77 protein-coding genes, 7 tRNA genes and 1 pseudogene are annotated in these 81,149 nt (G+C 67.0%); 56 read left to right on the forward strand and 29 right to left on the reverse strand.

The features are described 5' to 3' along the window. Nucleotides 1-153 precede the first annotated feature (153 nt). Genes B3D50_RS01755 through B3D50_RS01770 form a run of 4 tightly spaced genes read left to right on the forward strand, consistent with a single transcriptional unit; the run spans nucleotide 154 to nucleotide 2,616 of the window. Nucleotides 154-894: a hypothetical protein gene (locus tag B3D50_RS01755; protein ID WP_286949146.1), complete on the forward strand. Its 741-nt coding sequence runs from the start codon at nucleotides 154-156 to the stop codon at nucleotides 892-894. A 48-nt stretch (nucleotides 895-942) separates the two neighbouring features. Then, complete coding sequence (locus B3D50_RS01760) at nucleotides 943-1,446, forward strand: hypothetical protein (protein WP_286949147.1); 504 nt, start codon at nucleotides 943-945, stop codon at nucleotides 1,444-1,446. Between the two features lie 49 nt (nucleotides 1,447-1,495). Then, nucleotides 1,496-2,065, forward strand: coding sequence for a hypothetical protein (locus B3D50_RS01765; protein ID WP_286949148.1), 570 nt, complete (start codon nucleotides 1,496-1,498; stop codon nucleotides 2,063-2,065). Between the two features lie 38 nt (nucleotides 2,066-2,103). Next, nucleotides 2,104-2,616 (forward strand): hypothetical protein, encoded by a 513-nt coding sequence (locus B3D50_RS01770; RefSeq protein WP_286949149.1) that lies wholly within the window; start codon nucleotides 2,104-2,106, stop codon nucleotides 2,614-2,616. A gap of 12 nt (nucleotides 2,617-2,628) precedes the next feature. Here the strand turns inward: B3D50_RS01770 and B3D50_RS01775 are convergent, their stop codons facing one another. Continuing rightward, the gene (locus B3D50_RS01775; RefSeq protein WP_286949150.1) at nucleotides 2,629-3,345 is read right to left on the reverse strand and encodes a lysozyme inhibitor LprI family protein; all 717 of its coding nucleotides are present in this window, start codon (nucleotides 3,343-3,345) and stop codon (nucleotides 2,629-2,631) included. 141 nt (nucleotides 3,346-3,486) lie between these two features. Here B3D50_RS01775 and B3D50_RS01780 point away from each other — a divergent pair, with 141 nt between their 5' ends. From B3D50_RS01780 to ligD, 9 genes are all read left to right on the forward strand, one after another. Then, nucleotides 3,487-4,083, forward strand: a complete 597-nt coding sequence (locus B3D50_RS01780; RefSeq protein WP_286949151.1) for a TetR/AcrR family transcriptional regulator — start codon at nucleotides 3,487-3,489, stop codon at nucleotides 4,081-4,083. A gap of 163 nt (nucleotides 4,084-4,246) precedes the next feature. Further along, nucleotides 4,247-4,747, forward strand: coding sequence for an RNA polymerase sigma factor (locus B3D50_RS01785; RefSeq protein ID WP_286949152.1), 501 nt, complete (start codon nucleotides 4,247-4,249; stop codon nucleotides 4,745-4,747). Continuing rightward, nucleotides 4,744-5,727 (forward strand): FecR family protein, encoded by a 984-nt coding sequence (locus B3D50_RS01790; RefSeq protein ID WP_286949153.1) that lies wholly within the window; start codon nucleotides 4,744-4,746, stop codon nucleotides 5,725-5,727. Before B3D50_RS01785 ends, B3D50_RS01790 begins: the two co-directional genes overlap by 4 nt. Nucleotides 5,728-5,856: 129 nt before the next feature. After that, nucleotides 5,857-8,553 carry a TonB-dependent receptor domain-containing protein gene (locus tag B3D50_RS01795; protein WP_286949154.1) on the forward strand — a complete coding sequence of 899 codons (2,697 nt, stop codon included), beginning with the start codon at nucleotides 5,857-5,859 and terminating at the stop codon, nucleotides 8,551-8,553. Nucleotides 8,554-8,649: 96 nt separating this feature from the next. Next, nucleotides 8,650-10,326, forward strand: coding sequence for an alkaline phosphatase D family protein (locus tag B3D50_RS01800; protein ID WP_286949155.1), 1,677 nt, complete (start codon nucleotides 8,650-8,652; stop codon nucleotides 10,324-10,326). 1 nt (nucleotide 10,327) lies between these two features. Further along, on the forward strand, nucleotides 10,328-11,080 hold the full coding sequence (locus B3D50_RS01805) for an acid phosphatase (RefSeq protein ID WP_286949156.1): 753 nt from the start codon (nucleotides 10,328-10,330) through the stop codon (nucleotides 11,078-11,080). A gap of 227 nt (nucleotides 11,081-11,307) precedes the next feature. Then, nucleotides 11,308-13,866 carry a TonB-dependent receptor gene (locus tag B3D50_RS01810; protein ID WP_286949157.1) on the forward strand — a complete coding sequence of 853 codons (2,559 nt, stop codon included), beginning with the start codon at nucleotides 11,308-11,310 and terminating at the stop codon, nucleotides 13,864-13,866. Nucleotides 13,867-13,877: 11 nt separating this feature from the next. After that, nucleotides 13,878-15,557, forward strand: coding sequence for an alkaline phosphatase D family protein (locus B3D50_RS01815; protein ID WP_286949158.1), 1,680 nt, complete (start codon nucleotides 13,878-13,880; stop codon nucleotides 15,555-15,557). A 51-nt stretch (nucleotides 15,558-15,608) separates the two neighbouring features. After that, complete coding sequence (gene ligD, locus B3D50_RS01820) at nucleotides 15,609-18,140, forward strand: DNA ligase D (RefSeq protein WP_286949159.1); 2,532 nt, start codon at nucleotides 15,609-15,611, stop codon at nucleotides 18,138-18,140. A gap of 3 nt (nucleotides 18,141-18,143) precedes the next feature. Here the strand turns inward: ligD and B3D50_RS01825 are convergent, their stop codons facing one another. From B3D50_RS01825 to B3D50_RS01850, 6 genes are all read right to left on the reverse strand, one after another. Beyond that, entirely contained in the window at nucleotides 18,144-18,977 is an 834-nt protein-coding gene (locus tag B3D50_RS01825) for a Ku protein (protein WP_286949160.1), read from the reverse strand. A gap of 95 nt (nucleotides 18,978-19,072) precedes the next feature. Further along, nucleotides 19,073-19,690: a cation transporter gene (locus tag B3D50_RS01830; RefSeq protein ID WP_286949161.1), complete on the reverse strand. Its 618-nt coding sequence runs from the start codon at nucleotides 19,688-19,690 to the stop codon at nucleotides 19,073-19,075. Then, on the reverse strand, nucleotides 19,687-22,908 hold the full coding sequence (locus tag B3D50_RS01835; protein ID WP_286949162.1) for an efflux RND transporter permease subunit: 3,222 nt from the start codon (nucleotides 22,906-22,908) through the stop codon (nucleotides 19,687-19,689). The genes B3D50_RS01830 and B3D50_RS01835 overlap by 4 nt, the downstream gene beginning before the upstream one ends. A gap of 12 nt (nucleotides 22,909-22,920) precedes the next feature. After that, the gene (locus tag B3D50_RS01840) at nucleotides 22,921-24,096 is read right to left on the reverse strand and encodes an efflux RND transporter periplasmic adaptor subunit (protein ID WP_286949163.1); all 1,176 of its coding nucleotides are present in this window, start codon (nucleotides 24,094-24,096) and stop codon (nucleotides 22,921-22,923) included. Next, nucleotides 24,096-25,349 carry a TolC family protein gene (locus tag B3D50_RS01845; protein ID WP_286949164.1) on the reverse strand — a complete coding sequence of 418 codons (1,254 nt, stop codon included), beginning with the start codon at nucleotides 25,347-25,349 and terminating at the stop codon, nucleotides 24,096-24,098. Before B3D50_RS01845 ends, B3D50_RS01840 begins: the two co-directional genes overlap by 1 nt. Before the next feature lie 54 nt (nucleotides 25,350-25,403). Then, complete coding sequence (locus tag B3D50_RS01850; RefSeq protein ID WP_286949165.1) at nucleotides 25,404-25,751, reverse strand: hypothetical protein; 348 nt, start codon at nucleotides 25,749-25,751, stop codon at nucleotides 25,404-25,406. Between the two features lie 265 nt (nucleotides 25,752-26,016). Here B3D50_RS01850 and B3D50_RS01855 point away from each other — a divergent pair, with 265 nt between their 5' ends. Together B3D50_RS01855 and B3D50_RS01860 are read left to right on the forward strand one after the other, a co-directional pair. Further along, nucleotides 26,017-27,192 carry a M24 family metallopeptidase gene (locus B3D50_RS01855; RefSeq protein WP_286949166.1) on the forward strand — a complete coding sequence of 392 codons (1,176 nt, stop codon included), beginning with the start codon at nucleotides 26,017-26,019 and terminating at the stop codon, nucleotides 27,190-27,192. Beyond that, on the forward strand, nucleotides 27,189-28,439 hold the full coding sequence (locus tag B3D50_RS01860; protein WP_286949167.1) for an NAD(P)/FAD-dependent oxidoreductase: 1,251 nt from the start codon (nucleotides 27,189-27,191) through the stop codon (nucleotides 28,437-28,439). Before B3D50_RS01855 ends, B3D50_RS01860 begins: the two co-directional genes overlap by 4 nt. Nucleotides 28,440-28,498: 59 nt before the next feature. On the opposite strand, the gene B3D50_RS01865 is transcribed toward B3D50_RS01860, so the two are convergent. The 7 genes from B3D50_RS01865 to B3D50_RS01895 all read right to left on the reverse strand — a co-directional run bounded on the left by B3D50_RS01865 (nucleotide 28,499) and on the right by B3D50_RS01895 (nucleotide 33,006). Further along, nucleotides 28,499-28,588: transfer RNA gene (locus B3D50_RS01865), tRNA-Ser, on the reverse strand. 98 nt (nucleotides 28,589-28,686) lie between these two features. Continuing rightward, complete coding sequence (locus B3D50_RS01870) at nucleotides 28,687-29,661, reverse strand: NUDIX hydrolase (protein ID WP_088411371.1); 975 nt, start codon at nucleotides 29,659-29,661, stop codon at nucleotides 28,687-28,689. A 38-nt stretch (nucleotides 29,662-29,699) separates the two neighbouring features. After that, entirely contained in the window at nucleotides 29,700-30,293 is a 594-nt protein-coding gene (locus B3D50_RS01875; RefSeq protein ID WP_003164317.1) for a YfbR-like 5'-deoxynucleotidase, read from the reverse strand. Nucleotides 30,294-30,447: 154 nt separating this feature from the next. After that, nucleotides 30,448-31,329, reverse strand: coding sequence for a hypothetical protein (locus tag B3D50_RS01880; protein WP_046653001.1), 882 nt, complete (start codon nucleotides 31,327-31,329; stop codon nucleotides 30,448-30,450). A gap of 107 nt (nucleotides 31,330-31,436) precedes the next feature. Next, nucleotides 31,437-32,297, reverse strand: a complete 861-nt coding sequence (locus B3D50_RS01885) for an AAA family ATPase (RefSeq protein ID WP_286949168.1) — start codon at nucleotides 32,295-32,297, stop codon at nucleotides 31,437-31,439. A gap of 71 nt (nucleotides 32,298-32,368) precedes the next feature. Beyond that, on the reverse strand, nucleotides 32,369-32,575 hold the full coding sequence (locus tag B3D50_RS01890) for a hypothetical protein (protein ID WP_269300580.1): 207 nt from the start codon (nucleotides 32,573-32,575) through the stop codon (nucleotides 32,369-32,371). Between the two features lie 8 nt (nucleotides 32,576-32,583). Next, on the reverse strand, nucleotides 32,584-33,006 hold the full coding sequence (locus B3D50_RS01895) for a hypothetical protein (RefSeq protein ID WP_286949169.1): 423 nt from the start codon (nucleotides 33,004-33,006) through the stop codon (nucleotides 32,584-32,586). Nucleotides 33,007-33,173: 167 nt separating this feature from the next. Between B3D50_RS01895 and flbT the strand changes: the two genes are divergently transcribed. Together flbT and flaF are read left to right on the forward strand one after the other, a co-directional pair. After that, on the forward strand, nucleotides 33,174-33,599 hold the full coding sequence (gene flbT / locus B3D50_RS01900) for a flagellar biosynthesis repressor FlbT (RefSeq protein WP_088411374.1): 426 nt from the start codon (nucleotides 33,174-33,176) through the stop codon (nucleotides 33,597-33,599). Then, nucleotides 33,559-33,921 carry a flagellar biosynthesis regulator FlaF gene (flaF, locus tag B3D50_RS01905; protein ID WP_286949170.1) on the forward strand — a complete coding sequence of 121 codons (363 nt, stop codon included), beginning with the start codon at nucleotides 33,559-33,561 and terminating at the stop codon, nucleotides 33,919-33,921. Before flbT ends, flaF begins: the two co-directional genes overlap by 41 nt. 2 nt (nucleotides 33,922-33,923) lie before the next feature. On the opposite strand, the gene B3D50_RS01910 is transcribed toward flaF, so the two are convergent. From B3D50_RS01910 to B3D50_RS01950, 9 genes are all read right to left on the reverse strand, one after another. Next, nucleotides 33,924-34,562 carry an exopolysaccharide biosynthesis protein gene (locus B3D50_RS01910; RefSeq protein WP_003164324.1) on the reverse strand — a complete coding sequence of 213 codons (639 nt, stop codon included), beginning with the start codon at nucleotides 34,560-34,562 and terminating at the stop codon, nucleotides 33,924-33,926. Nucleotides 34,563-34,655: 93 nt separating this feature from the next. Further along, complete coding sequence (locus B3D50_RS01915; RefSeq protein ID WP_286949171.1) at nucleotides 34,656-34,844, reverse strand: DUF3008 family protein; 189 nt, start codon at nucleotides 34,842-34,844, stop codon at nucleotides 34,656-34,658. A 39-nt stretch (nucleotides 34,845-34,883) separates the two neighbouring features. Further along, nucleotides 34,884-35,486, reverse strand: a complete 603-nt coding sequence (locus B3D50_RS01920; RefSeq protein ID WP_286949172.1) for a hypothetical protein — start codon at nucleotides 35,484-35,486, stop codon at nucleotides 34,884-34,886. A 3-nt stretch (nucleotides 35,487-35,489) separates the two neighbouring features. After that, complete coding sequence (locus B3D50_RS01925; RefSeq protein ID WP_286949173.1) at nucleotides 35,490-36,203, reverse strand: hypothetical protein; 714 nt, start codon at nucleotides 36,201-36,203, stop codon at nucleotides 35,490-35,492. A 100-nt stretch (nucleotides 36,204-36,303) separates the two neighbouring features. Beyond that, complete coding sequence (locus tag B3D50_RS01930) at nucleotides 36,304-37,467, reverse strand: isovaleryl-CoA dehydrogenase (RefSeq protein ID WP_286949174.1); 1,164 nt, start codon at nucleotides 37,465-37,467, stop codon at nucleotides 36,304-36,306. A gap of 44 nt (nucleotides 37,468-37,511) precedes the next feature. After that, a complete protein-coding gene (locus B3D50_RS01935; RefSeq protein ID WP_286949175.1) occupies nucleotides 37,512-38,387 on the reverse strand; it encodes a lysozyme in 876 nt (291 codons plus the stop codon). A gap of 39 nt (nucleotides 38,388-38,426) precedes the next feature. Continuing rightward, nucleotides 38,427-39,845, reverse strand: coding sequence for a magnesium transporter (mgtE, locus tag B3D50_RS01940; protein ID WP_286949176.1), 1,419 nt, complete (start codon nucleotides 39,843-39,845; stop codon nucleotides 38,427-38,429). A gap of 62 nt (nucleotides 39,846-39,907) precedes the next feature. Further along, nucleotides 39,908-39,992: transfer RNA gene (locus B3D50_RS01945), tRNA-Leu, on the reverse strand. A 108-nt stretch (nucleotides 39,993-40,100) separates the two neighbouring features. Beyond that, complete coding sequence (locus tag B3D50_RS01950; RefSeq protein WP_003164329.1) at nucleotides 40,101-40,352, reverse strand: FliM/FliN family flagellar motor switch protein; 252 nt, start codon at nucleotides 40,350-40,352, stop codon at nucleotides 40,101-40,103. 65 nt (nucleotides 40,353-40,417) lie between these two features. On the opposite strand from B3D50_RS01950, the gene lipB reads away from it, so the two are divergent. Next, a complete protein-coding gene (gene lipB / locus B3D50_RS01955) occupies nucleotides 40,418-41,134 on the forward strand; it encodes a lipoyl(octanoyl) transferase LipB (RefSeq protein ID WP_286949177.1) in 717 nt (238 codons plus the stop codon). On the opposite strand, the gene B3D50_RS01960 is transcribed toward lipB, so the two are convergent. Further along, a complete protein-coding gene (locus tag B3D50_RS01960) occupies nucleotides 41,110-41,502 on the reverse strand; it encodes a DUF805 domain-containing protein (RefSeq protein ID WP_286949178.1) in 393 nt (130 codons plus the stop codon). The genes lipB and B3D50_RS01960 overlap by 25 nt on opposite strands. Nucleotides 41,503-41,687: 185 nt before the next feature. Here B3D50_RS01960 and B3D50_RS01965 point away from each other — a divergent pair, with 185 nt between their 5' ends. The 4 genes from B3D50_RS01965 to B3D50_RS01980 all read left to right on the forward strand — a co-directional run bounded on the left by B3D50_RS01965 (nucleotide 41,688) and on the right by B3D50_RS01980 (nucleotide 45,190). Then, entirely contained in the window at nucleotides 41,688-43,172 is a 1,485-nt protein-coding gene (locus tag B3D50_RS01965) for a hypothetical protein (protein ID WP_286949179.1), read from the forward strand. Nucleotides 43,173-43,244: 72 nt separating this feature from the next. Further along, nucleotides 43,245-43,736, forward strand: a complete 492-nt coding sequence (gene msrB / locus B3D50_RS01970) for a peptide-methionine (R)-S-oxide reductase MsrB (protein ID WP_286949180.1) — start codon at nucleotides 43,245-43,247, stop codon at nucleotides 43,734-43,736. Between the two features lie 43 nt (nucleotides 43,737-43,779). After that, complete coding sequence (locus tag B3D50_RS01975) at nucleotides 43,780-44,400, forward strand: hypothetical protein (RefSeq protein WP_286949181.1); 621 nt, start codon at nucleotides 43,780-43,782, stop codon at nucleotides 44,398-44,400. A gap of 121 nt (nucleotides 44,401-44,521) precedes the next feature. Next, nucleotides 44,522-45,190 (forward strand): DedA family protein, encoded by a 669-nt coding sequence (locus tag B3D50_RS01980; RefSeq protein ID WP_003164335.1) that lies wholly within the window; start codon nucleotides 44,522-44,524, stop codon nucleotides 45,188-45,190. Between the two features lie 213 nt (nucleotides 45,191-45,403). Here B3D50_RS01980 and B3D50_RS01985 read toward each other — a convergent pair whose 3' ends face one another. After that, complete coding sequence (locus B3D50_RS01985; protein ID WP_286949182.1) at nucleotides 45,404-48,676, reverse strand: amidohydrolase family protein; 3,273 nt, start codon at nucleotides 48,674-48,676, stop codon at nucleotides 45,404-45,406. A gap of 270 nt (nucleotides 48,677-48,946) precedes the next feature. On the opposite strand from B3D50_RS01985, the gene B3D50_RS01990 reads away from it, so the two are divergent. The 7 genes from B3D50_RS01990 to B3D50_RS02020 all read left to right on the forward strand — a co-directional run bounded on the left by B3D50_RS01990 (nucleotide 48,947) and on the right by B3D50_RS02020 (nucleotide 57,156). Next, nucleotides 48,947-49,450: a GNAT family N-acetyltransferase gene (locus B3D50_RS01990; RefSeq protein ID WP_128116584.1), complete on the forward strand. Its 504-nt coding sequence runs from the start codon at nucleotides 48,947-48,949 to the stop codon at nucleotides 49,448-49,450. A gap of 436 nt (nucleotides 49,451-49,886) precedes the next feature. Continuing rightward, a complete protein-coding gene (locus B3D50_RS01995; protein WP_286949184.1) occupies nucleotides 49,887-52,568 on the forward strand; it encodes a TonB-dependent receptor in 2,682 nt (893 codons plus the stop codon). A gap of 78 nt (nucleotides 52,569-52,646) precedes the next feature. Continuing rightward, nucleotides 52,647-53,360 carry a PepSY domain-containing protein gene (locus tag B3D50_RS02000; protein WP_286949185.1) on the forward strand — a complete coding sequence of 238 codons (714 nt, stop codon included), beginning with the start codon at nucleotides 52,647-52,649 and terminating at the stop codon, nucleotides 53,358-53,360. A gap of 9 nt (nucleotides 53,361-53,369) precedes the next feature. Then, nucleotides 53,370-54,095 (forward strand): PepSY domain-containing protein, encoded by a 726-nt coding sequence (locus tag B3D50_RS02005; RefSeq protein WP_286949187.1) that lies wholly within the window; start codon nucleotides 53,370-53,372, stop codon nucleotides 54,093-54,095. Nucleotides 54,096-54,183: 88 nt separating this feature from the next. Next, on the forward strand, nucleotides 54,184-54,918 hold the full coding sequence (hutC, locus tag B3D50_RS02010) for a histidine utilization repressor (protein ID WP_286949189.1): 735 nt from the start codon (nucleotides 54,184-54,186) through the stop codon (nucleotides 54,916-54,918). A gap of 38 nt (nucleotides 54,919-54,956) precedes the next feature. Then, the gene (locus B3D50_RS02015) at nucleotides 54,957-56,225 is read left to right on the forward strand and encodes an NAD(P)/FAD-dependent oxidoreductase (protein ID WP_286949190.1); all 1,269 of its coding nucleotides are present in this window, start codon (nucleotides 54,957-54,959) and stop codon (nucleotides 56,223-56,225) included. 679 nt (nucleotides 56,226-56,904) lie between these two features. After that, nucleotides 56,905-57,156 carry a hypothetical protein gene (locus tag B3D50_RS02020; protein ID WP_286949192.1) on the forward strand — a complete coding sequence of 84 codons (252 nt, stop codon included), beginning with the start codon at nucleotides 56,905-56,907 and terminating at the stop codon, nucleotides 57,154-57,156. 312 nt (nucleotides 57,157-57,468) lie between these two features. On the opposite strand, the gene B3D50_RS02025 is transcribed toward B3D50_RS02020, so the two are convergent. Beyond that, nucleotides 57,469-57,543: transfer RNA gene (locus B3D50_RS02025), tRNA-Thr, on the reverse strand. A gap of 98 nt (nucleotides 57,544-57,641) precedes the next feature. Between B3D50_RS02025 and B3D50_RS02030 the strand changes: the two genes are divergently transcribed. From B3D50_RS02030 to B3D50_RS02100, 15 genes and pseudogenes are all read left to right on the forward strand, one after another. Further along, on the forward strand, nucleotides 57,642-57,827 hold the full coding sequence (locus B3D50_RS02030; protein ID WP_003164343.1) for a hypothetical protein: 186 nt from the start codon (nucleotides 57,642-57,644) through the stop codon (nucleotides 57,825-57,827). 111 nt (nucleotides 57,828-57,938) lie between these two features. Then, the gene (murA, locus tag B3D50_RS02035; protein ID WP_286949193.1) at nucleotides 57,939-59,228 is read left to right on the forward strand and encodes a UDP-N-acetylglucosamine 1-carboxyvinyltransferase; all 1,290 of its coding nucleotides are present in this window, start codon (nucleotides 57,939-57,941) and stop codon (nucleotides 59,226-59,228) included. After that, nucleotides 59,218-59,721, forward strand: coding sequence for a DUF2948 family protein (locus B3D50_RS02040; RefSeq protein WP_286949194.1), 504 nt, complete (start codon nucleotides 59,218-59,220; stop codon nucleotides 59,719-59,721). The genes murA and B3D50_RS02040 overlap by 11 nt, the downstream gene beginning before the upstream one ends. Further along, nucleotides 59,718-60,185: a UPF0262 family protein gene (locus B3D50_RS02045; RefSeq protein ID WP_286949195.1), complete on the forward strand. Its 468-nt coding sequence runs from the start codon at nucleotides 59,718-59,720 to the stop codon at nucleotides 60,183-60,185. Before B3D50_RS02040 ends, B3D50_RS02045 begins: the two co-directional genes overlap by 4 nt. A 105-nt stretch (nucleotides 60,186-60,290) precedes the next feature. Beyond that, nucleotides 60,291-60,509 carry a translation initiation factor IF-1 gene (infA, locus tag B3D50_RS02050; protein ID WP_003164348.1) on the forward strand — a complete coding sequence of 73 codons (219 nt, stop codon included), beginning with the start codon at nucleotides 60,291-60,293 and terminating at the stop codon, nucleotides 60,507-60,509. Nucleotides 60,510-60,517: 8 nt separating this feature from the next. Further along, nucleotides 60,518-61,117, forward strand: coding sequence for a Maf family protein (locus B3D50_RS02055; RefSeq protein WP_286949197.1), 600 nt, complete (start codon nucleotides 60,518-60,520; stop codon nucleotides 61,115-61,117). Next, entirely contained in the window at nucleotides 61,117-62,127 is a 1,011-nt protein-coding gene (locus tag B3D50_RS02060) for a ribonuclease E/G (protein WP_286949198.1), read from the forward strand. The genes B3D50_RS02055 and B3D50_RS02060 overlap by 1 nt, the downstream gene beginning before the upstream one ends. A 2-nt stretch (nucleotides 62,128-62,129) precedes the next feature. Then, nucleotides 62,130-62,294, forward strand: a complete 165-nt coding sequence (locus B3D50_RS02065) for a DNA gyrase inhibitor YacG (RefSeq protein ID WP_003164350.1) — start codon at nucleotides 62,130-62,132, stop codon at nucleotides 62,292-62,294. A gap of 63 nt (nucleotides 62,295-62,357) precedes the next feature. Then, a tRNA-Phe gene (locus tag B3D50_RS02070) sits at nucleotides 62,358-62,433 on the forward strand. A gap of 431 nt (nucleotides 62,434-62,864) precedes the next feature. Then, nucleotides 62,865-63,782: a MotA/TolQ/ExbB proton channel family protein gene (locus tag B3D50_RS02075; protein ID WP_046653025.1), complete on the forward strand. Its 918-nt coding sequence runs from the start codon at nucleotides 62,865-62,867 to the stop codon at nucleotides 63,780-63,782. Between the two features lie 5 nt (nucleotides 63,783-63,787). Then, nucleotides 63,788-64,219: an ExbD/TolR family protein gene (locus B3D50_RS02080; RefSeq protein WP_040345002.1), complete on the forward strand. Its 432-nt coding sequence runs from the start codon at nucleotides 63,788-63,790 to the stop codon at nucleotides 64,217-64,219. 17 nt (nucleotides 64,220-64,236) lie between these two features. Then, complete coding sequence (locus tag B3D50_RS02085) at nucleotides 64,237-64,953, forward strand: energy transducer TonB (protein WP_286949199.1); 717 nt, start codon at nucleotides 64,237-64,239, stop codon at nucleotides 64,951-64,953. A gap of 181 nt (nucleotides 64,954-65,134) precedes the next feature. Continuing rightward, nucleotides 65,135-65,893 (forward strand): M48 family metallopeptidase, encoded by a 759-nt coding sequence (locus tag B3D50_RS02090; RefSeq protein ID WP_286949200.1) that lies wholly within the window; start codon nucleotides 65,135-65,137, stop codon nucleotides 65,891-65,893. Nucleotides 65,894-65,986: 93 nt separating this feature from the next. Beyond that, nucleotides 65,987-66,063 (forward strand) — tRNA-His (locus tag B3D50_RS02095). 47 nt (nucleotides 66,064-66,110) lie between these two features. Continuing rightward, nucleotides 66,111-66,509: pseudogene (locus tag B3D50_RS02100) on the forward strand (methyltransferase domain-containing protein); the annotation flags it as partial. A 229-nt stretch (nucleotides 66,510-66,738) separates the two neighbouring features. Here B3D50_RS02100 and B3D50_RS02105 read toward each other — a convergent pair. After that, on the reverse strand, nucleotides 66,739-68,610 hold the full coding sequence (locus B3D50_RS02105; RefSeq protein WP_286949201.1) for a patatin-like phospholipase family protein: 1,872 nt from the start codon (nucleotides 68,608-68,610) through the stop codon (nucleotides 66,739-66,741). A 79-nt stretch (nucleotides 68,611-68,689) separates the two neighbouring features. On the opposite strand from B3D50_RS02105, the gene B3D50_RS02110 reads away from it, so the two are divergent. From B3D50_RS02110 to B3D50_RS02150, 9 genes are all read left to right on the forward strand, one after another. Further along, complete coding sequence (locus tag B3D50_RS02110) at nucleotides 68,690-70,282, forward strand: carboxyl transferase domain-containing protein (protein WP_286949202.1); 1,593 nt, start codon at nucleotides 68,690-68,692, stop codon at nucleotides 70,280-70,282. Between the two features lie 113 nt (nucleotides 70,283-70,395). After that, nucleotides 70,396-70,878: a hypothetical protein gene (locus tag B3D50_RS02115; protein ID WP_143276805.1), complete on the forward strand. Its 483-nt coding sequence runs from the start codon at nucleotides 70,396-70,398 to the stop codon at nucleotides 70,876-70,878. Between the two features lie 68 nt (nucleotides 70,879-70,946). Then, nucleotides 70,947-71,849 (forward strand): enoyl-CoA hydratase-related protein, encoded by a 903-nt coding sequence (locus B3D50_RS02120; RefSeq protein WP_286949203.1) that lies wholly within the window; start codon nucleotides 70,947-70,949, stop codon nucleotides 71,847-71,849. Nucleotides 71,850-72,024: 175 nt separating this feature from the next. Continuing rightward, a complete protein-coding gene (locus B3D50_RS02125) occupies nucleotides 72,025-74,022 on the forward strand; it encodes an acetyl/propionyl/methylcrotonyl-CoA carboxylase subunit alpha (protein WP_286949204.1) in 1,998 nt (665 codons plus the stop codon). Then, nucleotides 74,019-74,357: a hypothetical protein gene (locus tag B3D50_RS02130; RefSeq protein ID WP_286949205.1), complete on the forward strand. Its 339-nt coding sequence runs from the start codon at nucleotides 74,019-74,021 to the stop codon at nucleotides 74,355-74,357. The genes B3D50_RS02125 and B3D50_RS02130 overlap by 4 nt, the downstream gene beginning before the upstream one ends. Nucleotides 74,358-74,399: 42 nt before the next feature. After that, on the forward strand, nucleotides 74,400-74,795 hold the full coding sequence (locus B3D50_RS02135; RefSeq protein WP_286949209.1) for a DUF1489 family protein: 396 nt from the start codon (nucleotides 74,400-74,402) through the stop codon (nucleotides 74,793-74,795). Nucleotides 74,796-74,858: 63 nt separating this feature from the next. Then, nucleotides 74,859-76,226, forward strand: a complete 1,368-nt coding sequence (locus B3D50_RS02140; RefSeq protein ID WP_003164357.1) for an MATE family efflux transporter — start codon at nucleotides 74,859-74,861, stop codon at nucleotides 76,224-76,226. 77 nt (nucleotides 76,227-76,303) lie between these two features. Further along, entirely contained in the window at nucleotides 76,304-78,013 is a 1,710-nt protein-coding gene (gene metG / locus B3D50_RS02145) for a methionine--tRNA ligase (protein WP_286949206.1), read from the forward strand. A gap of 11 nt (nucleotides 78,014-78,024) precedes the next feature. Beyond that, complete coding sequence (locus B3D50_RS02150) at nucleotides 78,025-78,738, forward strand: 2OG-Fe(II) oxygenase (protein ID WP_286949207.1); 714 nt, start codon at nucleotides 78,025-78,027, stop codon at nucleotides 78,736-78,738. Nucleotides 78,739-78,790: 52 nt separating this feature from the next. Here the strand turns inward: B3D50_RS02150 and B3D50_RS02155 are convergent, their stop codons facing one another. Next, the gene (locus B3D50_RS02155) at nucleotides 78,791-79,645 is read right to left on the reverse strand and encodes a TerC family protein (protein WP_112999353.1); all 855 of its coding nucleotides are present in this window, start codon (nucleotides 79,643-79,645) and stop codon (nucleotides 78,791-78,793) included. Between the two features lie 72 nt (nucleotides 79,646-79,717). Further along, nucleotides 79,718-80,596 carry a 23S rRNA (guanosine(2251)-2'-O)-methyltransferase RlmB gene (rlmB, locus tag B3D50_RS02160; protein ID WP_076224801.1) on the reverse strand — a complete coding sequence of 293 codons (879 nt, stop codon included), beginning with the start codon at nucleotides 80,594-80,596 and terminating at the stop codon, nucleotides 79,718-79,720. A gap of 149 nt (nucleotides 80,597-80,745) precedes the next feature. Here rlmB and B3D50_RS02165 point away from each other — a divergent pair. The 3 genes from B3D50_RS02165 to B3D50_RS02175 all read left to right on the forward strand — a co-directional run. Beyond that, a tRNA-Tyr gene (locus B3D50_RS02165) sits at nucleotides 80,746-80,829 on the forward strand. 96 nt (nucleotides 80,830-80,925) lie between these two features. Next, nucleotides 80,926-80,999, forward strand: a tRNA-Gly gene (locus tag B3D50_RS02170). Nucleotides 81,000-81,060: 61 nt separating this feature from the next. Beyond that, nucleotides 81,061-81,149, forward strand: an 89-nt coding sequence (locus B3D50_RS02175) for a hypothetical protein (protein WP_286949210.1), incomplete at its 3' end; no start/stop codon positions are given.

The raw sequence follows: 81,149 nt of genomic DNA on the forward strand, positions 1-81,149 counted from the left end.
ACGGCGGCGCGGTCCGGCGGTCCGGACGTGCAAGCCCTGATCGCGCGATGAAAAAGGCGGGTTGTCATCGATTATGAACAGTGTTTAATTGTCTTCGCGCCACGCGTTGCGGCGTTAGTCGATCCCTGTCTCCTGTCGAGAAACGAGTCTCGTATGCCATCCTCAAAGACCATCGCCGCAGTGTGTCTCGCTGCGTTCGCCGTGGCCGCGGCGCTGCCGGCGTCGGCTCAGTCGTTGATCGAAATCCAGGATGTGGACCGTGACAACGTCATCGCGGGAACGCCGGCCGCCTTTGTCGTCGCCTTCCCTGAGGCTCAACGGAACGAGGCGGTGCGAAAGGTCGGCGACGACGTCTACAGCTTTGTGCCGCTGGCCTTCATCCCGCTGTCCGACACGCGCGTCGCCCTGGTGAGCACGGGAGCCAATGAATGCACGGGGCAGGCCTGCAGCGGCATGAACGCGGTCCACTATCTCGACCATGACGCGGGCGCGCCGCGCTACCCTTATACGCTTCAGGGCGAGTGGCTGGATGTCGGCGCGGCGGGCGTGGTCGGCAACCCGGCTCTGCGATGGGGCTGGACGAAGGCGATCGCGGCCAATCCGGTCCTCTATACCGAGGCTGGCGGCGTGTGGCAGGGGCGCGGGTGCGGCTATGCCGAACTGACGGAGTTGACCCCGTCCGGCCCGGTGCGGATCGCGCGCATCCAGACCTATTTCTCGGACGCCAGCGCCGATGACGGCGAGGCGGGCGTCGACGGGGTGATCACGGCCGCCGACCAGGGCCGCAGCTTCACGGTGTCCTACACCGGCTCCGCCAGCTTCAAAGAGACCTACACCCGCAGCGCCGACGGCCAGTTTCGACTGGACAGCCAGAGCCGCGTTCCCGCCTGCTGAGACGACATCAGCGTCGCCGCGGCGACGCCAGAGACCAAGGAGGTCTGCGTGCGTATTTTCATGATGAGCCTGACTGCGGCCGCTTCCCTGGCGGCGACGGGCGCCGTCGCTCAAAGCGCCGTCTGCACGTCGCTGGACAAGGGCGATCTGTCCATCGGCCAGACGCTGTCGCAGGCGCAACAGCAGCAGCTTCGCGAGCAGGCGCCCGTGGGCGCCCTGCATTGCGGCCGGACGGGCTGTACGGCAGCGGCGTCGGATGGGGTGAGCTACAGCTGGCGGCGCGACGGCCGGATCGTCGGCAAGACGATCGAAATGTCCGCGCCGACGACCCTGCCGGGCTGGCGCGGCGAGATCGATCAGGCGTTCGCCGATCGCCTGGGTCGGGCGACGTGCACGCGTTTCACCGTGTTTGACGATGAACTCGACGGCGGCCGTTCGATGAAGAGCGCGCCGTTTGCGACGTCGCAAGGGCAGACGATCACCGCCAGCCTCTTCGGGCGCGGAACCCCTGAAGAGCCGCTGACGATCGAGATGCGCGCCGTGGATCAATAATCCTGCCCTTGTGGGAGGAGCAGTCGTTCAAGCGTCGAAGGAAATTTGCATGACCAGAACCTCGCTCGCGCTCGCCCTGGCGGCGACGCTCGCCGCCCGCTCGCAGGCCGAAGAGGGGGCTGCCGTCGCGCCGACCCCGGCTGAAGCCGATGCCCCGGCGTCGTCCGCAGCGCCGGTCGCTGCGCCTGACCGGAACGGCGAGGCGCCGCCGCTGTCGGCCTATGTCGGCAAGCATCCGACCGAGCCGGTGCAGGGCGTCACCTTCTTCCAGCACCCGGACGTGCGCGCGGCCATCGTCGCCTCGGGCGTGGATCGCGACATCCAGAAGTCCATCGTCTTTGACGGCAACGTCGTCGGCGTGGTGACGGAGACGCGCGGACGGCTGTTGCTTCACGGCTATGATCCGGCGGGCGCCGGGTCGACGAACTGGGCCATTCTGATGATCCCGGACGGCAGCAAGGCGGCGGTCTGCTACTCCACCGGCATCGTCGGTTATGAGAAGGGCGCCGACTGGTATTTCGAGGGCGATGTGGCCTTCACCCTCTACACGCCCTGTCCCTCCGAGGAAGGCGATATGGAATCGCTGAGCAACTGGCCGATCGGCCCCATTCCGGGCTGAGGCCGGGAAAGGCGCGTATGTTTTGCAAGGGGCATCTGATGGCGCTTCGTCGTTTCGCGAGCGGGTTGGTTGCGACGCTGGTCATGAGCGCGGCCGGCGTCGCCGCGGCTCAACCCGCCGGGGCCGACGAAGAGGCCGCCAGGGCCGCCCTGAAGGAATGGATGGCGGCCAGCCCCGAGTACGCCAAGCTCCAGTATGACTTGGTCAAGGCTCAGGCGGGGCTGGCCGTCCGTATCGAGCGATTGGTCATGATCGGGCTGCTGTGTGAGCGTTTGTCGGAGGACGACAGCCGCCTAATCATCGACAGCGCCCGCGAGGAGATGGCCTTCGGCCTGTCCGTGCTGTCCGAAGCGCAGCAGGCGGATTTCGCCCTATACTACGAAGGGTTGCGGCAGGGCGCGCTGGTCGCCGCCGCCCCTGAGCCTCCCCGCCCCGAAGCGTGCGAGGACTTCGCCAAGCCGGGCGGGACTTTGGTCAAGTTGCTGACCTGGACCGGGCGCCGACAGTTCATCAGCCCAGGCGTTCTCGCCAGCCCGAGGACCATCCCTTAAAGGCCGCGCGGATCATCGCGACGGGTCCGGCAGACGCACCGCCTGGAAGTAGGTTCCCGAGAGCGTGCCGCCCGAACCGCAATAGGGGACAGCGTCGGCGCCGTTCTCGATCGTCTCCTTGACGACAAGCGTCGCGCCCTGGGCCTTCACATTCAGCGACCAGGCGGCGGCGCCGCTGATGTCGTCAAAGCGCGCTTCGTCCTCTTCGATCCAGTCGCCGCTGCCGTCCGCCTCGCAGGACCAGCCATCGCCGCGCGGGTCGGCGGCCGTGGCCGTGAACGTCAGGACGCCGGTCGCCCATTGGTTGACGACGATCTCGCCGTTGAGATTGCGCCAGCGGCCGACCACGCTGACGAGCGGGTCGTTGCCCAGATCGGTCAGGAATGCTTCACGCCGCGTCAGTTGATCGGTCAGTTCTTCGATCAGCTCGGCGCCCGTCAGCCGCGCGCCGACCGCGTTGCGGGCCGCAAGAAAGGCGCGCTGGTCGCGACGAAGCGCCTCGGCGCTTTCGGCATCATAGGCCCGGATCGCGGCCCTATAGTGTTCGGCGATCTTTGCATCCAATGCGGTCAGGGCCGGGGTCGCGCAGATGGCGGTCTCGACCGGACCGGAGGCGCGGCGGCAGTTGGCGCTTTCGGCGGCGGCAGGCGCGGCGATCGAGGCCGCCAGGGCGGCGCCGAGAAGCAGGGCAGCGGTCGAAGCGGACGACGGGAAGCGAAACGCGGTCATGGGAAGCCTCAAGGCGGATGCGGGAGGGCGCGAAAGCACCCTGTCAGGCGCAATTCATATCCTTAAATGAGCGTTGATCAATAAAAAACGAAAACTGATGTTTCTTCCCGCTCTCTGCATAGCTTCTGCTATGCAGGGTTAATGGGAAGGCGATCGGATCATACGCGGCAGGAGCTGGAGCGGCTTTTCGTGGTCGAGGGCCACAAGCACATGGCCGAGGTGGGCTTTGCGCGCTTCTCGGCGCGCGAGGTGGCCAAGCGCGTCGGCTATTCGATCGGCACCCTCTACAATGTGTTCGGAACGCTGGATCAGCTGCTGATCGCCATCAACACGCGGACCTTCCAGCTCTGGGCGGAAGAGGTGCGGCAGGCGCTGGAAGGCAGCGGCTCAGACCGCATCCGATGCCTGGTCGAAGCCTATTTCGGCTTCGCACGCGCCAATCCCCATAGCTGGCGCGCCATCTATGAGCACCATTTGCCCCCGGACGTGGCCCTGACCGATGAGCAGAACCAGCGTCGCGGCGACCTGACCCAGATCATCGTCAACGAGGTGACGGCGGTCCTGCCGGCGAAGGCGCAGGTGGGCGCACCGCGTCTGGCGCGTTCGCTGATCGCCGTGGTTCACGGCCACTGTGTCTTCGACCTGAACGGCAGCTTCGCTCTGATGAACATCGAAGAGCCTGTCGAACTGGCGCTGGAACGTGTCCGCGAAAGCCTGTCTCAGGCCGGTGCGGCCTAGCGACCGCCTGTTCGCAGCCGACGTTGCAAGCGGTCTTCACGAAACTGGCGCGAGACGGTGAGCATTCTGTCGCCTCGGCGGGGCAAGTCAGGCGTGGGGATGGCGTTCTGGCAGGGTCATGGCGGACGGACGACAGGCGAGGGGGCGGCGCGAGGGGCGCTCCTTGAACTATCTGCTGGCGCGCTATGGCGTGGAAATCCGCACGGCGTTGGTGCGCCGCTATGGGTCTCAGCAGGATGGGGTGGACGACGCCCTGCAGCAGGCCTTTCTGCGGTTCAGCACGCTGGAGAACCAGGACAAGGTCGCAGACCCGCGCGCCTTCCTGTTCGTCATGGCGCGCAACGCCCTGAAGGACGCCATCCGTCGCGCCGACAGCCAGAAGCGACGTTGGAAGGCCTTGGCCGAGGCTACGCCGCCGCAGCATGAAATCAGCCCGGAGGAGGCTCTGTTGAGGCGCGAGGAGCAGGAAGTACTGGATCGCGAAATTCAGGCGTTGGACCCGGACGCGCGTGAACTGCTCCGGATGAGCCGCATCGAAGGCCTGACCTATGCGGAAATCTCGCGATTGACGGGACGCTCTGCGGCGGACATCAGCCGCACGATCGCGCGGACGTTGATCGAATTGCGTCGCGCCATTCAGGTGCGCGGGACGGAGGCGGCATGACGGCGCGGAGTGATGCGCCGCCGATCGAGCAGGCGCTGGAATGGCTGGCGCTGCGCTGTGGCGGCCAGACAAGCGCGGCGGATCGCCGGGCGTTCGAGGCCTGGCTGGCGGCGTCGCCGGATCACGCGGCGGCCTATGCAGAGGCTGAGGCCCTGTGGGCGCGGCTGGACTGGTCGGAGGCGCTGAACCGGCAGAGCTTGAACCATGCGATCGAGACGTCTGCGCCAAAGCCGATGATGCGTCGAAAGGCGCCTCTGTCGCGACGGGGGCTCATGGCGATGGCGGCTGGGCTCGGCGCGGCGACGCTGACGCCGTTGGCGCTGCACCTGTCCAGCGGAGAGCGGCGCCGGTTCGAGACCGAGGTGGGCGAGATCCGTCATCTGTCGTTGGAGGACGGCTCGCGCGTGTCCCTGGGCGGGCGTTCGGTGCTGGCGACGCGCGTCGGCGACCGGGTGCGCCGGATGCGGCTGGACGAGGGCGAAGCCTTCTTTGATGTGGCGCGGGATGAGACGCGGGTCTTCACCGTGATCGGCGCGGGGCTGAAGGCCGAGGCGCTGGGCACCGCCTTCGAGGTGCGTTTGGGCGACCACGGGCCGGAAGTCTTTGTCGAAGAGGGGCGGGTGCGCGTGACGGCCATCGCCACGGGCGAGCAGACCGTCATCGGCGCAGGCGAGCGCGCGGCCCTGCGCGGCGGGACGCTGAAACGGGCGGCGATCAATCCGGCGGGCGTCGCGCCCTGGCGGCGTCAGCGTTTCAGCTTCATCGACCAGCCGTTGTCGGAAGTCGTGGCCGAGGTGAACCGCTATTATCGGCCGGGCGTGACGATCGCCTCGCCTAAGTTGGGCGGGCGCAAGGTGACCGCCGCCTTCACCATCGAGCAGATTCCGCAAGCTCTGGAGAGTCTGGCGCAGGAGCTGGACGGCCATCTGGTGCGCCGTCGGAACGCCGAGGGCGAAATCCAAATGATGCTGAAAAGCTGAGTTATCTTGAAGCTTTAGTGAAATCGACAGGCGGGTTGGAAGGACGAGCGTCGGCTTGCGTCTAGGCGGTGTCGAAGCTGTTGGGGGCCGTGTCGGCTGCAGGCTTCACGCAACGTCCAGGGGATAGAATTGACCGTTCATCGTTCCAGGCTGAAGGCCGTCGCCACGTCTTCCGCCGCCGTTTTCGTGCTTGCCGCCGCCGCCATGCCCGCCATGGCCCAGGCCCCGTCACGCCCGGCCGCCGCCGCACAGGTTCACACCATCCGCATTGAGGCCCAGTCGCTGGACCGGGCGGTGGTCGCCCTGGCCGAACAGACGGGGACGGTGATCGTCGCCGCGGGCGTTACGCTGGACAACCGTCGTTCGAGCGTGCTGACCGGCTCGATGACGGCGGCGGAGGCCCTGGCGCGTCTGCTGGAAGGCGCCAATCTGACGTTCCGGCGCGATCCGAACGGCGCCTTCGTCATCGTTTCGGCCGCCGAGGCGCGGGCTGAGACGACCCAGATCGGCGACGTGGTCGTCACCGCCCGTTTCGACCCGCTGAGCCGCCTTCAGAAGGGCGCGACCGACAGCTTCACCGGCCTGGACCGTTCGCTGCTGGAGACGCCGCGCTCGGCCTCGCGCGTCAGTTCGGACACCATCGCCCGCTATGGGATGGAGAATGTCGACGATCTGGTCGCCGCCGTGCCGGGCGCCTATACGGCCAGCTTCTTCGGCGTGCCGGGCAATCTGAACGTGCGCGGCACCCTGGCCGACACCTATTTCCAGGGCTTCAAGCGGATCGAGAACCGGGGCAGCTTTTCGTCCAACCTGGGCGCCGCCGCCTATGTCGAGGTGCTGCGCGGGCCGTCCTCGCCCATCTATGGTCCCGGCAAGGTCGGCGGCCTGCTGAACTTCGTGCCCAAGTCGGCGCGCGGCGTCGATGCGCGCTATGCTGATGAGATGAGCGGCGGCGTCAACGTCACCGTCGGCTCCTACGGACGGCGCAATGCGGCGGCGGATCTGGTGGTCCCGGTCGGCGAAGGCGGCATCGCCCTGTATGTCGAGCGCGAGGACTCGGACTCCTATTACCGCAATATCCATCCCGAGCACCTGAACCTTCAGGCCACCTATGTCGGCGATTTCGGCAGCGGCTGGTCGGGCGAAGTCAATCTGATGCACTTTGAGGAATCGGGCCGCATCCAGTCGCCGGGCTGGAACCGGGTGACGCAGAACCTGATCGACAACGGCACCTACATCACCGGACGGGACACCGATCTGGTCGATCTGGATGGCTCGGGCATGATCGAATACGGCGAGATCGACGCCGCTTTCGGATCGTGGGGCGGGACGTCCAACATTCGCCAGATCAAGGAATATGGCGGTAAGAACAATCCGAAATTCGCTCTCGATGAAGGCGTCGGCACGACGACATTGAGCCGCCGCAACGTCATGGCGGACGACGCCGACTATAATGACAGCCGCACCTTCACCGCCTATGCGGGGCTGCAGAAGGAGATGGCGAACGGCTCGGTGCTGGCCTTCAAGGCCTTCATGGACGACATCGAGAACCAGCGCTTCACCAGCTTCGGCTTCGCCGCCGACTATGACGCCCGCGCCCTCGAAGGCCGCGTGACCTACAGCTTCCCCTCGCGCTTCGGCCAGCACGTCAGCGCCGATACCGTCGTCGGCGCCGGTTATCGCGACCATACGGCCAAGCAGTATGAAAGCTTCCTGTCCGGCTATATCGCCCTGAACCGTCGCGACCTGTCGCACGGCTCGACGGCGGGCGACCGGATCGCCGCCCCCCTGATGAAGGACGGGGTGCAGATGTGGGACTCGCGGCACGAGATGGAGTGGAACAGCCGCTCGGTCTTCGCCATGAGCGACATCACCATCTTCGATCGTTTCAGCATCCTGGCCGGGCTGCGCTGGGACGACTACGACCTGAAGGCGATCAACAGGGGCGAGACGGTCTTCGGCCTGAAGGATACGTGGGTCGAGAACGGCAAGGCGGCGATGACCTGGTCGCTGTCGGCGCGCTATGAGACGCCCTGGGGCCTGACCCCCTATGTGACCTTCGCCGAGCCGCGCTCGCTGGAATCGACCCAGACGGGCGGCGTGTCGGTCGGCACGGTAACGAGCAACCTGTTCATCTCGCCGTCGGAACTGAAGGAAGTCGGCGTCAAATTCTCGCTGTTGGACGGCGCCCTGTTCGGCGGAGCCGCCTATTATGAGCAGTTCCGTCGCCGAACGGACATGCTGGGCAACGTCAGCGGCAACACCTCGGAAGGCTTCGAGCTGGAAGCTCACTGGCTGGCGACCGACAGGCTCAGCTTCACCACGGCGCTGACGCTGCAGGAGACGCGGGTGGATGCGCCCGGCAAGGGTAAGGGCGAGTATCTGGAGCTGCGTCCCGAGCAGTTCGGTCTGGATCCCGCCTCGGCCTATGGCGGCACCTTTGCGGTGAACAACGCCGGAACTTTCGCCGAGTTGGCCGACGGCTATGTGGTCCGCACCATGCCCGACACCGTGTTCAGCCTGTTCGGCGCCTATACGACCGAGCCGTTCAGTCTGATGGGAACGGAAGCCAGCGCGGGCTTCACCGCCGGGGCCACCTATGTCTCGGAAACGGGCGGCGTCTTCGAGAACAGCCTGCGTCTGCCCGCCTATACCCTGGCCAAGGCGGCGGCCTATGTGAAGGTGCGCAACGTCACCGTCTCGGCCAACATCGATAATCTGTTCGACGAGGAATACTTCACCCCGTCAGCCGAGGTTTACAAGGAAGTCGCCGTCATGCCCGGCCTGCCGCGCATGTTCCGGGTGAACCTGGCCTATCGCTTCTAAGGTCCGATGACGTATTCGGCGGCTGAGCCCTCTCGGCCGCCGGATCGCCTTTTCGCGCCGCCAGCACGGCGCCTCTCGAACGAAAGAACAGGTTCGATGACGCAGAACCTTCGTCTGTCGCGCCGCGGCGCCCTGGCCTTAATGACGGGCGGGGCGGCGTTGGCCGGATCCGCCGTCGCACACTCATCGGTTGATCCGGCGCGCTTCACTCATGGCGTGGCGGCGGGTGATCCGATGCAAGACGGCTTCGTGATCTGGACCCGCGCGGTCGGGGCGGGCACGACGGTCGGCCTGTGTTGGGAGGCGGCCGAGGACGCCGACTTCACCCGCATCGTCCAGTCAGGCATGGTTCAGGCCACGGCCGCGCGCGACCACACGGCCAAGGTCGACGTGACGGGCCTGCGCGCCGGGCGTGAGTACTTCTATCGCTTCCACAGCGCCGACGCCGTCTCAGCCGTAGGGCGCGCGCGGACCTTGCCGAGCGGCGACGTGGAGCGTGCGCGGTTGGCGGTGGTGTCCTGCTCCCACTACGGCTTCGGCTATTTCAACGCCTATCGCGCCATCGCCGATCTGGAAGACCCGGTGGACGCCGTCGTCCATCTGGGCGACTACATCTATGAGTACGGCGTTGACGGCTATGGCGGGCCGGAAAGCCGCGCCTTGGGCCGCGAGCATGATCCGGCGCATGAGATCGTCACCCTGGACGACTATCGTCGCCGTTTCGCCCAGTATCGTGCTGACCCCGATCTTCAGGCTGTCCACGCCCGCGCCGCCTTCATCACCGTCTGGGACGATCACGAGACGGCGAACAACAGCTGGATGGGCGGATCGTCCGCCCATGACGAAGATAGGGAAGGCCCCTGGGACCGCCGCCGCGATGCGGCGATCCAGGCTTATTTCGAATGGCTGCCTATGCGCGATCCGCCGCCGGGGCGTCCGGCCCATGTGCTGAACCGCGTCTATGATTTCGGCGACCTGCTGTCGCTGATCGCGGTGGAGACGCGCCTGACCGGCCGCACCAAGGCGCCCAGCGCCTCTCGCGACATGATCTTCGACGCCGAGGGCCGCCCTGACCCCGACCGCTTTGAGGCCGAAGTGCTGAACCGTCCCGAACGCTCCATGATGGGCGTGGCCCAAGAAGCCTGGCTGGAGGGCGCACTGACCGCCTCGGTCCAGCGCGGAACGGCGTGGCAGGTGCTGGCCAATCAGGTGATCGTGGCCCGGATGCGGGCGCCGGACTTCATGTCCGTCATGCCTGAAGATCTGCTGGAAGAGGCGATGTCGCGCTCCGGCTCGCGTCGCTGGCTGGAAGGCACGCGCCTGGGTCTGCCGATCAATCTGGATGCGTGGGACGGCTATCCGGCGGCGCGCCTGCGCCTGTATGACGCCGCTCGCCGCAGCAGGGCCAATCTGGCCGTTCTCAGCGGCGACACGCACATATTCTGGGGCAACCGCCTGCACGATCCGCGCGACGAAAGCTTCGTCGGCGTCGAGTTCGGAACGGGCAGCGTCACCTCGCCCGGCGGCTATGAGACCATCAGCGCCGACCCCCGCATCTATGAGGTCGCCGAACAGGCGCTGGTCGCCAGGAACCCGGACGTCCGCTTCGCCCACGTTCGCGACCATGGTTTCCTGATCGTCGAGATCACCAAGGCGGCCCTGACATGCGACTATCATCAGGTCGCCGATATCCAGGCCCGCGACGGCCGCGCCTGGCGTTTCGCCCGCATCACGACCGACCGCGCAGGCGGCTTCCAGGTGCAGGAGGGCTGAGATGCGTTTGCTGATCGTGGGGGCGGCGGCGCTCAGTCTCGCGCTTTCGGCGTGCGCCTCGGGCCCTGAGGCGACGTTGTGGCAGGGCTATGCCGATCATCCGCAGGGGTATTTGGGAGCGGACAGCCGCTTTGAGGCGCTCGCCTTTCTGCCGCCTCCGCCAGAAGTTGATTCCCTGAGGGCGCAGAATGATCTGGTCGTCTATCGCGCGACGCGGGCGTTGAAGGGCCAGCCGCGTTGGCTTCAGGCGGCGGCTGACGCCGAGATCGTCACGCCCTCGGCGCCGAGCGTGTTCAGCGAGGCGCTGGGCGCCCCGTTCGAGCCCGAGCGGACGCCGACGCTGGCTTTGTTGTTGGGGCGGATGCACGCGGATCTGGAGACGATCCAGGCTTCGGCCAAGGCCAGCCACGCCCGGCCGCGGCCCTTCGTGTCCGAGCCCGCCGATATCTGCGTCGATGCCGCGCCGTGGCTGGCCGAAAGCGGCTCCTATCCATCGGGCCATGCGGCGATGGGGTGGGCCTGGGCGCTGGTGTTGTCCGAACTGGCGCCGGATCGCGCCGAGGCGATCCTGGCGCGGGGGCTGGCCTATGGCGACAGCCGCGTGATCTGCGGCGTCCACTATGTCAGCGACGTAGAGGCGGGGCGGCTGATGGGCGCGGCGCTCGTCGCCCGCCTGAAGGCGGAGCCGGCCTTCCAGCGGGACTTGGAGCAGGCTAAAGCCGAATGGCGACGCCGCCTCTCCAGCCAGCCCTAAGTGAAGACGATCGACGTCGGCAGACGGATCATGGCTTCGAGGCCGTCAGCAGTCTGAAACCCTGGCGTTCCATAGACTGCGCGCCTGACGTGGTTTTGAAAGATAGGCTGTGCGGCGAGTGAATTTCGCGGTTCTGCCGTCGCAGCTTCATTCGCCCGTGACCGCCGCGTCGCGCCCGCGACATTCAGCGTCTTTAGGTCTGCCCTGCTTTCTCAGGGGGTAAGACCATGAAGCCGATCAGCCTCAAGCGTGGATTCCTGGCGGGTGCTGCCGTCGCGGGCCTGATGGCGGCCGGCGCCGCCCATGCCCAGAGCGTTTCGCCGGGCGAGGCGACGACCGCCGTGGACGACATCGTGGTGACGGCCCAGCTGCGCGCCCAGGATCCGATCGAGGTGCCCTTCGCCTTGACGGCCTACAGCGGCGACTTCCTGGAAAACCTGGGGGTGCAGGAGTTCGACCAGTTGTCGGCCTTCGTGCCGGGCTTCCTGGTGCAGAACCAGTCGCCGAACAATCCGGGCTTCGTGATGCGCGGCATCACCTCGGACTCGGGCGCCGCCACCGCCGAGCCGCGCGTGTCGGTGTTCCAGGACGGGGTGTCGATCTCCAAGTCGCGCGGCTCCTATGTCGAACTGTTCGACATGGAGCGGGTCGAGGTGGCCAAGGGGCCGCAGTCGACCCTGTATGGCCGCGGCGCCCTGATCGGCGCGGTCAATCTGGTGCAGAACCGCGCCCGTCCGGGCCAGTTCGACGCCGGCGCCCGAATCGAGGCGGGCGACCTGGACTATCGCGCGGTCGAGGGTTTCGTGAACGCGCCCGTCGGCGAGACCGGCGCCCTGCGCCTGGCGGCGCGGATGAAGACGCGCGGCGGCACGGTCGAGAACCTGCTGGGCGGCGAGGACTATAATTCGATCGAGACCAAGGCGCTGCGCCTGTCGGGCGCCTGGGCGCCGACCGACAACCTGCGCGCCGATCTGATCGCCAACTATCAGACGGATTCAGCCAGCGGCACCTCGTTCAAGTCGATCGCCTATGATCCGTTCGACCAGAGGACGGGCGCCTCCCTGGGCGGGCGCGCGCCGTGGGAAGGGGCGGCCCTGACGCCGGGCGCCGATTTCGACGGCGGCGTCGGCCTGGGGCTAGATCGGGAGGTCTGGGGCGTGACGGGCCTGGTGAAGTGGGATCTGTCGCCGTCCCTGACGCTGAACTCGACCACGGCCTATCGCCAGTTCGACTCGACCGAGGTGTTCGATCCGGACGGCACGTCGCTGCCGCTGCTGACGGCGGCCGAGCAGGCCTATGGCGAACAGTGGAGCCAGGAGTTCCGCCTGAATTTCGACAACGGCGGCCGCTTCTCTGGCTTCGTCGGCGCGGGCTATTTCAATGAGGAAGGCTTCCAGCGGGCGCCGACCCAGTTTGATGAGCGTCTGGCCCTGCTGCAACTGGCGACGCCGCTGGGCGGCCAGCGGTTGAAGATGTTCTACGCCGCGCCGACGCCGCTGCTGATGGGCGGCATCCTGCAGTCCATGCTGCCCGCCGCGGCGCATCCGCTGATCCCCGGCATCATCGGCAATCTGAAGCCCGCCCATATCGAGACCGCGACCAACCGGGCCGATCTGACCTCCTATGACCTGTTCGGCGACCTGACCTTCAAGGCGACCGATCGTCTGGAGTTCTCGGGCGGGGTGCGCTGGACGCGCGACGACAAGACGACAGGCTATTCGGCGGCGGTGCTGAACGGCCGCTCCATCGCCGGCGGCCTGGTGGCGGTGCAGACCCTCGGCGCTCAGGCGCAACGCCTGGCCCTGGCCGGCGACCTGGCCGGCGCCCAGCGGCTGCAGCAGCAGATCACGGCCATCCTGACGGGCCTGGCGACGCCGGGCGCAGCCAATCTGCCCGCAGCTTCGGGCTTGCCGCTGTTCGGCGTCACCGCCCAGCCGACTGCTGGTAACGGCGACCTGATCCAGGCGGATCACGAGGACGACGGCTTCACTTGGCGTCTGACGGCGCGCTACGCCCTGGCGGACGACGCCAGCCTGTACGCCAACTATGCGCGCGGCCGTCGCCCTGAGGTGCTGGAGGTGCGCGGCCCGTCCGTTCCGCTGGGCGCCCCGACCTTCGAGGTGATCCCCGCCGAAACCGTCGACAGCTTCGAGGTCGGCTACAAGACGGCGCTGATGGATCGCCGCCTGCGCCTGGACGGGGCGGTGTTCCACTACGCCTACGACAACTTCCAGACGACCGAGCAGGACGGCACCCGCTTCGTCACCGTCAATGCGGGCAAGGCTGCCGCCTATGGGTTTGAAGGCCAGGTCGCCTTCGCGGCGACGCCGACCTTCGATCTGTTAGGCACCTACGGCTACAACCACTCGCGCTTCGATGGGGGCGCGCGCGACGGCAACCGCTTCCGCCTGTCGCCGGACCACATGGCCTCGATCGGCGCGACCTGGCGCCTGCCGGTCGAGACCGGGACCATCGAGGTCCAGCCGACCTACACCTGGCAGTCCAAGGTCTTCTTCGACGACGACAACGACCGCCCGGAGCTGCAGACAGGCAACTTCGTCGCCGACACGGTGCAGGACGAATATCAGGACGGCTACGGCCTGCTGAACCTGCGGGTGCGTTACGCTCCGTCGTCGGGCAACTGGGGCGTCGAGGCCTTCGGCGACAACATCCTGGACGAGGAATACATCAAGGACGCGGGCAACACCGGCGATGCGCTGGGCCTGCCGACCTTCATCGCCGGACGGGGCGCCAGCTATGGCGTCGCCTTCACCCTGCGCTACTGAGGACCAGAGCCATGACCATGAACCGTCGCGGCCTTCTGGGCCTGTTCGGCGCGGGCGCGGCGGCGGGCTGCGCCACGGTCCCGACGGGCGAAGGCGTCGCCGTCGCCTTCGCCCACGGCGTGGCCTCGGGCGATCCGGCGACCGACCGGGTGATCCTGTGGACGCGCGTGACTCCGGCGGACGGCCAGGCCGGGCCAGTCTCGGTCGCCTGGCGCGTGCTGGACGGGGAGGGCGGCCGCGTCGTCGCCTCGGGCCGGTTCGAGACGGGGCCTGAGCGCGACTATACGGTCAAGGTCGATGCGGCGGGCCTGCGCCCCGGCCGCGACTATCGCTACGACTTCGCCGTGGGCGAGACGCGCTCGCCCATGGGCCGCACCCGCACCCTGGCGGCCGAGGGCGGGGCGCCGGTCAATCTGGCGGTGGTGTCGTGCCAACTGCACCCCGGCGGCCTGTTCAACGCCTATGAGGCGATCGCCGCCTTGCCGACCCTCGACGCCGTGGTTCATCTGGGCGACTACATCTACGAATACGGGGCGGATTCCGACGCCTATGGCATGGCGACGGGACCGAAACTGGGCCGCGTGCCCGAGCCGGCGCACGAGATCGTCACCCTGACCGACTATCGGATCCGCCACGCTCAATACAAGCGCGACGCCGACCTTCAGGCCGCCCACGCCCGCGCGCCCTTCATCTGCGTCTGGGACGACCACGAAACGGCCAACGACGCCTGGCTGCACGGCGCCGAGAACCACCAGCTCGAGACCGAAGGCGACTTCGCCCAGCGCAAGGCGGCGGCGCTGAAGGCCTATTATGAGTGGATGCCGATCCGCGAGGCCGCGCCCGGCGCGCTGAAGGAGGCGATCCACCGCAGCTTCCACTTCGGCGATCTGGCCAGCCTGATGATGGTCGAGACCCGCCTGACCGGCCGCACCGACCCGCTGGCCTATGACAAGGATCTGACGGCCAAGGACGGCCCGGACGGCGAGCCGGTGCTGGACCTGGACGCCTTCCGCGCCAAGCTGAACGATCCCGCCCGCGATCTGATGGGCGCCGAGCAGCGCGACTGGCTGAAGCGCGAACTGGCCGCCTCCAAGGCCAAGGGACGTCCGTGGCAGGTGCTGGGCAATCAGGTCGTCATGGGGCGCGTGGCCGGTCCCGACGTGTCGCGCACCCTGACCGAGGCTCAGGTTCAGGGGCTGATGGCCCAGATCCCCGAAGCCTATCGCGACCAGTTCGAGCAGGCCTTGTTCCTGTTCAAGATGGGCCTGCCGTTCAACCTCGACGCCTGGGACGGCTATCCGGCCGGGCGCGAGCGGCTCTACGCCGCCTTCGCCGAGGCGGGGGTGCAGCCCATCGTCCTGGCCGGCGACAGCCACGCCTTCTGGGTCAATGAGCTGAAGGACGCAAACGGCGCGCGCCGGGCGGTGGAGTTCGGGACCAGCGCGGTCTCCAGCCCCTCGATCGGCGACGCCATCGGCGGCTTCCCCCTGGGCGCGGCGCTGATGCAGGCCAATGACGAGGTGCGCTTCTGCGACCAGTCGGCCAAGGGCTTCATCCTTTTGACCCTGACCGAGGACCGGGCCGAGGCGGCCCTGATGCAGGTCTCGACCATCTTCGCCAAGCCGTTCGAGGTCACGACGTTGAAGCGGGTCGGCGTGAACCGCGCCGATGGGACGATCACGGGCGTCTGATCGCGACCGGCTCCCCGCGCAACGGTTTCCTCGCGGGCGGATTAATCGCCCATGCGCGGCGAGCTGAAGACCTATCAGGCCAAGCGGCGTTTCGAGCAGACGCCGGAACCCAAGGGCGCCAAGCGGGCCGGAGACGGCGCGCGGCGCTTCGTGATCCAGCGCCATGCGGCGACCCGACTGCACTACGACTTCCGCATCGAGGCGGACGGGGTGCTGAAGTCCTGGGCCGTGACCAAGGCCCCGTCGCGCGACCCGTCGGTCAAGCGTCTGGCGGTCGAGGTCGAGGACCATCCGCTCGACTACGGCGGGTTCGAGGGGACGATCCCGGCGGGCAACTATGGCGCGGGCACGGTGCAGTTGTGGGACGTCGGAACCTGGGAGCCGCAGGAGCCGGACCTGGAGGCCGCCTGGGCGCGCGGCCAGATCAAGATGATCCTTCATGGCGATCGGCTGAAGGGCAAATGGGCGCTGATCCGGTTGAAGAGCGACCGGGGCAAGCCGTCCAAGCGCAACAACTGGCTGCTGCTGAAGGAGAAGGACGAGTACGCCGTCGCCGGCGAGGGCGACGCCCTGGCCGAGATCGACGCCTCGGTGACGACCGGCCGCTCCCTGGCCCAGATCGCCGAGGGGGACACGCAATGGACATCCTCCAAGCCGACCCGCCGCAAGGCGCCGCCGAAACCCGCGCCGTCCAAGGCGGCGTCCAAAGCGAAGCGGCCTCACGCCTTCGTGCCGATCCAGCTGTGCAAGGCGGTGGACCACCCGCCCTCGGCCGCCGGTTGGGCGCATGAGATCAAGTTCGACGGCTATCGGCTGCAGATCGGGGTCGGCAACGGTCAGGCGGTGCTGCGGACCCGCAAGGGCCTGGACTGGACCGATCGCTTCCCGGAGCTGGCAGCGGATGCGGCCGGTTGGCCCGATGCGGTGATCGACGGCGAACTATGCGCCCTCGACGACGATCACATGCCGGACTTCAGCGCTCTGCAGGCGGCGATATCCGAGGGGAATACGGGGCGGCTGGTCTATTTCGCCTTCGACCTGCTGTTCGAGGGGGCGGAGGATCTGCGTAAGCTGCCGCTGTCGCACCGCAAGGCGCGGTTGCAAGCCTATATCGACCGGATCGGCGCCAAGGCTGGAGGGCGTCTTCGCTACGTCGAGCACTTTGCCTCGACGGGGCAGGCGGTGCTGGAAAGCGCCTGCCGGATGCATCTGGAGGGCGTGATCTCCAAGAAGCTGGACGCGCCCTATCACGCCGGGCGGTCCTCGACCTGGGTCAAGTCGAAGTGCCGGGGGCGCGACGAGGTCGTCATCGGCGGCTGGTCGTCGGAGGGCGGCAGTCGGTTTCGGTCGTTGCTGGTCGGGGTGCGCGAGAAGGGCGGGTTGAAATACCTCGGGCGCGTCGGGACGGGCTTCGGCGAGGCGGCGACGCGGTTGCTGATCCCCGCGTTGAAGGCCGAGGCGGCGGACAAGAGCCCCTTCACCGGCGCAGGCGCGCCCGACGGCGGCCCGGACGTTCACTGGGTGAAACCCAGGCTGGTCGCCGAGATCGAGCACGGCGGCTACACCGAGTCAGGTTCATTGCGGCAGGCGGCCTTCAAGGGCCTGCGCGACGACAAGACCGCTGAGGACGTCACCGAGTCGCCCCAGCCGCCCGCGTCGCCGTCGACGTCGAAAAAGGGCGGCAAGGTCACGGTGGCGGGCGTCGTCATCTCCAGCCCTGATAAGGTGCTGTGGCCGGCGAGCGAAGGACGCCCGCCCATCACCAAGGCCGACCTGGCGCGCTACTATGAGGCGGCGGCCGAGCGTCTGCTGCCTCATGTGGCGGATCGGCCCGTCTCCATCATCCGGGCGCCGGACGGCATTGAGGGCGAGACCTTCTTTCAGCGCCACGCCATGGCGGGCTCCAATCCCCGATTGAAACTGATCGACGTCAAGGCGCGCACGCCCTATGTCGCCGTGGTCGATGTGGGCGGCCTGGCCGCCGTCGCTCAGTCGGGCGGACTGGAACTGCATCCCTGGGGCTGCAAGCCGGGCGATCCCGAGACGCCGGAGCAGATCACCTTCGACCTGGACCCCGACGTGGGGCTGGGCTTCGACGACGTGATTGCGGCCTCCCTTGTGGTGAAGGCCAAGCTGGAGACGCTGGGCCTCAAGCCCTTCGTCAAGACGACGGGCGGCAAGGGTCTTCATGTGGTCGCGCCGATCCGCGCCGACGGCCGTTCCCGCGTGACCTGGGAGCAGAACAAGGCCTTCGCCAAGGCTGTGTCCGAGGCGATCAGGGCCGAGGCGCCGGACCGCTTCACCACCACCCTGGCCAAGAAGGCGCGCGGCGGAAAGATCTTTATCGACTATCTGCGCAACGGCCGGATGGCGACCGCCGTGGCGCCCTGGTCGCCGCGCGCGCGGCCGGCGGCGGGGATTGCCTTTCCCCTGTCGTGGGATCAGGTGAGGCCGGGACTGAGGCCTGCGGACTACAATCTGTGGGTCTGGCCCGAGTTGCTGAAGCAGCCCGATCCCTGGGCCGATTTCCGCGCCGCCGCCGTCAGTCTGAGACCCGCCCTGCGCAAGATGGGCATGGAGTGACGATCAGGCCGACTTCTTGCGCGGCGAGGGTTTCTTGGCCGCCGGTTTGCGGGCCCCGCCAGCTGAACCCTTCAGGCTGTTCTTCAGCGCCACCATCAGGTCGATGACGTTGGTGTCGTCCGGCTCGGCCACGTCGACCAGGCCCTTGCCGCCCTTGGTCTTGGCCTTGATCATCTCGCGCAGGGCGTCGTCGTAGCGATCCTTGAAGGCGGTCGGGTCGAAGTCTGCCTCCTTCTGGGCGATGATGCGGGCGGCGATCTCGACCATGTCGGCGTCAGCCTTCACCTTGGGAATGTCGTCGAAATAGTCGTCGGCGTCGCGCACCTCGTCATGGGCGCGCAGGGTGTAGGCCAGCAGGCCCTTGCCGCGCACCTCCAGCGCCAGCTGGCGTTCCTTGCCGCGCAGGACAAGCTGGCCCAGCGCGACCTTGCCCTGCTTCTGCATGGCGTCGCGTATGACGACGAAGGCCTCGACGCCCGCGCCCTTCTCGGGAACGACGAAGAAGGGATCGTCCCAGTAGAGACGGTCGATGTCGGACTCGTCCACGAACTTGTCGATGGCGATGGTCTTGGTGCTGTCCAGCCGCACCTTGTCGAAATCGGCGTCGTCGAACAGGACGTATTCGTCCTTGGACACCTCATAGCCGCGCACCAGACGGCTGCGCTCCACCGGACCGGCGTCGGGGTCGGTCGGCACCATGCGGATGCGGTTGTGGGTGTCCGGATTGATCAGGTGAAAGCGCACGTCGGCGGCGCTGGTCGTCGCGGTGTAGAGCGCCACCGGGCAGGTGACGAGCGACAGTTTCAGGTGTCCTTGCCATGTGGGGCGAGCGGCCATGTCGGTTCTCCTCGACAGGCTAAATGCCCGGCGCCGACATATGTTCGCTGTCGCGGGCAAGCGCGGGAGCTCTCCGGCAGCTTGCCCGCGACGGTTCAGGTTTCGGCGTTCGCCTCAGTCTCTTGCGAAACGGGCCGGCTCTCACGGGCGTCCTTGAGGATGTCGACGCCGCCCTTCACCGCGATGGCCGCCACGATCAGCCCCACCACCAGGTCCGGCCACGCCTGGTCCAGCGCCATGACCAGCCCCCCGGCGATCAGGATGCCGCCGTTCGAGGCGAAGTCGTTGAAGCTGAAGGTCTCGGCCGCGCGCATGTTGACGTCGTCTGTCCCCTGACGCCGGATCAGCATCAGGCAGGTCAGGTTCACCGCCGCCGCGATGACGGCCAGGCTCATCATGGTCCAACCGACCGGCTCGGTCCCGACGATCCAGCGCCGCCCCACGTCGATCAGCACCCCGGCCGCGAAGATCAGCAGCATGATCCCCGACAACCGAGCGGCGCCGCGCTTCCACGCCATCGCCCGCCCGACCGCTAGGAAGCTGATCAGATAGACGATGGCGTCCGATCCGTTGTCGGCGGCGTTAGCCAGCAGGGCGCTGGACTCGGCGAACAGGCCGCCGAGTCCGAGCATGACGAACAGCAGGGCGTTCAGCACCAGCACGATCAGCAGGGTGCGGCGCTGAAGCCCATCTCCGTGATGAGATCCGCTCAATCCTCTATTCCTTCCGTCTTACGGTGTTTGACGGCCTTGGCCGCGAAGGTCGGCAGCACCAGCAGCGTCAGGGCGGTGGCCGTCAGAAGGCCGCCGATGACCACGGTGGCCAACGGTTTCTGAACCTCGGCGCCCGCTCCGCTGGCGATGGCCATGGGGATGAAGCCGACAATGGCGACTAGGGCCGTAGTCAGCACCGCCCTCAGACGACTGAAGGCGCCGAGCAGGGCCGCGTCGCGCGGCGTTTGCCCCGCCTGCAACCGCTCGCGGATGGCCTGCATCAGCACCAGGCCGTTCAGGGTCGCGACGCCCGACACGGCGATGAAGCCGACCGCCGCCGAGACCGAGAAGGGCATCCCCCTCAGCAACAGGGACAATGCTCCGCCGACCAGGGCCAGCGGCACGCAGGCGAACACCAGTCCCGCCTCCGCGAAGGATCCCAGCGCCATGAACAGCAATATGCCGATCAGGACGAAGACCACGGGGATGACCAGACCCAGACGCTGCTCGGCTCGCTTCAGGTTCTCGAACTGGCCGCCCCATTTGAGCGAATAGCCTGCGGGCAGGCTGACCTGCTGATCGACCTGCTTCTGGGCGTCGGCGACGAAGCCGCCCAGATCGCGGCCGCGCACATTGGCCTGAACCACCATGCGGCGGCTTCCGTCGTTGCGGCTGATCTGGTTCTGGCCCTCCTTCACCTGAATGCGGGCGACCGAGGACAGGGGGATGGCTGCGCCGCTCGCTGTAGTGACGGGCAGGGCGTTCAGGGCGGCGGGGTCGTTACGCTCCGCGTCCGACAGGCGGACCACCACGTCGAAGCGGCGGTCGCCCTCGAAGATCTGGCCTGCCTCGGCGCCGCCGATGGCGGCTGAAACGGCTTCGGACACGTCGGCCGCCGACAGGCCGTAGTTGGCGGCGGCGAAGCGGTCGACACTGACGGTCAGGGTCGGCAGGCCGGACGCCTGCTCCACCCGCACGTCGGCCGAGCCGGACGTGTCGCGCAGGGCGCCAGCCACCTGATCGGCCGTCTTCTGAAGCTGGGCGAAGTCGTCGCCATAGACCATAACCGCCAGATCGGTGCGGACGCCCGAGATCAGCTCGTTGAAGCGCAGTTCGATCGGCTGGCTGAACTCGAAGGCGTTGCCCAACTGGGTCGAGGCGGCCTTCTCGATGCGGGCGATCAGCTCGTCCTTCGGCAGCTTGGGATCGGGCCATTCCTTGCGTTTCTTCAGCACGATGACGGCGTCGGAGATGTTCGGCGGCATGGGGTCCACCGCCGCCTCGGCCGTGCCGGTGCGCGAGAAGACGGTCTTCACCTCGGGCTGGGCCTTGATAGCCCGCTCCAGCGCCATCTGCATGGCGAGGGACTGCTCCAGCGAGGCCGAGGGCACGCGCAGCGCCTGCATGGCGATGTCGCCTTCGTCCAGAGTCGGGATGAACTCCCGCCCCAGCAGGGTGAAGGCCAGGGCGCCGACCAGCAGGGCCCCGAAGGCCGAGGCCAGCACGGTCTTGGGATGCGACACGGCGGCGCGGATGGCCGGTTCGATCCAGCGGCGCGCGTGGCGCAGCAGGAAGGTCTCATGCTCCTCCGCCTCGCCGTTTTCGTCGACGTGGACGGTCTTGGGCTCCTTGACCAGCAGGGCCGCCATGGCCGGGACGAAGGTGAAGGAGAAGATGAAGGCGCCGACCAGGGCCAGCATGACCGTGGCACCCATCGGGATGAAAGTCTTGCCCTCGACCCCTTCCAGCATCAGCAGGGGGGTGAAGACGAGCAGGATGATCAACTGGCCGAAGGCGGCGGGCTTGACCATCTGACGCGCGGCCGAGGCGGCGACGCCCAGCCGTTCGTGGCGGGTCAGGGCGCGGCCCAGATCGGCGCGCTTCTGGCCCAGTCGCAGCAGGGTGTTCTCGACCACCACCACCGCGCCGTCGACCAGCAGACCGAAGTCCAGCGCGCCCAGACTCATCAGGTTTCCGCTGATGCCGAAGCGGTTCATGCCGATGACCGCGAACAGGAAGCTGATCGGGATCATCAGGGCCGTGATCGTCGCCGCGCGGATGTTCCCCAGCAGCAGGAACAGCACGACGATGACCAGCAGGGCGCCTTCGGTCAGGTTCTTGGCCACCGTCTTGATGGTGGAGTTGACCAGGGCGCTGCGGTTCAGCACCGGCTCGGCGACGATGTCGGGCGGCAGGCTGGCGCTGATCTGTTCCAGCCGTTCGGCGGAGGCCTGGGCCACGGTGCGGCTGTTCTCGCCCGCCAGCATCAGGGCCGTGCCGATCACCGCCTCATGGCCGTCGCGGCTGGCCCCGCCCAGGCGCGGCGCCTGGCCGATCTCGACGGCAGCCACGTCGGCGACCCGCACGACCAGGCCGTTGCGGTTGACCACGGGCGCCTGGGCCAGATCCTCGACCGTCTGGGCCAGGGCGTCGGTGCGCACGGTCAGGGCCTCGCCCGCGCGCTGGATATAGCCCGCGCCGGCTTGGGTGTTGGCGCGGTCCAGCGCCTGAACAAGATCGTTCAGGCTGAGGCCATAGCTGGCCAGTCGCGCCGGGTCGGGGCGGACGGCGTATTCCTTCACATAGCCGCCGTTGACGTCGACGCCCGCCAGACCGGGCGCCGTCCGCATCCGGGGCGCGATGATCCAGTCCTGAACGGTGCGCAGATAGGTCGCCCGCGCCTGCGGCGTATCCAGCCGCTCGCCCTCTGGCGTCAGATAGGCGCCGTCGGGTTGCCAGCCGGGTCGGCCCGCGCGCGCCGCCTTGGCGTCGAAAGGCTTCAGGCCGACCGTCCACATCAGCACTTCGCCCAGGCCCGTGGTGATGGGCGACAGGGCCGGTTCGACGCCCTCGGGCAGGTTCTCACGCGCCTGGGCCATCCGCTCGGCCACCTGCTGGCGGGCGAAGTAGATGTCGGTGGCGTCGCTGAAGATGACGGTCACCTGGCTGAAGCCGTTGCGGGTCAGGGAGCGGGTGCTCTGTATCCCCGGAATGCCCGCCATCGCCGTTTCCAGCGGGTAGGTGACCTGACGTTCCATCTGTTCGGGGGCCAGGGCCGGGGCCACGGTGTTGATCTGCACCTGCCGGTTGGTGATGTCCGGCACGGCGTCGATCGGCAGCTTGGTCAGCTGGAACAGCCCCCACGCCGCGACCAGGGTCGTAGCCAGAACGATGAACCAACGGAAGCGGACGGACGTCTCAATGATGATTTTGAACATGATCGCCCTCCCTTAGTGGCCGTGCTCGGCTTCGCCCTTGGCCAGTTCGGCCTTGAGCAGGAAGGCGTTGGCCGAGGCGACTTTCTCGCTCCCGGTAAGGCCGCGCAGGATCTCGGTGGAGCCTCCGGCCTGACGACCGGCCAGCACAGGCTGGGCGCGGAAGCCTTCGCCGGTCCGGACGAAGATCACCGTGGCGCCGTCGACCGTCTGAACTGCTTCGGACGGCACGGTCAGGGCGCCGCCGGACTGGCCCTCGGTGACGACAGCGCCGGTGACGGGCGATCCGGCGGGCGGCAGGCGGCCGCTCTCGGGCCGGGCTCGAATCACGGTCGCCCCGCTGTCCTGTAGACCGGCGTCGGCCGCGACGCCCGTGACCAGGGCGTTGAACTCGCCCTGCGGTCCCGTGACGCGAACGTGCGAGCCAAGGCGCACCTGGGCCGCCAGTTGCGGCGGAGCGTTGAAAACCAGTTCGACTCGCGCCGGATTGGTCACTTCGGCCACGACCGCGCCCTGGGCGACGAAGCCGCCGGGACCGACCTGAACATTGGTGACGACGCCGGAGATGGGGCTGACCAGGCTCATCCGGCCCGAGGCGTTGGGCGACCCCGCCGCCGCCGCCCGCGCCCGCGCGGCGCGTGCCATAGCTTCGGCGCTGGCGGCCTGCGCCTGCGAGGCCTCGACCTCCTGACGGGCGACGACGCCCTGATCGGCCAGGTTGCGGTTGCGCTGATGCGCCTGACGCGCGGCGGTCGCGGCGGCCGAGGCCGCGTCGATCTCGGCGCGTAGCGCAGCGCCGTCGCCGCTGACCAGGCTGACCAGAGGCTGGCCGGCGCGGACCGCCTGACCCGGCGCGACCAGCACCCGCTCGACCGTGCCGCCGACCACGGCGCCGACAGCGGCGCGCGCGTCGACCATGGCCTCGACCCGGCCGGACAGGCGCGTCTCGCCGCCCCCGCCGCGCGAGACGGCGACGACCGATATTCCGGCCGCCTGAAGCTGTTCGGCGGTCAGTTCGATCACGCCCTCGGGGGCCTCGGCGGCTTCCTCCTTCGTCTCGGCCTTCGTCGCCTCGGGGGCGGGCGACGGGTCCGATCGGAAGCCGCCCAGATAGAGCGCGCTTCCTCCGAGAAGCAGCACGGCGGCGGCCGCGGCGATGTTGACCTTCTTGTTTGACGACAGCTTGCGCATCAGCGGCTTCCTTCAAAGGGGGCGCGGCCTTCCAGGCGCGCCAGATCGATCTCGGCGCGGACGCGCGCCATGCGGGCGTCGACGGCGGCGGATCGGGCGTTGATCAGGGCGGCGCGTCCGGTGCGCAGCTCCAGTTGCGAGATGCGTCCCGCCTCGGCGCCGATGCGCGACAGGCGATAGGCCTCCTCGGAGGCGGTCACGCCCGCGTCGGCGGCCGATACTCGGCTGGCCGAAGAGGCCAGGCGCGCTTCGGCGGCGGCTCGGTCGGCTCCGGCGTCCTGGCGCGCCTGCATGACGCGCGCCTCGGCGGCCCGGTGTTCGGCGCGCGCGGCGTCGATGTTGCCACGGTTTCGGTCGAACAGCGGCAAGGGCAGGCTGAGGCCGAAGGTCATGGCCGTCTGATCGTTCTCGCCGAAGCGGGTCACGCCGACGCTGGCGGTGACGTCAGGACGGCCGTTGATGCGCTCGACGTCGATGCGGCGTTCGGCCGCCGCAGCCTCGGCCTCGGCTGCCCGCACCGTCGGCGCCTCGCGTTCGGATCGGGCGGAGGGCGTCGTCGGCGCATCCAGCAGCCCGGCCTCGATTGAGGTGGCGGGCGTCGGCAGCATGGCGACGGCGCTCAGACGGGCGAAGGCGGCGTCGCGCTCGGCCCTGGCTTCGTCGAGGCTGGCGCGGGCGGCGGCGGCCTCGCTTTCCGCCTGAATGCCGCGCAGCAGGGGCTCGCGACCTTCCTCGACCAGGGCCAGGGCCGCGCGGGCGTCGGCCACGGCCAAGGTCAGCGCTTCCTCGGCCAGAGCCGCGCGGCGCTGGGCGGCCTCGGCCTCGGCATAGGCCAGGGCCAGTCGCGCGGCCGTGTCGACCACGGTCAGGTCGCGCCGTAACGACGCTGCGCCGGCATCAGCGCGGGCGGCGTTCACTCTTGCTGAACGGCGGCCCCACAGCTCCAGATCCTGGCTGAACGCCAGGCTGAGGTCGCTTGCGCTGAGACCGGAATAGGGGCCGGACCCGACGACGTTCTCAAGGTCGATGGACAGGTTGGGATTGGGCCGGACGCGCGCCTGACGGACGCGCGCTTCGGCGGCGTCGCTGAGGGCGTCGGCTTCGACGGCGGCGGGCGTTCGGTCCAGTTGGGCGAGCAGTACGCCATAGGAGGGCGCGGGATCAGCCCAGGCCGGGCCGGCGCCGAAAACGGCGACCACGGCGAGCGCGCAGCCGACCGCCAGACGCGGCCGACGACGATGTGTCGGAGACATGTTTGATTTCCAGAGATGATCAGAAGAGGGGCGCGCGAAGGCGCAGACTTCCGATCAGCTTCTGGGAGGGCGCTTCAGTCCGTCGGAGGCGAACGACACGGTGCTGTCGTCGCGCAGGATGTAGCGGCTGGCCTGGAACTGGGGCTTGGCGATGTTGAGATCGCCGCCGGACGGACGCTCGCCGGGGTGGTGGCAATGGCCGTGAATCTCGCCGCCCATGCGGTCGTGATCGCCCTTGGATCCGTCCTGGGCGTGTTCCCCATTCTCGCCGTGGGCGATGTCCATGGCCTGATGCGCGATCGCGGCGTCGGGCGCGCAGGTCGCCGCATCCGCCGCAGGCGCAACCACAAATACGGCGATGACCAGCATCAAGGCCGCGAAGAGGTTCGCCAATGTCATCATCGACCGAGGCATGGCCGCCTAGATAGGAAAGGGCCGAGTGGAAGGCAATCTGTTATAAGGTTCGTCCGAAAGGGTGTTTTTGCGCCATATCGTCACGCCCTGGGCCCGCTCGCCGAACGGATCATGGTCACGCGCAAGGGCGCGTTTTCCGGGCGCGCGCGCCTGTCGAGGCGACAGGGCTATTGCTAGCATTACGGCTCTTGCTCGAGGCTTCAAGCCATGAAAGAAGCAGAGTTATAGATCATATACTGTATACGTTGATAGCATGACGTTTCTTCCCCCCGCCGCTGCTCCCATCAACGCTGCCGAGCGGCGCGCTCGCATTCAGGTCTTGGCTGCACGGCTGAAGGCGGAAGGGTCGGCGGCGTTGCTTCTCGGTCCTACGGCGTCGCTACGCTATTATACCGGGCTGGACTGGCATCCTTCGGAACGGCTGACCGGGGCCTTGATCCACGCCGACGGTCGGGTGGAATACGTCTGTCCCCGGTTTGAACTGGATAAGGTCGCGGGATTGACGGCGGCGCCGAACGCCATCGCCGGCGACATCCTGACCTGGGAGGAGGAGGAAAGTCCCTACGTCCTGACGGCGGGGCGTCTGCCGGAGGGCGGCGTCCTGGCGGTCGACGATCAGGCGGCCGCCTTCATCTGGCTGGGCCTCAGCCGGGCGCTCGGCGCGGATCGCGTCATCGACGGCGCGCCGCTGATCCTGGCCCAGCGCAGCCTGAAGTCGTCCGCCGAGATCTCCTTGTTGACCCGCGCCAAGGCCATCACGCTGGAGGTCCACCGCCGCACCCGCCGCTGGCTGAAGGCAGGGGTCCGAACGTCGGAGGTCATGGCCTTCATCGACGCCGAGCACCGCGTCCTGGGCGGGGAGGGCGGATCGTGGTTCTGCCTGGTCTCCTTCGGCGAAGACACCTGCCTGCCGCACGGCGGCGAGGGCGACCGCGCTCTGCAGGCCGACGATGTGGTGCTGATCGATACGGGCACTCTGGTCGACGGTTATCACTCGGACATCACCCGCACCTATGTCTTCGGCGAACCGACGGACGACTTCCGCCGCGTCTGGATGCACGAGAAGGAGGCCCAGGCTCGCGCCTTCGCCGCCGCCCGTATCGGCGCGCCGTGTCACAGCGTCGATGACGCCGCGCGGGGCTATCTGACCGGCCTCGGCTATGGCCCTGACTACCGTCTGCCGGGCCTGCCGCACCGCACAGGCCACGGCATCGGCCTGGACATCCACGAGGCGCCGAACCTGGTGCGCGGCGACGCCACGCCGCTGGCGCCCGGCATGTGCTTCTCGAACGAGCCGATGCTGGTCATTCCCGGCCGGTTCGGCGTGCGCCTGGAAGATCATTTCTACATGACCGAGAGCGGGCCGGTCTGGTTCACCGAACCGTCGCACAGTCTGGATGACCCCTTCGGCGAGGGCGCCTCTGCATGAGAACGCCGCAGCGCTGGGCGGTCATCGGCGGCGGCCTGGTCGGAACGGCGACGGCTCTCAGGCTTCAGGCGGCGGGTTTCGAGACGATTCTGATCGACCGAGGCGATCCGCGACGCGGCGCCTCCTTCGGCAACATCGGCCACATCGCCGCCGAGCAGTGCGAACCCATGCCCTCGGCCGCGACCTTGAAAAGCGCGTTCGGCCGGTTATTCGCTTTCGGCGGTCCGCTGGACTTTCGGGCGCGAGATGTGGCGTCGTGGGGGCCGTGGGCGCTGCGGTTTCTGGCGGCCTCTCGCCCGGCGGCGGCCGCGCACGGCGCCGAGATCCTGGCGCGACTTCTCGATGATCCTCTGGGCGCCTGGATGCGGTTGGCGGTCCTGGCCGAAGCGCCGGACGGCCTGATCCGCCCGACCGGCCACGCGGTCGTCTGGTCCACGCCCGAGGCGGCGAGACGGGGCCTTGAAGCCTGGCGCGGCGCGCGCACGGGAAGCGCCCGCTTCCGCCCCATGGAGACGGAGGAACTGGCGGCCTATGAGGCGGTCCTGAAAGCGCGCCCTGCCGGGGGCATTCGCTTCACCGGTACGGGACAGGTCAGCGAACCCCAGAGCGTCCGCGACGCCCTGTCGACCGCCTTTACGAAGCAAGGCGGGCGCATCCTTCAGGCCGATGTGCGCCGCCTGAGGCCCGTATCCGACGGCGTCGAGATCGCTCTGGAGGACGGCGCGACCGTGGACGCCCAGCGGGTCGTCGTCACGGCAGGCGCGTGGTCAGCGTCGCTGCTGGCGCCGCTTGACGTGCGCGTTCCTCTGATTGGGGAGCGCGGCTATTCGGTCCAGTCTGCGCAGCACGATTGGCCTGAAGCCTTGCCGTTGACGGTGTTCGAGGATCGCTCCCTCGCCGTGGCGCGCTTCAATGGGGGGCTGCGCGCCTCTAGCCATGTCGAGTTTGGGCGGCCGTCGGCGCCGCCGGACCCGCGCAAATGGCGTCAGATCGAGGGGCATCTGAAAGCGCTGGGCATCGCCTTCTCCGACGCGCCGGACCGCTGGTGCGGACCGCGTCCGACCCTGGCGGATTATTTGCCTGCGATCGGCAGGCTGCAGGCTTATCCGGCCATCCACTACGCCTTCGGACACCAGCACCTGGGCCTGACCCTGGCCGCCATCACGGCGGAGGCGATGGAGCAACTCGCCCTCGGACGGCCGTCTCCGCGATGGATGGGGGCCTTACGCATCGAGCGTTTCGACTGATCAGAGCGTGCGATCAGACCCGTGCGCCCTGGCGGGCGGGTCAGCTTGTTAGGAAGTAATGGCGGAGAGGGGGGGATTCGAACCCCCGGTACGCTTCCACGTACGCCGCATTTCGAGTGCGGTACATTCAACCACTCTGCCACCTCTCCGCAGGCCGAAAGTCCCTAATGGGGCTGAGCGAGCGGCTTCTCTAATCAAAGGCTGCGATGGCCGCAAGCCATGACGATGAAGAAATTTGAACGGCTGTTCAACGCTGTCCAGGCAGCGACAGGCCGAAGGCGCCGCCGTCGCCCGGTTCGGGGCGGACGTGTCGGAACAGTTCGGCGGGGCGGCCGCCGGTGTCGCTAGTGAAAACGCCGGTGGGCTGGACCAGGCCGGTGCGTTCGACCCCTCGGCGGAAGTTCTGCTTGTGCAGCGACAGACCCGCCACCGCCTCTACCGCCGCCTGTAGCGCCGACAGGGTGAAGGTCGGGGGCGTCAGGTCGAACAGGACGGGCCGATATTTGAGTTTGCTGCGCAGGCGGGCGACGCCTGTGGCCAGGATTCGGCGGTGGTCCGACGCCATGGGCAGGTCGCCTGGCGAAGCGGGGACGGGACGGCCGTTGTCGCGCGCAGCCTCCTCGACCAGGCCGGCTTCATAGAGCAGCTCATAGCGGTCCAGCACGCGCTCCTCGTTCCAGCGGGCGCCGGGCGAGAGGGCGAAAAGAGCGTCCACGCGACCTTTGCGTGCTGCGTCGTCGCCCGCCCAGGCGGTCAGACCGGGGGCGAGGCGCTCCATGACGGCGGGCGGGCCTCGGCGGCGGTCTTCCCAGGGAAAGACGTGGAAGATAGGCGTCCAGGCGGCGTCGCGGCCCGAAGCGCCGAAACTGGGGTCGTCAGGCGCATCGGCGGTGAGGGCCAGATAGCCGACCGAGATGTCGCGCGCCTGATCCGGGCCGGGCGTGGCGCGCGGGGCGTCGCGGCCCAGATCGCCGAAGGTGTAGAGCTGCTCGACAAAGCCGAGCGGGAAGCCCGTCTGGTCGGCCACGAAGGCGCGCAGGGCCAGTTCGAACGTGCGGTCGCGGGCGGGGTCGAAGGGGCCGAAGGGCAGGGCGGGGGCGCCGTCGGGGGCGTGGGTGGTCAGAACCACGGCTTCACGGCCCCGCAGGGCGATGATCACCGCCGACAGGCCGATCCTGATGCCGGTGTGGGAGGATGAAGCCTCCGTCCGCGCCTGCGCCATATGTCTCCCTTGCGTCCGCCGCTCTGTGCAGTGTCCGGCTACTCGGTGTGCCAGGCGTCGGCGCCGGGCAGGATGCCGACAGCTTCGGCCAGAACGCGATAGCGGTCCAGATAGCGCTGCTGGGCGATGGCCGCAGGCTGCGGCTCGATCACCAGATCATAGCCGGGCGGCGGGGCGCCGAAGATCTGCAGCGACTCGCGGCGGGTGAAGCCGGCCAACTGGGTCGCCTCGTAGAAGGCGCAGGCCTTGTCGGCCTTCTTGATTAGGGTCTTGATGGTCTGCGGCGTCTTGGGCGGCAACTGGAACCGGACGTGGATGGCGGCTTCGAGCCGGGCCTCGAAATCCTTGTAACCGGCGCCCAGCGCCGATTTGAACGGCGAGATCATGTCGCCGATGACGTATTCCGAGGCGTCGTGCAGCAGGGCGGCCAGGCGCCATTTCGGCTCCAGCCCCGGACGGATGTGGGCGGCGATCTCCTCGACCACCAGCGAGTGCTGGGCGACCGAGAAGGCGTGCTCGCCGATCGTCTGGCCGTTCCAGCGGGCGACGCGCGCCAGGCCGTGGGCGATGTCCTCGATCTCGATGTCGAACGGCGAGGGATCCAGCAGGTCCAGGCGACGGCCGGACAACATGCGTTGCCAGGCGCGAGGGGGCTTGGGTTTGCGGACTCGGGGCGCGGGGCCGGCGTCTTCGATTTCTTCGGCCAAGGTCTTGATGCTGCGCATGCTTAGGCTGGTGACTCAGACCGAACGCGCGATCAAGGGCGGCCGTTGCGATAGATGGGGGTTAATCGCCGACGTTGAGCGTCACCAGGGCCTTGGCGGCGTCGAACAGGCGGTCGGGATCGCGGTCCTTGCTGCGCACGGTGGCGACGACGATGGGGCCGCCGACCGGGCCGCGCGCCTCATAGCCGACGGTGCGCCAGCCGCTGGCCGAGGGTTCGTCGGCCGTCATCAGGAAGGTTGAGCGCACGGATTCCCCGGCCGCGCTGGTGCGAATGCGTGCGGCGCCGTCGGTCGCTTCGATTTTTACGGCGTCGTCGCCGGACGAAACGTCGACGCGGCTGGACTTGTCGTCGGCGCGGATGGTCAGGCCGCCGATGCGGATGTTGGCGCGGTCGCCGTCGGCGTCGATCCGCATGCCCGGCAGGCGGACCGTGGCCTTGTCGCCCTGGGCGTCGACGCGCACGCCGGGCGCGCTGACGTGGGCGGAGTCGCCGGAAGCGGCTTCGGCCGCAGCACGAGAGGCGTCGGCTTCGGCGCGGGCCGCGTCCGCCTCGACCCTGGCCACATCGGCCTCCGCCTTGGCGGCGTCGGCTTCGGCGCGGGCGTTCTCGGCTTCGACCTGGGCCATGGCCTCGGGCAGGTCGGCGGTCAGGCGGGTTTCGAAGGGCTTCAGGGCGTTCTGCGCCGAACGGCCGTCCAACTGGACCAGTTGCAGGATGACTTCAGAGCCGCGAGGCCCGCTGTAGACGCAGGAGCCGTCGGCGCGGGCCGAGCCCTTGCGCGTCAGCACGCCCTGGGTCTGTGGGCATTGCAGGGCGTCGACCACCTTGAGCACGCCCGAGGAATCCGAGGTCGTGGAGGTGGTGATGCGCACCGCGCCGCCGTTGTCGCAGGCGGCGGTCATCAGCGCCAGGGCGATAACGGGCCAGGTGATGTGTTGCATGGTCGGCTCCACTCCAGGCCCCGATTGTGCGCCATCAGCGCCGCAGGACCAGTGAAATCGCGGTAATCGAAAGGCGACGGGAAGGCGGCGAAAATCAGCCGCCCCTCTCAACCGCCGGGACGGAGGCCGTCGCGGCGCGCCATGAAGGCCAGACGTTCGAACAGATGCACGTCCTGTTCGTTCTTCAGCAGGGCGCCGTGCAGCGGCGGGATCAGCTTGCCCGGCGTCTTTTCGCGCAGGGTTTCCGGCGCCACGTCGTCGACCAGCAGCAGCTTCAGCCAGTCCAGAAGCTCGGAGGTCGAAGGCTTCTTCTTCAGCCCCGGCGTGTCGCGGATTTCATAGAAGGTCTTCAGGGCTTCCGACACCAGACGCGGCTTGATGCCGGGGAAGTGGACCTCGACGATGTTCTGCATGGTTTCGGCGTCGGGGAAGCGGATGTAGTGGAAGAAGCAGCGGCGCAGGAAGGCGTCAGGCAGCTCCTTCTCGTTGTTCGAGGTGATGACGACGACGGGGCGGACCTCGGCGCGGATCGTCTCGTCCGTTTCCTGGACATAGAACTCCATACGGTCGAGTTCCTGCAGCAGGTCGTTGGGGAACTCGATATCGGCCTTGTCGATCTCGTCGATCAGCAAGACGGGGCGGACCGGGGCGGTGAAGGCCTCCCACAGCTTGCCCTTCTTCAGGTAGTTGCGCACGTCGTGGACGCGTTCGTCGCCCAGCTGGCTGTCGCGCAGGCGCGATACGGCGTCGTATTCATACAGGCCGTTGTGGGCCTTGGTCGTCGACTTGACGTGCCAGGTAATCAGCGGCGCATTCAGCGCCCGCGCCAGTTCATAGGCCAGAACCGTCTTGCCGGTGCCCGGCTCGCCCTTGATCAGCAGCGGCCGTTCCAGCGCCACGGCGGCGTTGACGGCGACCTTCAGGTCGTCGGTGGCGATATAGTTGGACGTGCCTTCGAACCGGCTCATGCGAAACCTGCTCCATTTCAGGGGAATGGAGCAGGTAGCTTAAAGAGATGCGCGTGAACAGGCGGCAGACGTCAGGTGATGCGCTTGGCCGATACCGGGTCGCTGGCGGGAAAGGTCTCTTCGACGCCTTCGTCGATCAGAGCTTCCTGGCGGTTCTCGGCTTCCTTTTCCTTGTCCTTCAACTGGTCTGGCTTGCCGTGCTCGTGCGGCGCGCGCTTGGCCGGTGGGGTGTTCGGATCGGCGTCTTCCTGGGTCTTGGTCGGATGGTGTTCGGTCATTGAGTCCCTCATTGTTCAGGGCCGTAGCCCAGGTCTTCTAGATCGTCGTCGGACAGACGCTTGGCTTCCCAATGGGCGGCGCTGGCCTGGGCCCCTCGCTGGTTGCGCATCAAGCCGGCGTAGACGAGCTCGATCTCGTTCGCGCCCGAGGCCGTGACGCCGTCGCTGTCCGCCTCGCTCAACCGCACGCCGTTGACGCCCAGCAGGGCGTCGGCCTCGGCCTCTATGCCGTCCAGCGCCAGGTCGGCGTCCAGATCGGCGTCGTCCTCGTCAAAGGGTTCGGCGTCGGCGTCCCCATCCATCTGGGTGACGTCAAGCACGTCATCAGCCTCGTCGAACGACAGATCGCCGTCGCGTTCATCGTCCAGATGGGTCTCGTCATAGACTTCGGCCTGATCCTGGCCGTCGGTCTCGAATTCGGGCTCTGCCATCGTCGTCTCCCTTCTGAAAGGTCAACGGCTCGGCTCGGCGGGACGTTCCCGTCTGCGCGATCGTGACGCTGGGAAGCGATCGAAGTGAAGGGATGGTTAACCACGTCGCTTTACAGTTCTTCAGCGGCCGGCCGTCACGGTGAGGGCGGCGCCACGGAGACCTTCCCTTGCCTCTGAAACTGTCGCTGAAGCCCGGCGAGAAATTCGTGCTGAACGGGGCCGTCGTGCAGAACGGCGACCGTCGCGGCGTGCTGGTCCTGCAGAACAAGGCCAGCGTCCTGCGCGAAAAGGACATCATGCAGCCCGAGGACGCGACCACGCCCGCGCGCCGCATCTACTTCCCCGTCATGATGATGTATCTGGATGAGTCGGAAGCGCCGAAATTCTATGATGAATTCGCCCTGCGCCTGACGGAATTCATGGGGGCGGTCCGCAACCCGGACATCCTGACGGAATGCGTCGCCTGCTCCAAGCACGTGCTGGCGCGCCAGTATTACAAGGCCCTGATGGGCGCTCGCAAAATCGTCGATTACGAAGACCAAAGGCTCGGCAATGTCGCTTCAGGCGTACAAGACGGCGGCGACGCGGGCTGAATCGCCGCGTGAAATGGAATACCGACTGTTCGGCCAGGTGACCCGCGCATTGATGCACGCCGCGACCCTGGACAAGTCGGACGTCGCCGAGCGGATGGACGCTCTGGATTGGAACCGCCGCCTGTGGTCGACGCTGGCGACCGCCTGCTCGGATCCGGCCAACGCCATGCCGCAGGCGATGCGGGCGCAGTTCATTTCCCTGAGCCTGTTCGTCAACCGCAACACCTCCGAGGTCATGCGCGGCGAGGACGATTTCTCGACCCTGATCGACATCAACCGTATGATCATGCAGGGCCTCAGCGGCCAGACTGACGCGGGCTGAACCTAGAAGAGGTTGGTCGCCCATTCGGCGATGCCGGCGACGACGGCGACCACCGTCGTCCACACCAGGGCCAGATAGATCCCGCACACGCCTGTGCCGAAAAAGCCGGCCAGGATGAAGGCGCCGTCGCGCTGGATGATCCCCAAGCCGAACAGGGCTAGGGTCAGGCCGGGCAGGGCGTCTCCGAACGGCACCGGCAGGGCCATCATGAGCGCCAGCAGAATGCAGATCAGGCCGATGACCACATCGGCCGCCTCGCCCGTCAGCGCGGGCCAGCGGGGACGGGTGAGCCGCTCGACGCGTTGAAGCCGCGGAAGAATCTTCTCAGCGGCCGTCCGATAGGAAGCGCGGCTCACAGACAGATTCAGCAGCCAGCGCGGCAGCCAGACCCTGTCCCGTTGCAGCGCCAGTTCGGCGGCGATCAGGATGATCGGCACGGAAAAGACCGCCTTGCCGCCCGGCGGCCACGGAAACAGCGCCATTAGGGCCAGCATGAGGATCACGGCGCCGAAGCCGCGCTCGCCGAACGCCTCGACCATTTCGCGAAGAGACAGCTTCTCGCCCTGGGCCTGGCCCAGGCGCTCCAGCACGTCGGAGAAGGTCCGCCCCTCATCGGGCGGCGGCGCGGGAACGAGCGTCATTAATGGGAGACTCAAGGTAGGGTCGTCCGCGACGATAGGGGCCCGCCAGGCTTGGCGCCATCCCTGCCGTGGCGGTTGCGGCGAAATGAATAGCTAATCTTTGGAGACGTGCTCGGGCTTGCCCTTGCGTCTGGTATGGGCGAGCTCTTCCAGCTGTTTCTCGCTCATCGATTCCATCATGGATTTCGACGCGCCCTTCAGTTCGGACTTGGGCGTATCGCCGCGCTTGGCCGACAGGGCGGCGCCGGCGGCTTTTTGCTGGGCGGCGGATTTGGCGGGCATGACGAACTCCTTTCGAGAAGGAGCAACTGTCTGTCCGTCCTAGGGTTCCTGGGGCAGGGAGAAACTGATCCGGGTTCGGCCAGCCTGTTGGTGGATTTCGTAGGGCGCGGCGATTCGCAGCGACAGGCCTTCCTTCTCGAGCAGAAAAGGCTCGCCAGCGCGCAACTCATGAAGGTCGGCGGCGGCTAGAGGCAGGGTGACGGCATGGGCGATCACGCCGCCCGTGACCACGCCGACAGGAACATCGATCAGGGCCGGATTGCGTTCGCTCTTCAGCGCGAACCCCGGAGCCTCCATAACCACCATGCCGTGAGGCAGGGCGATGGCTCCGTCAGCCAGCGGAGACATCTTCGCTGCCGAGAAGGACAGCTGGATTTCCTTGCCGCGCTCAACGGGCGCAGTCAGCTCCAGAAGCAGCCAATGCGGGGCCTGATCCAGGAAGGCTTCGCGGGTTGTGACGCCTTCGGGCGCCTGGGCCAGTCTTTCGGCCGCCTGGGCCTTGAGGGCAGGAAGGTTGAAGCGCGCGGCGGCGGCTGCGGCGTCCTCGACGGAACCTTCGCCGATCGTCTGGCGCAAAAGGACATCCAGCGGGACGCCCTGACCGAGCTGGGCTCGCCACTGGTCCGCGCCCATGTCCGCCAACAGCTAGGTCAGGGCGGCTCCGACCGGATAGGCGCGCCAGCGGAGCAACTCGGAAACCAGACTCATGTCGTTCTGGCTGGGCGTTGTGAGCGCTCTGGCGATGGCGGATGGCAGGGCCGTGTCGGGCCGACCGGCGATCAGATGGGCGGCCTGCAGACCGATGAACTCGGCCGTGCCTTCTGACCATTCTCTTTGTTGCTGCACCGCCAGAACTTCGGCGGGCAGATCGGCGCTGCGCGCTGTCCTAAGCGCCAGATAGGTCTGCGCCAGATGCTTCCGAGCGGGTGCGTCAGGCTCTAGGAGGGCGGCTCGCAGAACCAGGCGTTCCAGATCCAGCGCGGCGATGAAACCGGTCAGGTCGGGTATCGCGTTCAGATCGACGAATTCCTGATGCCCATCGCCTGACATCCAGCGGAAGGCTGTGTTCTGGAAGTCGTGGAATTGTTCGTGGAAGAGGGTCGACAGGTCGTCGTCGGCGCCGTCGGGTCGCAACAGCACCGTGTCCGGAACGCCGGAAGGATAGTCCAGGACGAAATGAAACTCGGCGCCTTCCAATCGGCCGGGTCTGAAGCGGGGCGTGTCGGGTAGGCGGGCGCCGCCGAAGACGGCTCCGATATCGGGCGCATAGAGGATGAAGGGCTGGCCCTTGGGCCAGTATCCGGGCCACAGGCGGCTGAGCGCGTCTGCGTGACGTTCGACGCGTTCGGCCTGCGCCATCAAGGCGTTCTGATCGAGAATAGGCGAGGGGGCCTGAGCCCAGACAGTTGAGGAGAAAAGCGCGCCCAGAGCGCCCAGCAAAGCCCCCCGCCCGATCACATCAGCTTCCCAGAAGCTCGCGGCCGATCAGGAAGCGGCGGATTTCGTTGGTGCCGGCGCCGATGTCGTAGAGTTTTGCGTCGCGGACCAGGCGCTCGACCGGCCATTCCTTGGTGTAGCCGGCGCCGCCCAGAGCCTGGACGGCCTCCAGCGTGACCTTCACCGCGTTTTCCGAGGCCAGCAGAATGGCGCCGGCCGCGTCGTAGCGGGTGGTCAGGCCCTGATCGCAGGCGCGGGCGACCGAATAGACATAGGCGCGAGCGCTGTTCAGGGCGACATACATGTCGGCCACCTTGCCCTGCATCAGCTGGAAGGAGCCGATGGCCTTGCCGAACTGCTTGCGGTCGCGGACATATGGCAGGACCACGTCCAACGCCGCCTGCATGATGCCCAGAGGCCCGGCCGACAGGACGGCGCGTTCATAGTCCAGACCGCTCATCAGCACGGCGGCGCCGCGCCCTTCGCCGCCCATGATGTTCTCTTCGGGAACTTCGCAGTCCTCGAACACCAGCTCGGCCGTGTCCGAGCCGCGCATCCCCATCTTGTCCAGCTTCTTGGAGACCGAAAAGCCCTTCATGCCTTTTTCGATCAGGAAGGCGGTGACGCCGCCGTTGCCGTCGCCGGTGCGGGCGTAGACCACCAGGGTCTCGGCGTGCGGGGCGTTGGTGATCCAGAACTTGGTGCCGTTCAGGACGTAGCGGTCGCCCTTCTTCTCGGCGCGGGTGCGCATGGACATGACGTCGGAGCCCGAGCCGGCCTCGGACATGGCCAGAGAACCGACGTGCTCGCCCGAGATCAGCTTGGGCAGGTATTTCGCCTTCTGCTCGGCCGTGCCCCAGCGGCGGATCTGGTTGACGCACAGGTTGGAGTGGGCGCCGTAGCTCAGGCCGATCGAGGCCGAGGCGCGCGACACCTCCTCCATCGCCACCACGTGTTCGAGGTAGCCGAGGCCAAGACCGCCGAACTCTTCCTCGACGGTGATGCCGTGCAGGCCCAGTTCGCCCATCTCGGGCCACAGGTCGCGGGCGAACGCGTTTTTCTCGTCGATTTCGGCGGCGCGGGGGGCCAGCCGTTCGGCGGCCCAACGGGCGGTGGTGTCGCGGATGGCGTCAGCGGTCTCGCCGAGGCCGAATTCCATGGATTGGGGCGCGAAGGGAATGCTCATGCCGCAAGGCGTAGCATCGTGCGCGAGCTTCGCAAAGACTGCTGTTAGCGCGACTGTTTCTGCTTCGCGGCGCCTGTCGCCGGAGCCTTGGCGCGCAGGGCGCTCCAGGCCGCCATGCCGATGAAGACGAGGCCCGCGATGGCCAGGCCGGCGCCGATCAGCACGGTCGCGTCGCTGGCCGTCGGCGCGCGCCAGGCGCGCTGGAAGGCGGCGATTCCCGCCAGGAAGGCCAGGGCTCCGACGCCGCCGATAAACAGGACGGCGCCCTTGTCGCCCAGGGCCGCATCGGGCGCGGCGGCGCGCGCTTCATGACGCAGGACAGGGGCGGTGGGCGGGGCGGCGTCAGCGGCCGGCTCTGCAGAACCGGGGCCGCGCACCGGGGCAGTCAGCAAGGTCTCCAGAGGCGCGGGCTGATCGGGGGCCGTGTCGAACAGGGCGCGTTCGGCCGAGCGGCGGCGATAAAGGGCGTCGACCGGCGGCGAGGCGCGCTCGGGCCAGGCGGACAGGGCGATGGCGGCTTCGGACGGCGCGTTGGCGTCCAGCTTGGCCTGGACGTCCGATCCCTGAAACCGCTCCAGGCCGATGGAGAAGATGAAGCTGGCCAGGGCGTCGAACTGGTGCTGGTTCAGCGGCAGGCGCACGCGCTCGTTCAGTAGGGCGACGATCGGCATCAGGTCGTATTGCAGCAGCAGTTCGGCCTCGGCCTCGCTGACCACGGCGCCGGGGCGGGCCGAGCGGACGTGGCCGTAGCCGATGACGGGCGTCCCGTCGCGGCGCAGCACGGTGCGAGGGCGGAAGCCCTCGAAGCTCTTGATCAGCAGAAGGCCTTCTCGAGAGACCTTGCGGCGTTGCGGCGCGGCTGCGGACACGGATTGACCCAATTCGAAACGGGCGTTCTCGCCCTGGCGGGGGCGGAGCAAGCCTCGTTCCGAAACGGGCAGGGCCGTTTCAGGTCAGATTTACAGCAGGACGATGGTCGCCAGGCCGAGGAAGATCAGGAAGCCGAAGAAGTCGGTCGTCGCCGTCACGAACACGGCCGAGGACACGGCCGGGTCGAACTTCAGCTTCGACAGGGTCAGCGGGGTTAGTACGCCGACGCTGGCCGCGACCAGCAGGTTCAGGATCATGGCCGCGCCGATCACGGCGCCGATGCGCCAGTCCTGGAACCAGAATCCCGCCGCCAGGCCGATCAGCGGCGCCAGGACGAATCCGTTGGCCAAGCCGACGGCCATCTCGCGCCAGAAGGTTCTGAGGGCGTTGGAGGCGTTCAGCTCGCGCGTCGCCAGGGCGCGCACGGTGACGGTCAGCGCCTGGGTGCCGGCGTTGCCGCCGATGGCCGAGACGATGGGCATCAGCACGGCCAGGGCCACGATCTGCTGGATGGTGCCTTCGAACAGGGCGATGACGCTGGCGCCCAGCATGGCGGTGAACAGGTTGATGCCCAGCCAGGGCACGCGGCCGCGCACGATCTCGAATACGCTGGACGAACGGTCCTCGTCGGCGACGCCCGCTAGGCGCAGGATGTCCTCGCGGTTCTCTTCCTGAATGATGTTGACCACGTCATCGACGGTCAACTGGCCGACCAGCCGCCCGCCCGTATCGACCACGGGCGCCGAGATCAGGTGGTATTTCTCGAAGATGTAGGCGACCTCTTCCTGGTCGACGTCCACCTCGATGGCGTTGACCGGCTCCATCAGCTCGATCAGGGGCGTGGCGCGCGGGCTGCGCAGCATACGGCTGATGGCGACGCCGCCGACCGGCCGATTCATCGGATCGACCACATAGATGTCGAAGAACAGCTCGGGCAGGTCGTCGCCCTGGGCTCGGACGTGGTCGATGGTGTCGCCGACGTTCCAGAACTGCGGCGCGGCCATGAACTCGCGCTGCATCAGGCGACCGGCCGAATCCTCCGCATAGCCCAGCGAGGATTCGATGGCGGCGCGCTCGACTTCAGGCATGGCGGCCAGCACGCGTTCGCGCTGGTCGTCCTCCAAATCTTCGACGACCGAGGCGGCGTCGTCCGAATCCAGTTCCTGCAGGGCTTCGGCCAGGGTGGCGGAGGGGACGCGCTCCAGCACCTTCTCGCGGATGCCGTCGTCCATCTCGGGCAGGGATTCCGCCAGCAGTTCGGGCGGCAGCCACTGGACCACGACCGAGCGGTGTTCGGCGGTCAGGAAGCCCATCAGGTCGGCGACGTCAGCGGGGTGCAGGTCTTCCAGCAGGCCGCGCAGACGCATGCCGTCGCCGTCGTCCGCGGCGTCCACGACCTTTTCGACGAAGGCCGCCGTCAGGGCGTAGTCTTCACCGAGGGCGGCGTGATCTTCGTCTTCGAAATGGGGGTCTTCGGGGCGCAGAGGGGCAAGGTCCGTGTGGGTCACGTATCTGCCTCCTCTGAGATGATTACAGCCTATCTAGCCGAGATTCGCCCTGTCAGATCAGATGGTGCGGTCGAGAAGACTCGAACTTCCACGGGTTGCCCCACAGCGACCTCAACGCTGCGCGTCTACCAATTCCGCCACGACCGCTCGCATCGGAGGGGCGGGCAATAGCGGAGAGCCGACGGAAAGAAAAGAGCGTTTTGCGGAAATAGCGGAGACAGGCGCGATTCCTTCTCCTGACAGGCGAGGGATGGCTCAGGCGGCCCCGGCCATGAAATCATAGACATCGGCTGGGCGCGTCACCGTGATGGCGATGCGGTCGTCGCGAATCTCGATCTCGCCGCGTGCGACCGGATGGTTGTTGGCCAGGATCCAGACCTCGTCCTTTTCCGAGGCGTCCAGCGGGATCACCGCGCCGCGGCCCATGCGCAGCAGTTGCTGCATCGGCAGGACCGAACGGCCCAGCACGACCGAAATCTCGACATCGACGGCTTCGATCTGGCTCAAGACGATACTCGCAAATCAACGGGCGGCCCTTGCGCCGCCGCGTTCGGCCCCACATTGAGGGCATCATGCTTGCCGACCCGTTAAACTCTTCCCAACGCCGCCTGCTTCGCGAAGACAGCCGTCCTGTCGAATGGGCGCTGTCGTCCGGCTATGTCGACTACGCCGCCGCCGAGGCCGCTATGGAGGCGCGCGTCGCCGCCATCGCCGCCGGAGAAGCCGAGGAGCTCGTCTGGCTGCTGGAACACCCGCCGCTCTACACTGCAGGCGTCTCGGCCAAGGACGACGACCTGCTGGCGCCCGACCGTTTTCCGGTGCACCGGACGGGGCGAGGCGGGCAGTTCACCTATCACGGGCCGGGCCAGCGCGTGGCCTATGTGATGCTGGACCTGAATAAGCGCGGCAAGGACGTGCGCGGTTTCGTTCACGGGCTGGAGGACTGGATCATCGGCGCCCTGGACCGCTTCGGCGTCGAGGCGGGAATGCGCGAGGGGCGCGTCGGCGTCTGGGTCGAGCGCAAGGGCGCGGGCTGGAGCCGCGAGGACAAGATCGCCGCCATCGGCGTCAAGGTCCGCAAATGGGTCAGCTTCCACGGCATCAGCCTGAACGTGGAGCCGGATCTGGACCATTTCGGCGGCATCGTGCCGTGCGGCATCACAGAACACGGCGTAACCAGCCTGGTCGATCTGGGCGTGCTGGCGACTATGGACGAGGCGGATGATGCGTTGAAGTCGTCCTTCCAGCAGGTGTTCGGGCCGGTTCAGCCCGGCGTCGCGCCGCTCTGACGCGCGGCGCCGTAGCGGTTGAAGGCTTTCTGACCAGGCAGGACCGCAAGGTCGAAGGCGATCAGGACGAGGGCGGCCGTCGCGACCCAGCCCAGAAGCGTCAGCGGCTGCGGCCAGGCCAGGGCGAAGGCCAGCAGGATCGGCCCGCTCCACCAACCTGAGCGCCCCCGGTCATGCAGGCGTTGGGACAGGATGCAGAAGCCGCCGTAGAGCAGGGCGGCCGCGACCAGGGCGTGAAGCCAGCCGGGCGTTCGCAGAAAAATGTCCACGGCGACCCAGGCGCCGATCAGGCAGGATGCGCCCGCCAAGAATCGAATTCGACCGATGCGCCCCGTAGAATTCAAAAACAGATCAGCCAGGGCGGTCATTGCTGGGGCACGCGGCGTTTCGGCGCGTTTTGCGCCTGCGGAAACCACGGCCTAGTCGGGAAACGGGCGCGCGTAAACGCCGCGGTCTGCAAAGCGGTGCAATTTCGTCACAGGGGTGGCGACGGCGCCGTTAATGGGTCTAAAACACGACCAACCCGCATACTGAACGGACTGGGAGAACCCCTATGCAACGTCTGCTTTCCGCTTCGGCGGCCGTACTGGCCCTGAGCTTCGCCGCCTCGGCCGCCTCGGCCCAGAACTTCAGCGATCTGGCGCGGCAAGACCTTCAGGCCATGCACGCGGCCCTGCGCGACAACCACCCTGCCGCCGTGGTGCCGGGCGACGCCAGCGCCCCCTTCCGCGCCTGGCTGGATGCGGGCCTGCAGCAGGCGCAGGCCAAGGCCGGTCAGGTCAACAGCGGCGACAGCCACGCCTATCTGCTGCGCTGGTACGCCAACGGTTTCCGCGATTCCAACATCGCCGCCCGCCCGACTTATGAGGGCCTGGGTCCGTTCTTCGCCACCAGCTGGCCGGGCGTGGCCACGGCCTGGCGCAACGGCCAGTATGTCGTCTCCTATGTTCAGCCGGGCGTGCGCGGCGCGCCGCCGCTGGGCGCCGTGCTCAAGAGCTGCAACGCCGAGCCGATCGAAGACCTGGCCAAGGCCAAGCTGGACCAGTTCGAGGGCGACCTGACGACCGAGGCTGGCCGCGTCCGCAGCGCACCCTATCTGCTGTGGAACCGCAACAACCCGATGACGACGGGCGTGCCCGGAACCTGCGAGTTCCAGGTCGGCCGCCGCACCCGCGACTTCACCCTGTCGCCGCAACCAGCCACGGCCCAGAACCTGGAAGCGGCCTATCGCGCTTCGGTCTATGTCCCGTCGGGCGCGCCCCTGTCGGTCGAGACGGTGAACGGGCGCCCGTGGATCAACGTCCACTCCCTGGCCGATGACGCCGCCTGGGACGCCTTCTTCGCCCAGATCGAGGCGCAGTCCGCCGCCATCCGCGGACCGCAGGGCTTCGTGCTCGACCTGCGCGGCGCCAACGGGTCGTCGGTGAACGCCACCTCGCGCGGCTATGGCCTGGCCAACCGCATCTGGTCGCCGGAGTTCACCGTCAGCCGCCAGCCGGAAGCCGGTCAGATCACCTACCGCGCCACCGCCGCCAACCGTCAGTGGTTCGCCGACACCCTGAACCGCATGGTGTCGGATCCGCGCTTCGTTCAGGAATCGGGCGCGGTGATCGAGCAGACCCAGGCCATCGTCGCCGCCTTCGACAGCGCCATCGCCGCCGGTCAGCCGACCTTCGTCATGCCGGGCCGTCCGGCGACGCCGGACACCGGCGCCGCCAACCCGGTGCAGGGCCAGGTGATCGTGCTGGTCGACGCCGGCTGTTCGGGCGGCTGCCTGGACACGTTGGACCTGCTGAGCCGTCTGCCGAACGTGCGTATCGCCGGCTCGACGACGGCTGAGGACACCATCTTCATCGAGCCGACGACCCTGCGTCTGCCGTCCAACTACGCCGACCTCAGCTATGGTCATAAGGCCTGGACGACGCGCCAGCGCGGCAACAACGCGCCTTACGCCCCGGCCGGCGCCCTGGCCTATGCCGGCGACCCGACCGACGAAGCCGCCGTGCGGACCTGGGTGAACGGTCTGTTCGGCGCCTGATCCGAACGTTCATTGCGGACTATCGAGGGCCGGACGGTGGAACGACCGTCCGGCTCTTCCTATTTTGAGATCATGACCCAGACCGAATCCGCTGCTCCGATGCGCTCCGCCTCCGGCTATGACCTGACGCCGCCGACCGACAGTCAGCGCGTGGCGCTGGAGGCCGATCTTTCGCCGGAAGAAAAGCGCGTGCTTCTGGCCCATGGCACCGAGGCGCCCTTCTGCGGAACCTTGCTGGGTGAAAAGCGGGCAGGGGTCTTCTGCTGTCGCGAGTGCGGCCTGCCCTTGTTCCGCTCGGGGACCAAGTTCGAGAGCGGCACCGGCTGGCCCAGCTTCAACGAGCCGGTCGATCCGGCTCACGTCCGCGCCGTGCGCGACGACAGCTACGGCATGGTGCGGGTCGAGACGCGCTGCGCCCGTTGCGACAGCCATCAGGGCCACGTCTTCCCCGACGGCCCGCCGCCGACGGGCCTGCGCTACTGCATCAACTCGGTCGCGCTCAGTTTCGTGGCTGAAGGCGAGCTTCTGCCTGATCCCTTAGGGCGCGACGACGGGACGGCCTGACCTTGGCCGCATTTGGGGTTAGGGTGCTTGTGAACGGGAGTAGATGCGTATGCTGATCGAACTCATGGCCGCTTCCCTCTTGCTGGCGAGCAGCGATCCCGAGGGCGTGGTGTCGACGGCGCCGCGCGCTGGTCCGGGCGCCGTGCCGACGGCGAGCGCCGATGCATTGGCTGCGACGGTCGGCGACGCCTCGCCCGCCGTCACCTTGCAGACGGCAGCCCCCCACGGCCTGTCTACAGAAGAGCAGATTTCCCGCTGGATCGGCGAGCGCAAGGCGGATGCGCCGCCCGTTGAGACCTGGGCTGACGCCTGGGAAGAGGCCGCGCCGCGCAAGATGCACGGTCAGGTCAGCGCCGGGATCGGCACCGGCGGCTATAAGGATTTCGGTGCGGCGGTTTCTCTGCCGCTGGGCGAGAACGGCATGCTGAACCTGAGCTTCAGCCAGACGAAGAACGCGCCTTGGGCTTATCCCTACGGCTATGGCTATGGGCCCTATGGTTTTGGTGCGGGACGCTTCGGCCTGGACGACTACGGCTGGCGCGACGCCTACGGCGCCGCGCCTGGGCCCTGGGGCGTACGCAGCCCGCGCGAGCGTTTCAGTCGGATCCGTCCGTTTGATCTCGACGAGGAAGGCCGCGACACGCCCGACGACGCCTCGCGGTAGGATGTACAGCCGCCGAAGTGCGGCCTGAGGGTCACGCCGTGCGCTTTTTCCCTTCAGGCGTCGCATCGCCGCATTCCCTTTCCATGGTCTGATCCCATATGCCCTCGGGCAAAGGATCAGTATGGACAGTTTGCTTACCTCGGCCGCCGACTTCATCGCCCGCAACGCCATGTGGGCCGGCGTGATCCTTGGCGCGGTGACTTTTTTTGAGTCCCTGGTGGTCATCGGCGCCTTCGTGCCGGCGACGGGGTTGCTGGTCGCGGCGGGCGGCCTGGTGGCCGCGGGCGTGTTGGACCCGTTCACCGTCATCGGCGGCTGCGTCATCGGCGCCGTCATGGGCGACGCCATCTCCTACTGGATCGGTCGCCGTCTGGGCACGCGGGTGCTGCGCCACCATCTGCTGGTTCCGCACCGCCGCAAACTGGCCTGGACGCGCCTGTACTGCCGCCGCTACGGCGTGGCTTCCATCTTCATCGGCCGCTTCTTCGGCCCGCTGCGCGCCTTCGTGCCGGTGATGGTCGGGGTGCTGCAGATGCGTCAGCGCGTCTTCCAGTTCGCCAATGTCAGCTCAGCCTTCGTCTGGGTGCTGGCCATGCTGGCGCCGGGCTATCTGGCGGCCAAGGGCCTGGCCAAGCTGGAGATGATGAGCGAGGCGCACAACCCGACCCTGTGGCTGCTGGCCTTCGGCGCAGTGGTGCTGGCGCTGGTGCTGGCCATGCGCTGGTTGAAGGGCCGTGCGGCGCGGCGCAACGCCTTGCTGGAAGCCTCGGTGCGAGGGCTGGGGGAGTAAGCCCCCCGCCCCGTTCGCGCTTCAAGGCGCAAGCGCGAGATTTTTATCTTTCGTCATCCTTAGGCTTTCATGCTGCCGGCCTTCGCTCATCCCGGCGTCCGCCGGGCTGAGCGGGAATGAAGGGCGACGACCAACGCTTAGGGTCAACAGAGTCACCACGAAAAAGGGCCCGGCGGATGCCGGGCCCTTTCGCGTTCCTGCCTTGCGGCGGGATCAGTCGTGGGTGTGGCCGTGGCTGTCGGCGGCCGAGGTGGTGCCGTCGGCGCTCCAGGCCTGACCGCCTTCGCTCTCGAACCAGAACGGCTTGCGCTCAGCGCCGCCGACCTCGTTCATGTGGTTATCGAACAGGCGGCCGTTGATCATGGTGTAGCCGATCTTGGTCGAGTCCCGCAGGTTCTCGAGCGGATTGGCGTTCAGCACGACCAGGTCGGCCAGCTTGCCGACTTCCAGCGAGCCGATGTCCTTGTCCATGCCCAGGGCGCGAGCGCCGTTGATGGTGCCGACGCGCAGGGATTCGTGGGCGCTCATGCCGCCCTGTTCGAACATCCACAGCTCCCAGTGGGCGCCGAGGCCTTCGCGTTGGCCGTGGGCGCCGATCTGGACCGAGACGCCCTGATCCATCAGCCGCTTGGACTCACGGGCGATGGAGATGTGGTTCAGCTCTTCCGGCGGGGTCTTCACCGGACGACGCGAACGCGCGTCCAGTATGCGGCGGGGCACGTACTGGGTCAGGATCGGATCCTTCCAGACGTCCGTCGTCTCGTACCAGTGGTTCTCGCCCCAGGCGCCGCCGAAGCCGACGACCAGGGTCGGGGTGTAGGCCGTCCCCGTCTGCGACCATAGCTGCACCGCGTCGTCGTACATCCGCTCCACCGGCACCGAGTGCTCGATGGTGGTGTGGCCGTCGACCAGCATGCTCATGTTGGCGTGGTACAGCGAGCCGCCTTCCGGCACGACCATCATGCCCAGCTCGCGGGCGGCCTGCATGATCTGCTGGCGCTGGTCGCGGCGGGGCTGGTTGTAGCTCTTGACGCTCCAGGCGCCGATGGCCTGCATCCGGCGTAGGTGCGAGCGCGCGTCGTCCAGATTGTTGACCACGGCCGTCGTCGGCGTGGCCGCCCCGGACAGGATGGTGCCGGTCGAGAAGATCCGCGGCGCCACCACGCGCCCGGCCTTGGCCAGCTCGCTGTGGGCGAAGATCTCGCTGTTGTCGTTCGACGGGTCGTGCAGCGTCGTCACGCCGAAGGCCAGGGCGGCGTAGTTCACCCAGCTCTGCTGCGGGATGATCTCGTCCGAACCCATGCGGCCGTGCCAGTGGGCGTCGACCAGGCCGGGGATGATGGTCTTGCCGGCCATATCCATGACGCGGGCGCCGGCCGGAACCGTGACCGAGCCGCGCGGACCGATGGCCTCAATGCGGTTGCCGTTGACGACGATGACGCCGTCCTCGATCACCTCTTCGCCCTTCATGGTGATCAGGCGGGCGCCGGTCAGGACGGTGACGCCGCTGGGGCGGGCGTAATCGGCGCTGAAACCGATCTTGATCCCGTGTTCGGCGGGCTTGGGCAGGTCAGCCGGCGCGCCGTCCATGAAGGCGAAGCTTTCGCTCAGCGGACGCGAGAACAGCTCCGGCCCCATCGACCACTGCAGACGGCTGGAATCGCCGGACCAGTGCAGCCATTCGCCGGCGTCGCGGGTGACGCGCGTCTGCGGCAGGGCCTTGGCGTCGGCGCCGACCGTGATCGGGCGGCCCGTCGGGACGAAGGGGGCGACATAGGCGTTGAAGCGTTCGGTCCAGGCGATCCACCGCTCGTCCGGCGAGATCGAGAACTCGGCCGCCCAGTCGCTGCTCAGGTGGGTGCGTTCTTCTTCGCCCGACAGGTTGACGGACTTCAGGACGCGCTTGTCGCCGTCGCGATCGGCCAGGAAGATGCGGTCGTTACGGGCGCCGAACTGCGGGTTGGCGCCGGAATCGGTGATCTTGACCGGCTCCCCGCCGCGCACGGAGACGCGGTAGATGCCCGGCTCGCGGCTCCACATGGCCGAGCGCAGATAGCCGTCGCTGGAGGTGCGATAGACGACCGTCTGGCCGTCCGGCGAGAAGCGCGGCTCCAGATAGTGGCCGGGGTTGGTCGTGATGGTGCGGCCTTCGCCGCCCGCGACCGGAACCACGCGGATGGAGCCCAGGTTCTCGTCGTTCCAGGTCGTGTAAACGATGGAGCGGCCGTCGCGCGACCAGGACGGATAGAGCTCGAAATGGTCGCTCTGGCGCGTCAGGCGACGCGGCGTTCCGGCCACGCCGTTGCGCAGGTCGCGGACCCACAGATTGCCCAGGGCCTCGAACACCACCTTGGAGCCGTCCGGCGAGGTCTGGGCCCAGCGGATCATCTTCACGTCGAACTGGGCGGGGGCCACGTCGACAGGGAAGCGGGCCGTCTCCTGCACCCGGCGGGTGTCGGTTACGCGGAAGGGCACTTCGCTGACGGCCTTGGAGGCCACGTCGATGCGGCGGATTTTGCCGCCGGCCCAGATGACGATGGAGCCGTTGTCCGGCGTCCAGGCGAAGCCCGGATAGACGCCGTGAATGGCCCAGGTCTCCTGCATGTCGCGATCCAAGGCGTCGTAGATCGGCGTCTCACGCCCGGACTCCAGGTCCATGACGTAGAGCGTCGACTGGTAGCGGTCGCGCCGCACGAAGGCGAGCGACTTGCCGTCCGGCGACGGGGTGGGGCGCACCGAGCCGCCCGGCCCGGTGACGAAGGGCTTGATCTCGCCCGTCTCGCGATCCAAGCGACGGATCACATAGAGCTGGGTGTTCGGATCCTTGGAGTATTCAAAGACGCCGCCCGGCGTGGATTCGTCGCTGAAGTACATGTAGCGGCCGTCGGGCGAGAAGGCGGGCTCGCCCGTGTCCTTCTGCTGGGTGCGGCGCTCGGTCAGTTGCACGCCGCTGCCGCCGCCCGAGCGGTGGTACATCCACATCTCGCCCGCGCCCAGCGAGCGCGATGAGGTGAAGTGCTTGCGCCCGACGATGAACTGGCTGTCCGGCGTCCAGGCGGGGGAGTTCAGCAGGCGGAAGGTCTCGCTCGACACCTGGCGCGGGTTGGAGCCGTCGCGGTCCATGACCCACAGGTTGTCGCCGCCTGCGCGGTCCGAGGTGAAGGCGATGAAACGACCGTCCGGCGAATAGCGCGGCTGCATGTCCCAGGCCACGCCCGAGGCGATCGGGCGAGCCTCGCCGCCGCTGATCGGCATCACATAGATGTCGCCCAGCAGGTCGAAGATGATTTCGCGACCGTCGGGGCTGACGTCCAGCGCCATCCAGGTGCCTTCGTCGACGTTGATGTTGACGTCGCGCTGGGCGCCGATCGGGTTCTGCACGTCCCACTTCGGAGTCGCATCAGCCGCGCCCGCTGCGGGCGTCTGTGCGAACGCCGGAAAGGCCACGGTCAGCGCCGCAGCCGTGGTCATCAGAATACGCTTCATGAAAAGCCCCTCAGCCCCTCGAACAAAACTTGATGGGGCGAAGCTAGCGGCGCGTGGTCAGGGTTGACCAGTCGGGATAATGGCGCAAAGGCCGAATAATCTTCGGTTTGCTGTCGCGCGGGCGATGGCGCGGCCCTGCGTGATTTCGTCGTATTGCCGTCAAGCTCCAGCTGACGGAGCTTCTCGCGAGCGCTCTTTGCCGGGCGACGAGCAATGGAGTTCTGAGTGAGGGCGTTGAGTGAAGCGTCGAATGCGTCGGCCTGGACGATTGTGAGCGCGCAGGCCGATGACGCCGACGCCCTGGCCTTGATCGGGGCGGCTACCTTTCTTGAAACGTTCGCAGGGGTGCTGGACGGCGCGGCCATCGTCGCGCATTGCGGCGTCGCACATGCCTCCGGCTATTACGCGGAGCGATTGAAGGCGGGGGCGGCGGCGTGGCTGGCTCAGGTCGAACATGGCGCGCCCATCGGCTATGCGCTGCTGGACAAGCCGCAGCTTCCCGAAGTCGAGGTCCGCGAGGATGATCTGGAGCTGAAGCGGATCTACGCCCTGAGCCGATTCCAGGGCGGGGGATTGGGCCGCGCCTTGATGGCGACCGCGCAGGACGAGGCGCGACGTCGGGGCGCGCAGCGATTGCTGCTGGGCGTCTATGCGCAGAACCAGCGGGCCTTGGCCTTCTATGCCCGCGCGGGATTTGTCGGACTCGGCCAACGGCGCTTCAGCGTGGGCGGGCGTGAGTACGAAGACATGATCCTGGCGTTCGATCTGGCGTGACCCATGGGCGCCGAACGGCGAAGCGGAACCGTCGCAGGATTCGATCTTGTGACGTTCTTTTGTCTGTTCCCGAAAATATGATGCCTGTCCCCACATTGTTTTGAGGGGTTGGGCGTTCGGCTGCGTATTGCCGTTTCTCAAGTATTAAAACGAAATAATCTACGGTAATGTTTAAATCGCATGATCATTTGAAGCAACGGAAAATAGTCATGTCCAGCCCGTCTTTCGAGAAAGGGGAAGGGGAGATGCCGTTGATTTGGTCATCTTTGGGGCGAAAATATCCCTATTTCCTGCTAAAATAGCATAAATAGTGCCGATTTTTGAGCGATCATATGTATATACATGACTTGACGCTCAAGACGCCCCCCGCACAGGTTCCGTCCCAGTCGGAGCTAAAGGTTCTGAGCGAATACCTAAGCGGGAAGGCATGGGGACGATGAAAAAGAGGCTTTTGTTGGCGGGGGCGGCTGTCGCCGCGACGATGTACGGCGGGGCGGCGTCGGCTCAGGAAGTCGATGTGACGAATGTTGACGACATCGTCGTCACCGGCAGCCGGATCAAACGTCAGGACATCACCGGGGTCGGCCCCGCAACGGTCGTGACGGGCGAGGACATCGAGCGCACCGGCATCACCAATGTCGAGACTCTGCTGCAGCGCCTGCCATCGTCGGCCGGCGCAGCGGGCAATCAGACGAACTCCTACTGGACCGGCAACGGCTATGGCACGGCGCAGGTGAACCTGCGCGGCCTGGGCATCAACCGGACCCTGACGCTCATCAACGGTCGTCGCGTGGTCAACGGCGGCACCGGCGCCAACAGCGCCCCTGACCTGAACATGATCCCGACCCCGATCATCGCGCGTATGGATGTGCTGAAGGACGGGGCCTCGGCCATCTACGGCGCGGACGCCGTGGCCGGGGTGGTGAACATCATCACCGTCAACGGCTATGAAGGCCTGAAGGTGTCGGGCAAGTACGGCATCACCGACGAAGGCGACGGCCAGGATGTGACCTTCGACGTCCTGTGGGGCATCAAGAACGACCGGGGCAGCGTCACCGCCGCCCTGACCTATCAGAAGTCCGAGGAAGTGAACCTGGCCAGCCGTGCGCCCTGCGGCCTGGGCGAGGTCAACGGCGCCCTGACCTGCCTCTCCAGTTCGACGACGCCGGGCGGCCGCGCGGTCCTGCCGAACGGGCAGATGATCAACTTCAACCAGACGCCGGGCGGGGACGGCGACTTCTACGAGCCGTACAGCCCCGCCAAGCACAACCACAACTCGAACGTCTATCTGAACGCTTCTTCGCCGATCGAACGCTTCAGCACGGCTGTGCTGGCCGACTATCGGTTGACCGACAAGGTCAGCCTGTTCGGCGAACTGTTCTTCACCCACCGCGAAAGCAACCAGATGGCGGCGCCGGGCGCCCTGCGCAATATCGCCATCGCGGCCGACAACCCGACCAACCCGACCGGCGAGGATCTGATGCTGATCCGCCGCCTGCTGGTCGAGCCGGGCCAACGCCAGTTCTTCCAGGAAACGGACACCTACCGCTTTGTCGGCGGCGCGCGCGGCGACATCGTCGGCGACTGGACCTGGGAAGCCGCCGCCAACTGGGGCCGCAACACCGGCGTCGACGGCATGACCAACATCGTCAATCTGCAACGGCTGGGCGATACGTTGAACACCTCGCTGTGTAGTTCGGCGCCGGGTTCCGCCGTCCCATGCGGCGACTATCTGGGCGTGGGCGACGTCAGCCAGGAGGTGCTCGACTACATTCTGTTCAACTCGCGCGACACGGGCGGCAACGAGCAGAAGAGCTTCACCTTCGACGTCAGCGGCACGGTCATGGAGCTGCCCGCCGGTTCGCTCGCGATGGCGGCGGGACTGGTCTATCGCGAAGAGAAGGGCTGGCGCGACCCTGACGCCCTGACGGTGCTGGGCTACGCCAACACCAACCAGCAGGATCCGATCGCGGGCGAGACCAAGGCCAAGGAAGCCTATGTCGAACTGTCGGCGCCGCTGCTGAGCGACCTGCCGTTCGTGCAGCGGCTCGAGCTGGACGGGGCGGTCCGTTACTCGGACTATGACATGTTCGGCGGCGAGACGACCTATAAGCTGGGCCTGAACTGGTCGGTGGTGGACAGCCTGCGTCTGCGCGCCACCTACGGCACCGGCTTCCGCATTCCCAGCGTGCCGGAACTGTTCGGCGGCGTGGCCGAGGGCAATCTGACCACGACCGATCCGTGCAGTCGTTACAACACGAGCGGCGACGCCGTCCTGATCGCCAACTGTGCGGCCTCGGGCGTTCCGGCGGGCTATGTGCAGATGGGCACCACCATCCTGACCACGGTCGGCGGCAATGAGAATCTGAAGCCGGAAAGCACCGAGACCCTGACCCTGGGCCTGGTGTGGCAGCCGACGCAGATCAGCGGCCTGACGCTGACGGCCGACTATTTCGACATCAAGGTCGAGGACGCCATCCGCTCCATCCCCGGTTCGACCAGGCTGGCGATCTGCTATGCGACGCCGAACATGGACCACCCGTTCTGCAAGCCGGACAGCTTCACCCGCAATCCGCTGACGGGCGAAGTGAACTATCTGTCGGCCCAGCCCTCCAACACGGGCCTGGAGACGATGAAGGGCGTGGACATCGGCGTGCGCTACGCCTTCGACATAGGCCAGCGTCGCGCGAGCCTGGACTGGAACACCACCTATCTGGACGAATACGTCATCACGCCTTTCGAGGGCGGCGATCCGATCATCTTCGACGGTCACATCGGCGGCGGCAACGGCGGCTATCCGCACTGGCGCTCGAACGCCAGCCTGACGGTCATGGATGAGCGCTGGGCCGGAACCTATTCGATCCAGATGATCGGCGAGGCGACGGACTTCAACGCTTCGCCGGGCGACATCGGCTATCAGACGGACGCTGTCTTCTACCACAACGCCCAGTTCTCTTACCGGGTGAACGACAACGTCGACGTGGCCTTCGGCATCGACAACCTGTTCGACAAGAAGGCCCCGTTCATCCAGAGCTGGACCGACGGCAACACCGATACGATGACCTACGATCTGCTGGGCCGTCGCGGGTATGTCCGCCTGACGTATCAGTTCAACTAAAACCGATGTGAGGTGCGTCAGGCGGGTGTTCTGGAACGCCGCCTGACGCAGCCTTCTCTCACAACCCGTGAGTATAAAATGATACGCTGGCCTCTATTGGCGCGTAGAACCCACAAGTGGTTTTCGCTCATCATGGGCGTCCAGGCCCTGTTCTGGATTGTGAGCGGTCTCTACATGACCGCCATCCATATCGACATCATCCATGGCGACCACCTGATACGGACGCCGGACGCCAGGCCGATCGCGACCGACGGTCTGGTGGAGCCGTCGGCCATCCTGCAGGGCGCCGACCGGGCCAGCAGCCTGCGTCTGGTGCAGCAACTGGATCAGCCGCTCTACATCCTGACGGATGCGAGCGGGCAGGCGCTGTACGACGCCCGCTCGGGCCAGAAACTGCCCCTGATCGACGAGGCCGGCGCTCGCCGGCGCGCCGAGCGGATCTACGCCCCCGAGGGCGGGATCGTGAAGGCTGAGCTGCTGACCGAGATTCCCGGCGAGATCCGCGGCCGCGCCGCGCCGATCTGGCGCGTCGAGTTCGAGGGGATGTGGAAGCCGACCCTCTACCTTTCGCCGCATACCGGCGAACTGCTGTCCCGACGCCATGACCTGTGGAGAGGCTTCGACTTCTTCTGGATGCTCCACATCATGGACTACGAGACGCGCGACAACATGAACAACGCTCTGCTCAAGGTCGCAACCTGGATGATGGTGGCGACGTCCCTGTCGGGCGCCTGGCTCCTGATCTTCAGTTTCCGCCGCAAGCGCCGCGTGCGCAAAAAAGCCGCTGCGTGAGGACCGTCCATGTTTCTACTTCGCAGACTTCATAAGTGGTTCGGCCTGGTTCTGGGCATCCAACTCCTGTTGTGGGCGATCAGCGGCGCCGTCATGGCCATGATCGACCATCACAAGGTGACGGGCGGTCACGTCCTGGCCGAGGTCAAGCCTAGCCCTGCGCCCACCCAGGTGCTGTCTCTGGCCCAGGTGTCCCAGGCGGTCGGCTCGCCTGCGTCGCAGATCGAACTGCGGCCGCTGCATGATCAATGGGTTTTCGCCGCGACGACCGCCGAGGGGATCAAGCTGGTCGATCCAGTTAGCGCCGCGCCTGTGGTCATCGATGCTGAGCGGGCCAAGGCCCTGGCGACGGCGGCCTTCAACGGCTCGGCGGCGATCACCTCGGTGACGCGGGTCGAGAAGCCGACGCTGGAGACCCGCGACTTCGCCCTGCCGGCCTGGCGGGTCGAGTTCGCGGACAAGGAGCGCTCGACCTTCATTCTGAACGCCGAGACGGGCGAACTTGCGGGCGCCAAGACCAACACCTGGCGGCTGTGGGACGTGTTCTGGATGATCCACATCATGGACTACACGGATCGCCAGAGCTTCAACCACCCGCTCATCATCATCATCGCCACCGGCTGCCTGTGGCTGGCGCTGAGCGGTTTCATCATGCTGTTCCAGGCCTTCCGCAGACAGGACTTCGCCTATCTGCATGACGGCATTGAATGGTGGCAGGAGCGGCGTCGCCGCTGATGCCAAAGGCCGGGGCGCCCGTGACGGCGTCCCGGCTTCTTCATGATTCAGAGCCTGAAGAAGGCCGCCATGACCTTGGGAGGGGCGCATGGACAGTCCGCTTCACCGGCGTATCCGGTCCGACATCGCCGAGCGCATCCTGTCGGGCGAGTGGCCGCCGGGCTTCCGCATTCCCTTCGAGCATGAGCTGATGGCCGACTACGACTGTTCGCGCATGACGGTCAGCAAGGCCTTGGCGCCGCTGGCTGAGCGGGGCATGATCGTCCGCCGCAAGCGGTTCGGCTCCTTCGTGGCGCGGCCGCGAATCCATTCGGTGCTGCTGGACATTCCCGACATCCAGGCGGAAATCCAGAAGCGCGGCGAGCCTTATGGCTATGAGTTGCTGATGCGGAAGATCCGCGCCGCTCATCGCCGCGACGCCAGCGAACTGGGTCTGACCGCTGCGGGCGAAGTGATCGAACTGCGCTGCCTGCACAAGGGCAGCGGCCGCGCGTTCGCCCTGGAGGAGCGGGTGATCTGCCTGACCTCGGTTCCTCAGGCCAGGGATGCGGCGTTCGACGAGATTCCGCCCGGCACCTGGCTGCTTGAAAAAGTGCCCTGGACTGAGGCCGAGCATAAGATCAGCGCCGTGAACGTGTCGCGGGCGACGGCGGCGACGCTGGGCCTCGAGCCGTCGGCGGCCTGTCTGTCGCTGGAGCGTCGAACCTGGCGGCGGGCTGAGGGCATCACCTTCGTGCGGCTGACCTTCCCTGGCGAAGCCTATGACCTGGGCGCGCGTTTTGCCCCCTCCGAGCCGGACCCGACCGCTCCCACGGGCGCGTAACCGCCGCTGAAAACAGATTGAGTATGAAGGAAAAAGTCATGTCGGCTGATGGCTCGGCTCTCCTGTCGAAGGTTGTGATCATCGGCGCGGGACACGCGGGGGGCTCGGCGGCGGCGCTGCTGAGGCAGTATGGGTTCGAGGGCGAGATCGTCCTGGCGGGGCAGGAGGATGCGCCGCCCTATCAGCGGCCGCCCCTGTCGAAAGCCTGGCTGAAGGGCGAGGCGGGGCTGGAAGACCTGCTGCTGCGCCCCGAGAGCTTCTACGCCGAGCAGGACATCGCCCTGCGCACGGGCGTCACGGCGACCGCCATCGACGCGGGCGCCAAGACCGTGACCTTCGCTGATGGAGCGGTCGAGGCTTATGACAAGCTGATCCTGGCCACCGGCTCGACGGCGCGCAAGCTGACCCTTCCCGGCGCGGACGGGCCTGATCTGCTGGAGTTGCGCACCCTCGATGACGCCGAACGGCTGAAGGCGGTTCTCGCTCCCGGCAAGCGGCTGGCGGTGGTCGGCGGCGGCTATGTGGGTCTGGAGGCGGCGGCCTCGGCCCGCGCCCTGGGCGCCGAGGTGGTGGTGATCGAGCGCATGGACCGGGTGCTGGCCCGCGTGGCGTCTCAGCCCCTGTCGGCCTTCTTCACCGATCTGCACAAAAAGCATGGCGTCGAGATCCTGACCGGCGTCGAGGTCGCCGGGTTCGAGGACGCGGGCGTGCGTCTGGCGGACGGGACGCTGATCGCGGCGGATGCGGTGCTGGTCGGCGTCGGCGCCTTCGCCTGCGAGGCCCTGGCGCGCACGGCCGGACTGACGTGCGACAATGGCGTGGTGGTGGACGAGACGGCCCGCACCAGCGACCCGAACATCTACGCCATCGGCGATGTGACGCGGCGTCCAATCCCGGTCCACGGCGGCGTCATGCACCGGCTGGAGAGCGTGCCCAACGCCCTGGAGCAGGCCAAGCAGGCGGCCAGCGCCATCGTCGGCCGCGCGGCCCCGGCGCCCGAAGTGCCGTGGTTCTGGTCCGACCAGTATGACGTCAAGCTGCAGATCGCCGGCGTGCCCTTCGACGCCGACCGGCAACTGGTGCGCGGCGATCCGGCCGGCGGCGCCTTCTCGGTCTTCCATCTGAGCGGCGACAGGATCGTGGCGGTGGAGGCGGTCAACGCCCCCGCCGACTTCATGGGCGGACGCCTGGTGATCGGGAAGGGGGCGCCGGTGGACGACGCCCTGCTGGCCGACCCGACAGTGTCGATCAAGGCGGTCGTCCCATTCCGCGGCGGCGCTCAACCGAGGAAAGGGCTACGTCTCTAGCTCAAGAGCTGGGCGCCTCTTCCTAGCGCCCAGCAAGATTGGCGGGGCGAGTCGTCCGGACGTGGAGCGGGTCTTCATGATGGACGTGGAGTCATGTCTTAGAACTTACACACCAGCATTATTTGATGTCGAGTTGTTCCTATGTCGACCTCCAGGTTCTCATCATGAGCACATAAGGAGGTAGTTTTGTTGAACGTGAAGCGAATAGCTGCGGGAATTCCAAACCTCTTCATTTTGGCTTCGGTAGTGATTTCTGCGACGTCGTTCTCGGCGAATTCCGCAACAGCGACAATTCAATCAGGCTATTATATATACGAGTACAGCTATTATTCCGATGCCTCTCATTCGTCTCAGGTTGGGTACGCGAGGCAAGGTTGTTATGCTGGAGATCCAGCAGCCAGTGGATGGGGCGAGGTAACGGCGCATTCCACCTCCACCCTGATCGGCTGGTGTAATCCAGATGGGACTGGCATCATCTTTTAAGGTAATCTTTGGTTCTACAATGTGCTAAACAGAGAAGGCCCCAAGCATTGCTTGGGGCCTTTTTGTACCTGCCTCATAGGTGGGCGAGAGAGGTGGGTTGGCGGCTGAATGTCGCGTTCACAGAGTGATGTTTTGTGAAAGCTGCGATATCTGCTCTCATTGCGCTTGGAGATTGTCTCCTAGGGAGGGTTATCCAATGATCAAACTGAACAGTGGTGTTGCTCGTCTGAGCGCGCTGGGCATGTTCGTGGCGGCCGGGATTGCTGGTCTCGTCTCAGCAAATTCTAGCAATGCCAAGACCTATGTGCAGATCAATCGGGGACCGTACGAGCAGTGCCTTTACGACAATATAAGGAACTGCCGAGCAGCATACCCGGTTGGACCGCAGCGGGAGCAATGCATGATTGAGGGCAAAGAGGCCTGTGATTATGCACACGGAATGCAGTAAATATACGCCTTGAATAAGAGCGGCGGTTCCAATCGGGGCCGCCGTTTTCAATTCAGCGATGGGCGCCAATCTCTCAGTCTGGCGTTCGCATGAGCGGAACTTAGGAAGCCCTTGGGGACTTCCATCAGGCAATTCGGGCAGGTAGGGCCGGAGTTGTTGCCCAAGAGGGCAGGTGAAGTAGAGGGCGCTCCTAAGAATCGCCCAACAACTGCGACCAGTTCATAACAATGTTCCGCAACTATCAGCATGGTCCCCGCAAGGGGGTGGCTTTTGATTTGTCGGGAACACCCTTGTAAATCCAAGGGGTCAGTGTGGTGCCGCCGGGCAGGATTGAACTGCCGACCTCAGCCTTACCAAGGATGCGCTCTACCACTGAGCTACGGCGGCGGGTCACTGAGGAAGCGGCCGTATAGCCAAAGGTTTCGACCGGGCCAAGCCAAAAATGCACGCTTGATCAAAATCTTTGCACGCGGTCTGCTGCCGTCATGGATAAGCCGACCAAAGACGCAGACGAGACGGGCGCTGACGTCGCCTCGCCCCCTTCCGCCAGCCCCGCAGCCTTGGCCAAGGCCGAGCGCGCCGCGCGTCTGGCGGCCGCCCTGCGCACGAATCTGCGCCGCCGAAAGGCGCCGGGCGCGGGTGGTGCGCGACCGCCGAGCGAAAGCAACTGAAAGTCATCCGCTTTGCGACGTTACGGCCTTTCGCGGGCGCCGTCCGGCTTGCTAGATAACCGGTTTGCCGGGCCGTAGGGGTCCGGGCCTCCCAGGACTTCCCCGACACCCATGGACAGCATCGTCATTCACGGCGGCAATCGCCTCAACGGCTCCATCCCGGTCAGCGGGGCCAAGAATTCGGCGATCAAGCTGATGGCGGCGTCGATCTTGACGGATCAGCCCCTGCTGCTGACGAACATGCCGCGCCTGGCGGACACGCGCTTCCTGGGCCAGCTGCTGCGCCAGTTCGGCGTGGAGGTGACCGAGCGCGACGGGGCGGACGGGCAGGAGACCCTGTTCCACGCGCCGGAGCTGACCTCGACCTTCGCCCCCTATGACCTGGTGCGTCAGATGCGGGCCTCGTTCAACGTGCTGGGACCGCTGCTGGCGCGCACGGGGCACGCCAAGGTCTCCCTGCCGGGCGGCTGCACCATCGGCGCTCGGCCGGTCGATCTGCACCTTCAGGCCCTGACGGCCATGGGCGCGGCGATCGAGCTGGAAGAGGGCTATGTCAGCGCCACCGCGCCCAAGGGCCTGCGCGGGGCCGAGATCGAGTTTCCCTTCGTATCGGTCGGCGCGACCGAGCACGCCCTGCTGGCCGCCGTGCTGGCGGACGGGACGACGGTGCTGAAGCGTGCGGCGCGCGAGCCCGAAATCGGCGACCTGGCCCGCTGCCTGATCGCCATGGGCGCCAAGATCGAGGGCCTGGATACGGACGTGCTGACGATCACCGGCGTCTCGTCCCTGTCGGGCGCGACCTGGTCGGTGATTCCCGATCGAATCGAGATGGGCTCCTATGCGCTTGCTGCGGCGATGGCGGGGGGCGAGGTGCGCCTGACCAAGGGCCGCGCCGACCTGATCACCGCCCTGACCGACAAGATGGTCGAGGCGGGCGTCGAGATCGAACCGACGCAGGACGGCCTGATCGTGCGTCGCGACCCGACGCAGCGGCTGAAGGCGGTCAACGTCACGACCGAGATCTATCCGGGCTTCGCCACCGACCTGCAGGCGCAGTTCATGGCGCTGATGACGACGGCCGAGGGCGAAAGCGTCATCCACGAGAACATCTTCGAGAACCGCTTCATGCACGCGCCGGAACTGGCGCGCTTGGGCGCGGACATCGCCGTCCATGCAGGCGAGGCCGTGGTGCGCGGCGTCGAGGGGTTGAAGGGCGCGCCGGTCATGGCGACGGACCTTCGCGCCTCCATGTCTCTGGTCATCGCCGGTCTTGTGGCCGAAGGTGAGACGACGGTCGGCCGCGTCTATCACCTGGATCGCGGTTTCGAGCGGATGGAAGACAAGCTGGGCGCCTGCGGCGCCGATGTCCGACGGATCAAAGGGGAGGGCGATGAGCACTGACGGCGAACCGATCTCGACCCTGACCGACGACGTGGCGGACGAAGGCGCTGCGGGCGAAAGCCTGGCGCCGATGACGCCCCTGCGCCTGCTGGCCGAGGACGCGGACGACCTGCAGATCATCTCGGCCGCGCTTCAGGACGCCATCATGCGTCCGGTCGACATCCGCTGGGAGAAGGAGGCGCGGCGCCTGACCGTCGTCCTGTCGCGCTTCTGCTGGGAATGCGGCGGCACGCGCGTCATGGCGGCCATGCAGTTCGGCGACGTCCAGGCGGTCAAGAGCCGCCGCCTGCCGCGCCTGCCCGAGGCGGCGCTGGAGCTGCTGGCGCTCGACTTCCTGCCGACCGAGGCGCCGGGCGGTCAGGTGATGATGATGTTCGCGGGCGGCGGCGATCTGCGGATCGACGTGGAGTGCCTGGATGCTGTGTTGACCGACCTTTCCGAACGCTGGCCCGCGCGGGTGGCGCCGACCCATCTGGACGGAGCGGCGCAATGAGCGGACCGCACAAGCTGACCGCGATCGAGATCGACAACGCCTCCCTGCCGGCGGCCACGGCCGAGATCGAGCATCAGCGCCGGGTCGCCATCTTCGATCTGGTCGAGCAGAACAGTTTCATTCCGGACGGCGCGGCGGGCGGCCCCTACACCCTGGCCCTGTCGTCGCAGGATAATCGTCTGGCCTTCGATATCGCCGGACCGGATTTCAGCCGGACGCATGTCCTGTCGCTGACGCCGATGAAGACGGTGATCCGTGACTACGGCCTGATCTGCGAAAGCTATTATGAAGCCCTGCGCGGCTCCTCGCCCAGCCAGATCGAGTCGGTCGATATGGGGCGGCGCGGGCTGCACAATGAAGGGGCCGCCCTACTGAAAAGTCGACTGGACGGCAAGGTGGAGATCGATCAGGAGACGGCGCGCCGGCTCTTCACCCTGGTCTGCGCCCTCTACCGTCGGGGCTGAACTCGACTATCTAAGCGTTTTGGTGCATTAGGCGCCCTCACTTTCACGGCTCGCGCTCACGCTCGGCGCGGGCCCGTAGCTGTTCACACGGGCGAGAGAGGCCGCATGGCTAAGGAAGAACTGCTGGAATTCCCCGGCGTGGTCAGCGAACTGCTGCCGAACGCGACGTTCCGCGTGACGCTGGAAAACGATCACGAGATCATCGCCCACACCGCGGGCAAGATGCGCAAGAACCGCATCCGGGTGCTGGCCGGCGACAAGGTGCTGGTCGAAATGACGCCCTATGACCTGACCAAGGGTCGCATCACCTACCGCTTCAAGTAAGGACGCGCGTGTCGCGTCCTGACGCCTTGGCTCCGAGGTTGATTCTGGCCTCGTCGAGCCCGCGCCGCATCGAATTGCTGGCGCAGATCGGCATAGCGCCCGATCTGGTCGATCCCGCCGATATCGACGAAACGCCCCAGAAGGCCGAGACGCCGCCGCGTCTGGCCCAGCGTCTGGCCTGCTCCAAGGCGGCCGTCGTGGCTGGGCGTCATCCCGACGACGTGGTCCTGGCGGCGGACACCGTGGTGGCCGTGGGGCGCCGCCTGCTGGAAAAACCCGCTGACGAAGCGGAGGCTATCCGCTTTCTGAGGCTGCTGTCCGGGCGCAATCATCGCGTCTTCACCGGCGTGGCCGTGATCTGCCGCGGGCGCACGTCCTGGCGCGTGGTCGACACCCGCGTCAGCTTCAAGCCGTTGTCGCCGGACGAGATCGCCGCCTATGTCGCTTCGGGCGAATGGCGCGGCAAGGCCGGAGGCTATGGCATTCAGGGCCGGGCCGCCGCCTTCATCACCCGAATCGTCGGCAGCCACCCCGCCGTCATGGGCCTGCCTCTGTATGAGGCGGCGAATCTCTTGCGCGGCGCAGGCTGGAGAGGCGAGGCGGCCTGATGGCCGGCGTCGAGGTCTTCCTGGACGCGGCTCCGGGCGAGACCCGGGGCATGGTCTTTCGCGACGGCCGCGCCTACGCCCTCATTATACATAGAGACGATGATCGGCCCGAGCATCGCCTGGGGGCCCGCGTCGTCGGCCGTGTGGCGCGCCTGGCGGCCGGCCTGCACGGCGCCTTCGTCGACCTGGGTTGCGGCGAACCGTTCGGCTTTCTGCCGTTGGGCAAGGCGGATCGTCCGGCGGAAGGCGCTAAGCTTGAACTTTTGGTCACGGCCGAGCCGCGCGAGCGCAAGGGGCCGGTCTTGCGCCGCCTGGGAGAGGCGAGCGGAGAGCCGCGTCTGCTGGAGGCCGGACCCGACGTCGCCGCCATTCTGAACATGCTGGCGCCGGGCGTGCCTGTGTCCACGGGCGCCGAGGCGATTCATGCGGCGCTGGAGGCTGAAGAAGAAGCGTCGTCCGACGGCGTGATCGAACCGGGCGTGGGTCTGGACCTGGCCGTGCAGCGGACGCGCGCCCTGATCGCGGTCGACATTGACTACGCGCCAGCCGCCGGTCGAGATTCCCGCAAGGGGCGCGAGGCGGTGAATCGTGAAGGCCTGCGCCAGACGGCGCGGTTGCTGGCGCTGAAAGGGTGGGGCGGTCTGGTCGCCATCGACCTAGTGGGCGTCGGCCTGCATCCAGAGACCACTCTATCCATGGCGCGCCAGGCGTTCGCCGATCACGCCGGGGCGGCGATCGGGCCGCTGAGCCGGTTCGGCCTGCTGCAATTGTCTTTGCCGTGGGGGCGTACGCCTGCCGATGAACGATTTGCGGCGCCGGGGGCGCTGGAGATCGGCGCCCTGCGTCGCCTGCGCCTCGCCTTGCTGACGGATCGCGCCGCGCCGCGCCTGACGCTGCACTGTAGTTCGATGTCAGCGGCGATCCTGTCCCCCTGGGTGGCGCAGCTAGGGCCGCGCGCCCACATCCGCCCGGACGCCGCGCCGGGCGTGTTCGAGATCAAGGAGGGCTGAGCATGGCCCAATGCCCCATTTGCCGTCGCGCCGAGGCCGTCGCCGCCTACAAGCCTTTCTGCTCCAAGCGTTGCGCCGACATCGATCTGCAGCGTTGGTTCACCGGCGGCTACGCCATTCCGGCCGAAGATGCGCACGATGATGAAAAAGATCGTGGAATTGAGTGAATTGGCGTCTGGACAGCCCGTTCGGGCTCGCCTATAGAGCCGCCTCTCGCGACGCAAAGCGACGCCTGGATAGCTCAGTTGGTAGAGCAGCGGATTGAAAATCCGCGTGTCGGTGGTTCGAATCCGCCTCCAGGCACCACTTTCCCCTCACATGATGATTATTCGCTTCGGCCTTGAAAAAGCCGAAAAATCGTCATGGGCCTAAACATTCCTTAACATTCTCTGCGTTGGCATTTTTGTTGCCGTTATATTTCATTCAAATGGAATATTTGTGCGCCTCTGCCTCGGGGGCGAGGCGCGCGGGGTGAAAAGCTATTTTCCGCCCTTGACGCTCCGATAGCCGTTCGTCAAAGGGACTTAACCGCATTCTTGCTTGCAGGCTGTGGACGGGGGGGTATGGTTCCATCGCTCCAGTCTGCAAAGCGTCTCAGGATGTTTCGTAAGAATGCGGCGCCGACCGGCGGGGGAGAAATTCCGGCGGGAGGAAAATTTCACGGTAAAGGCCCAGCCGACTGACGCGGCTTGGGTTTTGGGTTCCACGAGTCAGACCAAAGCAGGAACTGGCGAAACATGCTCGATAGCAAGAAGACGAATATCCTCCTCGCAATGGCCGGCGCCGCCGTCCTGATGGCGAGCTCGCCGGTTCTGGCGCAGGACGCGGCCGCTCCGGCTGCCCCGGCCGCCGCTTCGGCTCCCGCCGCCGCTGACGCCGCCGCTCCGGCCGCCGACGCCGCCGCCCCGGCTGCAGACGCAGCTGCTGAAGCCCCCGCTGAAGAAGCCGCCGCCGGCGGTCACGGCGGTGCGGGCCTGACCCCGATCGCCATGTTCATGATGGCGCACCCGGTCGTTAAGGTCGTGATGGCAGGCCTGGTCCTGGCCTCGATCTTCTCCTGGACGCTGCTGCTCATCAAACTGGTTGAGTTCAGCTCGCTGACCAAGAAGACCAACCGCTTCCTGGAAGAGTACCGCGGTGCTCGCAACCTGGCCGACATCCGTCGCCTGGCCACCTCGGAAGAGTTCGACGGCAACCCGCTGGCCGACATGGCCGCTGCGGCCACCGGCGAAATCGAACTGTCGCGTCAAGCCGGTCTTGATGTGACGGGCGCTCACCGCGATACGACCGTCGCTCGCGCCGGCAACGCCGTCGGCGCCGTGCAGGGCGGCATGGGTATCCGCCTGTCGGGCGGCCAGCAGTTCCTGGCCTCGGTCGGTTCGGGCGGTCCGTTCATCGGTCTGTTCGGCACCGTTTACGGCATCATGAACTCGTTCATCGGCATCGCCGAGTCGAACACCACCAACCTGGCCGTCGTTGCTCCGGGTATCGCTGAAGCCCTGCTGGCTACCGGCATCGGTCTGTTCGCGGCTATCCCGGCGGTTATCTTCTATAACTACTTCAACACCCGCATCGCTTCGTACGGCGCTCGTGCTGACGGCTTCAACGCCGAGCTGATGAACTCGATCTCGCGTCAACTCGACAAGGGGGCGTAAGACGGATGGCCGCCAAACTTTCCGGTTCCGGCGGCGGCAAGTACACCGTCGAGGCGAACAGCGAAATCAATGTCACGCCTTTCGTGGACATTATGCTGGTTCTCCTCATCATCTTCATGGTGGCGGCTCCGCTCGCCACCGTGTCGGTGCCGGTGACACTTCCACGCGCCGTCGCTCCGCCGGCCGTCAATCCGCCCAAGCCCGTCTTCATCTCCATCCAGAATGGCGGCGAAGTGTACGTGGGCGATTTCCCGACGTCGGTCGCCGCTCTGGGCGATGACCTGAGGACCCAAATCGGAACGCGTAATCCGGACGAAGAGCGGATCTTTATCCGCGCTGACCAGCAGACGCGTTACGGGGACTTCATGCAGGTCATGAACGCCTTGCAGGATAATGGTTTTTACAGTGTCGCCCTGGTTGGCGAAGATCAATCGTAGGGGGCGTGACTCAAAGCATGACTGCTGAACCTCACGAGCACCGCGACCCTCTGCTTGACGCACCCAAGAAGAAGAAACTCTCGACGGGTGCGATGGTCGGGATCGGCGTCTCGGTGATCGTCCACGTTCTTGCAGGTGTCTACCTGTACAAGAGCAAGTTCGAACTCCAGGAGTTCGACTACGTGGACGAGGCTGTGGACGTGGAGTTGATGGAGGCCCCGCCTCCGCCGCCTCCGCCTCCGCCGCCGCCGCCGCCGCCGCCGGATACGCCTCCGCCGCCGAAGCTTCAGGTGCGCGAGCCGGTCGTCAACACCCAGGCGCCTCCGCCTCCGGTGACCTTGCCGATCGAGCCGACGAAGAAGGAAAACCGCGTCGAATATACGGGCCCGCCCGTGATCGTCCCTGGTCCTCCGCCTCCGCCGGCGCCGCCCGCGCCGCCGCGTCCTTCGGTCATCACCAACCCGCAGTGGGCTCGCCCGCCGCGTCCGACTGAACGGGACTTCCCGCAACGCGCTCTTGATCGCGGCGTGGGCGGTTCGGCCACGGTCGAATGCACGGTGACCCCGAGCGGCAAGCCCGAAGGTTGCCGCGTCGTCTCGGAAGAGCCGTCGGGCATGGGCTTCGGCTCTGCGGCCGTTCGCATCGTCCAACGCGGGCAGCTTTCGCCCCGTACGGTCGATGGCGCTGCAACGAACGCCAAGTTCGTGGTCCGGGTGCCGTTTAACCTGGACTAAGCGTGCGAACGCACTGAACGAAAAGAAGCGCCTCGAGGTTTCGCCTCGGGGCGCTTTTTTCATGTGCTGAAGCCCGGACGCTGAGGCCCAATGAATGGGCGATGGAACCACTTTACGGCGTCAGGCATGGAGCCGGGCGGCCCGCCTGTGCATTATGGCCCTGAACTGTTCCGGAGGATCGATGTCTCGCAAGCCCCTTATGCTCGCCTTGGCGATCACCACTGGCGTCTTGGGCGCTGGGGTCGGCGCCTGCGCCTATAATGAGGCCCTGGGCCGCAATCAGCTGGTCTTCATCGACGACGGCGTGCTGGTCCAGCAGTCGCAGGCGGCCTGGGCCGAGACGCTGCGGACGCAGAAGGTGTCGAACAATGCGGCGCAGAACGCCCGGGTGCGCCGAGTGGGCGATCGCATCGTCCAGGCCGCGAATCTGACCAACCGCCATTGGGAGTATGCGGTCTTCGACGATTCCACGCCGAACGCCTTCGTCCTGCCGTCGGGCCATATGGGGGTGACGACGGGGCTGTTGGCCATCGCCAAGAACGACGACCAGCTGGCGGCCGTGATCGGCCACGAGGTCGGCCACGTCATCGCCCGTCACGCCGCCGAGCGCGCCTCGACCACCCAGACGACGGGCCTGATTCTGGGCGCCGTGCAGAGCCAGGCCGGGGACTACAGCCAGGCGGTTCAGGCCTTTGGCGGCATGGGCGCGCAATTGGGCGTCCTGTTGCCGTTCTCGCGCAGCCACGAGCTGGAGGCGGATCGCCTGGGCGTCGATTACATGGCGGCTGCCGGCTACAGGCCGTCGGAATCGCTGGCCCTGTGGCGCGCCATGGCGGAAGGACGGCAGGCGGGGACGCCGGAGTTCGCCTCAACCCACCCGTCGGACCAGACCCGTTTGATGCAACTTCAGCAGTATATCGCCAGCCGCGGTTGGAACTGACGGGGATAAAACATAAAATCCTGCGCGAGGACGAAATGGCCGCTTGCCCCCGACGGCGAGGCCCGCTAGAGAACCGCCCTCGCGCAGAGATGTGCAGCCTTAGCTCAGCTGGTTAGAGCGCCGGTTTGTGGAGCCGGAGGTCCTCAGTTCAATCCTGAGAGGCTGTACCATTCTCCCTCGAATCGCTTCTTGCGAAGGTCGAGGGAGAAGTATGACGATGACGTCGCCGGCGTGGGATCCCCAGCAATACAACCGTTTCGAGCGCCAGCGCGATCGCGCGGCCATCGATCTGCTGTCGCAGCTTCCAGACGATCTGGACCCGCATGAGGTTTGGGACATCGGTTGCGGCACGGGCCAGCACGCGGCCCTGTTGAAACGGCGCTGGCCGGACGCGCGGGTGCATGGGCTGGATTCGAGCGCCGCCATGCTGGAACAGGCGCGGGGCCTGCCCGATGATGTGGACTGGGTGCAGGGCGACCTTGAGGCCTGGAAGCCCGCCGCCCCGGTGGATCTGATCCTGGCCAACGCCTCGCTGCAGTGGGCGCCGGATCATGCGGAACTGTTCCGGCGGCTGACCGAGGCGCTGGCGCCGGATGGGGTGCTGGCGGTGCAGATGCCGATGGCCTGGGAGACGCGGCACCACACCCTGATGCGCCAGACAGCGGCGGACGGCCCGTGGAGCGCGCGCCTGAAGGGCGTCGACACCATCCAGCCGCTGCTGGCGGCCGAGGCCTATTACGACGCGGTGGCGGACCTGTGCGAGGAGGTCGACGTCTGGTCGACGACCTATCTGCACGTCTTGGACGGCGAGAACGCCGTGCTGGAGTGGATGAAGGGGACCGCCCTCAGGCCTTATCTGACCGCGCTTTGCGAAGACCCAGCCAACCGCGACGCCTTCCTGGCGCGCCTGGCTCAGGTGTTGGGCGAGGCGTTTCCACGACGTCCTGAGGGAATGACACTTCTGCCATTTCCTCGACTGTTTCTTCTGGCGCGCCGGTCCGGCGGCGGCGATGCAGGGTCTCGACCGATCCGTTGAGACTGTCGAGGGCCGCGCGGGCGGCCTCATACCCAGCCGCGACGCCGGGTTCATAGGCTTTCCAATCGCGTATATCCACGCCGTCGAGCGTGGGCAGGATCAGCAGGTCCGTCTCGGCGCGGGCCTGCATCCGCTCGGCCTCGCTGGACAGGGTGGCCGAACGCATCAGGATCGAGACGATCGGAGGGCCGCGCTTCCACGCGCCCGACAGGATCCAGCGCCACCAGGAGGGAGGATCCTCCAGGGCCTTGGGGTCGACGCCGCGTGATTGCGATACGTCGACGCCGACCACGGGGCCTCTGTTGAGCCGCCGCATGACGTCACTGGGGAAGTTTCGCAGCACGGCGCCGTCGACCAGCACCTGACCGTTCATCACCACGGGCGGCATGACGCCGGGCAGGGAGATGGAGGCGCGCAGGGCGTGACGCAGCATGCCTTCGCGATGCACCTCCAGCTTGCCCGAGGTCAGATTGGTCGACACGGCGAAGAAGGGCAGCAGCATGTCCTCCATCTGCACATCGCCGAAGGCCTCCTTCATCAGTGCCTTGACCTTGCGAGCGTGTGTCATGGCGATAATGGGCGGCGCGATGTCGGCCAGGGGATCGGCCAGGACGAAGGCCTGTCGGATGTGATGCTCCAACTCTTCGTCCGACCAGCCCAGGGCGGGCCCCGCGGCGATGACCGCCCCCATGGAAGCCCCGCCGATGAAGTCGATGGGCGTGCCCGCCTCGCGCAGAGCCTTCAGCGCGCCGATGTGGGCGTAGGCGCGGGCGCCGCCGCCTGACAGCACCACGCCCACGGCCGAGCCGGTGATCAGGCGAGCGATCCGCGCCGTGTCGTCGAACAGGCCTTCGACCGCGTGGAACCAGCGGCCGGGCTTCAGCGCGTCCAGCCAGACGCGGGTGTTGCTGGGGCGCGGCATCCGTGGATCGCGCAACAGGATCAGGTCGGTGCGCTGGCCTGCGTCGTCCCAGTCGTCGGCGACCGGCGGGGCAGGGGGCGGCGGCCGGTCGGCGGCCCCGACCAGGAACAGGCGGTCGACCTGGCGCGCGCAAAGGGCGGCCCAGTTCGGTTCGTCCGCCTCGGCGACGTAGAGGACGTAGTCGTGGGCGTCTTCAACCCGAGAGAACCATTCGGCGGCCGAGGCCAGGGCCGAGCTGTCGATGACGTGGCAGGTGCTGCCCTGGGCCTCGACCGCACGGGCCACGCGCTCGACGAAGGCGCGGATCGGCCTGTCGCGGGCCGCGACGAAGCCGAAGACGTTGGGTTCCGCGCCGCCGCTGCGCTCGCGGGCGCGGCTCAGCATGATCTGGCCCAGTTCGGACATCAGCATGGGATCGTTGCGCGCGGCGTCGAAGAAGGCCTCGCGCGGCAGGGCCAGAACATCGCTGTCGCGCAGGGCGACCACGTCCGACATGTGCGACGTGCCCGCCAGCATGGCCAGTTCGCCGACCGGCTCGCCGGGTTTGATGACGGCGGCCATCTGCGGAACCCGCGCGTCGTCGCGGCGGAAGACGCCCAGACGCCCGGCGCGCAGAAGATAGAGGGTGTCGGCCGGATCACCGACAGAGAACAGGCGCTCGCCTCGCGTCAGGGCGAACCAGCTGGCGCGGCTGTCCCGCGCGTCCTCGAAGGCGCGTGACAGGGCGGCGGCGAGCGTGTCCGGTCGAAGCGGGGCCATGAAGAGGAGATATAGCGGATTTCGCCTTCGGTGAACCGAACGGCTTCCCCCGGAGGCGGAAGCCTCCTAAACCTTGGGCATGCCCAAGCTGATTTCCGCCGTCGATCGCAACAGTCCTGCTTTCAAAACGCTGGATGCGCACAATCGCGCCCTGCGGGACGAGCTTCATGAAAAGGTGGCCAAGGCCGCGCGCGGCGGCTCAGACGCCAGCCGTGAGCGCCATGTGGCGCGCGGCAAGCTGTTGCCGCGCGACCGGGTCGAGCGCCTGCTGGACCCCGGCTCGCCGTTCCTAGAGGTCGGCCAACTGGCCGCCAACGGCATGTATCGCGACGAAGCCCCCGGCGCGGGCATGATCTGCGGCGTCGGCCGGGTGTCGGGCCGCGAGGTCATGATCGTCGCCAACGACCCGACGGTGAAGGGCGGCGCCTACTTCCCCATGACGGTGAAGAAGCATCTGCGGGCGCAGGAGATCGCCGAGCAGAACAATCTGCCGTGCGTCTATCTGGTCGATTCCGGCGGGGCGAACCTGCCGCACCAGGCCGAGGTGTTTCCGGATCGCGACCATTTCGGCCGCATCTTCTTCAATCAGGCGCGGATGAGCGCGCGCTCGATCCCGCAGATCGCCTGCGTCATGGGGTCGTGTACGGCGGGCGGCGCCTATGTGCCGGCCATGTCGGACGAGACGGTGATCGTGCGCAATCAGGGCACCATCTTCCTGGCCGGTCCGCCGCTGGTGAAGGCAGCGACGGGCGAGGTCATCTCGGCCGAGGAACTGGGCGGCGCCGAAACCCACGGCCGAAAGTCCGGCGTGGTCGACCATGTGGCCGAGAACGACGAGCACGCGCTGGAGATCGTGCGCTCCATTGTCGCCAATCTGAACACGACCAAGGCCCAGCCGCTGGACGTGCGCGAGCCGCGCGCGCCCGCCTATGATCCGGCCGAACTGTACGGGATCATCCCTGAGGACGTCCGCGCTCCCTATGACGTACGCGAGGTCATCGCCCGCGTCGTCGACGGCTCGGAACTGGACGAGTTTAAGGCCCTGTACGGCACGTCGCTGGTGTGCGGCTTCGCCCGCATCTGGGGGCAGCCGGTCGCCATCCTGGCCAACAACGGCGTGCTGTTCTCGGAGAGCGCCCAGAAGGGCGCGCACTTCATCGAACTGGCCTGCAAGCGCAAGATTCCGCTGCTGTTCCTGCAGAACATCTCGGGCTTCATGGTCGGCGGCAAATATGAAGCCGAAGGCATCGCCAAGCACGGAGCAAAGCTGGTCACGGCCGTCGCCTCGGCTGAGGTGCCCAAGTTCACCGTCCTGATCGGCGGATCGTTCGGCGCGGGCAACTACGGCATGTGCGGCCGGGCCTACAGCCCGCGCTTCCTCTTCACTTGGCCCAACAGCCGCATCAGCGTCATGGGCGGCGAACAGGCGGCCAGCGTTCTGGCTACCGTCCACCGCGACGCGGACACATGGACCCCGGATGAAGCCGAGGCCTTCAAGGCGCCGATCCGTCAGAAGTATGAGGACGAGGGCAACCCCTATTACGCCACGGCCCGCCTGTGGGACGACGGGGTCATCGACCCGGCCCAGACGCGCGACGTGCTGGGCCTGGCCATCAGCGCTTCGTTGAACGCCCCGATCCCGGAGACGACCTTCGGCGTGTTCCGGATGTAAGGCAATAAATTGCACGGTGTTCAAAAAACGACTTGAAGCCGGATCGCGCGGCTGAGAGTGTCGCGTCGGCGATCTCGATGTGGGATCAGAATCTGCACGACAAGGACAGTGACATGAAGAAAACTGCAGCTCTCATCGCCCTGACCGCGCTGCTCGCGGCCTGCGGATCGCAGGCCGATTCCAAGGCCCCGGCGACGGTCGAAGCCGCGTCTGAGGCTGCGACGCCGCAGACCGAGCCGGTCTCTGCGGCCGAAGAGGCGGCCGCGCGCGCGGGCGAGCCGTCCGAAGCGGTCTTCCCGGTCGGCTATCGCGGCAATTGGGATTACAGCGACGACGGTTGCGCCAAGGACGAGAGCGGCACGCGCTTCGTCATCACGGCCAATGAGATCAAGGGTTATGAGGACACCTCCAAGCTGGTGGCTCTGGAGACCCTGCAAGGCGAAGGCGACGCCATCCGCGTGGTTCTGGAGAACCAGTCGTCGGACGGCGACCAGACCCTCGTCCAGACCCTGCGCCTGTCGCCGGTGGCGGGCGTCTCGCTGCGCGTCGAGCAGGACGGCAAGACCGTTCGCGCCAACCGCTGCGATCCTGTTTAATCGCCTTCTTACCCAGCGAGGGGGAGAGGGATGACGTTTGAAGCGTTCTATCGGCCAAGGAGCCCATCATGACTGACCAGAAGCCGACCGAAGAAGAGCTGAACGCTCTGGACATCACCGACGCCGAGGCGGCGGAGATGAACGCCATCGCACACCCCTTCGTCGCCGATGCGGCGCCGGACGCCAACGACGATCTGGTGCAGATCGACGCCACGGCCGACGGAGTGGTTTTCGTCACCATCAACCGTCCCGAGAAGAGGAACGCTTTCGACGCAGCGACCATCGCCGCCCTCTATGAAGCGTTCGAGACCCTGCACGGCGCCGACAAGGTGCGCGTGGTCTTCATCCGCGGCGCGGGCGGAACGTTCAGTGCGGGCGCCGACCTGAACTGGATGCGCTCGGCCGCCGACTGGTCCGAGAGCGACAACCGCGACGACGCCATGGGGCTGGCCAAGATGCTCAAGGCCCTGCACGACGTGCCGGCCCTGACGGTGGCCCTGGTCGAGGGCGCGGCCATGGGCGGCGGGGCGGGCATCGTCGCCGCCTGCGACATGGCCGTGGCCGTCGAGGGGACGCGCTTCGCCTTCTCGGAGGTCAAGCTGGGCCTGATCCCGGCGACCATCGCCCCTTATGTCATCGAGGCGGTCGGCGCGCGCCGCGCCCGCCAACTGTTCCTGACGGCCAACATCTTCGACGCCGATTACGCGGCCCATGCGGGGCTGATCGACATGGTCCTGCCTGAAGGTTCGGTGGACGAGTTCATCTCCATGCTGACCGACAGCCTGTCGGCCAATGCGCCGGGCGCCATGGGCGACGCCAAGCGCCTGGTGAACGACGTGGCGGGCGAAGAGATCGACAACCGCCTGCTGGAAGAGACCGCCAAGCGCATCGCCCGCGCCCGCGTCTCGGCCGAGGGTCAGGAAGGCGTCCGCGCGTTTCTGGACAAGCGTCCGGCCAACTGGGCGCAGTAATTTCGTCCTTCTCCCCTTGTGGGAGAAGGTGTCATGCGGAGCATGACGGATGAGGGGTTGCTTCGCCTTGTCCGTCTGCTTCTGAACCGCGCGATTTCAGCGTTGCGAGACCCCTCATCCGACCCGCTTTGCGGGCCACCTTCTCCCACAAGGGGAGAAGGGTTAGGAACGCCCTATGTTTAAATCCGTCCTGGTCGCCAATCGCGGCGAGATCGCCTGCCGCGTCTTCCGCACCGCTCGTCGCATGGGCCTGCGCACCATCGCCGTCTATTCCGAGGCTGACGCCAACGCCCTGCACGTGCGCGAGGCTGATGAAGCGGTGCTGATCGGTCCGGCGGCGGCGCGCGAATCCTATCTGGATGCGGCCAAGGTACTGGCGGCGGCCAAGGCGACTGGGGCGGAGGCCATTCACCCCGGCTATGGCTTCCTGTCCGAGAACGCCGACTTCGCCGAGGCGGTGGCGGCGGCAGGTATCGTCTGGATCGGCCCCAAGCCGTCCTCGATCCGCGCCATGGGCCTGAAGGACGCGGCCAAGAAGCTGATGATCGAGGCGGGCGTGCCCGTCACCCCCGGCTATCAGGGCGAGGACCAGTCGCTGGAGACCCTGACGGCCGAGGCGAACCGCATCGGCTTCCCGGTTCTGATCAAGGCGGTCGCGGGCGGCGGCGGCAAGGGGATGCGCAAGGTCGACCGCGCCGAGGACTTTGCTGAAAATCTGGCGTCGGCCCAGCGCGAGGGTCAGTCGTCTTTCGGCGATCCGCGCGTGCTGATCGAAAGCTACATCACCCGCCCGCGCCACATCGAGGTGCAGGTCTTCGGCGACAGCCACGGCAATGTCGTCCATCTGCATGAGCGCGACTGCTCGCTGCAGCGCCGCCACCAGAAGGTGATCGAGGAGGCCCCGGCGCCGGGCATGGATCAGGCCACGCGCGACGCCGTCACCGCCGCCGCCGTGCGCGCCGCCAAGGCCGTGGACTATCAGGGCGCAGGCACCATCGAGTTCATCGCCGACGCCTCCGACGGACTGAAGGCCGACCGCATCTGGTTCATGGAGATGAACACCCGGCTTCAGGTCGAACACCCGGTGACGGAGGCCATCACCGGCGTCGATCTGGTCGAATGGCAACTGCGCGTTGCAGCGGGCGAGCCCATTCCGCTGGCGCAGGCCGACATTCCGATGAAGGGCTGGGCGATGGAGGCCCGCCTCTACGCCGAAGACCCGGCCAACGGCTTCCTGCCGTCGATCGGGCGGCTGGATCACTTCGTCATGCCGGATGATATCCGCGTCGACACCGGCGTGATGCAGGGCGGCGAGGTCAGCCAGTTCTACGACCCCATGATCGCCAAGCTGATCGTCCACGAAGACACCCGCGAGGCCGCTGCCGCCCGTCTGGCCGACGCCTGCCGTGAGGTCGAGGTCTGGCCGGTGAAGACCAATGCGGGATTCATGGCGCGTTGTCTGGACCATCCGCGCTTTGTCGAAGGCGACGTGGACACCGGCTTCATCGCGGCGGAGGAGGGGGCGCTGATCGCCCCGGCTCAGGTTTCCGCCCGCGCCCTGGCCGCTGCGGCGGGACAGATCGGGCTGGAGGCGGACGCCGCCGCCTTTGACGCGCCGGACAATGTGCTGGCGCCCGCCCGCGCGGGCCTGTTCGGTTTCCGGCTGAACGCGGCGCCGCAGGCGCATGCGGGGGTCCACCATGACGGCGCGGCGCACGCCCTGACCCTGACCGGCGAGCCGGGCTGGTATGGGCGTTCTTCCAGCTTCACCGTGAGCGGCGAATTCGGCTCGGCTCAGATCTATGGCGAGCCGGGCGTGGTCGTGGTCGACGGCGAGGTCGTCAGCACCTTGTCGCCGGACGCCGGACGGGTGCTGGTGTTCGACGGCGGCGACGTGGTCGAGTTCCACCGCCGCCAGTCCAGCGGTCCGGCGGGCGGTTCCGCCTCCGACGGTGGCCTGCGCGCGCCCATGCCGGGCAAGATCGTCGCCTCGCCCGCCAAGGCCGGGGACAAGGTGGCCAAGGGCCAGCCGGTCGTCGTGCTGGAGGCCATGAAGATGGAGCACGCCCTGACCGCGCCCTTCGACGGCGTGGTGGCCGAGTTCAACGTCGCCGTCGGCGATCAGGTCGTGGACGGCGCGGTGCTGGCTGTGGTGAAGGCCGAGGGCGAATGATCGTTGCGGCCCTGATGGCGACGGCGCTTGTGGGAGCCGACCTGAGCGATATGCCGACGGAGTCGGCCGCGGATCTGCAGTGCATGGGCCTGCTGGCGGTGGCGATCGACGATCCGGCCGCCTCGGATGAGCTCAAGCAGCAGTATACGGGCGGCATGATGTATTATCTGGGCCGTCTGGAAGGCCGCGATCCGGCGCGCAACTGGATCGGGCGGATGCTGGAATATACGGACTCCATCCCGGTCGAACAGGTCCGTTCGCACAGCCAGCGTTGCGGACAGGAACTGACCGCCAAGGGGCAGGAAATCTTCACCCAACTGGATCGCCAGCCCTGAGCCGAGCTGGCCTTCGCGGCGTCGGATGACTAGTTGGGCCTCATGCCCCTGCACATGATCAAGCTCTGCGTCGGCGTGACCGAGGTCGAGACGCTGGAAGCGAACGCGGCCCGGTCCGACTGGCGCATCGTCCACACCCGAATGACGCCGAAGCGCGCCGCCGAGATCGAGGACGGCGGCTCGCTGTACTGGGTCATGAAAGGCTCCGTGACCTGCCGCCAGCGTATCCTCGAGATCACGACCATCGGCGAGGGCAAGACCAGCCGCTGCGAGATCAAGCTCGACAGCCAGGTCATCCGCACTGCGCCCCTGGCCCGGCGACCGTTTCAGGGCTGGCGCTATTTCGAGAAGGACGTGCCGCCGGACCTGTCGGTGGCCGAGCCGACGGACCTGCCGCCTGACCTGGCGCGCGAGTTGCGCGAGCTGGGCGCCTGGTAGGCGCCTGAACCGGCCGGAAAATCGATTGACCCGCGCCTGCGCGCGTGGCTGTTGCGGCGTCCGATGGTCCAGTCCCTGTTCAGCTTCCATAATCGCGCCACCCTGTCCGAGCTGTTGAAGCTGGCCTGGCCGGTCGTGCTGGCGCGTCTGGGCATCATGACCATGGGCCTGACCGACGCTATCGTCGTCGGCCACTACGCCAGCCGCGAGCTGGCCTACCACTCCCTGGCCTGGGCACCGTCCTCGGTCGTGCTGACCACGGCGGTCGGCCTGATGATGGGGGTGCAGGTCATGACCGCCCGTCTGCTGGGCGAGGGGCGCGGCGATGAGGTCGGCGCGGTCCTGCGTCGCGGCATGACCTACGCCCTGCAGATCGGCTTTGTCGCCATGATCGGCCTGCTGCTGCTGGGGCCGTTCGGACTGGTGCACATGGGGCTGGAGGACGGCTTGGGCGAGGGCGCGACGCCTGCCCTGATGGTCTTCGCCCTGTCGATGCCGGCCTATCTGATTTCGATCTGCGCCCTGTTTTTCCTGGAGGGGCTGCACCGGCCCAAGGCGGGCATGGTGGCCATGTGGGTGGCCAATGCGGTCAACCTGGCGCTGAACCTGCTGCTGGTGCCGGACATCCTGGGCATCGGCCTGGACGGCGCCGTGGCCTCGGCCTGGGCGACGTTCGGCGCGCGGGCGGCGCTGGCGATTTTCCTGGTGATCTTCATTCTGCGCCTGCCCGAAGCGCGCGCCTGGGGCGTGTTCAACAAGCCCAAGCGCGACAAGGCGGTTGAAAGCCAGCAGATTAAGGTCGGTCTCGGCGGCGGCGCGTCCAACTTCATCGAGGTCGGGGCCTTCGCGGCCATGACCCTGTTCGCCGGTCAATTGGGCGCGGCCGAGACCGCCAGCTGGGCCGTGGTCATCAACGTTTCCGCCATCGTCTTCATGGTGCCCATGGGCCTGTCGTCGGCGACGGCGGTGCTGGTCGGCCGCAGCTACGGCGGCGGCGATCGAGCGGGCGTCATGCGGGGCGGCCTGGCGGGCGTCGGCGTGGTGACGGTGCTGGCCTTCATCATCGCCATCGGCCTGTGGCTGACCGCACCGCTAGTGGTCGGCGCCTATACGACCGACCCGGCGATCCTGGCCATCGCGGCCCCGGCCTTGGCGCTGGCGACTCTGTTCTTCGTCGCCGACGCCCAGCAGGTGGTCGCCGCCCAGGCGAACCGCGCGGCGGGCGATGTGGTGTGGCCGACGCTGATGCACCTACTGTCCTATGGTTTCATCATGATCCCGCTGGGCTGGTTCCTGGCGCATCGCATGGGCGTGGACGGCCTGGTCTGGTCAGTGATCGTCGCCAGCCTGATCTCTGGCGCGCTGCTGACCGGGCGGTTCGTGCGGATCGCGCGGCGTCTGCCGACGGCAAGGGCGACGCCTGTCTCATAGGCGTCCGGCCCATAAAAGGTGACGACTGGGTTTGCGCCCTCTATATCCGACGCCTCCTTGTCAGACGTTGGAAGATCATGTCCCGCATCCTCATCACCTCGGCGCTGCCCTACATCAACGGCATCAAGCACCTGGGGAATTTGGCCGGGTCCATGTTGCCCGCTGATGTGTGGGCGCGGTTCATGCGGGCGCGCGGCCATGACGTCCTCTATGTCTGCGCCACCGACGAGCACGGCACCCCGGCTGAATTGGCCGCCGCCGCCGCCGGTCAGGACGTCCGTACCTATTGTGACGAGCAGCACCAGGTTCAGAAGAAGGCCGCCGACGCCTTCAGCCTGTCGTTCGACGTCTTCGGCCGCAGCTCCAACGCCCCGAACACCCGCCTGACCCAGCATTTCGCGAAGGTGCTGGAGGAACGCGGCCTGATCGAGGAGCGCGTGGACCGGATGATCTATTCGATCGACGACGCCCGCTTTCTGCCCGACCGCTATGTCGAGGGCACCTGTCCGCATTGCGCCTATGAAAAGGCGCGCGGCGACCAGTGCGACAACTGCGGCCGCCTGCTGGACCCGACCGATCTGATCAATCCCTATTCGGCGGTGTCGGGCAGCCGCAATCTGGAGGTCCGCGACACGCGTCACCTCTATCTGCTGCAGACCAAGGTGGCCGACGACGTGCGCGCCTGGGTCGACGCCCGCTCGCCCCAGTGGCAGCCGCTGGCGCGCTCCATCGCCTATAAGCATCTGGACGAAGGCCTGATCGACCGCGGCATCACCCGCGACCTGAAATGGGGCGTGCCGGTCGTCGGTCCCGACGGCGGTCCGCGTCCGGGCATGGAGGGCAAGGTCTTCTACGTCTGGTTCGACGCGCCCATCGAGTACATCGGCGCGACCGAGGAGTGGGCGCAGAAGACCGGCGGAAACTGGCGCTCGTGGTGGCGTCTGGACGAGGGCGCCGAAGACGTGCGCTACGTCCAGTTCATGGGCAAGGACAACGTCGCCTTCCACACCGTCAGCTTCCCGGCGACCATCCTCGGCTCGGGAGAGCCTTGGAAGACGGTGGACCAGCTCAAGGCCTTTAACTGGCTGAACTGGTACGGCGGCAAGTTCTCGACCAGCATGGGCCGGGGCGTCTTCATGGATCAGGCGCTGGAGCTGCTGCCCGCCGATTACTGGCGCTGGCACCTGACGGCCTATGGGCCAGAACATTCCGACGCGGCCTTCACCTGGGAGCAGTTCCAGTCGACGACGAACAAGGATCTGGCCGACGTGCTGGGCAACTTCGTCAACCGCATCGTCAAGTTCACGGAATCCAAGTTCGAGGGCGTCGCGCCCGAGGGCGGCGAACCGGGCGCGCTGGAAGAGAAGCTGGCGGCTGACGTCAAGGCGGCCCTGGCCAGCCTGACCTATGAGTTCGAGGCCATGGAGTTCCGCAAGGCGGCCCAGGCGGCGCGCGCTCTGTGGGTGCTGGGCAACGAATATCTTCAGGAAGCCGCCCCCTGGACGGCGCTGAAGACGGATCGCGAACGCGCCGCCGTGGTGGTGCGCGCCGGCCTGTCCCTGGTCGCCCTGTTCGCCCGCGTCACCGCGCCCTTCATGCCCGAGGCGGCGGCTCGCATCGCCGCCACGGTGGGCGCGACCGACCTGTCGTGGCCGGACGTCGAGGGCGATCTGTTGAATCTCGTTCCCGCCGGGCAAGCGGTTGCCGCCGCCCAGGTGCTGTTCGCCAAGATCGAGGACGCTCAGGTCGCCGAGTGGACCGAACGTTTCGGCGGCGCCGAAGGGTGAGCGCCGGGGCCATGCTCCCTGCCTTGAATGCGGTGTCGTCGGATCGGCGCGCCGCCGTTCGCGAACGCCTGCAACGGACCGGCCGCGCCCAGGTTGAAGGCATACTGACCGAGCCCTCGGCCGCCGCGCTGTATGATCTGGCGCGTGAGGCGGATTACAACGTCGTGACGCGGAGGGGGACCGGCCATGTCGACCTGCCATCCGCGTGGCTGGCGTCTCTTCAGCCGGATCAGAAGCGTGGACTGGGAGAGGCGATCCAGAAGTCGGCGGCGACGGATTTCCAGTATCTGTACGACAACTATCCGGTGTTCGACCTGGTGCAGGACGGTCTTGCCGAGGCTCCTTGGCGAGCCTTGGCGACCTTCCTGAATGGCGATGACTTTCTGGGGCTGATGCGAGAGCTGACGGGAGAAGAGCGCATCGCCATGGCCGACATGCAGGTGACGCGTTATCGCGCGGGGCACTTCCTGACCGAGCATGACGATCACGCCGAAGGGAAGAACCGCTACTTCGCCTATGTGCTGAACCTGACGCCCGGTTGGCGGATCGACTGGGGCGGGCTGCTGGCCTTCCATGGCGAGGACGGCAATGTGGCCGAGGCCTTCACGCCGCGCTTCAACACGCTGAACCTGTTGCGGGTGCCGACGCCGCATTCGGTGACGCAGGTGGCGCTGTCCGCCGGCGGCGATCGGATTTCGCTCACGGGTTGGTTGCGTGGCCGCTGAGGCGATGGCCTGAACATGAGAAAGGCCCGGATCGCTCCGGGCCTTTCGTATTTCAGGAGGCGGGTTGAGCGGGCTCGACCGTCTGCGGCGGCGGATCGCGTCGTTCGCGACCGCCGGGCAGGGCGTGAGGCGTGTGCGAATCCGCGCCCTTGCCCGTGTGCTTCATATGCTTGGCCTGCTCCTCTGCGCCGATGGCGAGGAAGGCCGGCGCCGAGGCGTTGAACTGATCGGCATGGCCGGTGCGGACGATCACCGAACGCCCGCCGTCCCAGATCATGTGCAAGGCGACGTAGAGAACGATGGCCAGGCCGACATAGGCGATCCAGCGATAGCGGTTCAGCAGCTTGGCGATGAAGGTGGCCGCCAGACCCATCAGGGCGATGGACAGGATCAGGCCGAACACCATGATCCAGGGATGTTCGTGACTGGCGCCGGCCACGGCCAGGACATTGTCCAGGCTCATGGTCAGGTCGGCGATCATGATCTGGATCAGGGCGGCGCCGAAGGTCTTGCGCTTCAGGCCCAGCTCTTCGGGTGAAGGGCCGCCGCCGTGTTCGATGGCCATGGCGCGCTCGATCTCGGCCTCGGCCTCGGCCTGGTCGTGGGTGGCCTGCTCGCGCAGCTCTCGCCACATCTTCCAGCACACCCACAGCAGCAGGAAGCCCCCCGCCAGCAGCAGGCCGACGATGGCCAGCAGCTGGACGGTGATGAGCGCAAGCCCGATGCGCATGACGACGGCGGCGGCCAGGCCGATCAGGATGGCCTTGCGGCGCTGTTCCTGGGGCAGGGCCGCGGCGGCGAGGCCCACGGCGACGGCGTTGTCGCCGGCCAGGACCAGATCGATCATCAGCACCTTGCCGAGGGCGGAGGCCTGACTGATCAGTTCGGGGTTCGAGAGGAAGTCCATGTCGGACTCTTAGAACTCGACAGGCCCCGCGCCAAGACGCCGCAGGGGCGAGTTGACGCGGGGGATCAGTTCCTAGCTCGCTCTGCCCTGGGCGCGGGCGGCTTCATACAGGGCGATGGCGGCGGCGTTGGAGACGTTCAGGCTCTCGAAACCGCCGGGCATGGGGATGCGGGCCATGGCTTCGCAGTGTTCAGCCACCAGTCGGCGCACGCCGTCGCCTTCCGAGCCCATGACGATGACGGTGGGTCGGGCGTCCAGCGCCTGTTCCAGCGTCAGATCCGATTCGCCGTCCATGCCGATGGCGCGCCAGCCGTAGTCGGCCAGCTTCTCCAGCGCGCGGCTGAGATTCGTCACGCGGGCGCAGGGCAGGCGTTCGGTCGCGCCGGCCGAGGCCTTGGCCAGGGCGCCGGCCAGGGCGGGGGAGTGGCGGTCCTGCACCACTATGCCGCGCGCGCCGAAGGCCAGGGCTGAGCGGAAGATGGCGCCGACGTTCTGGGGGTCGGTCAGCTGATCCAGCATGACGATGACGCCCTCGGCCGGTTCGGCCAGGTCTTCCAGGGCCACGCCTTCCAGCGGCTGGACCTTGAAGGCCATGCCCTGGTGCACCGCCCCGGCGGGCAGCATCCGGCCCAGGGCGACAGAATCAACCACTTCGATTCGGTGGCCGTTCGCCAGATTCTCGCGCTGAATCTCTTCGGCACGGTCTTCCGTGACCATCAGGCGGCCGCTTCCACGACGCGCAGGATTCGCCAAAGCGGCCAAAACCGGATGGCGTCCCCAAAGAAAATTATCGGCGTCCGGGCGCGAACGGGCCGGTTTTCGCTCTGTCTCACCGCCGCCGCGTCCTTGCGTGGCGGGCGTTTGAGGCCGATCTAGACGGCCTTCCCCCCTCTTTTGGAAAGATTGTTTTTTACCGGTTTTCCGGTCGTTGCGTTCTCGAAATGACGACACTATAAGACGGCCTCCGATTTGGGCCCCAGGGCTTTCGGTTCAGGCGCTTCCTCTACTGCAGGCGTCGCCCGACAGCGAAGGCTTTCGTCGCGGAATGATCGAAAGATTGTTTCCGGCGTTTCCAGACCGGCATTGACATAAGGCGCGCTGGGGGAATGTCCCGAGCGGCAAAGGGGGCGGACTGTAAATCCGCTGCGTAAGCTTCGCAGGTTCGAGTCCTGCTTCCCCCACCACGCGCCTTCAATGCCTGACGGGCCGGGAGTCCAGATAGGAATCGGGTGCGGAACCGTCGCTCTTCAATCGAAGGGCGGTGCAACCGCATTCTTCGTGCGGGTATAGCACAATGGTAGTGCAGCAGCCTTCCAAGCTGAGGATGTCGGTTCGATCCCGTCTACCCGCTCCAGGTTTATTGAACTGAGCACAAGCGCCCCTCCGCTCCGGACCCGGGCCACAGGAGTTTGGCCATGGCCAAGGGAAAGTTCGAACGCACTAAGCCGGACTGCAACATCGGCACGATCGGTCACGTTGACCACGGCCAGACGACGCTGACGGC

The sequence above is a fragment of the Brevundimonas sp. UBA7507 genome, assembly GCF_002478355.1.
Lineage (GTDB): Bacteria > Pseudomonadota > Alphaproteobacteria > Caulobacterales > Caulobacteraceae > Brevundimonas > Brevundimonas diminuta_D.

What these genes read in the sequence shown, in the direction of transcription:
- B3D50_RS01895 (WP_286949169.1), bottom strand. Translation starts at nt 33,006, where the DNA reads ATGGCAGAGCCCGAATTCGAGACCGACGGCCAGGATCAGGCCGAAGTC.
- B3D50_RS01755 (WP_286949146.1), top strand. Translation starts at nt 154, where the DNA reads ATGCCATCCTCAAAGACCATCGCCGCAGTGTGTCTCGCTGCGTTCGCC.
- B3D50_RS01965 (WP_286949179.1), top strand. Translation starts at nt 41,688, where the DNA reads ATGCAACGTCTGCTTTCCGCTTCGGCGGCCGTACTGGCCCTGAGCTTC.
- B3D50_RS01845 (WP_286949164.1), bottom strand. Translation starts at nt 25,349, where the DNA reads ATGTCTCCGACACATCGTCGTCGGCCGCGTCTGGCGGTCGGCTGCGCG.
- B3D50_RS01840 (WP_286949163.1), bottom strand. Translation starts at nt 24,096, where the DNA reads ATGCGCAAGCTGTCGTCAAACAAGAAGGTCAACATCGCCGCGGCCGCC.
- B3D50_RS01835 (WP_286949162.1), bottom strand. Translation starts at nt 22,908, where the DNA reads ATGTTCAAAATCATCATTGAGACGTCCGTCCGCTTCCGTTGGTTCATC.
- B3D50_RS02090 (WP_286949200.1), top strand. Translation starts at nt 65,135, where the DNA reads ATGTCTCGCAAGCCCCTTATGCTCGCCTTGGCGATCACCACTGGCGTC.
- B3D50_RS02130 (WP_286949205.1), top strand. Translation starts at nt 74,019, where the DNA reads ATGATCGTTGCGGCCCTGATGGCGACGGCGCTTGTGGGAGCCGACCTG.
- B3D50_RS02015 (WP_286949190.1), top strand. Translation starts at nt 54,957, where the DNA reads ATGTCGGCTGATGGCTCGGCTCTCCTGTCGAAGGTTGTGATCATCGGC.
- B3D50_RS01770 (WP_286949149.1), top strand. Translation starts at nt 2,104, where the DNA reads ATGGCGCTTCGTCGTTTCGCGAGCGGGTTGGTTGCGACGCTGGTCATG.
- hutC (WP_286949189.1), top strand. Translation starts at nt 54,184, where the DNA reads ATGGACAGTCCGCTTCACCGGCGTATCCGGTCCGACATCGCCGAGCGC.
- B3D50_RS01855 (WP_286949166.1), top strand. Translation starts at nt 26,017, where the DNA reads ATGACGTTTCTTCCCCCCGCCGCTGCTCCCATCAACGCTGCCGAGCGG.
- B3D50_RS02040 (WP_286949194.1), top strand. Translation starts at nt 59,218, where the DNA reads ATGAGCACTGACGGCGAACCGATCTCGACCCTGACCGACGACGTGGCG.
- lipB (WP_286949177.1), top strand. Translation starts at nt 40,418, where the DNA reads ATGCTTGCCGACCCGTTAAACTCTTCCCAACGCCGCCTGCTTCGCGAA.
- B3D50_RS02075 (WP_046653025.1), top strand. Translation starts at nt 62,865, where the DNA reads ATGCTCGATAGCAAGAAGACGAATATCCTCCTCGCAATGGCCGGCGCC.
- B3D50_RS01805 (WP_286949156.1), top strand. Translation starts at nt 10,328, where the DNA reads ATGCGTTTGCTGATCGTGGGGGCGGCGGCGCTCAGTCTCGCGCTTTCG.
- B3D50_RS01815 (WP_286949158.1), top strand. Translation starts at nt 13,878, where the DNA reads ATGACCATGAACCGTCGCGGCCTTCTGGGCCTGTTCGGCGCGGGCGCG.
- B3D50_RS02120 (WP_286949203.1), top strand. Translation starts at nt 70,947, where the DNA reads ATGACTGACCAGAAGCCGACCGAAGAAGAGCTGAACGCTCTGGACATC.
- B3D50_RS01925 (WP_286949173.1), bottom strand. Translation starts at nt 36,203, where the DNA reads ATGGCGCAGGCCGAACGCGTCGAACGTCACGCAGACGCGCTCAGCCGC.
- B3D50_RS02110 (WP_286949202.1), top strand. Translation starts at nt 68,690, where the DNA reads ATGCCCAAGCTGATTTCCGCCGTCGATCGCAACAGTCCTGCTTTCAAA.
- B3D50_RS01850 (WP_286949165.1), bottom strand. Translation starts at nt 25,751, where the DNA reads ATGATGACATTGGCGAACCTCTTCGCGGCCTTGATGCTGGTCATCGCC.
- B3D50_RS01775 (WP_286949150.1), bottom strand. Translation starts at nt 3,345, where the DNA reads ATGACCGCGTTTCGCTTCCCGTCGTCCGCTTCGACCGCTGCCCTGCTT.
- B3D50_RS01810 (WP_286949157.1), top strand. Translation starts at nt 11,308, where the DNA reads ATGAAGCCGATCAGCCTCAAGCGTGGATTCCTGGCGGGTGCTGCCGTC.
- B3D50_RS01960 (WP_286949178.1), bottom strand. Translation starts at nt 41,502, where the DNA reads ATGACCGCCCTGGCTGATCTGTTTTTGAATTCTACGGGGCGCATCGGT.
- murA (WP_286949193.1), top strand. Translation starts at nt 57,939, where the DNA reads ATGGACAGCATCGTCATTCACGGCGGCAATCGCCTCAACGGCTCCATC.
- B3D50_RS02150 (WP_286949207.1), top strand. Translation starts at nt 78,025, where the DNA reads ATGCTCCCTGCCTTGAATGCGGTGTCGTCGGATCGGCGCGCCGCCGTT.
- metG (WP_286949206.1), top strand. Translation starts at nt 76,304, where the DNA reads ATGTCCCGCATCCTCATCACCTCGGCGCTGCCCTACATCAACGGCATC.
- B3D50_RS01825 (WP_286949160.1), bottom strand. Translation starts at nt 18,977, where the DNA reads ATGGCCGCTCGCCCCACATGGCAAGGACACCTGAAACTGTCGCTCGTC.
- flaF (WP_286949170.1), top strand. Translation starts at nt 33,559, where the DNA reads ATGTCGCTTCAGGCGTACAAGACGGCGGCGACGCGGGCTGAATCGCCG.
- B3D50_RS01980 (WP_003164335.1), top strand. Translation starts at nt 44,522, where the DNA reads ATGGACAGTTTGCTTACCTCGGCCGCCGACTTCATCGCCCGCAACGCC.
- B3D50_RS02140 (WP_003164357.1), top strand. Translation starts at nt 74,859, where the DNA reads ATGGTCCAGTCCCTGTTCAGCTTCCATAATCGCGCCACCCTGTCCGAG.
- B3D50_RS02000 (WP_286949185.1), top strand. Translation starts at nt 52,647, where the DNA reads ATGATACGCTGGCCTCTATTGGCGCGTAGAACCCACAAGTGGTTTTCG.
- B3D50_RS02085 (WP_286949199.1), top strand. Translation starts at nt 64,237, where the DNA reads ATGACTGCTGAACCTCACGAGCACCGCGACCCTCTGCTTGACGCACCC.
- B3D50_RS01995 (WP_286949184.1), top strand. Translation starts at nt 49,887, where the DNA reads ATGAAAAAGAGGCTTTTGTTGGCGGGGGCGGCTGTCGCCGCGACGATG.
- B3D50_RS01870 (WP_088411371.1), bottom strand. Translation starts at nt 29,661, where the DNA reads ATGGCGCAGGCGCGGACGGAGGCTTCATCCTCCCACACCGGCATCAGG.
- msrB (WP_286949180.1), top strand. Translation starts at nt 43,245, where the DNA reads ATGACCCAGACCGAATCCGCTGCTCCGATGCGCTCCGCCTCCGGCTAT.
- B3D50_RS02125 (WP_286949204.1), top strand. Translation starts at nt 72,025, where the DNA reads ATGTTTAAATCCGTCCTGGTCGCCAATCGCGGCGAGATCGCCTGCCGC.
- B3D50_RS01780 (WP_286949151.1), top strand. Translation starts at nt 3,487, where the DNA reads ATGGGAAGGCGATCGGATCATACGCGGCAGGAGCTGGAGCGGCTTTTC.
- B3D50_RS01890 (WP_269300580.1), bottom strand. Translation starts at nt 32,575, where the DNA reads ATGACCGAACACCATCCGACCAAGACCCAGGAAGACGCCGATCCGAAC.
- B3D50_RS01975 (WP_286949181.1), top strand. Translation starts at nt 43,780, where the DNA reads ATGCGTATGCTGATCGAACTCATGGCCGCTTCCCTCTTGCTGGCGAGC.
- B3D50_RS02065 (WP_003164350.1), top strand. Translation starts at nt 62,130, where the DNA reads ATGGCCCAATGCCCCATTTGCCGTCGCGCCGAGGCCGTCGCCGCCTAC.
- infA (WP_003164348.1), top strand. Translation starts at nt 60,291, where the DNA reads ATGGCTAAGGAAGAACTGCTGGAATTCCCCGGCGTGGTCAGCGAACTG.
- B3D50_RS01860 (WP_286949167.1), top strand. Translation starts at nt 27,189, where the DNA reads ATGAGAACGCCGCAGCGCTGGGCGGTCATCGGCGGCGGCCTGGTCGGA.
- B3D50_RS01875 (WP_003164317.1), bottom strand. Translation starts at nt 30,293, where the DNA reads ATGTTGTCCGGCCGTCGCCTGGACCTGCTGGATCCCTCGCCGTTCGAC.
- B3D50_RS01800 (WP_286949155.1), top strand. Translation starts at nt 8,650, where the DNA reads ATGACGCAGAACCTTCGTCTGTCGCGCCGCGGCGCCCTGGCCTTAATG.
- B3D50_RS02045 (WP_286949195.1), top strand. Translation starts at nt 59,718, where the DNA reads ATGAGCGGACCGCACAAGCTGACCGCGATCGAGATCGACAACGCCTCC.
- B3D50_RS02080 (WP_040345002.1), top strand. Translation starts at nt 63,788, where the DNA reads ATGGCCGCCAAACTTTCCGGTTCCGGCGGCGGCAAGTACACCGTCGAG.
- B3D50_RS02030 (WP_003164343.1), top strand. Translation starts at nt 57,642, where the DNA reads ATGGATAAGCCGACCAAAGACGCAGACGAGACGGGCGCTGACGTCGCC.
- B3D50_RS01880 (WP_046653001.1), bottom strand. Translation starts at nt 31,329, where the DNA reads ATGCAACACATCACCTGGCCCGTTATCGCCCTGGCGCTGATGACCGCC.
- B3D50_RS02105 (WP_286949201.1), bottom strand. Translation starts at nt 68,610, where the DNA reads ATGGCCCCGCTTCGACCGGACACGCTCGCCGCCGCCCTGTCACGCGCC.
- B3D50_RS02115 (WP_143276805.1), top strand. Translation starts at nt 70,396, where the DNA reads ATGAAGAAAACTGCAGCTCTCATCGCCCTGACCGCGCTGCTCGCGGCC.
- B3D50_RS02060 (WP_286949198.1), top strand. Translation starts at nt 61,117, where the DNA reads ATGGCCGGCGTCGAGGTCTTCCTGGACGCGGCTCCGGGCGAGACCCGG.
- B3D50_RS02155 (WP_112999353.1), bottom strand. Translation starts at nt 79,645, where the DNA reads ATGGACTTCCTCTCGAACCCCGAACTGATCAGTCAGGCCTCCGCCCTC.
- B3D50_RS01790 (WP_286949153.1), top strand. Translation starts at nt 4,744, where the DNA reads ATGACGGCGCGGAGTGATGCGCCGCCGATCGAGCAGGCGCTGGAATGG.
- B3D50_RS02135 (WP_286949209.1), top strand. Translation starts at nt 74,400, where the DNA reads ATGCCCCTGCACATGATCAAGCTCTGCGTCGGCGTGACCGAGGTCGAG.
- B3D50_RS01885 (WP_286949168.1), bottom strand. Translation starts at nt 32,297, where the DNA reads ATGAGCCGGTTCGAAGGCACGTCCAACTATATCGCCACCGACGACCTG.
- ligD (WP_286949159.1), top strand. Translation starts at nt 15,609, where the DNA reads ATGCGCGGCGAGCTGAAGACCTATCAGGCCAAGCGGCGTTTCGAGCAG.
- B3D50_RS01985 (WP_286949182.1), bottom strand. Translation starts at nt 48,676, where the DNA reads ATGAAGCGTATTCTGATGACCACGGCTGCGGCGCTGACCGTGGCCTTT.
- B3D50_RS01910 (WP_003164324.1), bottom strand. Translation starts at nt 34,562, where the DNA reads ATGACGCTCGTTCCCGCGCCGCCGCCCGATGAGGGGCGGACCTTCTCC.
- B3D50_RS01930 (WP_286949174.1), bottom strand. Translation starts at nt 37,467, where the DNA reads ATGAGCATTCCCTTCGCGCCCCAATCCATGGAATTCGGCCTCGGCGAG.
- B3D50_RS01915 (WP_286949171.1), bottom strand. Translation starts at nt 34,844, where the DNA reads ATGCCCGCCAAATCCGCCGCCCAGCAAAAAGCCGCCGGCGCCGCCCTG.
- B3D50_RS02005 (WP_286949187.1), top strand. Translation starts at nt 53,370, where the DNA reads ATGTTTCTACTTCGCAGACTTCATAAGTGGTTCGGCCTGGTTCTGGGC.
- B3D50_RS02020 (WP_286949192.1), top strand. Translation starts at nt 56,905, where the DNA reads ATGATCAAACTGAACAGTGGTGTTGCTCGTCTGAGCGCGCTGGGCATG.
- B3D50_RS01765 (WP_286949148.1), top strand. Translation starts at nt 1,496, where the DNA reads ATGACCAGAACCTCGCTCGCGCTCGCCCTGGCGGCGACGCTCGCCGCC.